This is a genomic window from Sphingobacterium sp. InxBP1, assembly GCF_026191775.1.
Lineage (GTDB): Bacteria > Bacteroidota > Bacteroidia > Sphingobacteriales > Sphingobacteriaceae > Sphingobacterium > Sphingobacterium thalpophilum.
In genome coordinates this window covers 1-95,803 of sequence record NZ_JAINDX010000036.1, presented here as the reverse complement: position 1 = coordinate 95,803, position 95,803 = coordinate 1, and the positions used below count along the sequence as shown (strand labels likewise).

General features: G+C 42.1%; 87 protein-coding genes, 3 tRNA genes, 1 other RNA gene and 1 pseudogene. 31 read left to right on the top strand and 61 right to left on the bottom strand.

Features of this window, described 5'->3' with window-relative positions; all coding sequences use genetic code 11:
- From K7A41_RS01625 to K7A41_RS01505, 25 genes are all read right to left on the bottom strand, one after another.
- Window positions 1-354: hypothetical protein (locus K7A41_RS01625; RefSeq protein WP_265712307.1), on the bottom strand; the 354-nt coding region annotated here is incomplete at its 3' end.
- 157 nt (window positions 355-511) lie between these two features.
- Window positions 512-784, bottom strand: coding sequence for a hypothetical protein (locus tag K7A41_RS01620; RefSeq protein WP_265712306.1), 273 nt, complete (start codon window positions 782-784; stop codon window positions 512-514).
- 32 nt (window positions 785-816) lie between these two features.
- Window positions 817-1,458 (bottom strand): glycoside hydrolase family 19 protein, encoded by a 642-nt coding sequence (locus tag K7A41_RS01615; RefSeq protein ID WP_265712305.1) that lies wholly within the window; start codon window positions 1,456-1,458, stop codon window positions 817-819.
- A 4-nt stretch (window positions 1,459-1,462) separates the two neighbouring features.
- A complete protein-coding gene (locus K7A41_RS01610) occupies window positions 1,463-3,676 on the bottom strand; it encodes an SGNH/GDSL hydrolase family protein (protein WP_265712304.1) in 2,214 nt (737 codons plus the stop codon).
- A gap of 21 nt (window positions 3,677-3,697) precedes the next feature.
- Window positions 3,698-6,418, bottom strand: coding sequence for a hypothetical protein (locus K7A41_RS01605; protein WP_265712303.1), 2,721 nt, complete (start codon window positions 6,416-6,418; stop codon window positions 3,698-3,700).
- Between the two features lie 225 nt (window positions 6,419-6,643).
- A complete protein-coding gene (locus K7A41_RS01600) occupies window positions 6,644-9,865 on the bottom strand; it encodes a tape measure protein (RefSeq protein WP_265712302.1) in 3,222 nt (1,073 codons plus the stop codon).
- Between the two features lie 2 nt (window positions 9,866-9,867).
- Window positions 9,868-10,161 (bottom strand): hypothetical protein, encoded by a 294-nt coding sequence (locus tag K7A41_RS01595; RefSeq protein WP_265712301.1) that lies wholly within the window; start codon window positions 10,159-10,161, stop codon window positions 9,868-9,870.
- Between the two features lie 11 nt (window positions 10,162-10,172).
- Window positions 10,173-10,556: a hypothetical protein gene (locus K7A41_RS01590; protein WP_265712300.1), complete on the bottom strand. Its 384-nt coding sequence runs from the start codon at window positions 10,554-10,556 to the stop codon at window positions 10,173-10,175.
- Window positions 10,557-10,566: 10 nt separating this feature from the next.
- Complete coding sequence (locus K7A41_RS01585) at window positions 10,567-11,001, bottom strand: phage tail tube protein (RefSeq protein ID WP_265712299.1); 435 nt, start codon at window positions 10,999-11,001, stop codon at window positions 10,567-10,569.
- A gap of 457 nt (window positions 11,002-11,458) precedes the next feature.
- Window positions 11,459-11,896 carry a hypothetical protein gene (locus tag K7A41_RS01580; protein WP_265712298.1) on the bottom strand — a complete coding sequence of 146 codons (438 nt, stop codon included), beginning with the start codon at window positions 11,894-11,896 and terminating at the stop codon, window positions 11,459-11,461.
- Complete coding sequence (locus K7A41_RS01575) at window positions 11,886-12,386, bottom strand: phage tail tube protein (RefSeq protein WP_265712297.1); 501 nt, start codon at window positions 12,384-12,386, stop codon at window positions 11,886-11,888. Before K7A41_RS01575 ends, K7A41_RS01580 begins: the two co-directional genes overlap by 11 nt.
- Window positions 12,383-12,721 carry a phage head closure protein gene (locus K7A41_RS01570; protein ID WP_265712296.1) on the bottom strand — a complete coding sequence of 113 codons (339 nt, stop codon included), beginning with the start codon at window positions 12,719-12,721 and terminating at the stop codon, window positions 12,383-12,385. Before K7A41_RS01570 ends, K7A41_RS01575 begins: the two co-directional genes overlap by 4 nt.
- Window positions 12,712-13,236 (bottom strand): head-tail connector protein, encoded by a 525-nt coding sequence (locus K7A41_RS01565; protein ID WP_265712295.1) that lies wholly within the window; start codon window positions 13,234-13,236, stop codon window positions 12,712-12,714. Before K7A41_RS01565 ends, K7A41_RS01570 begins: the two co-directional genes overlap by 10 nt.
- Window positions 13,236-13,442, bottom strand: a complete 207-nt coding sequence (locus K7A41_RS01560) for a hypothetical protein (protein WP_265712294.1) — start codon at window positions 13,440-13,442, stop codon at window positions 13,236-13,238. The genes K7A41_RS01565 and K7A41_RS01560 overlap by 1 nt, the downstream gene beginning before the upstream one ends.
- The gene (locus tag K7A41_RS01555; protein ID WP_265712293.1) at window positions 13,429-13,728 is read right to left on the bottom strand and encodes a hypothetical protein; all 300 of its coding nucleotides are present in this window, start codon (window positions 13,726-13,728) and stop codon (window positions 13,429-13,431) included. Before K7A41_RS01555 ends, K7A41_RS01560 begins: the two co-directional genes overlap by 14 nt.
- 60 nt (window positions 13,729-13,788) lie before the next feature.
- Entirely contained in the window at window positions 13,789-13,941 is a 153-nt protein-coding gene (locus K7A41_RS01550; RefSeq protein WP_265712292.1) for a hypothetical protein, read from the bottom strand.
- A 39-nt stretch (window positions 13,942-13,980) separates the two neighbouring features.
- The gene (locus K7A41_RS01545; RefSeq protein WP_265712291.1) at window positions 13,981-15,222 is read right to left on the bottom strand and encodes a phage major capsid protein; all 1,242 of its coding nucleotides are present in this window, start codon (window positions 15,220-15,222) and stop codon (window positions 13,981-13,983) included.
- Window positions 15,223-15,252: 30 nt separating this feature from the next.
- A complete protein-coding gene (locus K7A41_RS01540) occupies window positions 15,253-15,912 on the bottom strand; it encodes an HK97 family phage prohead protease (protein WP_265712290.1) in 660 nt (219 codons plus the stop codon).
- A 214-nt stretch (window positions 15,913-16,126) separates the two neighbouring features.
- Window positions 16,127-17,539, bottom strand: coding sequence for a phage portal protein (locus K7A41_RS01535; RefSeq protein ID WP_265712289.1), 1,413 nt, complete (start codon window positions 17,537-17,539; stop codon window positions 16,127-16,129).
- 11 nt (window positions 17,540-17,550) lie between these two features.
- A complete protein-coding gene (locus tag K7A41_RS01530) occupies window positions 17,551-18,879 on the bottom strand; it encodes a PBSX family phage terminase large subunit (RefSeq protein ID WP_265712288.1) in 1,329 nt (442 codons plus the stop codon).
- The gene (locus K7A41_RS01525; RefSeq protein WP_265712287.1) at window positions 18,845-19,345 is read right to left on the bottom strand and encodes a hypothetical protein; all 501 of its coding nucleotides are present in this window, start codon (window positions 19,343-19,345) and stop codon (window positions 18,845-18,847) included. Before K7A41_RS01525 ends, K7A41_RS01530 begins: the two co-directional genes overlap by 35 nt.
- 131 nt (window positions 19,346-19,476) lie before the next feature.
- Window positions 19,477-19,698: a hypothetical protein gene (locus tag K7A41_RS01520; protein ID WP_265712286.1), complete on the bottom strand. Its 222-nt coding sequence runs from the start codon at window positions 19,696-19,698 to the stop codon at window positions 19,477-19,479.
- Window positions 19,699-19,877: 179 nt separating this feature from the next.
- Window positions 19,878-20,405 carry a hypothetical protein gene (locus tag K7A41_RS01515; protein ID WP_265712285.1) on the bottom strand — a complete coding sequence of 176 codons (528 nt, stop codon included), beginning with the start codon at window positions 20,403-20,405 and terminating at the stop codon, window positions 19,878-19,880.
- A complete protein-coding gene (locus tag K7A41_RS01510) occupies window positions 20,405-20,695 on the bottom strand; it encodes a hypothetical protein (RefSeq protein WP_265712284.1) in 291 nt (96 codons plus the stop codon). The genes K7A41_RS01515 and K7A41_RS01510 overlap by 1 nt, the downstream gene beginning before the upstream one ends.
- Window positions 20,696-20,882: 187 nt before the next feature.
- Window positions 20,883-22,133, bottom strand: coding sequence for a tyrosine-type recombinase/integrase (locus tag K7A41_RS01505; RefSeq protein WP_265712283.1), 1,251 nt, complete (start codon window positions 22,131-22,133; stop codon window positions 20,883-20,885).
- Between the two features lie 93 nt (window positions 22,134-22,226).
- Between K7A41_RS01505 and K7A41_RS01500 the strand changes: the two genes are divergently transcribed.
- Window positions 22,227-22,913, top strand: coding sequence for an HAD family hydrolase (locus tag K7A41_RS01500; RefSeq protein ID WP_265712282.1), 687 nt, complete (start codon window positions 22,227-22,229; stop codon window positions 22,911-22,913).
- A gap of 95 nt (window positions 22,914-23,008) precedes the next feature.
- Here K7A41_RS01500 and K7A41_RS01495 read toward each other — a convergent pair whose 3' ends face one another.
- Both K7A41_RS01495 and rnpB read right to left on the bottom strand, forming a co-directional pair.
- On the bottom strand, window positions 23,009-24,400 hold the full coding sequence (locus K7A41_RS01495; RefSeq protein ID WP_028069130.1) for a sigma-54-dependent transcriptional regulator: 1,392 nt from the start codon (window positions 24,398-24,400) through the stop codon (window positions 23,009-23,011).
- A 65-nt stretch (window positions 24,401-24,465) separates the two neighbouring features.
- Window positions 24,466-24,843, bottom strand: an RNA gene (rnpB, locus tag K7A41_RS01490) — RNase P RNA component class A.
- A gap of 150 nt (window positions 24,844-24,993) precedes the next feature.
- Between rnpB and K7A41_RS01485 the strand changes: the two genes are divergently transcribed.
- On the top strand, window positions 24,994-26,049 hold the full coding sequence (locus K7A41_RS01485; protein WP_265712281.1) for a helix-turn-helix transcriptional regulator: 1,056 nt from the start codon (window positions 24,994-24,996) through the stop codon (window positions 26,047-26,049).
- Between the two features lie 86 nt (window positions 26,050-26,135).
- Here K7A41_RS01485 and K7A41_RS01480 read toward each other — a convergent pair whose 3' ends face one another.
- Genes K7A41_RS01480 through argS form a run of 3 tightly spaced genes read right to left on the bottom strand, consistent with a single transcriptional unit; the run spans window position 26,136 to window position 30,203 of the window.
- A complete protein-coding gene (locus K7A41_RS01480; RefSeq protein WP_037532640.1) occupies window positions 26,136-27,323 on the bottom strand; it encodes an NAD(P)/FAD-dependent oxidoreductase in 1,188 nt (395 codons plus the stop codon).
- Window positions 27,324-27,338: 15 nt separating this feature from the next.
- Window positions 27,339-28,415 (bottom strand): Gfo/Idh/MocA family oxidoreductase, encoded by a 1,077-nt coding sequence (locus tag K7A41_RS01475; protein ID WP_028069133.1) that lies wholly within the window; start codon window positions 28,413-28,415, stop codon window positions 27,339-27,341.
- A 3-nt stretch (window positions 28,416-28,418) separates the two neighbouring features.
- Complete coding sequence (argS, locus tag K7A41_RS01470) at window positions 28,419-30,203, bottom strand: arginine--tRNA ligase (RefSeq protein WP_265712280.1); 1,785 nt, start codon at window positions 30,201-30,203, stop codon at window positions 28,419-28,421.
- 108 nt (window positions 30,204-30,311) lie between these two features.
- On the opposite strand from argS, the gene K7A41_RS01465 reads away from it, so the two are divergent.
- A complete protein-coding gene (locus tag K7A41_RS01465; protein ID WP_028069135.1) occupies window positions 30,312-31,703 on the top strand; it encodes a decarboxylase in 1,392 nt (463 codons plus the stop codon).
- A gap of 57 nt (window positions 31,704-31,760) precedes the next feature.
- Here the strand turns inward: K7A41_RS01465 and K7A41_RS01460 are convergent, their stop codons facing one another.
- Complete coding sequence (locus tag K7A41_RS01460) at window positions 31,761-32,270, bottom strand: thioredoxin family protein (protein ID WP_265712279.1); 510 nt, start codon at window positions 32,268-32,270, stop codon at window positions 31,761-31,763.
- Window positions 32,271-32,623: 353 nt separating this feature from the next.
- Here K7A41_RS01460 and K7A41_RS01455 point away from each other — a divergent pair, with 353 nt between their 5' ends.
- Genes K7A41_RS01455 through K7A41_RS01445 form a run of 3 tightly spaced genes read left to right on the top strand, consistent with a single transcriptional unit; the run spans window position 32,624 to window position 36,471 of the window.
- Window positions 32,624-34,201 carry a glycerol-3-phosphate dehydrogenase/oxidase gene (locus K7A41_RS01455; RefSeq protein WP_265712278.1) on the top strand — a complete coding sequence of 526 codons (1,578 nt, stop codon included), beginning with the start codon at window positions 32,624-32,626 and terminating at the stop codon, window positions 34,199-34,201.
- 26 nt (window positions 34,202-34,227) lie between these two features.
- Window positions 34,228-35,727, top strand: coding sequence for a glycerol kinase GlpK (gene glpK / locus K7A41_RS01450; RefSeq protein ID WP_265712277.1), 1,500 nt, complete (start codon window positions 34,228-34,230; stop codon window positions 35,725-35,727).
- A 9-nt stretch (window positions 35,728-35,736) separates the two neighbouring features.
- Window positions 35,737-36,471, top strand: coding sequence for an MIP/aquaporin family protein (locus tag K7A41_RS01445; protein ID WP_028069139.1), 735 nt, complete (start codon window positions 35,737-35,739; stop codon window positions 36,469-36,471).
- Between the two features lie 45 nt (window positions 36,472-36,516).
- Here the strand turns inward: K7A41_RS01445 and K7A41_RS01440 are convergent, their stop codons facing one another.
- Together K7A41_RS01440 and K7A41_RS01435 are read right to left on the bottom strand one after the other, a co-directional pair.
- Entirely contained in the window at window positions 36,517-37,476 is a 960-nt protein-coding gene (locus K7A41_RS01440) for a GNAT family N-acetyltransferase (RefSeq protein WP_265712276.1), read from the bottom strand.
- Window positions 37,477-37,481: 5 nt separating this feature from the next.
- Window positions 37,482-38,315, bottom strand: a complete 834-nt coding sequence (locus K7A41_RS01435; RefSeq protein WP_265712275.1) for a 1-acyl-sn-glycerol-3-phosphate acyltransferase — start codon at window positions 38,313-38,315, stop codon at window positions 37,482-37,484.
- A gap of 248 nt (window positions 38,316-38,563) precedes the next feature.
- Between K7A41_RS01435 and K7A41_RS01430 the strand changes: the two genes are divergently transcribed.
- The 9 genes from K7A41_RS01430 to K7A41_RS01390 all read left to right on the top strand — a co-directional run bounded on the left by K7A41_RS01430 (window position 38,564) and on the right by K7A41_RS01390 (window position 48,721).
- A complete protein-coding gene (locus K7A41_RS01430) occupies window positions 38,564-39,226 on the top strand; it encodes a CBS domain-containing protein (RefSeq protein ID WP_265712274.1) in 663 nt (220 codons plus the stop codon).
- A gap of 51 nt (window positions 39,227-39,277) precedes the next feature.
- Window positions 39,278-40,162, top strand: coding sequence for an NAD kinase (locus tag K7A41_RS01425; protein WP_028069143.1), 885 nt, complete (start codon window positions 39,278-39,280; stop codon window positions 40,160-40,162).
- Between the two features lie 221 nt (window positions 40,163-40,383).
- On the top strand, window positions 40,384-41,121 hold the full coding sequence (locus tag K7A41_RS01420; RefSeq protein ID WP_265712273.1) for an isoprenyl transferase: 738 nt from the start codon (window positions 40,384-40,386) through the stop codon (window positions 41,119-41,121).
- A 113-nt stretch (window positions 41,122-41,234) separates the two neighbouring features.
- Window positions 41,235-43,799 carry an outer membrane protein assembly factor BamA gene (bamA, locus tag K7A41_RS01415; RefSeq protein WP_028069145.1) on the top strand — a complete coding sequence of 855 codons (2,565 nt, stop codon included), beginning with the start codon at window positions 41,235-41,237 and terminating at the stop codon, window positions 43,797-43,799.
- A 331-nt stretch (window positions 43,800-44,130) separates the two neighbouring features.
- Complete coding sequence (locus K7A41_RS01410; protein WP_265712272.1) at window positions 44,131-44,664, top strand: OmpH family outer membrane protein; 534 nt, start codon at window positions 44,131-44,133, stop codon at window positions 44,662-44,664.
- Window positions 44,665-44,771: 107 nt separating this feature from the next.
- Window positions 44,772-45,338, top strand: a complete 567-nt coding sequence (locus tag K7A41_RS01405) for an OmpH family outer membrane protein (protein ID WP_028069147.1) — start codon at window positions 44,772-44,774, stop codon at window positions 45,336-45,338.
- 424 nt (window positions 45,339-45,762) lie between these two features.
- On the top strand, window positions 45,763-46,434 hold the full coding sequence (locus K7A41_RS01400; protein WP_265712271.1) for a TetR/AcrR family transcriptional regulator: 672 nt from the start codon (window positions 45,763-45,765) through the stop codon (window positions 46,432-46,434).
- A 187-nt stretch (window positions 46,435-46,621) separates the two neighbouring features.
- Window positions 46,622-47,920, top strand: a complete 1,299-nt coding sequence (locus K7A41_RS01395; protein ID WP_265712270.1) for a (Fe-S)-binding protein — start codon at window positions 46,622-46,624, stop codon at window positions 47,918-47,920.
- Window positions 47,921-47,926: 6 nt separating this feature from the next.
- Window positions 47,927-48,721: a (Fe-S)-binding protein gene (locus K7A41_RS01390; protein ID WP_265712308.1), complete on the top strand. Its 795-nt coding sequence runs from the start codon at window positions 47,927-47,929 to the stop codon at window positions 48,719-48,721.
- Window positions 48,722-49,185: 464 nt separating this feature from the next.
- Here K7A41_RS01390 and K7A41_RS01385 read toward each other — a convergent pair whose 3' ends face one another.
- A complete protein-coding gene (locus tag K7A41_RS01385; protein ID WP_265712269.1) occupies window positions 49,186-49,776 on the bottom strand; it encodes a TIGR00730 family Rossman fold protein in 591 nt (196 codons plus the stop codon).
- A 154-nt stretch (window positions 49,777-49,930) separates the two neighbouring features.
- Between K7A41_RS01385 and K7A41_RS01380 the strand changes: the two genes are divergently transcribed.
- Together K7A41_RS01380 and K7A41_RS01375 are read left to right on the top strand one after the other, a co-directional pair.
- Complete coding sequence (locus tag K7A41_RS01380) at window positions 49,931-50,599, top strand: DinB family protein (protein ID WP_081817811.1); 669 nt, start codon at window positions 49,931-49,933, stop codon at window positions 50,597-50,599.
- Window positions 50,600-51,055, top strand: a complete 456-nt coding sequence (locus K7A41_RS01375) for an SRPBCC family protein (protein ID WP_265712268.1) — start codon at window positions 50,600-50,602, stop codon at window positions 51,053-51,055.
- Window positions 51,056-51,133: 78 nt separating this feature from the next.
- Here K7A41_RS01375 and K7A41_RS23720 read toward each other — a convergent pair.
- The 6 genes and pseudogenes from K7A41_RS23720 to K7A41_RS01350 form a co-directional block, all read right to left on the bottom strand.
- Window positions 51,134-51,478: pseudogene (locus K7A41_RS23720) on the bottom strand (metallophosphoesterase); the annotation flags it as partial.
- Between the two features lie 60 nt (window positions 51,479-51,538).
- Window positions 51,539-52,054, bottom strand: a complete 516-nt coding sequence (locus tag K7A41_RS23715) for a metallophosphoesterase (RefSeq protein ID WP_416221937.1) — start codon at window positions 52,052-52,054, stop codon at window positions 51,539-51,541.
- 250 nt (window positions 52,055-52,304) lie between these two features.
- Window positions 52,305-52,388 (bottom strand) — tRNA-Leu (locus K7A41_RS01365).
- Window positions 52,389-52,462: 74 nt separating this feature from the next.
- On the bottom strand, window positions 52,463-53,341 hold the full coding sequence (locus K7A41_RS01360) for an exopolyphosphatase (RefSeq protein ID WP_028069155.1): 879 nt from the start codon (window positions 53,339-53,341) through the stop codon (window positions 52,463-52,465).
- Window positions 53,342-53,606: 265 nt separating this feature from the next.
- Window positions 53,607-54,155, bottom strand: coding sequence for a hypothetical protein (locus K7A41_RS01355; RefSeq protein ID WP_028069156.1), 549 nt, complete (start codon window positions 54,153-54,155; stop codon window positions 53,607-53,609).
- A 75-nt stretch (window positions 54,156-54,230) separates the two neighbouring features.
- Window positions 54,231-56,807 carry a phosphoenolpyruvate carboxylase gene (locus K7A41_RS01350; protein ID WP_028069157.1) on the bottom strand — a complete coding sequence of 859 codons (2,577 nt, stop codon included), beginning with the start codon at window positions 56,805-56,807 and terminating at the stop codon, window positions 54,231-54,233.
- Window positions 56,808-57,061: 254 nt separating this feature from the next.
- On the opposite strand from K7A41_RS01350, the gene K7A41_RS01345 reads away from it, so the two are divergent.
- A complete protein-coding gene (locus K7A41_RS01345; protein ID WP_232048712.1) occupies window positions 57,062-59,254 on the top strand; it encodes an FUSC family protein in 2,193 nt (730 codons plus the stop codon).
- 31 nt (window positions 59,255-59,285) lie between these two features.
- Entirely contained in the window at window positions 59,286-60,272 is a 987-nt protein-coding gene (locus K7A41_RS01340) for a YpdA family putative bacillithiol disulfide reductase (RefSeq protein WP_265712267.1), read from the top strand.
- Here K7A41_RS01340 and K7A41_RS01335 read toward each other — a convergent pair.
- Window positions 60,269-60,883 (bottom strand): TetR/AcrR family transcriptional regulator, encoded by a 615-nt coding sequence (locus K7A41_RS01335; RefSeq protein WP_028069160.1) that lies wholly within the window; start codon window positions 60,881-60,883, stop codon window positions 60,269-60,271. The genes K7A41_RS01340 and K7A41_RS01335 overlap by 4 nt on opposite strands.
- A 105-nt stretch (window positions 60,884-60,988) precedes the next feature.
- Between K7A41_RS01335 and murB the strand changes: the two genes are divergently transcribed.
- From murB to K7A41_RS01320, 3 genes are all read left to right on the top strand, one after another.
- Window positions 60,989-62,005: a UDP-N-acetylmuramate dehydrogenase gene (murB, locus tag K7A41_RS01330; RefSeq protein WP_265712266.1), complete on the top strand. Its 1,017-nt coding sequence runs from the start codon at window positions 60,989-60,991 to the stop codon at window positions 62,003-62,005.
- Window positions 62,006-62,267: 262 nt separating this feature from the next.
- Window positions 62,268-62,777: an RNA polymerase sigma factor gene (locus K7A41_RS01325; protein ID WP_028069162.1), complete on the top strand. Its 510-nt coding sequence runs from the start codon at window positions 62,268-62,270 to the stop codon at window positions 62,775-62,777.
- A 34-nt stretch (window positions 62,778-62,811) separates the two neighbouring features.
- Window positions 62,812-63,054, top strand: a complete 243-nt coding sequence (locus tag K7A41_RS01320; RefSeq protein WP_416221938.1) for a cytochrome b5 domain-containing protein — start codon at window positions 62,812-62,814, stop codon at window positions 63,052-63,054.
- Between the two features lie 6 nt (window positions 63,055-63,060).
- On the opposite strand, the gene K7A41_RS01315 is transcribed toward K7A41_RS01320, so the two are convergent.
- From K7A41_RS01315 to mgtE, 4 genes are all read right to left on the bottom strand, one after another.
- The gene (locus K7A41_RS01315) at window positions 63,061-63,975 is read right to left on the bottom strand and encodes a PfkB family carbohydrate kinase (protein WP_265712264.1); all 915 of its coding nucleotides are present in this window, start codon (window positions 63,973-63,975) and stop codon (window positions 63,061-63,063) included.
- 57 nt (window positions 63,976-64,032) lie between these two features.
- Window positions 64,033-64,106: transfer RNA gene (locus tag K7A41_RS01310), tRNA-Asn, on the bottom strand.
- A gap of 89 nt (window positions 64,107-64,195) precedes the next feature.
- A tRNA-Asn gene (locus tag K7A41_RS01305) sits at window positions 64,196-64,269 on the bottom strand.
- 254 nt (window positions 64,270-64,523) lie between these two features.
- Complete coding sequence (gene mgtE, locus K7A41_RS01300; RefSeq protein ID WP_265712263.1) at window positions 64,524-65,900, bottom strand: magnesium transporter; 1,377 nt, start codon at window positions 65,898-65,900, stop codon at window positions 64,524-64,526.
- A 239-nt stretch (window positions 65,901-66,139) separates the two neighbouring features.
- Between mgtE and K7A41_RS01295 the strand changes: the two genes are divergently transcribed.
- The gene (locus K7A41_RS01295; protein ID WP_265712262.1) at window positions 66,140-66,262 is read left to right on the top strand and encodes a hypothetical protein; all 123 of its coding nucleotides are present in this window, start codon (window positions 66,140-66,142) and stop codon (window positions 66,260-66,262) included.
- Window positions 66,263-66,719: 457 nt separating this feature from the next.
- Complete coding sequence (locus tag K7A41_RS01290; protein ID WP_265712261.1) at window positions 66,720-69,407, top strand: TolB family protein; 2,688 nt, start codon at window positions 66,720-66,722, stop codon at window positions 69,405-69,407.
- Here the strand turns inward: K7A41_RS01290 and K7A41_RS01285 are convergent.
- The 3 genes from K7A41_RS01285 to sppA all read right to left on the bottom strand — a co-directional run bounded on the left by K7A41_RS01285 (window position 69,404) and on the right by sppA (window position 73,636).
- Window positions 69,404-70,246: an endonuclease/exonuclease/phosphatase family protein gene (locus K7A41_RS01285; protein WP_051606621.1), complete on the bottom strand. Its 843-nt coding sequence runs from the start codon at window positions 70,244-70,246 to the stop codon at window positions 69,404-69,406. The genes K7A41_RS01290 and K7A41_RS01285 overlap by 4 nt on opposite strands.
- Window positions 70,247-70,565: 319 nt before the next feature.
- Entirely contained in the window at window positions 70,566-71,756 is a 1,191-nt protein-coding gene (locus tag K7A41_RS01280) for a phosphoglycerate kinase (protein ID WP_265712260.1), read from the bottom strand.
- Between the two features lie 113 nt (window positions 71,757-71,869).
- On the bottom strand, window positions 71,870-73,636 hold the full coding sequence (gene sppA, locus K7A41_RS01275) for a signal peptide peptidase SppA (RefSeq protein ID WP_265712259.1): 1,767 nt from the start codon (window positions 73,634-73,636) through the stop codon (window positions 71,870-71,872).
- Window positions 73,637-73,757: 121 nt separating this feature from the next.
- Between sppA and folK the strand changes: the two genes are divergently transcribed.
- Entirely contained in the window at window positions 73,758-74,255 is a 498-nt protein-coding gene (gene folK, locus K7A41_RS01270) for a 2-amino-4-hydroxy-6-hydroxymethyldihydropteridine diphosphokinase (protein ID WP_265712258.1), read from the top strand.
- Entirely contained in the window at window positions 74,242-74,586 is a 345-nt protein-coding gene (locus K7A41_RS01265; RefSeq protein ID WP_265712257.1) for an Hpt domain-containing protein, read from the top strand. The genes folK and K7A41_RS01265 overlap by 14 nt, the downstream gene beginning before the upstream one ends.
- On the opposite strand, the gene K7A41_RS01260 is transcribed toward K7A41_RS01265, so the two are convergent.
- Together K7A41_RS01260 and rho are read right to left on the bottom strand one after the other, a co-directional pair.
- Window positions 74,583-75,269, bottom strand: coding sequence for a CDP-alcohol phosphatidyltransferase family protein (locus K7A41_RS01260; RefSeq protein WP_265712256.1), 687 nt, complete (start codon window positions 75,267-75,269; stop codon window positions 74,583-74,585). The genes K7A41_RS01265 and K7A41_RS01260 overlap by 4 nt on opposite strands.
- A 110-nt stretch (window positions 75,270-75,379) precedes the next feature.
- Complete coding sequence (gene rho / locus K7A41_RS01255; RefSeq protein WP_028069172.1) at window positions 75,380-76,879, bottom strand: transcription termination factor Rho; 1,500 nt, start codon at window positions 76,877-76,879, stop codon at window positions 75,380-75,382.
- Window positions 76,880-77,176: 297 nt separating this feature from the next.
- On the opposite strand from rho, the gene K7A41_RS01250 reads away from it, so the two are divergent.
- From K7A41_RS01250 to K7A41_RS01240, 3 genes are all read left to right on the top strand, one after another.
- Window positions 77,177-78,904 carry an MFS transporter gene (locus K7A41_RS01250; protein WP_265712255.1) on the top strand — a complete coding sequence of 576 codons (1,728 nt, stop codon included), beginning with the start codon at window positions 77,177-77,179 and terminating at the stop codon, window positions 78,902-78,904.
- 241 nt (window positions 78,905-79,145) lie between these two features.
- The gene (locus tag K7A41_RS01245; RefSeq protein WP_265712254.1) at window positions 79,146-80,015 is read left to right on the top strand and encodes an N-acetylglucosamine kinase; all 870 of its coding nucleotides are present in this window, start codon (window positions 79,146-79,148) and stop codon (window positions 80,013-80,015) included.
- Between the two features lie 300 nt (window positions 80,016-80,315).
- Window positions 80,316-81,137, top strand: a complete 822-nt coding sequence (locus K7A41_RS01240; protein WP_265712253.1) for a UDP-2,3-diacylglucosamine diphosphatase — start codon at window positions 80,316-80,318, stop codon at window positions 81,135-81,137.
- Window positions 81,138-81,217: 80 nt separating this feature from the next.
- On the opposite strand, the gene K7A41_RS01235 is transcribed toward K7A41_RS01240, so the two are convergent.
- Window positions 81,218-81,904 (bottom strand): metal-dependent hydrolase, encoded by a 687-nt coding sequence (locus K7A41_RS01235; protein ID WP_317132241.1) that lies wholly within the window; start codon window positions 81,902-81,904, stop codon window positions 81,218-81,220.
- Between the two features lie 10 nt (window positions 81,905-81,914).
- Window positions 81,915-82,220, bottom strand: coding sequence for a YbaB/EbfC family nucleoid-associated protein (locus K7A41_RS01230; RefSeq protein WP_028069177.1), 306 nt, complete (start codon window positions 82,218-82,220; stop codon window positions 81,915-81,917).
- Between the two features lie 99 nt (window positions 82,221-82,319).
- Here K7A41_RS01230 and K7A41_RS01225 point away from each other — a divergent pair, with 99 nt between their 5' ends.
- The gene (locus K7A41_RS01225) at window positions 82,320-82,946 is read left to right on the top strand and encodes a hypothetical protein (protein WP_265712252.1); all 627 of its coding nucleotides are present in this window, start codon (window positions 82,320-82,322) and stop codon (window positions 82,944-82,946) included.
- A 79-nt stretch (window positions 82,947-83,025) separates the two neighbouring features.
- Here K7A41_RS01225 and K7A41_RS01220 read toward each other — a convergent pair whose 3' ends face one another.
- Window positions 83,026-83,979, bottom strand: a complete 954-nt coding sequence (locus tag K7A41_RS01220) for a hypothetical protein (protein ID WP_265712251.1) — start codon at window positions 83,977-83,979, stop codon at window positions 83,026-83,028.
- A 235-nt stretch (window positions 83,980-84,214) separates the two neighbouring features.
- Between K7A41_RS01220 and K7A41_RS01215 the strand changes: the two genes are divergently transcribed.
- A complete protein-coding gene (locus K7A41_RS01215; protein WP_265712250.1) occupies window positions 84,215-84,796 on the top strand; it encodes a thymidine kinase in 582 nt (193 codons plus the stop codon).
- 308 nt (window positions 84,797-85,104) lie between these two features.
- On the opposite strand, the gene K7A41_RS01210 is transcribed toward K7A41_RS01215, so the two are convergent.
- The 8 genes from K7A41_RS01210 to ccoN all read right to left on the bottom strand — a co-directional run bounded on the left by K7A41_RS01210 (window position 85,105) and on the right by ccoN (window position 95,240).
- A complete protein-coding gene (locus tag K7A41_RS01210) occupies window positions 85,105-87,828 on the bottom strand; it encodes a carboxypeptidase regulatory-like domain-containing protein (protein WP_265712249.1) in 2,724 nt (907 codons plus the stop codon).
- Between the two features lie 127 nt (window positions 87,829-87,955).
- A complete protein-coding gene (cls, locus tag K7A41_RS01205; protein WP_037532539.1) occupies window positions 87,956-89,419 on the bottom strand; it encodes a cardiolipin synthase in 1,464 nt (487 codons plus the stop codon).
- A 54-nt stretch (window positions 89,420-89,473) separates the two neighbouring features.
- Window positions 89,474-90,166 (bottom strand): sulfite exporter TauE/SafE family protein, encoded by a 693-nt coding sequence (locus tag K7A41_RS01200; RefSeq protein WP_265712248.1) that lies wholly within the window; start codon window positions 90,164-90,166, stop codon window positions 89,474-89,476.
- Window positions 90,167-90,168: 2 nt separating this feature from the next.
- The gene (locus K7A41_RS01195) at window positions 90,169-90,591 is read right to left on the bottom strand and encodes a FixH family protein (protein WP_265712247.1); all 423 of its coding nucleotides are present in this window, start codon (window positions 90,589-90,591) and stop codon (window positions 90,169-90,171) included.
- 11 nt (window positions 90,592-90,602) lie between these two features.
- Entirely contained in the window at window positions 90,603-91,991 is a 1,389-nt protein-coding gene (gene ccoG / locus K7A41_RS01190; protein ID WP_265712246.1) for a cytochrome c oxidase accessory protein CcoG, read from the bottom strand.
- Window positions 91,992-92,002: 11 nt separating this feature from the next.
- On the bottom strand, window positions 92,003-92,896 hold the full coding sequence (locus K7A41_RS01185) for a cbb3-type cytochrome c oxidase N-terminal domain-containing protein (RefSeq protein ID WP_265712245.1): 894 nt from the start codon (window positions 92,894-92,896) through the stop codon (window positions 92,003-92,005).
- 3 nt (window positions 92,897-92,899) lie between these two features.
- Window positions 92,900-93,097: a hypothetical protein gene (locus tag K7A41_RS01180; protein WP_028069186.1), complete on the bottom strand. Its 198-nt coding sequence runs from the start codon at window positions 93,095-93,097 to the stop codon at window positions 92,900-92,902.
- A gap of 4 nt (window positions 93,098-93,101) precedes the next feature.
- A complete protein-coding gene (gene ccoN, locus K7A41_RS01175) occupies window positions 93,102-95,240 on the bottom strand; it encodes a cytochrome-c oxidase, cbb3-type subunit I (protein ID WP_265712244.1) in 2,139 nt (712 codons plus the stop codon).
- Window positions 95,241-95,803 lie beyond the last annotated feature (563 nt).

The window sequence follows — 95,803 nt, the reverse complement described above, 5'->3', positions numbered from 1 at the left end:
ATTAACATTTTGGTGTAGGTTCTCCCGAATATCCTTCAAAATTTCACGAGCCTGATCCGTTTTCCGCTTAGTGAACGAAACTATACTATCGGCTCTAAATGTCATCGAACCATCAGGATCGATTTTTAGATCTGTTCCTGGCGTTGGATAGACCTTCACTTTATCCTCTCCTTCTGAGGTCGTGTTTGTCGTTTCCTTAGTCTTGTCCACCTTACCGGCAGATGTTTCCGTAGACACCTTAACATCACTGGACACAGACACAGCATCAAGCTGCTTGTTGACTTTGGTTGTCTTACGGAATAGCCCGCACCCAGATAACAGGATGCAGACTATCAATATCAGTGTTAATCTCATAGCTATTTCATTTTTTTTGACAGATCAGTGAGTTTATCAGCTAAGTTTTCCAGTTTAGGCACCAAGTCCTCCAAAGGCTGAGCGACATTCACTACCTTATACTTCGGCCTCGCGTCTGAATAGGTTGATCCTACCATGAGTAATAGAATAATCCACTTCATCGCTTACCTCCTTTCTTCTGTTGCTGAGCAACACTATCGACTTTAACAGCAGCGCTATCAACCTTAGTGGCTGCTTGATTGACCTTATCCACTGCAGGCGTAACTTGCTTGCGGACTTCCTCGATCATTTGCTTGTATAGCCGGTCTTGCATTTCCAGCATCTTATCATTTTGACTGTCTCCCCGATCAGTTACCCAGTACAACACTGTCCAAAATACAGATACAACGACTACCAGTGCATAGGTCACCGGATGCCGAACTATCTGCATAAAGGTTGGCTGTTGTTGTTCCTTTTTTTCCATTATTTCCACAAACTAGCATAATAATTAATCTTGTCCCTCCTATCCGCAAGTCCGTTATATCCTCCATTTACGGTCCTACATACTGCGCGGATGCTTTCCTCGCTCAAATCCTTAGCCTTGGCCCATATGTTTTTTGCGTCGAACTCTCGGACTGCAGTCGTAAAGTAGTAGGCCGACTCCCCGATCAGATCAGGATTGTCATACAGCTCCTGACCGCCATAGCGTTTGTAATCACTTCCCCCAGTGATCTGTAAAGCTCCGCCACCGCGATACTTCCATCCGTCCCCCGGGCGAGTGTTACCCAGCTCAGCCGCCTTGCGAGGGTTACCCAGTCCGTAGACACGTTCGGCAAGTTCGTAGGGATTTCCGGCCAGCCGCCCCGCTTCTGCTACTGTAACTCTTGCCGAGTGCCGCCCGACACCGAATATTTGCATAATCCGTGGAGCGGTGTAGTTCATATTCTCTCGGACTATCGTAAACCCTCCGCTTTCGTGATGTATGTTTGCGAAGAAGTGTAAAGTCTGGACACGAGTGCGGCCGAACTTTGCTGCGAACTTGGTCAGTGTCTCGCGACCTATAATACCGTCGGGAGCTGCCCCGACGGATCTTTGGATAAATAGTATTAATTCTTTCTTTGTCATTTTATTACCCAAAAAAATATTTTGATTTCAAGAAAGCCGATAGCACTTTAGCATCAACTTGAGCACCTAATTCATTGTCGTGTGTAGAGTCTTCATAAAACAATGAATGATTATATTTATTCATTCCTGAATCTCTTAACATATCACAGCAAGGCAAATGATTAAGTGCAGCCATTTGCTTAATACCATCAACTACATCGGTTAATTTTAATCCGATTGGGTTAACATAATCGTCAATATTCCAAACAACCCCTCCTGTATCAAAATATCTGAATTTTGGAGTTACAAAGTTTGGCCTGATTTGTGGGTATGCAGACTGTATTTTATCTATACCATAATTCATAGCTCCAACTATCGTCATGACATCCTTATTAGCAAGACTTATCTCTCCAATTGGTGGAGGTGTCGAAGTTCCTGGAACAAGAGGTACTGTAAAATCATTGGTGCCAAACCAAACAGTCAAAATTGTAACTTTAGACCAGTCGGTATTGACCAAATTGTCACGTGTCCTTTCCAACCTTCGTTGTCTTGCAGCTGTTACTGTAGGTATAATAGCATTAATAGCATTTACCACCGAGTTCCAAGCGTTTTGTCTGATAGTTTCGTCTGTACTTGCTGTATCAGCAATAGCTTCGGCAATCTTGTAAAAGGACAATGCTCCATAACGAGCATCCTCATGGTATGACATTCTTGTCCCACCGACCCCGCAATTAAGGAAAGGTATACCTAAATTTTTACCAATGTATTCAGGTATAGTTTTGAATTCAGTTAAAGAGTCGCCTAACTGTCTGCCACTTTCAGAAGACATAACAGAATACCCTAGTTTAAAATTTGCACTTAAATATGCAGTATCTAAATGCAGTGTATCTTCAAGCGTAACACCAGTATCCACACCTACTGTCAATTTATTCGTGTTGATAATTACAGAGAAATATAGATTTGAGTTATTTACTGGTGTTAAATCCACAGATACGTACCCGTTTTCATCTATTATAGGTCCCGCTACATTACAAGACGCCACAACATTTTGATTTAGTACTACTGTTCCAGTTACAGGGTCTCTCTTGACTATCTGAACTATCGTGTTACTTGTTGACCCTCCTAGCCCATAAATACGTATAAATGTAACGTATAGATCCAACCATTTTCCATCTGGATACTTTAATTCAAGTCGTGATCCACCTGTAAGTATTATATCTATAAATGCTGAATAATCAATATTTCTTGTGGCGTTTTTAAAAAACTTAGGTTGTAAAATCTTTTGAATTTTGGCAGGCTCATTAACACCAATAAGGTTGTCGCTTGCAAATGTTTTAGAAACAATATTGGAGTCATCTATACTACCACTGTATGCCTGTTGGGTTTTACAATAATCTAATTCAACTGCTTGAGAGGATAGTTTGGAAAACCTTATAAAGCCGTCTTCATCAGCTACGATGTTCCAATCAGTATTTGCCTGGTTAGTATATGCTTTTACAACATTCCTGTCTTTATCATAAAGTACTACAGCCATACCATTACTACCTAGCTGTAAATTACAGATGTAAGTACCCGCAACAATAGGGTAATATTTTACTGTATGATACTGGCTCCATGGGACTAAAACAGATCCATCAGCAAGCAATACTCCCCTTGCCCAAACAGAAGTATCATTAAAATCAGAATTTGATAATTCAGGCGCTATATTATCACCGATATTATATGATTTAATCCCTACTTTTTCATTGTCAAGGTAGTTAGCCGTAAGGTAGTCACCAGTACCTTTACCTGTAGCAGCTTTGGTAGTATCGTTGGGGTCAAATACTGTTGATAATGGTACAATCGGCAAAGGAACACTGCTTCCTAAGCTCCAGGCGCCAGCTGTACCATCCCACCAGTTCGTATTTTTGAACCCCGTTGGAGCTTCCCAAGGTTCTCCAACAGCGACAAGGGGATTACCTGTACCATTCACAAACCAGCCAGTAACATCTTCCATTTTCCTATTTTGACCAGCTGGTCCGGGGGCTAAAATAGTTGGAGTTGCTGAGGACGCGCCGCCGGCAACCGCTTTCATTTCAATGCCCGATATACTTAAATACGTCTTAGCCTGATCAAAATCAGCTACTTTTGTTTCTCCTGTGTCTGCATCAGCGAGCATTATTTTATCCCCGCCTTTAACACTTGTGGCCTGCCCCATTCCCGATGGGAATCTCACTTTATCCTCTTCACTTGCTGCCATAAATATTATTATAAAATCTTACTACACTATTTCTCTATTCACTATTATTCCCGATTTTACAGTAATCCTAACGATTGAATCATCCGGCTGTTTAATTTCCTGAATGAAATCTATACCATCATCAGACCCAATTGCCAATGATGTAAAAGTCCCTTTGTTGAATGTGGGGCTGTCTGTTGTTTTTAATCCTTGACCAATCTTTTCGGCATATGTTTGGCCTTCCCACTTGTCGGAATCCCCTACTCTAGCCTTGTCATCATTGACAACTAGATAATCATTTTCTATTCTCAAATATTTTTCACCTGATACCCTATCTTCCATCTCAGACGGAACAGTTGGAATAGATAGCAATTGCTGATTCCTTGTTCCTTTGACACTCATGATCAAAGACGCCGTACTCCCTCTTTCAAGAGTCCTTTGTAAGGTAGCATCGCTTGCTATCAGGTAATTTTGAGCTATCACCCAGCTTTGAGTTGCCCCACTTGATCCTACAGAACTAGATGACGATCCACCAGTCAAAGATCCGGCTCCTAAATCTTCCCCTCCATAAGGCAATGAATAGAACCCCATCTGCTGTAATGTGCCGCTAAATTGACTGTTCTTAACAGAGATATCGCCTTGCTTAATTGAATATATGGTCGAGGCATCTTCTTCAAAATATATCGAGTCGTTCAGTTCTAGCAAAGGATAGCCGATTGATCCATCAATAAGTTTGCTTGGTCTATAGTACCTTCTCATAATTGATTTTGCAAGAAGCAACCCAATTGGCCCTATATCTAATGAATTATCGGTTGTCATCCATTTATCGGTAACAAGTCCGTTTACAGTTATTTGGGAAATATGATCTACATTTGCTTCGTCTCCTGTATAAATCGATACATTGTCTATAGAGTCAAAGTAATCACCGTCTTGGATATACCTGTACACTCTACCCTTCCCATTTTGAGTACCTGATACTCTTGTCACCCGGACATCTGCCAGGTAAATAAATAAGTTCTTATCCCCTTTATAAAATTTTACGTTTTCAGGATTCGATGCAACATCTTCAATATAATTTATCTCACCTGATTGAAAGTATTCTTGCCAGTCTACGACGTAACTCCATGCTATAGGGGCATTATTCATACTGCTATTGTATTTATACAGAAACCTCGCAGACCCAACGAAATTTAAGGTAATTACCCCATCAACGGGGACACCTTCACAAGCTACTTTTACTTTTCCCCAATCTGATAGCCCCCCTGGGTTATGGTTATCGGAGTAATTGTTATTGAAGTGGAATATCCTGTTATCTTTACCTTTTTTTATCCATTTAGCTTTTGGATTAGGAGACATGTAAAAAATATCATTCCACCCATCCTGATCACCCGAGTTAACCAAGTAATAGATTTCGCCATTGTTGCCTTTTAGTTCACAAATTACCGTTGTATATGCAAATGACGATGTTCCGGTATTTTCTTTTACTTCATTTATACGGTGATACCATTCTAGAAAAATAACATCTCCTTTTGTTACTTCAATTGATTTAGGCTTTAGCCTATTATACGAGTTAAATTCGTTAGGTGTAGTTATTTCGATATACTTCCCCCCAATTGTGCCGTCCATGCCAGTTTGTATATTAAGGGTTATAGGATTCAATATTACCTCTCTTTCCCAATGCTTAGGGGTAAAAGTAGAAGGATCAGGAACAGGCAAAGGATCGATACTAAAATTACCGTTTTCAATTAGGTTAATTAACGGGTCGCCTTCGACCATATATCTATAGATATAGTTTACACCTACTCGCTTTAATGTTTTATCAACGGAACGAACATTACCAGAGAATTTAAATTTCAGTTCATCCTCACATGGGATATGATTTGGCAATTGTCTCGATTCTCTTTTGATAAATATACCATCTGAGTTGTAACGATAATATTGCTCTGATATCCTGTCCTTATCCATTGATTCAACAATCCACAAGCCTTTTACTTGTTGAATTTTAATGTCAAATTGAATAGCTATATTATTAAGAACTTCCCACGAACTAAACGCAATGCCTGTATAATCAAAATACGGCAGCCCTTGGCTTTTCTCTTTTTCTGAGATATCGGGTTCAGTATTGAGCCACGTACGAACATCATGATTCGAAGCGACAAGAACGTCCCCTGAGACGGCATCGTCAACTGAGAAAAATTGAGCATTTAGGTATATGTCGCTAACGATAGCAAATGGATTGCTTAATTTAAGGCGAACGGTTCCAGATCCAGTTTCATTTGCCTCTAGTATTTTTGCTGTCCATTTATTCCATGATTCATTAAATATGTAGTAATTGATATACCTGCCTGCTTGATATTCACTAGACGGGGTGTCACCTGGGAAAAACTCAACATCTCCATTATCCCAACCGATAGCGGTAGGATATTGATAGTATGGGCCTGTAGCTAAAATTGGCTTCCTATCCACCAGGGTTAGGAAATCTAAGTTTTGCCCAGTCTTTAGCAAACATTCTTTAATGGCAAACAAAAATGTCTTTGTAAAATTACCATCTGAAACTCCATAATTTTGACCGTTCGAATCAACGAAAGGCAGATCTTTTAATTTAGTTAGCCCGTCAAATCCAGTTATATTAAGGTAACGGACATTATTACTATCCTCCTCCTCAAAGCTTTCTGGCAACATATACCCGATCCAGTCAATTTCTCCATCTATAAGATGTACAATTTGAAATTCGACATCCGAAGCTGTGTATATATCTTCCATACCAAACGATTCATCCCCTATGAGTTGAACCATACAGGCCGTTGGATAAATGCCCCCAATCTTATCGTCTTCGTTATTTACGAGTTGCTTGGTAAAAGGAATAGGGCCAGCATCCACGAAGGTTGCCGACCCTGTATAATCTTTCTTCCTGATTGAAACCCTAGCAGATTTCCCAGTACTATCTATGCAATATGAATGGAAAAATATCTCCCCGTACATCCCTTATCACCCCCTACCAATCTTTTTCTCTCTACGAACCGCTCTATTTCCAGACAACTTTATTGTATTGTTCTGAATCTGTCCGTTTACATCCACGGATAAAGATAAATTATTTTTAGCATTTAACGAACTGATTGACGGTAAATTACTAATATTTTTAGGTATTTTTGGCGTAAAATCGTTAATATTTGGTACTTTACCTGAGTTTATACCTTCCAATAGCGGCCTAAACTGTTTTGTTGCCCGTGCATTCACAACAAATTCCTGGCCATGGACAATACCGGCAGGCTGATTTATTCCGTAATTTCCAGTATACCCACCGCTCGCGAAGCCCAACAGCGAAGTAACGCCACCACTAAAAATTCCGCCTAAAAACCTTACAGCTGCCAATCTTGCCAACTCGCTAATGATTGTAGATACCATTTGCTTAAACACGCTTTCCATTCCTTCACTGAAGCTTTCGGCTCCGATCAACATATTGGCAAATGCGTTACCAACACCCTCTGTTAACTGATCATACGCTGTTTTTAAAGAAGTAAGGATTTCCTGTTGGCTCAACAGTTCTGACTGAACAGCTTTAAACTGTTCAAGTGATATCGAACCGGCTTGGTACTTCCTCGCATTTTCATCTAAGAGAACATTTGTCTTTTCTAAGGTGCCATTAAACAAATTACGCCCATCAACCATATCTACACGCATCTTATTATCTAATGCATGTATCTGCTCCATTTTCTCGTACAATTCATCTTGTAGCGCCAATTGTCTAGTATCTCCACCGGTATCAACACCTAGACCAAGTTTTTGAGATTGAAGGCTTTTCTCAAGATCTTCAGCAAGCTTCTTGTACTGTATATTTAATTGCCGTACGGCTCGTTGACTAGCTGTTTCATCTAACCTCCTGGAAAATATTAGGTCAACACTTATATTGTCCGCATCTGACTTCCGTTGATTTTCAACTAATTCTCGTGCAGCATTCAACTGCTCCTTATACCTCTTTTTATAAGCGCCAACTACGACATCATTAACTGCAACAGCTGTTTCTTTAGCACGATTTATTTCTAACTGCTTAATTGTTTCTGCAGCATCACCAGCGAACTGAACAGATTCTAACGCCTGTCTCTTCCAAGCTGCGTATTTTTGATCAATTTCTACCCTTGTCTTTGCTAATCCGGTGCTTTCCTTTTTCTGTACCGAATCGTTGGACTCGATTATCAACTTTGACAGCTTCTCCTGTTCTTGTTGCCGTTGTTTTGATGCTTTTATTGCTTCGTTCGTAGCTTTCTTAGCAGCAGACGAGGCTTTTTTGTCATTGTAACTATCAAGGTTATATTGAGCTTTCTGAAGCTGGGCAGTTAATTCAATCCATTTCTTTGTGCCTTTCTGGTTCGAGTCAAGCGCATCTCTAGACGCAGTAATAGCCTTGACCTGGTCCTCCCAATACTTTTTGTTTTTTACTAGCTCTTCAGATTGATTTTTAATTTCCTTTGCCGGCAAAATCTGAAAATCAGTCGCTCCGAAGCCAAATCTGTTGTCAAGGCCTTTAAACGCACTCCTAGGAACCAGACCAGCCAAAGGATTGCTTTCAATAGCACCCGTACCACGAACTCTGTTTATATTGAAGCTATAATCCCTATATGAATCTAACCCCAATGACTTACCTATCCATTTACCGATGTTGTCTCCCAGCATAGTCGCTGTTGTGCTTCCTGTAGTAGGATTTAACAGGTTCATCTTATCGAAAAATCCCTTCCAACCTCCAGATGAAACAAGAGAATTAAATCCTCGTATAGTACCAGCTAGCCCGTCCATTATCGTAGTGAAAAAAGATGAGGCATTGTCGGATTTAAATAGATTGTCAAATTCAGTGCTCAGACGATTTGTCGATGCCTGCATTGAATTTATCTTCTCAACCTTATCATTTGAGAAGGCAATGTCTAACTGATCAGCAAATTTTGGCAAAAATTCTCCAGCAACAACTTGTCCGGTTTCAAGCATTTTATTGAGCTGCGCTTCTGTAACCCCCATTGCTTTTGCGGCTAACGCAAAGGCGCCTGGCAACCTCTCTCCTAATTGTCCCCTAAGTTCTTCTGCCTGAACCTTGCCTTTTGATAACATTTGCGACAGCGCTAAGAATGTTCCTTGAACCTGATCATTAGACAACTTCATCTTAGCTCCGGCATTTGCTACTGATTCAAATATCCGCCTAGTCTCATCTGCAGTAAGATTGGAAAATTTAGCAGCTCCTTGCCACATTTTGAATGACTGCGCTGTTGAAAGTAAATCCAACCCTAACCTATCTGATGTCTTAGCTAGAAATTGTAAATTCTTGCTAAATTCGTAGGAACTACCACTTGTGTATTTTAGGGCCTGGTTTACAGCCTCGTATTTAAGATTTGTTGTAAACGACTTCTTTAGGCCTTCAATAGCCATGGTTGCCACCCCAGCAATTGAAGTAAATTCCCCTAAGTATGGTATCGCGCCAGCAAATGCACTACCATAGTTACCTACGTTGCGCTGATGATTACCCATCTGGGCATCAAATTTTTTAAGCTGCTCGTTAAGTTCTCGATAGGCTTTTATCTGTCTCTGTACCGCGGGGTTAGATGAATCAAACCCTCCGGCAGCATTACGTATTGCCTGACCTAATGCAGTTAACCGTTGCTGTGCCTCTCGGTAAGATCCAGCAGCCGCCTGACCACCTTGCCTATTCTGGGCTTGCTGCAACCTCAATGCCGCCAAATCCCTATTTAGCCGCGCTATTTCAGTCCTATAATTGGCGGCGTCCAACCGTGCCTGCTGGAGGCTACTCGCCCCGCCGTTTGCGGATGTGGAATTATTTCTAAACTGTGATGCTAACGCATTTAAAGTTCTAAATGATTTTACCAGATCCTTCACTCCAGCATTCATCCCGCTGAAAGCCTGCCTATCGATTTTAGATAGTTCAACAGCAAAAGCCATAGCTTCTCGCTTTACGTCAGTTAACGCTGTCTTATTTGCGCTAATATCCTGTAAAAACCTATTTAATGTGATCCCACCAAATGAATTTTTTATATTGTTGGCTATGTTCCTGGAGCTGTTGCCGAAGGTCGAAAGACGTTGTTCAATTTTACTTAGATTCCTGTCTCCTTTCCGAACAAATGACTCGATAGTCTTTCCCCCACTATTCAACCCTCTAGCAAGGGCATCAAGCTTTGCCCTTACCTCTACACTTAATACTGCATCTGCCATAACTACCCTCCTGTCATTCGTTTGATCAAATCCTTAGCTAAGTCTTTCTTTTCATCGCTCCATAATTCAGGATTAGACGAATTAGATTTAATTACTTCCTTGTCATGTTCATCAATCGGCCACCATTCTTCAACCGTTTTAGGCAACTTCTGCGGATCTGCATAGCCTTTTACTACAGTCCATAATAAAAGGCGTAAGTCTTTCTTCTGATTGACCTCGCCTTTTATGAATCCTGAATATTTTAAAGAAAAATCCCTTGGCGAAAGCCTTGCATAATCAACAGGACTTAACCCCATCTGACCGAACGCTATTTCTTTGATTTCCTCGTAGACGTCTTTTTTTTTATTACTTCCTCAGCTACCTCGAGTACCTGCAATTGCTTATCAACTTCTTCGAAAAGTTTTGCCCCTGCTTTTGACTTTTCGAAGGCATCCATGACCTCATTTACATTATTTTTATATTCTTCATTAAAGAATAACTCTTCAAATTTCATGTAGATCATCTGATGTGTATACACTGGATAAATAGACTCCACGGCACAGTGGTTTATATATCCTGACCATACGACATCTACAGCATACTTGTTTGCCCCTGCATAACCAACACCAAGTAACTTTTGCATTTCCTCGAATGCAACCATCCCGAAATAAAGGGGGATTGTTTCACCCCCTAAAATTAGATCGATCTTCATACATCCCTCCTTATGGTGTTACTGGTTCTGCATCTGCAGGCTCGCCGACTCCTTGGAATGTTGCGCTAAATGTGAATGGTTCATTGTTGCCCTGAGTCTCCGTATAGTTGGAAATATACGCTTCTCCGTAACGGACATATGTGCTGCCTACTTTCGCGATCTTAACAGGCACTGTAGCTCCTGATTTCCACAAATCAAATAGGGCCTTAAAGCTTGCCTCACTAGGTTCCAAACCTGCATCAATAGCGTTGCCATCTGCATTCATTGTCCAGCTTTTATTCCCTGCCGCGCCCCCGGCCCAACCATCTGAACATTTGGAGCTGCCGTCAATTGTGTCTGTAGTACCTTCAAAACCGTTAGTTGTAATACAAGCAACAGTCAACCATGCTGCTTCTGGTTTAATGAATAATAGGTAATCTTTCCCGTTCTCAAATCTGTCTGCCATCTTCTTACCTCTTTAAATTGTTATACAATACTGTTAATGTTATGCTGAAACGTTAATATTTTTGTGATTATTCTCTGATCGGCCGTATCGTCAATCAAAGTTCTATTCATTGTCATTATTGTCTTCCATATATGGAAATTATTTATTGTAATTCCGGTTTCGCCATTTTCGGGATAAACACGTTCTAAGACTAAATTTGCTATCTCTTCACTTGTCTTTTTTGAACCTGTCCCTAAAGAAAATGTAGTTACAATATTCAAACTGATAGCGTTGTTAGTTGCGAATCCACATTTTAAGCTCTCTTCTGAAACTGTTTGCCCAGAAATAATTATGTAGTTCTTTGATGTGTCAGTTGAGGTTCTTATCTCGTCGAACACAGGAACCAAAACGCCTTTATACAATAAATTTTGCAGCGACCCCAAATACCCAACTCTTACCTCGTATGATGGATCTAGCCTCATGATCTTAAAACTCCTTTCACCTTTTCAATAAATCCACTTGTTGCCGTTACCCACGCAGGCTGTAAATATGGATGGGTCTTGGTGGTGCCCTTACCATTTATATAGTATCTGAGGGCCGCCTTTTGCCACTCTTCAGGCAATGTTCTAACATAGTTGGCAGCATACAAACCGGTACCAAATTCTAGGTATACAGGCATATTTCGCATTATCCCTGATCCAGGCATTTCATTAACCTGAACTACATACCCGTATCCATTTTTATTCGATACGATTTTACCTTCAATTAAGGCATCTATCATTGGAGGTGCGCCTAATTTTGCCGCAGACTGTACATGCTCACCGGTAGACCTAACTAAGGCCCTAACACCATTACGGTATTTTTTGAGCTTTCGGTCTAGCATCCTTTGAGCCGTGTTTAGTCCCTTAATTGCCATGTACTTCAACTATTATCTTTTCCCCAGTGCTGGGAACAATATATTTACCAAAATTATCTGCCAGGTATTTAAGGAAATTGCCGTTTATCTTTCCTTTACCTTTGAATGTGACGCTGAAAGAAAACGCTTCATTCATTGTCTGATTCTCCGTATAGCTTACTATTGTTACTCTTCCTTGACGGGCGTATAAGCTGCCGATTTTGGCTATTTTTATATCAAAAGGCTCACCACTCACTGAAAGATCAAACAAAGCGTTATGGCTGACTTGTGATGCCTCCAGTCCGTCATCTATAGCATAACCTTGAGCAGAAATTGTAAATGATATTTTACTATTTCTATGGTTTGAATATTTACCATCGCATTCGCTGGATGTTTCAATAGTTTCGGCTTCTATCTGGAGCTCATTTGCTACCAAGCAGGCGATTGTCTTCCAATTATCATCACCAGCTCTTTTTATAAATACCAAATATTCGCTCCCGTTCTCAATCATACCTTACTTGCAACTGCTATTATTTCAATGTAACCGTCTCTCTCGTCAATATTTTCATTCCCATCAATAGCATATTCTTTGCCTTTTATCACTATACGCATGTCGCTGGACACTACCTTATCTTTTCGATACCGGATTTTTACGGAGAAAACCTTTTTAAGTCTATCCTGATAGCTCTCTGCTACCCGTGTGGCTCGGACTTCTTTAACTTCGGCCCATGTCTTCCAGTAATCCACCAGTGTGCTGTCAGAGCCTCCACCTTCATCAGGTATTATCTCCAACCTCTTGATAAGGATAATCTGCCTTCGTCTCCCTATTTGTGTATTTAAAGCCATAGGTTACGCGAATAAGGTTTGACATAGTTCTTCGTTGAGTTAGCTAGATTGGTACCGCTTTGCTGCTGATTATTGCTATTGATAATAAAGTTTTCCCGATTGTCGAAATCAGTAGCTACCTGTTTTAGTACGGCAATTTTAAGGTCGGTTGGCAATGGCTTAAATCCTGCCCTGTATGTAATAAAATAACCTCCTGCCTGCTCGATGCGAACCTTAAACTTAATTGTCTGATCAAATGGTATTGGATGGCCTTCATTGTCAACCACACCTTCAATCTCAATAACCGGTGAACATGGAAGCCAAAGTGTTTTAGTAGTGTCAGAATACACCTTGATACGCTTTTCAACTAAAGATATATTGGCCCATTGTTCTATGGATGACCGCGCAGAGGAAATAAGCTCAGTAATCAAGCTATCCTCTTCGGTATAATCATCATCTACTTTACAATATCTCTTTGCCTCAGATAACGTGACAGGCTCAGCACCAATAACCTCTAATATCTCAATGTTTAGCATTACCCTTTATACTCTTTGGTTTTTCGAACTTGCTTTTCCTCTTTTTCAGCAACCGGCGATTCCAATACATCAACCCAATCTTTAGCTATATATCTCTTAGCCTTTTGCTCGTTTGTTTCAGTAAACACATCCCCTGGATGATAAAACCCTCCACAGTTACATGTTGGTTTCTTACTGATCAATACTTTTGCTTTAAACTTGTACATTTCTTACAACTTTTACTGGATATTCATCATAATTTTCAGCCATATAACTTTCATCAACAGGCCAAAAGTGCCACCCTAACTGTTCTGTGTATCCCTTGAGGATAAACTTACCGGTATGGACAATTTGAGTTCCTTCGCCTGATTCGGGAGTTTTCAAGAATATCGAACCATCTGGCCCTTCTTTACCATTGCCTGAAAGCCATTCTAAAACCTGTTTTCTATTTAACTGCGTTAGCTCTACACCTTCTAACGGCTTAATATTCTTTTTAATAAACTTTCTGATCATAGTCATTTCTTTGTAGCAATTAGGGGAATCGAACCCCTAACTTGTACCATATTGCTAAGTCTATTTGATAAACTTCTTCTTCTTGAAGCTATCCACCAATAAAGCTGATACTTCGAACTTTTCCCCCTCTTCTCGTCCGGGGAAATCTTTTGTTGCTTCTACTGTCACCTTCTTTGTAAGGTCTACTACCTTTTCTTCTTTTTTATCTGCCATGATTGAATAAAATTAGAGTGAATAAATAGCCAACTCCGATTAAGGAGCTGGCGTTAAAGCTGCGATGATGTTCGCAAAATCATCATAAACAAACGCGCCTTGGTCAACTGATTTTACATAAGCATGTAAACGCTGCTCAACTAGGACGGTACGCATGTTATGGGAGAAGTCATCGCCATCTAAACCGATTTGTACTTGCTTTCCTTTGTACATACGGATATGGAAACGAGTCATATCCCCAACCAGAACTTTACCTACAGGAATCTCGTCGGATTCTACAATAGCTGTTGCACCTATCCGCTGCCCGTCTGCGGTTGTGAATGGAGGTAAAACGTACTGACCGTTTCCTGTCCCTGCTTTTTTAAGATCCATATTAGCTGCATCGATCGGGTTGATGAATGCCGCATTGGCTCTGAACTTCATGGATCTAACTTGTGCAATAGCCGCTCGAATTGCACCATAACGGTCGGGATCTTCTCCTTTTATGGTTGTTAAAGAGTAAGGAACTGCATACAAAGTAAGACCTTTAGGTTCATCCCCAGTGCCTGTACCAGTCAGTAACTTAGCAGCTGTCTGCTCGTCAACCTCCATAATTCCATCTTTACGGATTTCAGATGCCAAGAATGGGACATCATCCAATGCTTCGGTAGAAACGCGGAAACGAACTGCAATCTTTTTAGCGTTAGATGTTTCTTTCGCAATACCAAAAGAACGCAAAGGCTTTAAGTCACCTTCACCAATAAACAAAGCATGACCTTCCTCATTTACTTTGTTGATCCAAACGATAACTGGGCTTGACGTGCTCTGCGTATCAGCATAGTTCATGATATTGTAATCAATACGGGGCGCTTGGTTTAACCCAGGCTCAATAACTGGGGCCGGCACATATGCCGACGCGTCACCTTGAAATCCCGTTACAGTGATATCAGTGGCAGCCTTTTCAAACGAAACAACGTTTTGAAATCCGCCTCGCTCACCAGATTTGACCGCTGCAATAGCATCCTTAGATTTCTCTAACATTTTCTCTAAAGACTCTCCTTTACCTGATCCGCCACCATTTTGCAACTTGAGATCTAATTGATCTAAGTGTTTTTGCATTTCCTCTTGACTACCTTCAAGTTCTTTTACCTTATTTTCTGCTTTTTCTGCGCGATCTTCGGCTGATTTGGCCTTCTTTTCTGCCTCATCTAACTGCGCTTTGAAACCTTTTGTAGCTTCCTCTGCCGCCTCTTTCTGTGCAGCTTTCACTTTTTCTAATGCTTCTTTTTCTTTCTCGTCCATCTCACTTATCTTTTCTGTGAAAAATTGCTTTTATAATCCTGCTATAACTGCGCTGTAGACCGTCGGCTCGACTTCCTTTTCAGTGGATTTTCCCGGCTGCATAAGGTCATAAAGTGACTTGATACGTTCAGTTAATTGAATAAATGTTTCGTCTGTGTATTTACCATTCCTTACAGCTTTCTCTAGCATTGAAATGGTTTGAAATAGGTCATCTGCTGATTTAACACCGGTAACAGGTGTGTTTGAGTTTGCCCCCCAGAACTGAAGGCTTGACCCTTCCAATAGCATATTTTCATAAATGTAATTAGCATCTGATTTTTGCTGCTCGTTAATCGTGATATACCCATGTGAGTGTTCGGTAATGATACCATCCTCAACCATAAGTAAGAAATCACGGCCAGCGGTGTGTCTTCCTGCTTTAGATTCATAGTACAATCCAAATGAATCCTCTTTAAGCTCCAGGATAGTAGCAACAGCATTCTTTTTGTTGTGATCAAGTAAATGTTTGATACGTGGGTTCTTCGACTTTGGCCCATTCTCTCGAATAGATTTGGAAAATGCCCCTTGAACAATGATATCCCCATCGCTGTCCTTTGAACCAAAATGAGCAAAATATCCGGTTACGATACCTTGCTTAACATCTACATCTTTAAAACCTTGGGAAATCCCTTTTGTTAACATACCCAGCATAATCACTCTCACTTTACAGAAAAAGGGCAAGATAGAACCAACAACACGTAATCAAACACACACCTCTATCTTACCCTTAATCAATTTGTCATCCCCTGACCACTAACCAACCTCACTAAACCAAACTATTAATGAACATTCTTCTGCTAAGATAAATAGCTTTTGCTAAATTTCAAAATTATTTTAGCATAAATTTGCTTAATATTTTAGCATACTATGTTTTACTATTGCCAGCAGGTGTTTCCGACTCATTTAATCCACTTGATTGTTGGCTTGTCTGTTGCATATTAATCTCCGTACTTGTTTGTTTAAGATTACTTGGCAGCAACATTATGTCGGCAACCTTGTCCGGATGAGCATCCCAACCTATTATGCCTCTAAACTCATTAGTGGTAAAATGCCCGTTGCCATAAATTTCCCTCATAAGCTTAGCATCTGGTTGAAGTTCCGGATAAAACTCGCTGTCAGCCTCTAAGAAGTACTTTCGATTATCGCCTTTAGTCATCATTGGCACAAGCCAGTAATTTAATGACTCCGTAATATCATTATGTTGAGGCATAACGTTCTGAGTAACCAATGATTTATGAGCCACTTCTGAACTATCATACTTAGCACCATCCTTAATACCCACCAGCAATGGGTCAACATTGAATATCATACAAACTTTTCTAAGATCTTCTTTATCGGCTTCGATGAGTTTTAAGTCAGCCACACTATCTCCAATGTTATGAACTTTTACGGATGCAGATGTCGCCTGGATATTCATATAATTCTCTGGCCCCTGCAGCTTCTCTTTTATCCGGTCATTGATTATGTCCAGTTGATCCTGACTCATTGTTTCCTCATTTCCGGCCGGTTGTTCCGCACTGATCAAAAATGCTCTACCTCCGTTGATATATGCTCTCGTTTGCGCCTTCTGGTTTGCCTTCTCTCTGTTAATAAGGTTTCGAGCTACCTCGATAGGAGCAACAGCATGTAAACCGTCGCCAGCATAATTGTACATAGGATTCCATTTCTTGATGTGACAAATCCTATGTGGGGCAATTTCGATTGGACTGCCATCAAAATAGAAAACATAGTGCTTTATCGGGTTACGGAAGTCGCCTGAATAAATAGGCTCTACTAAGTGAGGCGGCAATGAATACAACGCTTGAGGTTTACCTGCGTTTCTGCCTAAAACAGGAATGTCAGCATATATCATACACTCTCCAAGGGTGTTGTAGAAACCAAACAGGTCTTCCCTGAACTGCATGGCTGTTTGAAAGTTATTCGGCTTGTTTAATAGATCGAGTATAGGGCTTGATTGCACCTCATTCAATGATTTAACCTTAAATTCCTTTGCTTTATGAGCAAATTCGGCCTTTTGCCGGTAGTTTAGGTAATAAGCCTGCTTTTGTTCATCCTTTACCTCATACAATAACCACGGGCATGGTTTTGCCTTATCTACAATTACGCGGACTACACTGAATATATTGGCTGAATTAAACATTGCCTCTTCAAGTAACCCAGACTTGCCACCTTTGAGTAGATCCATTATATCCCGGCCAATACTCATGACTGGAGTAAATACACCGTATCCGCTTGGTGTATAACCTTTCTTTTTAAATAATCTGTCCCACAATCCCATACACCACTATTTTAGTTGTTATAAATTTCCCTTTTCTTCTTGTAATACTGTGGATACACAGCATAACGAATAGCATCAATAGCATGGTTGTAAGCATCAACCGGTATTTTACTCTTCTTATCGTGCCACACGTAATTGTTAAACTCGCGGCCCAGCTCTATACTTTCTCTGTCCACGATTATTTCGTTAAAATCCTGCATTATCGCAATACCGGCAGTCACACTACCCTGCCCCTTTATTGTTTCCTTAATATTACACCCTAATCCCTTAAGTTCAGAAATAAGTCTAGGTTCAGCACTATCAGCATATATCAAGGCGCCTTTGGCATGCTCACTATTCAAGTCATATATCTCACTGGTTTTTAGCTTAGGCTTGTAGACATACAGCTTAACATACAGTCTTTTGCGCTTCTTGTCGATTGATGTTCTTACAAGGGTTGTAGGATCGGTACTAAATCCAAAGTCTTGACCCCACACACTCGGCGCAACCTCTTCGAATTCCCCGTATCGCCAGTTGGTAAATACAACACCCTCTGCATTGTTGAGCCACCCCCCTAATACCGAGTGCTTGTAATAACGCGATAGCTTCACCAAACGAGGCTTGGCAACCTCTAATTTTATTAACTCATCCTCTGTCAGCGATTTGGTTTCCTCATACGCTTCTCTAGCCTCTTCGAACTCTTCCCATAGGTTGTCAGCTATATGCTCCCGCTCCATATCCAAGTAGGTGGAATGGATATAAAGAATGTTGCCTACAATACCATTAAACCCTTCCTCTACCCCTCTTTCTTCAAAGAACTCTTTGTAAATCCAATGCTCCTTGGTCGCCGGATTCAAGATTAGTATATTAAGGTTCCTCTTCTCGGCCCTGATGGACTTCTTTATCTTGTCCCACTGCTTGAAGTCTGGCATTTCTTCCGCCTCTTCAAGTACAAAAACAGAAAACCCCTTTAGCGATTTAAGAGATGCTGTTTGGTTACCTGAGGATGTCTTTATACCCTTAAACACGATCTTGGCTTTCCCGTCTACGGTATTCACCCTGTCCTTTAGGACCTCAAAGGCCGGCCCACAATTAAGAAGGTCAATCTTCTCTTTGAACTCGGGGATAATTGAGTCTTCTGTGGTTGCCATGGTATACCGAGTGTATAGTACAGACCTTGAATAATCCTTGGCCGCAATACATGTTGCTGTCCCTATGGCAAATGATTTTTGGCTGTTACGACCACCGGTTATAACGACAGTATCAACCTTGTAAAGTGGGTCGTCATCCGGCGCATCAAACCATTGAAAAACTGGCTCATAACGATCACTTATCCTTAGATCCTGAACTTCCTCTTCCATCTCCCCTACTACCACTTGTAAATACTATTTTGGTTGGTTGCGTAGCCATAGATCCATCTGATGACTTGTGATCTATTTCGGTCTTTTCCCCATACTTCTTAGGGTTCATTTTACTTAACGCCCATTTTCGGGCATCAATCTTTAATCTACTACGCTGAATAGCTTCGCCAACAACTCTGAGCTTACCATCATCTGTTATATCTAAATCAGGATTTGATTCGTCTGATATCTCAATGATTTCATCAAACATTATTTCCGCACGGATTTCCATCGCGCGCGCGTACTGCTTCTCTAATTCTTTATCCTCACTAATCCATTTAAGAAAAACAGCAACTGATGGTAATAAATCTCGATTAGCGTACTGAAGAATAGCCCTTAAGCTTTCGCCATCACATATTCTGTTTATGACCTGTTCAAAAGCCAGCTCTTTTTTTTCTCCTACCCACGTTTCCGGTCTCCCTGCCATTATGCTAAAATAAAGCTAAATATGTGCTAAAATAATTATTTATTTTTAGCATTCAAAATTCAAATAGCTAAAGTTATGAGCAAAAAAAAGAGCCACATTACTGCAGCTCCATACCCTATCTTAATTTACGACTATGCGAATAGACCTACCACATCCTGAGGTATACTCCCATCCTCTTCCAGCCAAATGGTTAACACCCCAACAGCATCCTCATCCGTACCTGTTAATATGGTATGTATTTGGTCAACTGTCTCCTTTACTCTTAAAGTTGTCCCATCTAATAATTTAATCTGGGTAAACAGGAAATTATCATTCCCGTCTTCCACTTCCAAAAACGATTTAATTGAGGACACCAATATAATATTATTGAATCTCTTTTGTCCTTCATTTTGAATTGTTAATAATTTCAGCATTTTAATTACGTATTGATTTACCCAAATATACTAAAGATTATATCAAAATTTGTCAGTTTTTTTAGCAAAAGAAAAGCCCCAACTTTTCAGAAGGGGCTTTCTATTTATTTTATTTGTTATCAACACAAACCGATTTCCGGTATTGATTTATTTGAATATAATGTATTCTTTATCTTGTTCTTTAATATTTCATTTACGCTAATCTTAGTCTGACTTAGTGAATGTTTAGCTTGGAAAATCAAAAACTTACATATATACTTAATTTTTATTGCTGATAAAAATGTGATTTGAATTTGGTTCTTATAATAATCATCCATTAATTTCTTTAAATCCTCTCCATTGCTTTCAATGTACTTTGGATACCAAGATGAATCAACTTTAACTTTGTTTTTCTTCATCTTTCTTTGTATTGCAATCATTACTTCAATATCAAGGAATTTAGGATTGACTGCAATATTTTTATTGACGTTTAAGAATAGTAGATCTTCTTTCGATAGATACCTTTTGTTTTTCAAAATATACAATTCAATCTTGTCATAATTAGAAACAAGTTTCCGTCGAAGCAGTTCCATTCTTTGGATCTTTATTGTCTTATAAAGGGCAGCGCCCAAAAGACATAAAGAAAGAAATGTAAGTAAAATGTTCATTATGCACTCCTTTTGAAAAATTTAACCAATTTTTTGAAATAGCCCTCACTTTTTGCGTCAACAACTATTCCTTTGGCTCTTTCATGCACTATTTGTTTCAAGCTCTGGATATACTCATCCTTATCTTTAATGCGAGCTTCTACTTGTAACTTATAACCTCTGTCGGTAACGAATTGTTTTAATAAAATGCCGGCAACTATACCTACAACAAAGGTAGCAAAATATATTCCAAACTTGTCAAGCACTTGCTGGATCAAGTCAGTAAATTCTGTTTTGATATTTAGAAACACTGATTCACATGGTTAATTCTATGCTAATATAAATTAAAATTTGAATACAACAAAAATTAATTATCAAAAAGCCCGATCACTTGGGAGGTGTCGGGCCTTAAACTAACCAATTATAAACCTAAATTATGAATGATCAAATATACCAATATAATTAGTATTTTCAAACTGTTTTACTACATTTTTTAGCCTAAAGTTTCTGATCTTCGTTCAATTTGTCAATTACTGCCTTCTGCACTCTATCGACTATCGACCAGTCTGGGGTAATGTATATATCCGTTGTGCTGGTATCTCGGTCAGTATGGTTTAGTGCAATAGCGACGTCCTCTTTATGTATTTTACAGTCGTTACGGGCTATTGTTGCGAAACTGTGACGCGCGTAATATGTACTTATATCTTCATCTATTCCTAGCTTTTTTGCAAGGCTCTTTAGCCCCTTATTGGTGGACAGTACCAAGTTCTTTGTATTAGACCACCGTTGTTTCACCGATAGGTACCAGCATACGTAGGGCTCCGCTTCCTTGGGAATTTTGACGCTGATAAACCCGTTGTCCTTGCGCCTGCCCTCTACCTTGGACCGGTTATAGTTCAGCCGGCCATTAGCTTTATTTAAATTGGCCGTGAGGTCCACTACGTTTACGCCACACATCATGAATATGATCATGAATATATTTTTCCCCACTGTCTCACCCCATGACACAGGCTGGTAATCTCTGATCTTTCGGATATCTTCTACAGTTAACGAGCGTTTCTTGGTAGCCGCCATCTTCGGCGGATCTACTCGCGAAAAAGGATCATGAGATATCCGTATTATTCCAAGATCATAATCATTGTGTTTTTCTTTGAACATCTCGAATAATTTACGGAACCGGAAATAGATCGTGTATAGCGAATTATCGGACTTAATACGACCATCGGTAACGGTTCTGTTAGCCTTGTAGGCCCCCACATACCGGACAATTTCCTTAGGCTTCTGCAAATATTCCATAAATGATTTAATATACTTGGATGTTATGCTGTTTGACATCAGGGGCCTACCCTTCTGGAAGTCCTTCAAGTGATTTATAGTCGAGCGATACGTACTCCAGGTATTTGGTTTTCGGGTTCTCTTTATTTCCTCAAATGCTTCGTCGAGATACCCCATGAAATCCAGTTCTTTTGAATCGGCCGTAAGGATATCTTTAAGCTGGGCCGCGGTATACGTTTCTGCCTTTAGACCCAGTAGGCTGATCTTATTCTGAAGATCACGGATATCCGCGGAAAGGTAGTCAATTACGAACTTCTGCTTAATAGTGTTATCTTTGCCCAGCTGACTTGCGGTGATGTAATGGGACGTTTTAATATACACTGATTTTCGCTTATGCGTCAATCGGAAAACAACCAGCCATTTGCCATCCTGTCGCTGATTGTTTTGTAAAATAGTTGGGGTTATAGTAGCCATAGGTTTTATAAAACATTCACAAAACAATACCACACAAACGTACACAAAATTTGTTTAAGTTTGCTAATTTTATTAGTACAAAAATTTGATTATATGCATTTAAACGAAGAAACTAAAGATTTTAGCCGATATGCCGCTATTTTTGACATGGATGGTGTGATCAGTCACACAAATCCCTTTCATGCAGAAGCTTTTAGAGCTTTCTTTAAAAACCATAATATTGAGCAGGCAACCGAAGAAGAGTTTGAGCAGCATATGTATGGCAAGCACAACAGCTATATTATGCAGCATTTTTTTAAACGCCCAATTTCCCCGGAAGAGCTACGTACGCTCGAATTTGAAAAAGAGCAACTGTTCAGGGTGATTTATAAAGACCATGTAGCCCCTATAAAAGGTCTCATTGAGTTTCTGGGCCAGTTAAAAGATAGCGGATTCAAACTTGCTGTGGCGACCTCCGCTCCGAAAGAGAACATGGATCTAATTCTGGACGAGCTTAATATCCGTTCGTTATTTTCTTCGACATTGAGTAGTGAGGATGTAAAATTACACAAACCTCATCCCGAAGTTTATTTGAAATCGGCAGAAAATCTGGGAATCCCCATTAAGCAGTGTATTGTATTCGAAGATTCCTTTTCAGGCATCACAGCGGCTCAGAATGCCGGAATGAAAGTAGTCGCGGTACTTTCTACACACAAGAGAGACGAGCTTCCTCCTAGTGATATATACATCCAGAACTATACTGAAATTACAGTTGCTAATGTAAAATCAATACTACGATAAAACGCTAGTCAACGGCTATATAGTATACTATTAGCCAAAGCGCTGTTGCGATATAACATTAAAAAGTGAGGGCCTGCTTGGGGGCCCTTACTTTTTTAATCTCTCTTTAAACCGAATTTTTCAATTTTGCTATACAAATGGCTGCGCTGTATGTCCAGGTCATCTGCTGTCTTAGAAACATTCCAGTTATTTTTTTCCAGCTTATATTTTATGAACTCTTTTTCAGCGTGGTCCTTGTAATCTTGAAACGAATCAAATGAATCCATATCCAAACCATAGTTAATGATCCCTTTTTCATGGGCAATTCCATTCACGGGTTCGCGGGAAGGATTGGCAAATGCGACGACATCTTTATCCGTAATGGATCTATCACTTAGGATGATCAATCTTTCAATCATATTCCGCAGTTCACGGATATTTCCGGTCCATGGTAACTGGCTCAATTCTTTCATTGCAGCGGCAGTAATTTCTTTGACCGGAATGCCATACTCCATACATATCTCCTCACAAAAACTCGTTGAAAGCAAGGGAATATCCTCCGTCCGCTCCACCAAAGAAGGTACATGAATCAAGATTACGGAAAGACGGTGGTATAAGTCCATTCTGAAGTTGCCTTCTTCAATTTCTTTCAGTAGATCTTTATTCGTTGCCGCAACGACGCGTACATTGACATCGATTTCCTTGTCGCCACCAACGCGCGTGATTTTATGTTCCTGTAAAGCACGTAGCACTTTGGCTTGAGCAGAAAGGCTCATATCGCCGATTTCATCTAAAAAGAGTGTACCGCCATTCGCCTGTTCAAATTTACCTATACGCTGTTTGATAGCCGATGTGAAGGATCCTTTTTCATGCCCAAAAAGCTCTGATTCGATCAGTTCAGAAGGAATCGCAGCACAGTTGACTTCGACCAGAGGGCCTTGCGCACGGTTTGATTTTTCATGAAGCCAGCGAGCCACAAGTTCTTTTCCTGAACCATTGGCCCCTGTAATCAATACTCTTGCTTCTGTTGGAGCGACCCGGTCTATAGTTTCCTTGATACGCTTGATCGCACCCGATTCTCCCAAAATGTCCTTCGTTTTCGAACTGCTGACCTTACGTTTAAGTACTTTGGTCTCCGTCACCAGCGAACTCTTATCCAGCGCATTTCGGACCGTGATGAGCAATCTGTTCAGATCCAATGGCTTCTCCAAAAAATCAAAAGCCCCCTTCTTTGCCGCTTCCACTGCGGTTTCTATGGTCCCATGTCCCGAAATCATGATAAAAGGAATATCCGGACTGCTCTGATGTGCTTCTGCAAGGACTTCCATGCCGTCCATCGCATTCATCTTTATGTCACAAAGAACTAAGTCAACTTTTTCCTTTTTTAAAATATCTAATCCGTCGCGACCATTGTCAACGTCTAAAATCGTGTAATCTTCGTATTCCAAGATATCACGTAGAGAACTTCTGATGGCGCGTTCATCATCAATGATTAAAATTGTACTCATAAATTCAGCATTATGCTATTTTCAATTATGGGAATCAATATAAGGTTTTTTTAGCAATTAGCGAAAAAGAAGCAAACCTTGTAAGCCGGGTTCTGTAGACCACCGAAGTGGAATTTCTATCATTTATCTAGGTTTGCCATCACTGACAAACTCAATCAACCTACCCATTACGAATTCCAATAAATTGAAAGAAGACGAGCAGCCTTCGCATTTCGTAACCTATTTGGTCTTTCAACACACGAGGTTTACCGTAATATATGTCACCATATAAGACCGTAAGCTCTTACCTTACGTTTTCACCCTTACTCCGAAAAGCGGTATATTTTCTGTGGCACTTTCTGTCTGTTATATCCATAACATCCTTCCCGTTAGGAAGCGTGTCGCTCTATGTTGCCCGGACTTTCCTCTCCTCCCGAAAGAGCAGCGATAGAACCAGTTTGCTTCTGCGCAAAAGTAATTATTTTACTTCGGAAAACATCAATTTCTTTGCAATTTCAGCACATCTACAGCAGTGCGCATGGCATTTCGTTAAAATTCCCTCACAGCATGCACAAAAGTTTTGTATTTTCATCCCAACTTAAGTCAATAAAGAGATGGCACTCAATAAACTTGCGCTGATCCGTTATAAAATAATCGACAATTGTCTGCGAATGAGGCATAGAAAATGGACATTAGAAGATCTAATGGAAAAGGTCTCCGATGCTCTTTATGAGTTCGAGGGAATCAAGAACGGTATAAGTAAACGAACGATCCAGGGGGATATCCAATTGATGCGGAGCAACAAATTGGGCTACAATGCACCCATTATCGTTACACACCGCAAGTTTTACACCTATGAAGACCCTGATTACAGTATTAGCAACTCACCTATTTCTACGGGGGATATGCAAAAAATGAAAGAAGCCGTCGAAGTACTGAAGCACGTCAGTGGCTTTTCGAGCTTCGATGAAATGAGCGATATCATCGCCCGTCTGGAAAATAGCATACATACCCGAAGAGATAATCAACCATCCATTATACAGATGGAAAGCAACAAGCTCTTGAAAGGCTTGTCTTTCATCAGTCCACTTCACCATGCCATACGTGAAAAGACACCCCTGCTCATCACTTATCAGTCCTTTAAAGCCATACGGAAACAGGATTTGATATTCTCCCCTTACCTACTGAAAGAATATCGCAACCGCTGGTTCCTCATTGGACACCACAGGAAAAGTCAAGGCCTGATGACCCTTGCGCTGGACCGGATCTGCGGAATAGAAGAAATGGGAAAAAGTGCATACATTGAATATATCGGGGTGGACTTTGAACGCTATTTCTCCGACACCATTGGGGTCACCAAGTCGCAAAAAGATCGGGGGCAACGCGTCATACTACACATCAACGCGAAGAATGCACCTTATGTTGAAACGAAGCCACTGCATCCATCACAGCAGATTCTGAACCGAAAGGAAGACGGTTCGCTTTTAATCCGAATCGATGTCGTGATTAACTTTGAATTGGAAAGAGAGATCCTGGGATTCGGGGAAACAATCACCGTACTTGCTCCCAGAAATCTACAAACCCGCATAAGACAGCGCTTGTCTGCTGCGGCAAAATTATACATCAATGAACCAGAAAAACAGGATGCAGTACACCATCGTAACGGATAGTTCCAAAAAAAAGGTTCGTGAATGGATAACAGAAAAAACCGCTGGATTATGTTACCCTTAAATAACAAAAAGCCTGCTATACTGAGCTACAGATCCTGGGCAATAACATAGCCACTAGCCCAGGCCCACTGGAAATTATAACCGCCCAGCCATCCCGTAATGTCGACCGTTTCACCGCCAAAATAAAGTCCGGGAATTTTCCTTGCCTCCAAAGTCTTGCCGTACAATTCTGCCGTTGAAACGCCTCCACGCATAACCTCTGCCTTATCGTACCCCCTATCTCCAGCAGGCTTAACCTTGAAACAATGGACCGTATCGGTGATATGTTTGGCATCCGCCTTGCTCAGGGAAGCTATCTTGATGTCTAAATCGATGAATTTGCCAAACGCATCAACAAGCTTTCGGCTGAAATAATCATGCAACAATTGCGATACCAGCCGCCGTCCACCCTTTTGTCGTTCTGCTTTAATAACTTCCTCGAGATTGAATTGTGGAAGCAGGTTGATCCTGATCTCATTTCCGGGCCGCCAATAACTGGATATCTGAAGAATGGCAGGCCCACTTAATCCCCAATGTGTAAACAATATATTCTCTTCGAAAGCAATCGTACCGATCGACACTCTCGAAAAGACGGTATTTCCAGCCAAGGCTGCATACCAATCGGCATCTTTACCGGTAATGCTGAGGGGCACCAGAGCCGGTGCAGTCTGTACTACATCCAGACCAAATTGTTTTGCTATACGCAGACCAAAGTCCGAAGCTCCTAATTTTTGAACGGGTAGTCCTCCTGAAGCGACAACCACTTTTTTCGCCCGGTACTGTGCCATACCCCGACGATCTTCTGCAGTGATGACAAATCCCACCCCATCTTTTATAACCGAACGAACAAGGGTGTTCAATGCGATATCCTGGCCTGTACTGTAAAGTATGTGGGTAAACACACCAACAATATCTTTGGCTTTATCTGTTTCCGGGAAGAGCTGCCCTAGTGTTTTCTCCTTCCCTTTAATACCATAACGCTCAAAAAAGTTAATGGTGTCTTCGACCGTCCATTGTTGGAATACACTATGTAAAAATTCAGGATTTTCAGAAATAAAATTGCGAATGGTAGTCTCTATATTGGTATAATTACATCGTCCACCACCAGATATCAATATCTTTGCTCCCACCTTATCATTACGCTCCAGCAACAGTGTTTTCTTACCCAACAACCCAGCCTGTGCAGCACACATCAGGCCGCAGGCACCACCGCCGATAATAATTGCGTCATACATGTTTGCCATCACGTTTTAATAAGCAATCAACTGTCCCTCGGCCGAAATTACTTTTCGCTCCAATTGGCTTTGATACCCCAATTCGATAATCCGGATCACATCCCTGGCTTGCTCGGGACTCGCCATCAAAGCAGCGTTTCCTAAAATAGTATCTGCTACATTCTGATAAAATTCCGGATAAGATCCGCGTTCCGACCGGACCACCTCCAACACGTCCTTTCCTTCTTCGACGATATGGAGTGTTCCATAAATACTGGGATCTTCTTCCCCCCAATTTGGATCCTCATCCGGAAATTGACCCGCTCGTAATAAAGCTTCCTGCGGATCTACACCGTGTTTTACGAAGTTGCCGTTGAGGCCAAATAGACGGTAACGCGGTGTAGGCTCCTTCGCTAGCATGGACCCTTTTAACGATACCCGAAGGTTATCATAATATAAAATACAGTCAAAATTATCTATTGTCTTCGCGTAATCGCGCTGTATTGCCAAATCGCAGAAAACAGCCTGCGGCTTACCAAACAACTGCAGAGTCTGATCAATAAGATGCGGCGCCAAATCATAAAAAATTCCTGAGCCGGGCAAGTTTTCCTCACGCCAGGCATTCGGCCGTAAATAATTTCGAAAACGGTCAAACCGGGCCTCGAGATTGACAATCCGCCCCAGGCGGCCTCCTCGAACAATTTTCTCGACGGTACGGTAATCCGAGTTAAACCGTAGATTGTGATACGGCGCAAGGACCAGATTCCTTTCCTTCGCCAGAGCAATCAATTCGTCTGCCTGCGCCACAGTATTGGTAAAGGGCTTCTCAACAACAACATGCTTGCCCGATTCCAAGGCCCGCTTGGCAAGAGGATAATGCATATCGTTGGAAGTCGCCACCACCACCAAATCAATGGCTTCGTCTCCCAAAATCTCGTCTGCAGAGAGTGCAATCTCTACCTGGGGAAAACGCTCTTTGAGCAGAGCCTGCTGCTCGGCTTTCCGGGCAGTCACTTTAACGAGTTCAAGTGTTGCAACAGCACGCATGACAGGCGCATGAAATACCTGTCCGGAGATACCGAAACCGATCAAACCTACACGGATCTTTCTCATCGCTTACATTCTTTCGGGTACATCAATCCCCAATAAAGCCATACCTCTGGCAATAACCTTCGCTGCTGCAGATGACAAATGCAATCTAAAATTCTTGACTTCGTTGTCTTCGGCTTTTAAAATGCTCTCCTCATGATAGAATTTATTATATAACTTGGCAACTTCATAGATATAGTTTGCCAGCTGTGCCGGGCTAAACTCTTGCGCTGACGCCTCAATGACCTCGGGAAATACGCCCAGTTGTTGAATGAGATCCCTTTCGTAGGAAGAAATGGATGACACTGCCGCCAGGGAATGACCGGATTCAAATTCGGCTTTGCTCAGGACAGACTTGATACGCGCATGCGTGTACTGAATAAAGGGTCCGGTATGCCCCTGAAAATCCACCGACTCATTGGGATCAAACAATAGCCGCTTTTTGGGATCCACTTTCAATAGAAAATACTTTAAGGCCCCCATACCGATTGTGTTGTATAATTCTGCCTTCGCATCTTCAGGCAATCCCTCGGTCTTGCCCAACTCTTCGGTGCGTTCCTGCGCAGTTCTGACCATCTCAGCCATTAGATCATCGGCATCCACAACGGTCCCTTCCCGCGATTTCATTTTGCCTGAAGGCAGATCCACCATACCATAAGAGAGATGAAATAAACCATCTGCCCAGGTCTTGCCTAGTTTTTTTAGAATCAGAAATAACACCTTGAAATGGTAGTCTTGCTCATTGCCTACAACATAAATGGATTCATCCATCTTAAATTCATCGTATTTAAGCTGTGCTGTACCCAAATCCTGGGTGATATAGACCGAGGTGCCGTCTCCGCGGAGCACCAATTTCTGATCCAGTCCTTCATCTGTCAGATCGATCCAGACAGAATGATCGTCTTTTTTGAAGAACACACCTTTATCCAATCCCTCCTGAATGATGTCTTTCCCCAGAAGATAAGTATCCGATTCGTAATAGTACTTATCGAAATCGACCCCCAGTTGTTTATAAGTCCTCTCAAATCCAGCATATACCCAGCCGTTCATCGTCCGCCAGAGCGTAATAACTTCCTCATCACCAGCTTCCCATTTTTGAAGCATAGCCTGGGCTTCTTTCATGAGAGGTGCATTTTTCTTAGCTTCTTCCTCAGATTGGCCTGTAGCCCTCAAGCTGTCAATTTCCTTTTTATATTCCTTATCAAATATTACATAATATTTGCCGACCAGATGGTCTCCTTTCAATCCGGTAGATTCAGGAGTCTCGCCAGTACCAAATTTCTGCCAAGCGAGCATGGATTTACAGATATGTATCCCCCTGTCGTTCACTAAATTCGCTTTAACAACCTCATAACCATAAGCTTTGAGAATTTCAGCAACAGAATAGCCTAATAAGTTATTACGGATATGTCCCAAATGTAAAGGTTTGTTTGTATTGGGTGAAGAATATTCCACCATCAACTTTTTGCCATTCGACGGAAATGTACCAAAATCCCGAGCGGCAATCTTTTCATTCAGGAGAGAAATCCAATAAGCATCCGAAAGTACAATATTCAAAAAGCCCTTGATTACATTGAAGTCCGATATTTCGGCAATATGTTGCTGCAGAAAAGCACCGATCTCCTTGCCAGTCTGCTCGGGCGACAATTTCGAAAAGCGTGTTACTGGAAAAGTTACGATTGTAATCTGCCCTTCAAACTCCTTGCGGGTAGCTTGCAAAGCCAATTGATTTTCTAAAATATCTGCATGATAAAGCTCTTTAACTGCCTGTACAGTGACTTCAACAAGTCGCTTTTGAATAGAATTTGCCATTTAACGATTTTGTAAATTTTACAACTTCCTGATAGTGAATTGGAAATAAATAACATTCCTTATTTAGGTATTCACCATTAAAGTATATCTTTGCAAAAATAATAAAAAATGCAGAGCTATCAGGAATTTCTTGACTTAAGTGTTGGTTTTCCGCAGGACGGATTCGAAATCATCGACGACGAATTGTATTTCCATGATTTGAATTTAATGGAAATGATAGAAACGTACGGCACGCCATTACGTTTTACTTATTTGCCTATCGTCAGCAAAAAAATTCAGCAAGCTAAAATCCTTTTTCAGACCGCAATCCTGAAACACGATTATCGCGGAACCTATAAGTATTGTTATTGTACCAAATCGTCTCATTTCAAGCATATCGTAGAAGAAGCGCTGAAAAATGATATCCATCTCGAAACTTCATCTGCATTTGACATGCCTATGATTGATTCATTGGAAAGACAGGGCACTGTAACAAAAGATATTACGGTAATCTGTAATGGATTCAAAACTTATCAATATAAGCAGTACATTATTGATATGATCCATGATGGGTATAAAAACATTATACCGGTACTGGACAACAAAGAAGAGTTTAACCTTTATGATGATGAGATCGAACTCGATGAACCTTGCGCGTTAGGAATCCGTGTTGCTTCTGAAGAACAGCCAGATTCACAATTCTATACCTCAAGACTGGGAATACGGCAGGAGGACGTCATTGATTTTTATAATAATAAAATCGTTGATAATCCTAATTTCAAAGTGAAACTGCTCCATTTCTTTATCAATTCGGGTATTTCTGATACTCCGTATTATTGGAATGAACTGGAAAAATATGTGACTCTATACTGCAAGTTCAAAAAAGTAAACCCAGACCTCGATACACTTGATATTGGTGGCGGTATGCCTTTCAAGGATTCGTTGGTACATGATTTCGACTACGAATATATGGTCAACGAGATCGTTAACCGCATCAAGCAGATCTGCGCACACCATGATGTCATGGAACCCGACATTATTACCGAATTCGGCAAGTATACCGTAGCCGAAGCATCGGGTATTCTTTACAAAGTTTTGGGACGCAAACAACAGAATGACCGCGAGCGCTGGTTTATGATTGATGGATCTTTCATCACCAACCTCCCTGATGTATGGGCCCTAAACCAAAAGTATATCTTATTGCCTATCAATAATTGGGACTCCGAATACGAACGTGTCAATCTGGGCGGAATTACCTGCGATGGACAGGATTACTACAATCAGGAAGCCCATATGAACTCGGTATTTATGCCAAAAACCCGTAAAGTACAATATCTGGGCTTCTTCCATACCGGTGCTTACCAGGATGTACTGAGTGGATATGGCGGTATACATCATTGTCTACTCCCCTCTCCAAAACATGTATTGGTCCGTCGCAACCGGGATGAAACATTCAATTATGAAGTTTTTGGCGAAGAGCAGAACTCCAAACAGGTCATGAAATTACTCGGATACCAATAACTTAAGCTTTAGCGAAATAATAAAAAAAACACTTGTTGATGACAAGTGTTTTTTTTATTATTTCGCTACCCAGGCATTAAAAAATTTTAGCACTTTATCCTCGTCATAACTCTTTCCTTTTTCCAAGCTACCGCTTTCCTGCACATGTAATGTATTTCCATTTTTATCCAGTACAATAAAGAAAGGATAACCTAGTTTATTACCTTCAGGCGCATATTTTTGAAAAACAGCTTCATTTTTATTCTCTTTTGAATAGTTGAGATGATAATACAGAAAACGGCGCCGAAGTAACTCATCGACCTTAGCCGTTTTATGAATGTAGTCGTTAAATCGCAAGCACCAGACACACCAATTCCCCCCCGCTTGGATAATGATATTTTTATGCTCTTTTTTTGCACGTTGCAGCAACTCATCGATATCTTTTTGTGCGTCCGCCTGGGGGTTATATGGTTTCACAAACTCCTCCTGAACTTTTGCATGCTCCTGAGCCAATGCCTTATCTGTATGCAGCAATCGTCCACCTGTAAGGAATGACAGACCAAGGAATAGTAATTTAATTCTTTTCATCGTGCGATTCGTTATATAATTATTTATTAAAAATACAAAATCGTTGTCCGAATACCAAACATATGGCCCTCATGTTGGTTAACATTATGGATAATTCAGCATGAAAAATGTGAGCGTACAGGTAAAATCGATCAAATTAGTACTTCCTTAAAATAAAGAAACGCACGATAATGAAGAAAAATCACACAAATACAAGCATAATATCAAAACAAAAAATAACAAAAACAAACATTCGCTATGCAGACAATTTTAATCAAAATCCTTTATTTTCTCATAAATAAACTATAACTTAGTCATTAGCGAATACAGCTATAGGAAAAAAGAGGTTTTCAAAAAACCAAAAACGAAATAAAATGAAACATGAAGAATTCAACAGATCGAGATTACTAGAAAAGATAAAAGGCTCCAGTGAATGGGATGTTGTTGTCATCGGCGGCGGAGCAAGTGGCTTAGGCGTCGCCCTAGACGCGCTGAGCCGGGGCTTCAGAACGTTATTACTGGAACAAGTTGATTTCGCAAAAGGCACCTCAAGTAAAGCGACCAAACTTGTTCACGGAGGTGTACGCTATCTGGCACAAGGTGACATCGCCCTCGTTAGAGAAGCGCTCCATGAAAGAGGGTTGCTGCAACAGAACGCACCACATCTGGTCAAAAATCAATCCTTTATCATTCCCAACTACAGCTGGTTTGACGGCCCTTTTTACACCATCGGAATGAAAATTTATGATTTTCTGGCCGGTAAATTGAGCCTCGGAAAATCTACACATATCAGCAAAGAGGAAACCAGACGGAGAATCAGCACCGTAAGAACAAAAGGTCTATATGGAGGAGTTGTCTATCAGGACGGCCAATTCGACGATGCCCGTCTGGCAGTAAATATAGCTCAAACCTGCATTCAGATGGGTGGCGTTATACTTAATTATATCAAAGTGACGGATCTGACAAAATCAGACTTGGGGCTGGTGAACGGTGTTGTCGCACAAAATACGGAAACTGGCGAGAACTTCACCATCAAAGGGAAAGCAGTGATTAACGCTACCGGAATCTTCGTCGACGACATTCTAAAAATGGATAGACCGGAAGCCAAGCAACTCGTCAGGCCCAGCCAGGGGGTTCATCTTGTTTTTGACAAATCCTTTCTTCCCGGCGACGATGCGATCATGATCCCAAAGACCGATGATGGCAGAGTGCTCTTTCTAGTTCCATGGCACAACCGCGTCATCGTCGGCACAACAGATACACCGATTGATGAGCATAGCCTTGAGCCCGTAGCCTTGGAGCAAGAAATAGACTTCATCCTCAAAACTGCTGGGCGATACCTCACCAAACAGCCAACACGACAGGATGCACTCGCTGTGTTCGCTGGTCTTAGGCCACTGGCAGCGCCGACAGACAATTCGAACAAAACCAAAGAAATCTCCCGGAGTCATAAAGTTATCGTCAGCGACTCTAAACTGCTGACATTAACGGGTGGAAAATGGACCACATTCCGCCGCATGGGGCAGGATACCGTGGACAAGGCGATCAAAATCGGCTGCTTGCCAAAAAAAGAAAGTACATCAGCTACAAAAAAAATCTATAGTGCTATGCCGACTTCCGACCGAAGCAATCATATGTACATATACGGGTCCGACCAAGACGCTATAAACGCCCTCGCGAAAGAAAATCCAATCTGGAACGAAAAACTAGTGGAACCGCTCGAATTTAAAAAAGCGGAAGTCGTGTGGGCTGTGCGGAATGAATTGGCCAGAACAGTGGAAGATGTATTATCTCGAAGAGTCCGCCTCTTATTCCTCGACGCCAGGGCAGCCATTGATGCTGCTCCGGAGGTTGCCAGAATACTTGCCGAGGAACTTGGAAAGGATGAAAACTGGCAAAAAAAACAAATAGAAAGTTTCCAAAACGTTGCAAAAAATTATATCTTAAACTAGTTCGAAATAACCAGCAGTAATCAATTATGGAACAACAGTACATTTTGGCCATGGATCAAGGCACAACAAGCTCCAGAGCCATTATATTTGACAGAGATAGAAATATCGTTTCCGTCGCCCAAAAAGAATTTACACAAATCTTCCCAAAACCAGGATGGGTAGAACATGATCCGCACGAGATCTGGTCAACCCAGGCAGGGGTAACCGCCGAAGCCACAACCAAAGCAGGACTCAATGGCAAAAATATTGCGGCAATAGGTATTACCAACCAACGTGAGACTGTCGTTGTGTGGGAAAAAGAAAGTGGTATACCAGTTTATAACGCCATTGTATGGCAGGACAAACGCACGGCCGACTATTGTGACGAATTACGTCTGTCCGGCAAGCACAAAATGATCCAGGAAAAAACAGGGCTAATCCTTGATCCGTATTTTTCAGCAACTAAAATCAAATGGATCCTCGACAATGTGGAAGGGGCAAGAGAAAAGGCGACTAACGGCGAATTGATTTGTGGCACCATCGACACCTGGCTTGTGTGGAATCTTACGCGCGGGGATGTGCATATCACTGATGTTACCAATGCCTCCCGCTCCCTCTTGTTCAATATACATACCATGGATTGGGATGCTGAACTGCTTGACTTATTTGAGATCCCTGCAACAATGCTCCCTCAGGTAAAAGAAAGCAGTGAAATCTATGGGGAATCGCGAACAACAATCTTCGCCCATAAGGTCAAAATTGCGGGAATTGCGGGCGACCAGCAGGCAGCGCTATTTGGTCAGCAGTGCATAGAAAAGGGAATGGTTAAAAACACCTACGGCACCGGTTGCTTCATGTTAATGAATATCGGAGATAAACCCATCATGTCCAAAAACAATTTATTGACAACAGTAGCCTGGAAGATCAACGGAAAAACGGAGTATGCACTGGAAGGCAGTATATTTATTGGAGGCGCATTGGTACAGTGGCTGCGTGACAACCTCAATGTGATTAACAGGTCTGCCGATGTGGAACAATTGGCACTTTCGGAAAAAGACAATGGCGGAGTTACCTTTATCCCAACATTTGCGGGTCTTGGCGCCCCATACTGGAATGCCCGGGCACAGGGTACCTTGTTTGGTCTAACACGTGCGACATCAAACGGACATATCGCCAGAGCATCCTTGGAAGCAATCTCTCTACAGACCAGAGATGTCTTAAAAGCCATGGAAGCCGACAGCGGCATACCGATTAAGGAACTACGCGTAGATGGGGGAGCCACGGCCAATAACTTGCTGATGCAGATCCAGGCCAACGTGCTAAATAGCCAGGTCGTAAGACCCAAAATCACCGAAACCACCGCACTGGGCGCAGCTTATCTTGCCGGCCTGGCCGTCGGTTTCTGGAAAAATGAAGACGAGATCTCGAAATTCTGGGCCCAGGACCGTGTTTTCGAACCTGAAAAAGAACAGGAAGAGCAGACCAGACAGATTATCAAACAGTGGACTAAAGGCATAAAGGCATTACAATTCTGGACAGAAAACTAACCAATACTTATGAACCATTATTTAGCAGAATTTATTGGCACCGCCCTCCTTTTGCTTTTGGGCAATGGTGTGGTCGCAAACGTAATTTTAAAGGGCACAAAAGGTGAAAACGGCGGGTGGATCGTGATCACGACCGGCTGGGCACTGGCGGTATATATAGGTGTCGTATTCGCAGGTCCTTACACAGGAGCCCACCTGAACCCGGCAGTCACTGTTGCAGTAGCGCTCAACCACGGAGTTTCCTGGACTGAAGTACCCGGATATATCCTCGCACAGATCAGCGGCGGATTCTGTGGGGCCTTATTGACCTATATCATGCACAAAGATCATTTTGATGCGACTTCCGATCCAACAACAAAACTAGGTGTTTTTGCCACAATCCCAAATATCCGAAATGTATCTACTAATCTGGCCAGCGAAATCATCGGGACATTTGTCCTGATTTTTGTCATCTTTTTTATCACGGGACAGGATGTCAGCATCAATGGGAAAAATGAACCCATTGGCATGGGATCTCTCGGAGCAATTCCAGTGGCCTTCCTCGTATGGGCAATAGGCCTGTCCCTCGGCGGAACAACTGGATATGCAATTAACCCTGCCCGCGATCTTGGCCCCCGTTTATTCCATACGGTGTGGCCCATAAAGGGAAAAGGGAGCTCGGATTGGTCTTACGCCTGGATCCCCGTACTGGGACCACTAATTGGTGCAATCCTGGCATTCGCGCTATATGCCTTAATAAAATAAAAAAGGGATTCAGCTAAGGCTGAATCCCTTTTTTATTTTATCTTCTTAACCGCGTTTCGGCTTCCGGTGCCCATATTCACGGTCCCGTTCAAAAGTATTCATATGCCTTTCCTTCTTCACGGGGTAAACATCATCAATAACGATCAGAATTCCTTTTTCCTCAACCGTACCAAACTCATTATTTCGGGCAGTGCCAAATGATTTCATCGTTGGGGACAAATTCATATACGTATTTATCAATGGTGGAATATTCTCTCCCAGCGCCCTCACGTGGCTATTGAGTACTTTATACCCCTCCTTATAGTCTAACCCATCAAAAGTGCCGATAAAGCGATCGTAATCATTCCTAATTTCCAACTCCGGCAACGGGACGACCAGCTTATCGTGATCGGGAAAATAGTAATCCATGAAATAAAGCAACATATCCTTTGCATCTTTATTATAATGCGGATACATGGTTACTTTTCCAAAAAGATATTTGATCTCCGGGTTGAGCATCACAAGCGCTCCTAACCCATCCCATAAATTATCCAGAGAGAAAATGCCCTTCCTATTATCAATTGCAGGCTGGTATCTTGGTTGTACAAAAGAGCGGCCGAGCTCAATCGTATACGGTAGATAATCTTTTGTAAACTGGTCGGAAAACTGGAAATAGTGGGCTGTGGATAAATTGGGCACACCATTTACTGCGCCAGCTTCAGCACATTTAATGACCCGATAGCCTGCGACCACCTCCTCGTCTTCCGGATTCCAGGCAATCAGCTGATCATAGCAATCTTCACAGGTATCATTTTCATCAATATCGATGGATAACCCCGTACCTCCCCCTGCTCCGCGGAAAGTCAATTCCCGTAATCGTCCAATTTCACGCATGACATTGGGCGAATTATGATAGTTGATCAAATATATCTCGTTATTTCCATTGTTGGTATATCGTAAGAAAACTTCCTTATTCAGTTCCGTTTTCAATAGTTCTCTATCAACTGGAGGTATAATTTCTTGCATAAATTCTATTTTTCTTGAGCTAGTCCATAAACCCTTCTTTTCACTTCTTCAGCCCAAGTCTTTTCGTTTTTTGATTGATCAAACGCTGTATAAGGGATTCTTTTTCCTATTATAATATTGACGGTATGCCCACGTTGGGCAAACATTTCATCAGGTAAATATAACATTTCAATGTTTACCTTAAGACCTAATTTTTGTCTGAGCCTTGCAAAATTATAAAAAAACTTAGAGTTTTTGCCGTCTATAAGCACCGGAACGATATCTTTTTTATACTTTTTTGCTTTACTGATGAAGCTTTTTTTCCATTCCAGGTCCTCAATATGCCCCCCTTTCTGCTTCCTTGAAACCAGACCCGCAGGAAATACCAGGAGGGCGTCATCCGCACCGTATGCTTCTTCAATGGCCGAAATGGCCTGTTTCCCCTGTGTTCCCAATTTGTTCACCCCTACAAACAGCGGTCTTAAATTACCAATATTTAACAAGATGTCGTTGACCAAAAATTTCACATCGCGTCTATACTTGCCGATTGCATGCATGAAAGCAATACCATCCAAGCCTCCCAGAGGATGATTGGAGGCGAAAATGACAGGGTCGGTAACAGGTATGTTTTCAGCTCCGTAAAGATTTACTTTCACATCCAGATCCTCAATAAGTGCGTCTACAAAATCAAGTCCCTGCAGATCAGCAAAACGTGTCATAATATCGTTTATCTCATCCTCATGAATTGTTTTCTTCAGATAGTTGAGCAAGAAAGACGGAATCCATTTCGCCAGTTTCGGATTTTTTTTATGGATTACTTCGCGTATATCAATAAATTTTTTGTTCTCAGTTGTAATCATGAATCTAATCTCTGACTAAAATACATTTTGTCTTTCATAAGCCTACTTGCAAGCTTACATCAAATAGCTGACAAAAATACTAACAGAATAGCAATAAAAGTACAATTTTAAATATTAAAATCGCAGTTAATTGCAATAATGTGATTACAAGCTGCCGTTCTCCCTGCAGACGGCTGCCTCTGTCTATGCATCGCTAAACTGATCGACAAAAATTTCGCTTCACATTGTTTTTTTTATTAAGTTTGGATATGTTAATAGGTCAATTTCTTTCAAACGCAGATTTCAGTATCCAACAGGCTGATTCCATACATCAGGCATTAGAAAAGCTACAGGACATGCTTTGCAAAGAGTTGGTCGTTTTAAACGGAAACGAATATATTGGGTTAATCAATGAATCTGCTCTCCTGGATGCAGACGACGAACAAGCGCCTCTTGCGTCTATTAAAATTAACACAGCCCCTATTCAGCTCAAATTTAATCAGCACCCTTACGATGCACTGGTGATGAGTACCGTGTACAATAGTTCCTTAGTACCTATTTTAGACCAAGACAACAAATATATTGGCGTTTGTACCCAATTGGACATTTTAAAGGCAATCTCGCTGATCCAGTCGCAAAATGAGTCTGGCGCAATTATCGTACTGGCTATCGGCTTACATGATTTCTCCCTATCTCAGATCGCACATTTGGTCGAGAGCGATAACTGCAGAATTTTAAATTGTGCTACAAAAATAAATCTGGAAAATGACTCCATCGAAGTGACCCTGAAAGTAGACAAATCCAATATCAACGCCTTACTAAATTCTTTCTTGCGGCACAACTATATAATTTTGGAGACACATAATACCATCGCTGCATTTGATGACACAGCAGAACGTTACCAGCAGCTTATGAATTACATCAACATTTAATTAGTTAAGATTAGTTTTTTTCTCATCTTTGCCCAAATAAATTCAGAAAATATGAGAATTGCGATATATGGACGCGAGTTTCAGCCCTCCGTTATAGCACATGTGAAGCACTTATTTGGATATCTCGTTACCCAAAACGTTGACATATGGGTGTACGAGCCTTTTTATAAGTTCTTGACTACGCAGTTTGAATGTGGCTTTGAGTTTCCCACCTATTGTAGGTACGAGGAAATTAAAGACAATATCGATATTATGCTTAGCCTCGGCGGTGATGGCACCATGCTTTCTGCCGTTTCCCTAATCAAAGATTCGGGGATCCCAATTGCTGGAATAAATTTTGGCCGATTGGGTTTCCTGGCATCGATCAATAAAAATGATTTTGAACACGCCATAGCTGATATCATCAATCATCGTTATGATATCCAAAAAAGGGTGCTTCTATCTGTGGAATCTAAACAGGTCAATCTATTCCAGGGCAACCACTATGCACTTAATGACATCACTGTGTTTCGGTACGACAGTTCGGCAATGATCACTGTCAACGCGAGAATTAACGGAGAACTACTCAACTCCTACTGGGCAGACGGGCTGATTATCGCCACACCTACGGGATCTACAGCCTACTCGCTAAGTTGTGGCGGCCCCATTATCATGCCCGAAAGTGGAAACTTTGTCATCACACCGATCTCTCCACATAACCTGAACGTCAGGCCGATCGTTATATCCAACCAGTTTACGCTCGAACTGGAAATAGAAAGCCGAAGCAACCAGTATATACTTAGCTGCGATTCCAAAAACGAATCCATTGACACATCTGTAACATTGACCATCCAACAGGCACCGTTTACCATCAACCTGATCCGCCTCCCCAACGAGAGCTTTTTCAGTACACTGAGGGAGAAACTGCTCTGGGGGATCGACGTCAGGAATTACTAATCTTTATACATATTCCACTTCTGATTTTCCGATTAAAAATCGATATTTGAAGAAATAACTGAAATTGGATAAAACATCTATCGGCAAGCTCCGGGAGTAATGATCAAGCGATACCGTACCAAGTACACAATGTCGTTTGGCTTTAAATACAAAGACCGATATCTGGTCAACATACACTGAGCTCTAATTGGGTGAGGTGGTAATTATTGAAAATAGCAACAATGAGCTTTTTAGATCAAATTGATAACATCAAATTACCTCAACATATCGCCATCATTATGGATGGTAATGGTCGTTGGGCAAAACAAAAGGGCAAACTCCGTGTATTCGGTCATCAGAACGGAGTGAAAGCCGTCAGAGAAGCACTGGAGGGATGTGTTCAGGCCAATATCAAATATCTAACACTCTACGCTTTCTCAGCTGAAAACTGGAACCGGCCAAAACTTGAAGTCGTAGCCCTCATGGAGCTCCTGGTTTCTTCCCTGAAAAAGGAAATAAAAACGTTTCAGGAAAATGGCGTCAGACTAAATGCAATCGGCGATATCAGCAAGCTGCCCACAAATGCGCAAAAAAAATTACAGGAAACAATAGAAGCGACAAAAGACAATACAACATGTACGCTAACCCTTGCCTTGAGCTATAGTTCACGCCAAGAGATGGTCGATGCTGCACGGACCTTGGCAGCGAAAGTTAAAGCTGGAGAAATAAACCCTGAAGATATAAACGATGATATGTTTTCAGCCAATTTGTATACACGGAACATTCCCGATCCCGATTTATTGATCCGCACTAGTGGCGAACTGCGGATAAGTAATTTTCTGCTTTGGCAAATTGCTTATTCCGAGTTATGCTTCCTGGACAAAATGTGGCCGGAGTTTACAAAGGAAGATCTGTTCCAATCTATTGTCGAATACCAACAGCGCGAAAGAAGGTTTGGAAAAACTAGCGAACAGTTATAAATGATTTTATTAAATTTGTCAACTGATTTGATAAAAACAAGCTGGTTAAATTTTCTTAATTAACAAAAATTAACAACTCATTGGTGTACTTTAGCGCCAATAATTATTGATAAATGAAGCGTATACTACCCGTAATACTATTTTTTGGTCTCTCATCAATGCAACTTGTCTACGGACAGGAAAATGGTGCGTTCAACCTAAATGACCCCGAAAAAATCAGTTATCTCAACCCTAAAAACTACGTAATTAGTGCCGTTGATGTGACTGGAACACAATTTTTGGATAAAAATGTATTGATTACCATATCCAAATTGTCTGTAGGTCAATATTTGGAAGTGCCAAGCGAAGCAACTGCAAAAGTTGTCAAAGATATGATGGCCCAGGGACTGTTTGATAATGTGGAATTATGGGCTGACAAAATAGAAGGTGAAAACATCTTTTTGACAATACGCGTAGTTGAACGTCCCCGTTTGACCCGCATCGACATCAACGGACTTAGCAAAAGCCAGACCGAAGAGGTCCGCAAACGTTTAAATAGCAATACAGGTAAGATTGTCAACGAAAATTTGATGAATACAACCCGAGCTACGATACAACGTTTTCTAAAAGAAAAGGCTTATTTGTATCCTGAGATTAAACTACGGACAGTTAAAGATTCGGCTCAGGCCAACAACGAAATCCTGATTGCTGATGTAGACAAAAAACACAAAGTAAGGGTCAAAAAAATAACGTTTACCGGCAACGAGCATTTCTCACAAAAGGAATTGCGTAAAATGGCCAAGCCAATTAAACAAAAAATGTGGTACCGCATTTTTGGTCCAGGTAAGTTCAAAGAAGAAAAATATAAAGAAGGTAAAGAAAACCTGATCAAAAAAATGGCGGCCAAAGGTTATCGTGATGCCGAAATCATAAAAGATACGGTCATCCGCGATGGAGAAAAAAATGTATTGGTTAATTTCGACATCTACGAAGGCCCTAAATACTATGTAGGTAACATTGTCTGGACAGGAAATGCCAAATATTCCGACACCTTACTGAACAAGATATTAGGCATCAAACGTGGTGATGTTTTCTCTGAGGAGAAACTGACTGCCAAATTAATGGGTCCCACAAAAAACAGTGATGACATATCATCCATATACATGAACGATGGTTATCTGACGTTTTCGGTAGATCCAGAGCAGACACGCGTATATAACGATACCATCGACCTCAATTTACGAGTATACGAGGGTGCACAATATACAATCAATAATGTGATTGTCAAGGGTAACGACGTCACCAATGACCGCGTTGTATTACGTTCCATTTACACGAAACCCGGACAAAAATTTTCAAAAGAGCAAATTATGCGAAGTGTTCGTGAAATTGCCCAATTGGGAAATTTTGATGAACAAAAAACAAATCCAGTACCAACGAATCTAAATTACGCCGAAGGAACAGTAGACATTGTATATAATGTAACGGAAAAACCTTCTGACCAGGTCGAACTTTCAGGAGGATATGGCGCCGGACAAATCATCGGGACTCTAGGTTTGACGTTTAACAACTTTTCGACGAGCAATTTCTTTGACAAGAGCTCTTGGAAACCGTTGCCTCGGGGCGATGGCCAGAAATTAAGTGTCCGTGGCCAGACCTCAGGTAAACGATATCAATCTTACAGCTTTTCCTTTTCAGAGCCGTGGTTAGGCGGGAAAAAGCCAATTTATTTTGGTTTAAGCGCTTATACTTCGAGTTCGTCCTATGGTGGATTCAACTATTATACAGGAGAACAGATCGTAAAAGACTCCGAGCTAAACCGTATCTGGATGACTGGTATTACGGCCACCCTGGGAAAACGATTGCAGTGGCCTGATAACTGGTTTCAAGCCAATACATCGCTGTCGTTCCAGCGCTATAAGCTGCAGAATTATGGAAACTATTTCTTGTTCGATAACGGTACAGCGTACAACATCAACCTGACACAGGAATTCAGCCGTAACTCGATCGACGCGCCGATTTATCCTACTTCAGGATCTAACATCAAATTCTCCGTACAGCTAACGCCACCATATTCCTTATTCAACAACGTTGATTACAAAAACGGTTCACCGCAAGAACGTTACCGTTGGACGGAATATCACAAATGGAAATTTGACTCACAATGGTATGCCAAAATTGCAGGTAAACTCGTATTTAAAGCCCAGGCTCAATTTGGATTCTTAGGCAAGTATTCCAGCAAAACAGAGATATCCACATTTGAACGTTTCAAAGTAGGGGGCGACGGCATGCAAGGGTTTGATTACCTGCAAGGTTCGGAAATCATTGCGTTGCGGGGATATGCCAATGGTATAATTATTCCAGAAGGTACCCAAAATGTCAATATCGCAAGAAACTCCGGTAGCCCAATTTATACGAAATATCAGATGGAGCTGCGCCATCCAGTCATGTTAAATGATCAGGCAACCGTATATGTACTGGCATTTGCTGAAGCTGGTAACACATGGAACAAATTTGCCGAATTCAATCCATTTAAAGTACGTCGTTCAGCTGGTGTTGGCGCCCGTATTTTCTTGCCTATCTTCGGTATGCTAGGTATTGATTATGGACACGCTTTTGATCCTATTCCGGGAGTTCCGAGCAGTACCTGGAAACAGAACTTTACATTTAGCATCATGCAGAATATGGGCGGTTTCTAAGATAATTACCCGCTCATCAGCAGACATAATAGGTTAAGGATAGCTCTTCGCGATTCGTGAAGAGCTATTTTCGTTTAGTATATTTTTAAGGTACCAAAAAGGAAACTGCGGTGTGCACACAAGATCTTGGCAAAAAAACAGCAAACAGGCACCGACAAGTTAAATAGTGTTAAACCCGAGAAATATCTATCAGATTGTTTCTTTTTTCTTATTTTTGAGCGATAAATTTACATATAACAATTTTCTCGGATTAAACTTTTAAGGTTCGTTATTGTCATAAGGTAAATTAATGTTAAATAAAAAATTGTAGTCTATAAAACTTACAGGAAATATGAAAAAAATATTGTTAGTTATAGTTTTTGTGGTCGTCAGTGCTACAGCAACATTTGCTCAGCAGCTTGCTTATGTTGATTCAGAATATATCTTGAAACATATCCCTGAGTATACAACCGCACAAAAACAGCTGGATGACCTTTCCAAACAGTGGCAGGAAGAAGTCGACCAAAAATATGCTGAAATCGAAAAGTTATATCAGGCGTATCAGAAGGATCAAGCTTTATTAAACGAAGATATGCGTCGCCGCCGTGAAGATGAAATTGTCACACGGGAAAAAGAGGTAAAAGACTACCAAAAACAGAAGTTTGGATTTGAAGGCGAGCTCTTTAAGAGACGTGTACAGCTCGTTAAACCGATTCAAGATCGTGTATCTAAAGCAATCCAGGAAGTGGCCGCTGCACAAGGCTATGATTTCATCATGGATAAGGGAAATGAAACTACTTTTCTTTATGCAAATCCCAAATTGAACAAAAGTAATGAAGTCATTACAAAATTAGGCTATAAACCAAATCCTAGTCTTGCAAACTAAGCAGGAGTTTATTATCATTGTGGACACAAGTATTAATAAAAAATAGTAATTAATTAGAACACTAAAAGATTGCCATGGAGATGGCTTATTACATTAAAATGAAAAGCATGAAAAACTTATTAAAAGGTGCGGTTGCTATAGTGGCGGTATTTTTCTCAACTCAATTTGCAAATGCTCAACAAAAAATTGGTCATATCAATTTTGCTGAAATCATCCAATCTACTCCTGAATTCAAAGCAGCAGAAGCTCAATTGAAAACCTTGAGCGATGGTAAAACCAAAGAAATTCAGGATATGGTTACTATTTACCAAACGAAACAGAAAGACGCTAACGAAAAGTTACGCAATAGAAGCGAAGCCAATAAAGAAACTGTGGATCCTGAAATCAATAAAATAGGTCAAGAGTTACAGGATATTCAGACACGAATCCAAACGGCGCAGCAGACCGCTCAGGAAGAACTGAACAAAAAAGAAGAAGAATTGATCGCTCCTGTGCATAGAAAAGTTGCTGACGCAGTAACTGCCGTATCCAAAGAGAAAGGCATGGCTTACGTATTTGATATCTCTAGCACAAACATTCCTTATTTCCAAGGTGGTGAGGATCTAACAGCCGCAGTGAAATCAAAACTGGGTATATCAGCAACCGCTGCTCCAACAGCTCCGGCAAAAAAATAACGGCTGATTAAAGACATAAAAAAAGGATTATTCATCTGAATAATCCTTTTTTTATGTCTTTAGATGTAACGCGCTTATCTCCGATACCATGAATAAACTGCTCCCCCCTTTCCTGCCGTCTATCCTGACATCAAGATAAAGCCGTCTGTGATAATAAAAAAATCTGTTGTACGATTTCTTGCTTTTACCAGCTAAAATTTGGATATTGCCATAGAAATATACATTCTACCTTAATGAAAACATCATGGGCCCAATTTTGTTTACTAATAAACGAACTTGATGACTCATAGAAACTTCATTGCTAAAAATGATATACGTGGAACTGCCATGGCCCCGCATTAGCATAAACTAAGACGGATAGGCTGCTTAGGGCAGTAAAGCTGTCATTGCTAACAAACTGGTAATGGATAAACAAATTATTCCGATGAAAAAGAAAGTAACTGAGGATGCCCCCAAAAAAGAAAGAAAGGTAACATCTGGACCAATCCGGGACAAGGAACGCACTAAAGCACGTATGATCGCCGCAGTGGGAAAAGTCATTCAAAAAAAAGGATACCATGCCCTGAATGGACCTAATATTGCACTGGAATGCGGCTTGAATAAGGCTCTCATATGGAATTACTTTGGCGGGCTTGACCAATTGGTCGAAGCTTACTTAACGCAAAAAGATTTTTGGTTGATTGGCGATAAAGGAATCTTAGATCAAATGATAGCAAACCCCGAGACTATCAATGTCGATCTCATCAATGAATTGCTTCAAAGCCAATTGAATACCTTTTTGAAAGATAAGACTAAACAAAAGATCATACACTGGGGCTTAGGCGAAAAAACAAAAGCATTGAAGAATATCGCCGATAAACGCGAAATCCTGGGCGAAGAATTGTTTAAACATGTTGATCCCAAATTTGAGAATTCTAAAGTGGATATTCGGGCCACATTAGCTTTGTTAGTCAGTGGTATCTATTACTTGGCTCTGCAAGCTAAATCGACTGGGAGCACCTTTTGTGGTATTGATATCAATACAGCTGAAGGGAAAGCACGTATTGAAAGCTCAATCGAAAGGATTCTGCAGCACACATTTGCTGACATAAAATAGATTAACATCTGTCCGCTTCCAGGAATCGGCCGATTCCTGGAAGTCTTTACCACTCTCTCCTTATCGCTAACCTAAAATTTTCAATGACTCGTTTTGGATACGACTTTGTTGAATATTTTTATTATGTTAGCATAATAAAACTTAGATTGTTTTGTAGTATATTTGTTTATAACCAATACCCGTGCGTATGATAGGTCAAATTATATTTGTCGTTTGTTTTGTAGCTGCGTTATTTCTTTTTATAAAAAATGTGCGGCAGATCTATAGCAATATTAGACTCGGTCGGGATAGCGATCGTTCGGATAGACCGGCTGAACGATGGAAGACCATGATCCTCGTTGCTTTCGGTCAAAAAAAAATGTTTAAAAGAGTCATTCCAGCACTTTTGCATCTCTTTGTTTATCTAGGATTCGTGATCATCAACATAGAGATGCTGGAAATCATCATTGATGGAATTTTCGGTACACACCGTGTTTTCTCTTTTTTAGGAAGTTTCTATAATTTCCTGATCGCTTCATTCGAATGGCTTGCTCTCGGCGTATTGCTGTCATGTCTGATTTTCCTGATCCGGAGAAATATAATTAAAGTAACTCGTCTGAGTAGTAAGGAGCTTAACCACTGGCCAAAAACGGACGCGAACATCATTCTTATCACCGAAATCCTTCTGATGACTGCATTTTTATTAATGAATGCAGCAGACCAGAAATTACAGCTTTATGGCTTTGAACATTTTAAATCGGCAGGCTCCTTTCCCATAACCCAGTACCTGCTCCCCTACTTGCCTACATCCACCGAAAGCCTCTACCTGATCGAAAGATGCTGTTGGTGGTTTCATATCTTAGGGGTGCTTGCGTTCTTGAATTATCTGCCTTATTCAAAGCACCTGCACATTGTCCTGGCTTTTCCCAATACCTACTTTTCAAATTTAGGTCCGAAAGGAAAACTATCCAATATGGATGCTGTTACCAATGAAGTTAAAGCCATGCTCGATCCTAGCTTTTCTCCACCTTCGACAGATGCCGTAGCGCGTTTTGGTGCCAAAGATGTACAGGACCTCTCCTGGAAAAGTTTACTGGATGCCTATACGTGTACTGAATGTGGACGCTGTACTTCGTCATGCCCAGCTAACATCACCGGAAAACTGCTGTCGCCCCGAAAAATAATGATGGATACCAGGGATAGATTAACCGAAGTCGGTAATAATATCAAGAAAAACGGCAGCTTCCAGGATGACGGTAAATCGCTTCTGGACTCCTATATCAGCAGGGAGGAGATATGGGCTTGCACAAGCTGTAATGCCTGTGTCGAACAATGTCCAGTCAATATTAATCCTTTGGATATCATCGTAGAACTTCGCCGCTTTGCCGTAATGGAAGAATCTCAAGCTCCTGCGAGTATTAATAATATGTTTGGAAATATTGAGAATAATGGCGCTCCATGGAAATATGCTCAAATGGACCGCGCGAATTGGACTCAACAAAACTAGGTCATGATGGAAAACGAATTAAAAATTCCGACAGTTGCGGAACTGTTAGCGAAGGGAGAAACTCCCGATATACTATTTTGGGTTGGATGCGCAGGCAGTTTTGACGAACGCGCTCAAAGGATAACGCGCGATATCTGCCGTATCCTTCAGCATGTGGGAATCAACTATGCCATCCTCGGGACCGAAGAAAGCTGCACAGGTGACCCCGCGAAAAGAAGCGGAAACGAGTTTCTATTCCAGATGCAGGCCATGATGAATATCGAAGTGCTGAATGGCTACCAAATCAAGAAGATCGTCACCGCCTGCCCACACTGCTTCAATACCTTAAAGAACGAATATCCTGCACTCGGTGGAAACTACGAGGTTATACATCACACACAACTGATACAAAGCCTGATTAACGAAGGTAAATTAAAGCCCGCTGACAATAACATGTTCAAAGGGAAGAAAATAACTTACCATGATCCGTGTTATCTGGGGAGAGCAAATGAAGTGTATGAGGCCCCGAGAAAAGTACTGGAGAGCCTAGATGCTCAGCTGGTCGAGTTAAAACGCTGTAGAAGCAATGGTCTGTGCTGTGGTGCCGGCGGAGGGCAAATGTTTAAGGAACCCGAACCAGGTAAAAAAGATGTTAATATCGAGCGTATTGAGGAGGTCTTAGATGTACAGCCTCAAGTACTTGCTGCAGCATGTCCTTTCTGTATGACGATGCTTAAAGACGGTGTGAAAATAAAAGAAAAGGATTCCGAAATCCAAGTGCTGGACATCGCCGAAATAACTGCTCGGGCAAACAATTTATAATTTTTGCTTATTAAAACTCAAATTAAGAAGGCCTGATCCGTAGATCAGGCCTCTTTTGTTGCTGGCACCGTAGTTACTCTGCCGATTAAAATTATGAGGCTACGGTGCTACAGCAACAGGTGGGCAGAGTTCCCATCTGCCGTATAACAGGTTAAGCCAACCCGAATACCATTTCAAAGATAAAGCACATTAAGCAAATATTTATTGACCATTTCGTTGAAAAACTTGACCAAAACGCAACTCATAGAAAAAATGCAGGACGATCTCATACAGCTATAAGGCAGCCATGAGCCTGCCGCTCCGATTGCAGCTATGGCCTTCAGCTTATTGGGCTAAAAGTTTCGTAAATAAGAAAAGGGATAAAAATAGTAATAACGATGGCGAGCCCGTCGGGCAGACAGTCTCACAATACCATAAGAAGCTATTTATAGAAAGACACTCTCCCTAAGTAAGCTAAATGATATCTAGATCTGTTCCTTATTTACCCATTTCGTCACCTGAGGCGCACTATAATGTTCCATCTGATCTAATAGTTCCGCTATTGTATTCCCAACCAATAGCATGTCTCTATTTTCTTTTTTGAGCAGGCCTTCATCGACCATATGGGCTATGAAATCAATCAAATGATCATAGAAACCGTTTGTATTTAATATACCTACCGGTTTACGGTGCAATCCTAACTGTCCCCAGGTAATCATTTCAAAAAGTTCTTCAAGGGTACCAAAGCCTCCGGGCAGGGCGATTGCTGCATCTGCATGTTCATTCATAATTCGCTTACGGTCATGCATGCTGTCGACGGTGATCAATTTGGTCACCCCTGTATGTTCGCGTTCTTTTGAATTTAGAAAATGTGGGATTACTCCGATCACCTCTCCTCCCTGATCCAAGACGGCGTTAGCGATTGTTCCCATCAGTCCAACCCGACCGCCACCATAAACCAGACGAATGCCCCTTTGTACCAGCGTTTGCCCCAAATATTTCGCTTCTTCTGCGTACACATTGGAATGACCTAAACTGGAAGCGCAAAAAACAACAATACTTTTAACTTTATTCATACGCAAGTATAAAAAAAATGTGGGTTAATCCGTTCATGTCGATCACTTTATACTCCAGATTTCTTGCCTTATGAAAAGAATAAAAAAACAAAAAGGACGTATAATTGTAAAAGTAAAGTGACAAATAAATTATAAACTGATAAAATAGAATGTTATGTATTCAATGATCAAAATGATAGCAATGGCTGGTTTGGGCGCGGTGCTACTATCGTCCACAACAGCAGGTCTGCCTGCAGATCCGCATCAGCCTGCTCCGCAATCCACACGGCTTTCGCATGCGGAGATCCTGGAAGGCACCGATTCCCTGCTGCAATATTTTAATCAAACCACAGCGGACCTGGAAAAACAGGTGGCTGGACTTAGCGAGGCCCAGTTACAATTTAAACCTGCACCGGATAAGTGGTCGATCAGTCAATGCTTAGAACATATCGTATTGTCCGAACGTATGATATTTAACATGGCCAAGTCAGCACTTGAAAAAGCGCCGCAGCCTGAAAGAAAGTCCGAGGTAAAAATGACCGACGACCATTTGAAAACTAGCATAACCGACAGAACTCACAAGTTTCAAGCACCAAAAGAATTACAGCCGACGGGTATCTACAAGGACACCAAAACAGCCCTTACCGATTTTCTTGCTGCGCGACAACCCGTAATTGACTATATTAAAAAAGCGGATGTTACAGATCTGCGCAACCATATCAACGATTATCCCAATGGTGTGGTGGATGGGTATCAGGGGCTTATGTTTATAGCAGCCCACTGTGCGCGGCATACCAGACAAATTGAGGAAATAAAAGCAAACCCTAATTTTCCAAGACAATAAATGATGAAAAAATTGACTTATCAGCTCACAATCGATGCGCCGGCTGAGCATGTCTTTAAAACAATGCTTGCCAAAGAAACTTATAAACAATGGACAGCGGCTTTCAACCCAACTTCAGACTTTGAAGGCAGCTGGGAAAAAGGAGAAAAAATCTACTTTGTCGGCATGAATGAAAAAGGCGAAAAAGAAGGCATGGTAGCAAGAATAGCAGAAAATATACCGAATCAGTATTTGTCTATCCAACACTATGGCATATTGGATAATGGCCAAGAAGTGACCGAAGGCCCCGCTGTCGAAAGCTGGGCGGGAGCATTCGAAAATTATAGCTTTATAGACCTCGGTAACCAGACGACAGTGAAAGTTGACGTTGACACGAACGAGGAATATATAGATTATTTCGAACAGGCTTGGCCTGATGCTTTAAAGCGCCTAAAAGAAATCTGCGAAACTCCATGATAGCCGATTTCTCAAAAGAGGATGACAATATCAAAACGCATGCTTTAATGCCCATGGTTTTGATATTGTCGTTCGCTGCTATTTCTTCCTGTCGGCTTTCCTTGGAAACCAAAGTACACGACTCGTCAATCTCCCTTTACCGTGAATTTCAATCCGGTCTGGAAAACAATTCAGAACCCCAAATGCGTTATCTCTTCCCTCTACCATTCCTTCCAATGTAACCATCGGTATTCCTTTATAGACCCCAAAATTTCCTGCATGGTGATGACCTGAGAGGACAGCCCTGACATTTGGAAACTGTGCGATCAGCTCCAGAAGTTCTCTATTATTTAAGGCTTCAAGCCCATTTTCCGGAAAAAGCGGATGGTGGGTCAGGACGAGTATATGTTTATTCGCGTTTTGCGCTTCATCGAGCTGCCCTTTTAACCATGCAAATTGTTGTGGCCCTACGCCACCGTTCCATAGAGCGGCATTCGTCCTACCTTATCGTTTCAGGCTATCCTGCTGCCGCTGCCAGTAGATCCGTTCGTAAGTATCCACCTTTGTAGCGTATTGCGAAACTTCATTCGTGTTTAACAGAATAAATACCCAATCTCCCTTATTCACGGAATAATACGATGCGGGCATGTCAAATACTTTATAGAGATTTTTTCCGTCCTCAGTGTGTACGTAATCGTGGTTTCCCAATAACTTGAACGTCGGTGAGTCTAACTTTGCAAGCCTCTCCGCAATCCGAGGAAGATCGTTGATGCCCTGGTCCACCAGATCTCCAAGCACAAAAGTAAAATCAACCGCTTGATTGTTTAATTCATGCACAGATTCCTCGATTTTTTGAAGTGACTGCCGATAACGGCGTTCACCACGATCTTCGAGGTCCGCATATTGCGGATCAGCAATCAGACCTATGCGAAATTGGCAAGGTAGCTCTTGGGCTGTTACCTGCAACACGTTAGCGAAAACCAGGAGAAGAATAAATCTTAGAAGGTGGCTATGTCTCATGTCAAATCTTTTGTTGGTTATTCGGCATAAGATACCTCATTTTTCGCAATAATCTCCATATCTCGAATAAAACTTCTAGTTTTCATCAAAATACTGGCCATCAGTAAATTGTGATAGCATGTCCATACGCACAGTAAAAGCTAAAATAAATAGGAGACAAAAGATAGAATTCACGAAAGGGGAAGGTTTAAGGTACTTTTCAACAAACGAAAAAGGTCAGATCTCATTTCGATCTAACCTTTTTCATCAGTGCCCAGGAGCAGATTCGAACTGCCACGCCCATACGAGCGCCACCCCCTCAAGATGGTGCGTCTACCAATTTCGCCACCTGGGCTCATATTCGCCTTTGGTATCACAAAAGTAAAGATTTTTCCGGCTTTTGCAAGGCAAAAAACGCATTTTTATTTGCTATTTTACTAAATTCCTATTGATCAGCGTTCTAATAACACCGTCAACCAAACCAACCCGCGGAACAAGAATTTGTTTCAGGCGTCCATGCTTCATAATCGTCAGGAAGATCTCACTGGCTGGAATAATCACGTCTGCACGGTCCTCATTCAGCCCAAGTAAAATAATACGTTCTTTTAGGGAAAAAGATGACAGATGCTCATACACAGCCTTTAATTTTGCATAAGATAAAGGCTTGTCCAATTTCTCATTAGACAGGCGGGCCAGTTTATTGATATTACCTCCAGTCCCTATCCCGATGACCTGTTTATACATGTGTGTATTACTCCGCACCCATTCTTTCAGTTCATCCCAGGTCTCCGCCTTATCCTGATTATCCAGTATCCGGATCGTACCCAGATTAAAAGATCTCGAATTGACCAATACGCCATTTGCAAACAGAGAAAGTTCAGTGCTGCCTCCACCCACATCTATATAAAGATAGACCTTATCTTTCTCCATTTTATTATCCCAGTGACTGTTATAGATGATCTCAGCCTCTTTAGCGCCTTCAATGATATCAATATCGATTCCGTTTTTCGCAACTTCAGCAACAATTGCGGCACCATTTTTTGCGTCACGCATCGCCGAAGTAGCGCAGGCCATATAATCCTCCACATGATACACATCCATCAGCTCACGAAAAGCTTTCATGGTCTTAATCAGGCTCTCCGCTTTTCTTGGCGAGATTTCCTGATGTATAAATGCATCATCACCCAAACGTAAAGGAACCCGCAAAAGGGTATTTTTTTTAAAATTAAATTGGTCCTTCTGGCCAATAATATCAGCGATCAAAAGACGGACCGCGTTGGAACCTATATCTATAGCAGCGTATCTCACGTTATCTTGTTCTATATTTTGATTAAATCATGCTAAAATAAACACAGTTATTAAAAACTATATTACAACGATGTTAAGTTATTATTAATTTAACAGTTCAACAAGTGATTTCTCTGATTCTCGCCGACTCATACTATGCTACAATGCGATCTAAATAGTGCTACGGCTGATGTACGTTGACCGAACAGAAAAATTTGACAATAAAATAAAAAAGGAATATTTACTGCAGTAAATATTCCTTTTTTATATAAAATCTCCAGCGCAATTAGTGGTGTCCGTGGCCTTCGGATTTACCACCGGCCAATGTATAGATTTCCTCCACTTTCTTCAGTGATTCTTCAGAAATATGGATCACCTTTGTGTTTGTATTATGTTCCTCGCGCGAAAATCTACCGTTGATTTCACCTTGCTTTTCGACTACAGTAGCTAAAAAGGCTTTGTCATTGAAACTGGCTGTACTATCAGTTCCAGAGATAGAGGTTGGCACCTCAAACGTCGGTACACCGCGCTCAAATTCTCCGACGTGCAGTTCTTTAGCTAAAGCATCTAGTTCCGGCAATATCGATGCGTAGGCTTCTTTAATTTTGGCAGCTACGTTCTTTACCTCTGCAGAGCTAGACTGTTTCGCAGCAACATCCGCAAGGTTTACCAGATAATTTCCGTTTTCGCCCACTAACTTAATCATCGCAAACGCATCTCCGTCTGCTAATGTCGCATTGGCATATTGACGCTGTCTATCTGCAGCTGTTTGGCTACAAGATGCAAATAATGTGCTCGCACAAGCCGCTACAACAAATAACTTATTAATCTTCATATCAATTTTGTTAACTATACAAAAGTAGATAAAATATATATTCTTCGAAACCCTATCCTCGAAAAGTCACGAAAATTAAGCAACATTTCTTCCCGCATTGATTACACCGAATATAGTCCGTGCAATCAGTTTCGAATAATCTTCCCGTTGCGCATCATCCAGGCGATCGGAATTTAGAGCCCTTATGGCGTAATGTTGTATCACCAGCAATGGCAGTACGATGCTCTCCCTGGCCAAAATCGACGCGCGATCTACCGGATAGTTTTCCATTAATTGAGACGTTCCACTGAGCTTCAACAAGTATTCTTTGGTAACCTGATACTCTGTATGTAGATTTTTCCAAAAGTCACCATACACCTTATCCTCCTTCATATACGCGGTAATATCAAAGTTTGATTTGGTCATGGACATCATACAGTTGTCGATTAAAGTCTGAAAAAAGCCCGAGGATACGTATAGCTGTTGCACATCTTTCCATAGGTTGTTTTTCTCAGCCCATTGCAAGGCTGTTCCCACACCATAAAATCCGGGGATATTCTGCTTCAGCTGGCTCCACGAGGTCACGAAGCTAATGGCACGCAAATCTTCCAGCCTCAGCTCCCGTCCAGAATTACGTTTCACTGGCCTGCTCGATATATTGATCGAAGAAAGCGCTTTCAGGGGGGACATCGTTTCCAGATAGGGCAAAAACAATTTATTTGTACGCAGGTCCATGAATTTCTGGTGGCTCAGCTCCGCCAGTTTATCGATAATTTCGCACTGATGCTTCGTCAACGTATCACCCACCCGTTGTTTTAGGTCCGAAATAATACCTGCATGCAGCAATTGTTCGATATTAAAGCGCGCAGTATCCAGCGATCCGTACTGACTGCTGATGGTCTGCCCCTGAATAGTCAACTGAATGTGATCGTTGGCTATTTCTTTACCCATAGACGCATAGAAGCGCTGTGTTTTACCACCACCACGAGCCGGAGGTCCACCCCTACCGTCAAAAAAGACAAGATCAACATCGTATTCACGCGAAATTGCTGTCAACTCAATTTTCGCACGGTAGATCGACCAGTTAGCCATCAGATATCCACCATCTTTGGTACTGTCCGAATATCCCAGCATGATCGTCTGTTTATTTCCCCGCAGCTTTAAGTGTGCTTTATATTCCTTATTATTGTATAAGGTCTTCATCACATCTGCAGCTCTGGTCAAATCATCAACCGTCTCAAACAAAGGGACGAAGTCAATAGTCAACGCATCTTTTTTCCAGCCTGACCAAAGGAACAGCTGACGTAAACCCAGAATATCGCTCGCCTGCTGACAATTACTGATGATAAAACGCTGTGCCGCCCGCTCCGAACCAGAACGCTGAATATCTTTGAGCAATTTTATTACACCCGACGTGTCCTTTGTCAATGGATCAGCATCTTCGCCGACCTGAAGGTCCAGCTCTTTAAACTTGAGCGCTTTCTGCTTGTCGGTCTCACTCAATTCCAGATAATTTGCAGGCATACCCGTCTCGACCTGATTGTGCTGGATCAGATAATTAGTCGCTTCCCGCAAAATACGGCTATCCTGACGTATGTCCAATGTGGTGAAAAAGCAGCCAAAGGTCATCACCTTACGTAATAGATCATCGACGATCTCGACAAAGAGGCCATTGTGATGTTCTTCCAGAACATTTTTGATCGCTTTCAAGTTCGAAATGATGTTGTCAGTCTCGTCTATCGGCTGCTCCACAGGATTAAAGCTGTTTTCATAAAACAGCGTCTGTAAATTTTCCATGTACTCTTCGACCCCACGGAACGTGATCCGGCGCCTTACAATACGGAAATCCCGGTAATAACATCTAAATAAGATTGTCCGTAAGAGCGCAGCTACTTTCTTCGTACTTTCAACGCTTACGTTGGGGTTACCGTCACGGTCGCCTCCCGGCCAAAAGCCCAGTTCGATCAGCTGTCTGACTTCCTCGGTATCCACATCTAGCTCATCATCAATAAATGACTGTATTTCGGATGCAACTTTATAGAACACGTTCTCCAGAAACCAGGCTAAACTTGCGGCTTCGTCTACGGGAGTCGGCTTATTTTTATTAATAAATGGCGTCTTTCCCAGTTGCTGCAAAAGCTGGTGTATACTATGAAGATCGTTGGATTTAATTGCATCGATCAAATCATTGATAATCCCCAGTACAGGCCCAGGATAAAACTGTGTAGGGTGAGCCGTTAAGACGAGGCGAACCGAAAAATCCTTTAACTTTGAAATGATCTTACGCCGCATGTCGCCGTTACCTTCTGCGTTCTTGATAAATGCTCCTAAGACATTCTCATCGTCACCACGGCCGACCATCTGAAACGACGAATCCTCTATGGCATCAAACAAAACAACCTGACGTTCTATGTACTGAACAAAGCGAAACAATAAATCAATACGTTGTTCCTCGGATGAAAATTCCTCATGCTGATCAAAAAAACTCTTTATGATCTCATCAGGTGTCATATGTTGATCCACACCTTTTTCACATTGCTTCGCAAAAAATGGCAATAAAGTACCCGTATCCTTAACACGCTGAAAGGGCAGTGTTAAAAATAAACTTTTGAAAAGCTCAAAGCGTGTCAATACTTCGTCCTGAAAGACGGCTTCATTTTTACTTTGCTTCATATTTAAATCTTTGAAAATGGTCAAGAGAGTTTAGGTGACTCTTGATCGTAATATATCTGAAATTACCCTACCGGCCAAATATAGCAATTTTATATTTAAACAAACAAAAATATATAAATTAATCAAAAAATATAGTCAAAAATTACAAACATATTAATGAATTTTAGTAATTTTTCATTTTCCGCATATTCTTGCAGCAAATACAGAAATCACAGGCTAATATAGTGTTATCTTGTATATTTGTGCTATACATTATGAAACAGACACAGGAAATAAAAAGTTTTTTTTACAGTCAGTATTTTGCGGATGGCTTGCGAATCACGATTGGATGCATTGTGCCTGTCCTTATCTTTGCAACGATCGGCCAGTTTACCAATGGAACGATTGTTTCGTTGGGAGCACTCCTGGTCGGCCTTTCGGATACTCCGGGAGCACCTAGCCATAGACGTAAAGGTATGTTTGCGGGAGCGCTGCTGACTACGCTGACTTTTATTTTGACCAATATAGTCAATCAGAATGTTTATCTCCTTGCTATTTTTATTGGCCTGGCCTGTTTTATCTTTGCCATGTTCGCAGTATTCAATGGACGGGCAGCTAATGTGGGGCTCATGTGCATACTAATGATGCTCATCCATGTACAGATCCATTATCCCTTGGCAGATGCACTCAGCTACCTCGGCTTTTACGTCCTTGGCGGACTGTGGTATATCACGATCAGCCTATCCATCACCCAAGCACGTCCGTACAGGCTGGCCGAACAAGAACTCGCCGAAACCATCCGTTATGTCGCAGACTATATCCGGCTGAAAGCCAATTTCTACGATGCCAAAATAGACAATGATAAAAATTACCTCAAACTGATTGATAAACAGGTAGAGGTCAATCAGCACCAGGAGAATGTACGCGATCTGCTGTTTCAGAGCAAAAGATCCATCAAAGACACCACTAAGGTCGGCCGCTATCTGACGCTGATCTTCAACGATATTGTCGACCTCTTCGAGCAGAGTATGGCGGCACATTACGACTACAATACCATCAGTGAACGCTTCGGGCCCACAGGCATTTTAGAGGATTTCAAAAACGTTATATTAAAATATACCAATGAACTGGACAATCTGGCCTACCAGCTCAACACCAATGTACAGCCTAGACCACTATACGATTTCGACGCAGATCTAAGCCGTCTGCATGCAAAAATCGACCAGCTCGACAAAGACTATCAGTACAGCACCTTTGCTTTACGAAAAGTGCTGATCAATCTTCGGGATCTGGTCCGCCGGATAAAAAATATATATGGCTATTCACATCTACAGCCAGACGAGGTCAAAAGAAAAGAAATTGACGACGCCAAACGCTTTGTGCAAAGCTCTGCCATTGACTTCAAAAAGTTTCGCGAAAACCTCACGCTGAAGTCGACTATCTTTAGGCATGCTTGCCGTATGGCCATCGTCATGTCACTTTCGTATTATGTATTTGAGGTCACCAACATCACCAGCAACGTCTATTGGATCTTGCTGACGATCATGGTGATCCTGAAACCCGGATTTGGCCTCACCAAAGAAAGAAACATACAACGTCTGATTGGTACGACTATCGGCGGGCTCATCGGAGCAGTCATCCTGCTGACTATACAGGATCCCACCATCTTATTTGTCCTGCTGGTCTTCTTTTTTCTGACAGCTTACAGCTTATTTAGGGTCAATTATGTCGTCGCGGTTCTGTTCATGACGCCTTATGTACTGATCATGCTCAGCTTCGTGAGCTCCAATACACTCGAAGTAACCAAGGAACGTATTCTGGACACTTTTATTGGTGGGATGATCGCGTTCCTCTCGAGCTATATCATTTTCCCCAATTGGGAGAGCATGCAGGTCAAGGAATCTATGCGTAAATTGTTGATCGCAAATTACAATTACATCTTTCAGGCGCTGAAAGAAATCGCCGGACAGGCTCCGTCAATTACTGATTATAAGCTAGCTCGCAAAGCTGTTTATGTGGAGACCGCCAATATGGGGTCCACATTCCAACGCATGCTAACTGAACCCAAAAAACGACAAAAGTACAGCAAGGAAGTCAATAAATTCGTTATCTTCAACCACATCCTCGCCTCGTTTTCGGTTACACTGATGAACCACCTGGACCAGATGGACAACAATTACCTCAACAAAGAACATGTAAGGATGATACGAAAAATATTGGCCAGCCTCGATCAGTCCATTCAATTGCTCTATTCCGAAGATTCCTCGGGTTCATTTGAGCCGATGGATATCGACATTCCCAACGATCGCTTTGAAGATACTGATATCCATTCTGTAGATGCAAAGCTCCTGGGTGAACAATTGGATTTTTTATACAAAATTGCACAGGACCTGCATAAGATCGTTCAGGATCTACACGATAAGAATGCCGCAGAACAAGCTGCCATATTAGCGAAAGTAAACAGTTGATTTATTCTCAAAATTCCCGAAATTTGTATTTATGAGCGAAAGTAAAGCATCAAGCTACGACATTATTATTGTTGGCGGCGGCCCCATCGGTCTGGCCTGTGCACTGGAAGCCAAACAGGCCAATCTAACATATCTTATACTGGAAAAAGGCTGCCTGGTCAACTCTCTGTACAACTACCCCCAAAATATGACCTTTTTCTCCTCCTCCGAACGTCTGGAAATAGGTGGCATTCCGTTTGTAACAACCAATCCCAAACCACGAAGGGTCGAAGCTCTGGAATATTATAGACGCATACAACAAAAATTCGAACTGCAGACACAACTATTCGAGGAAGTACTCGATATCAAAAAAAATGAGGCAGGCGATTTCCAGGTTCAGAGCAATAAAGCTGTTTACGTTGCCAAAAAGGTTATTATCGCGACCGGTTTTTATGATATCCCCATGTTGCTTAATATCCCCGGCGAAGAGTTACCCAAAGTGAGACATTATTACAATGACCCGCACTATTATAGCGGACAAAAGGTTATCGTGGTAGGCGCCAGCAATTCGTCCATTGACGCAGCACTGGAAACTTACCGTAAGGGAGCTCAGGTTACCCTGGTAATCCGGGGTAACGAAATCAGCCCACGGGTGAAATACTGGGTCAGACCGGATATCGAAAATAGAATTGCCGCCGGAGAGATCACCGTCTTCTACAATAGCCAGCTGACTGCAGTTACCGAAACTCAAGCTTTTATCCGGACTGAAACCGAAACAGTCGTGCTGGACAACGATTTTGTGCTGGCCTTAACTGGATATCGCCCAAATTTTGATTTTCTAAGAAAGATTGGTGTTGCTATCCCCCAGCAGGCCCCTTGCATCCCCAGCCATAACGAACAAACGATGGAGACAAATATAACAGGTTTATATCTGGCAGGAGTAGTATGTGGCGGCTTAAATACACACCTCTGGTTTATCGAAAACTCCCGAATCCATGCTAAGCAGATCTTGAACCATATACAGTCTAAGGATAATTAACCTCGCTGATAACGTAGGCCATTCAGGAAGATTTTCATCATTTTCTTCTGCAAACTGAGAATATGATCGAATTCTTCTTTGGTCGGGAACAGCATATTCTTCATGTCCTTGAGGATGCCCATACGCATACCAAACAATGAGTATAATAAGATACGGGCGGTCTCATTGAGATCATCTACATGGATTTCCTGTGCATCGACACCAAGCTGAAGAATCTTTTCGATAATTTCAACTTCCCGCAGGTAGGATTCTTTGAATACTCGTTCCAGTTCATCCGGAAGCTCCTTGACCATTTTCATGGTGTATTCAAACAAATTGTAATATTGATTGATAATTTTGACACGCATATCAATAGAGTACATCATGATCTCTTCAAAGTTGCCCCCTCGATCTATGACCTCTTCGATCTCTTCGATCATCTTATCAATAACGTATTCAAAAACAGCAGAGTATAAACTGTTCTTATCTGGAAAATAATAATAAAGCAGTGCTTTTGAAAAATTAAGATCTTTGGCTATTTCCGACATCGTTGTCTTAGCCATTCCGAAGTGCGCAAAGCGTCTTGTTGCTGCTTCAAGAATTTTGATTCTTTTTACATCCGCATTACCCATTAAACATATATTTTTTTAGCATAAAATAAACGGTTTGTACTATCTTTACCGATTATCATGCTAAAGATAGCTGATTTTTTTGAATTTCTGAAAATTAAAGTCAATATGGAATTAAACATTCAGTCGGATATATCTCTAAAAGCCTTCAATACATTTGGAATAGAAGAAAAGACAAATTTCCTGATCGAAGTAAATGACAATGAAACATTGACCGAAATTTTTAAAAAAGGAATTTTTGAACAGCAGTTTTTCGTCTTGGGAGCCGGTAGCAACGTACTGTTTACCAAACATTTCCAAGGCTATATCATTCGCATGACGAGCAAAGGCATAACCGCCAGATCAGAAGATGACCATGTGTATGTGACGGCCAAAGCCGGTGAGATCTGGGACGAGTTTGTATGGTACTGCATAAACAACAACTATGCGGGCATCGAAAATATGGCTCTTATACCCGGCACGGTGGGTGCCTCGCCCGTGCAGAATATAGGCGCTTACGGAGCTGAACTTATGTACGTGTTTCATAGTTGTGAGGCTTTTGATACGCAAACTGGAACATTTACGACATTTCAGAAGGAAGACTGCAACTTCTCCTACCGCGACAGCATTTTTAAAACCGAACACAAAGGACGCTTTATTATTACAGAAGTTACCTATAAACTGAGCCTGACGCCTAAAATCAATACCAGTTACGGTGCCATCGAAAGCGAGCTAGCCAAGCAACGTATCAATGAGCCTTCAATAGCTGACATCGCAAGGGTCGTTTCCAAAATTCGCGTGGAGAAACTACCGGATCCCAGTACAGTCGGCAATGCCGGAAGCTTCTTTAAAAATCCGGTGATTTCGCTTACGGATTTCCAGACTTTACAAAAGCTGTACCCGACCATCCCGCATTATCCCATGCCCGATAACCAAACAAAACTGGCAGCTGGTTGGTTAATCGAGCAGTGTGGATGGAAAGGCAAGGCCTATGGCCGAGCCGGTGTCTGGAAAAATCAGGCGCTTGTACTAATAAACAGACAACATGCAAGCGGTCAGGAGATTTACGAACTTTCTGAACGGATCATCCATGATGTGCAAGATAAATTTGGGATCGGTCTCGAGCGAGAGGTTAATTTATTGTAAAGAATCTCAGCTTTAGTTTATAGCTGTAAAAATGCTTAACAGAAACTGCAAAACAGCCCCAAGCTGGTCCAAGGCCCGATTCGGGCTAATTTAATTTACTTAAGATTAATTTTTCTGTCAATTTTCCCCGCTTAAAATAATCTTAAAATTACATTAAGAAATTCATTCTTAGGTATTTTGGCGCATTATTTGTCCGATAATTAATGAACCGGATTTATAAACTTACTGTTTGCTAAAAAGAACAGTTATAATTCATTAAGCTATGACAAAGAATGAATTTGACAACATGGTTATTGAGCAATCGGACTCATTAAAACTCTACGCCAGAAATTTTACCAGCGATTATGAGGATGCAAACGATCTTGTACAGGATACCATCCTCAAGGCCGTTACCTATTTCAAAAATTTCAAGGAAGGTACCAACCTAAAAGGATGGCTTTACACGATCATGAAAAACACGTTTATAAATAACTATAGGCGGATCGTAAAGACAAACTCATTCATCACCAAAGACGAAGACATCTCCAATTCTAATTTGCTAATGTCTGCCTCTAGCAATCAGGGCGAAAGCAAATTCGTCATGGAGGATATTCATGAAGCTTTATCCAGCCTGTCAGATGAATACTACATCCCCTTCTCTCTTTATTTTGAGGGATTTAAATATCATGAAATCTCCGAGCACCTGAATATTCCTATTGGCACTGTAAAGACGCGGATACACGTCGCCCGGAAGTTGATGAAACGATCTTTGTCTGCTTATAAAGTGGCCTAATTTTTCTAACTTCGCCTTCTTATCGATCGTCATGATGAAAGAAGGATTACCAGAATATAGCAAAGCACAGCTCGCCCTGCGGAACGGACAGGATAAACCACAGATCTGGATAGCCTACAAAGGCTTTATCTACGATGTAAGCGAAAGCAGGTTGTGGCAAAAAGGCATGCATTATGAGCATTGGGCAGGACAGGATTTAACGGCAGAGCTACAGGAAGCTCCACATACGGAAAGCGTGTTTTCAAGATTCCAGTGTATCGGAATCTTGAAAACCTAAACTTCATTACAAGTTAAATTGGGAAAGAGCTACAAAAGCATTTAGCCGCTTCTGTATATCCTCATCTGTCAGTTCCACCAGCCGGTCTGTACCAAATTTTTCGACACAAAAAGAGGCAAGTGCAGAACCGAAGATCAGTGCATTTTTCATATTGGTAAAATTAATGCTTTTGACCTTGGCCAAATAGCCAATAAAACCTCCCGCAAACGTATCCCCTGCTCCAGTGGGATCAAACACATCCGCAAGCGGTAAGGCAGGCGCGGAAAATACCTGATTTTCACCAAACAGCAAGGCTCCATGCTCTCCTTTTTTTATAATCAGATAGTTGGGTCCCATATTCAAAATAACCTGAGCAGCTTTGACCAGTGAGTACTCACCCGAAAGCTGTCTTGCCTCCGCATCGTTGATCGTGAGGACATCAACTTTTTGCAGCACGTTCTTCAGATCATCTAAGGCCACATTCATCCAGTAATTCATAGTATCTAGTACGACCAGTTTGGGCGTCTGTTTTAATCGCGATAAGGTCGTCAGTTGCACCTGTGGAGTGAGATTACCCAACAGGAGATACTCACAGTCCTGATAACTATCAGGAATCAGTGGATCAAAATCCGCAAGGACATTTAAATCTGTGGCCAGTGTATCGCGGCTATTCATATCGTTATGATAACGGCCAGACCACGAAAAGGTGCGCCCCCCTGGGATGATCTGCACGCCCGAAACATCGATACCCCGGCGTTTGATCAAATCCATATGATGGTCACCGAAATCCTCCCCCACCACGCTGACCAGCTTAATCTGATCACATAAATATGACGCCGCCAGACTTGCAAAAGTACCGGCACCACCTAGAATTTTGTCAGTTTTACCGAACGGTGTTTCTATTGTATCAAAAGCCACCGTACCAATAATTACTAAACTCATAGTTTTTTAATAAAGCATGTAAACAAAAAAACCGGCCTAAAGCCGGTTTCTATTTTGCTCCTGAAGCTGGGCTCGAACCAGCGACCCTCTGATTAACAGTCAGATGCTCTAACCTGCTGAGCTATTCAGGAATTTTTATTTTCAGAGAAACTCCTTTCTCTTCGAGTGTACAAAAATAGTACATTTTGATATTACTTGCAAATAATTTATTTGCTTATCGCTCCTGAAGCTGGGCTCGAACCAGCGACCCTCTGATTAACAGTCAGATGCTCTAACCTGCTGAGCTATTCAGGAGTATTTTTTCAATTCTTTCGGAAACCCATTCGCGTTTCCGTGATGCAAGTATCGGAAGATTATTAGAATACTACAAATTTTTTGCGTACATTTTTTACAACTTCCTAAAATCCAATTAGAATAATTTATTTTCTTTATACCCAATTTCTCAAAAAATCAGATAAGGGGACCATAGGGGCATAAAAACGTTTCTATCATAGATAAAAACCTGCTTCTTGCAAAGAAATACGGACCGATTATTTAACAACGTACATTTAAAGCAATACGTCTTTCAAGATTAATGTAGCCACCGTAAAATAAATTAAGAGCCCAGTCACATCCACTAAGGTGGACACAAATGGCGCGGATGAACTCGCAGGATCTGCCCCCAGTCGCTTCATTACAAATGGCAACATCGATCCCATCAACGAGCCCCACAATACTACGCCAACCAAAGATAAAGAAATCACCAGAGCCACCAGCACCCAGTACTCCCCATAACTGTGGGCAAAAGACTGCCAGGCCATGATCCGCAAAAACCCAAGCGCACCCAAAATGACCCCCAGCAGTAAACCCGACAGAATCTCCCGGCGCATTACCCGCCACCAGTCAGACAGCGTCACCTCGCCAAGCGCCATAGCCTGTATAATCAGTGTCGAAGCCTGTGAACCACTATTCCCGCCACTGGAAATAATCACCGGCATCAACGCAAATAACATGATGGCGCTTGCCATCTGCTCCTCAAAATGCTCGATTACTGTCGCGGTCAGCAGCTGCCCCAAAAATAACACAATCAGCCATCCAGCTCTCTTCTTGACCAGATTTTTTATGGATACATCCAGATAAGGCTCATCCAAAGCTTCCGTACCGCCGATGCGTTGCATGTCTTCGGTATACTCCTCATTGGCGACCCAGAGAATATCATCTACCGTAACAATACCCAACATGATACCTTGCGCATCCACCACAGGTAAAGCAACACGATTGTTCATCCGGAAAATATTGATAGCTTCCTCCTGCGGATCATAAGCATTCAGCGATATCAGACGATAGTCGATCAGATCACTGACCACTGTTTCAGGCTCGGCCATGAGCACATCCTTGATGCGGATATCATCAATCAACTTACCGTTCGAATCAATGACATACAGCACGTCTATCGTTTCTGAATCTTTTCCATATCGACGGATATGACCCAGAATTCTTTCTATATTCCAATGCTCCTTCACCGTAATATAATCCGGCGTCATCAGACGTCCAACGCTGTCTTCAGGGTAGCCCAAAAGTGCTAGTGCTTCAACCCGGTCTTTTGGTGGTAACAGCAGTATCAGATGTTTGATATCATCCTTCATTTCGGAGAAAAATGAGGTGCGGTCATCAGGCGGAAGTTCATTAATCAGCGCACTGATTTTGGCCTTGGAAAGCTTCTTGAAAATTCGGTTTTGAGTAGGAAAATCCAGGATCCTAAATACGTTTACCGCGCGGTTTAAATTTAAAGATTCGATAAAAAGAGGACCATGCTCCGGCAGCTCGTCAATTAATTCTTCCACCTCAGAAATATTCATCTCATTTAGAAAATTCTCAAGGCCAACAAAATCACCACTCGCTATTAATTGCTCTACACGACTTACCTGCATTTCCAGTTCTTCCATATCTTCCTGCTGATTTAAAATCCTACATCTGTACAAAAAATTATATGGTACAAAAATCGCTTTTTTAAAGTAAAATTTGAATAAAAAAATAAATAACAAAAAAGCAGCTTTTAGTTCCCGTATTTCTGTAGCGGCCATGTAAGATCACTTCGCGGAGCGTTCTGAAACCAGACATTTTGTCACTACACAAACTACTTCAGTCAGCCCTCACAAAAAGCAGACGAAGCAAACTGCTGCGCATGACAAACGCTTTTTCGCATGCCCGGATATTGATGCTGACCCAACAGCTGGCGCCGGATCCGACCAGTGCGAAAGCACAACTTAAAAACATCAGCTTCCTAAAAATTCCGGCCCCGTCCTAGCATCTCCCTCTCTGTTTCCAACACGCAAATATTTTTCATATCCCGTACGCTATGCTTGAATATTTAAGTATATTCGTCACATACTTTCCGGTTCTCTCAGACGGCATGCAAAGAACCTGGCAAGCCAGCTTCTAAGGCCTCAACCGGCTAAAATATACGACAAATAGACACAAATTACGAATTATATAAAATAATAAGGATCAAAACATTATAAACAAAAAATAAAACTTAAAATTCATATAAAAAACGAAATTAAAACTAAATAAATTAGCAAACCATCATATTAACCAATATAATGAACGATAAAAATATAATTTTCAAGTATTTAACGATATTTACATTAATCATATATTCACAAAAATGTTCCGCACAGTTTTTTGAAGACAGCCAAGCACCTGCCAGCCAAAAATGGTATAAAATTGATACACTTAATTTCCGGCTAATATTCCCTGAGGAAATGAAAAGCAAGGCCCCTACCCTAGCAGATTACGTCCGCAATTCGCTTCATATAACCAGTCGAAATTATAAAATCACACCACGAAAAATCCCTTTTATTATACACAACACGAATCTACAGACCAATGGCTTTGTTCAGCTTTCTCCCCGTAAATCTGAATTGTATAGCACCGCCGGTGCCGATCCGGATAACCAGACCTGGCTACCAAATCTGATCCTTCACGAATCCAGACACGTCAGTCAATTTGACAAATTGACAGGAAAATTAGGAGCTCCTTTTTTTGAACAGTTAGCGCTTGCCTATTATGGCCTGACCGTCCCTTCTTGGTATTTCGAAGGCGACGCCACACTGTCCGAGACCGTTTTCTCCGCTGGTGGAAGAGGGCGGCTACCCTCCTTCGAAATGCCTATAAAAGCAAACTTTCAATCGGACCGACAGTATAGTTTTGACAAATATCTACTGGGATCTTTTAAAGACATCGTGCCAAGCTATTACACAATCGGCTATTTGATGACTACCACATTGAAGTCCGAATTACCACAGGACTACGAAGCGGATCTGTTTTCTGAGCTGAACAGAAAACCACTTTTTCCTTATAACATCAATCGGGTTTTAAAGAAAAAAATAGGTGGAAACAGTGCATATTTATATAGAAAAACAATTGCAAAATTAGACTCGATCTGGACGAGAAAAACGGGCGCGTACAGCTTCCAGAATTACACGGAAATAGCTCCGGGAAAACATCGCTTTTACAACCATCATCTATTACCAAAATCGCTGTCCGGCATACTTTATTTTATAAAACAAAATCCAGAAAAAACCAATGCCATATACACCTACGACGATCGCACAAAGGAAGAATCTGAGTTGGTAAAAACAGGGATTCAATTAACACCGCATTTTGATATTAGCAGAGACTATGTTGTATGGGATGAACTGCGAAGAGATCCCCGCTATAGTAAAAGGAGCTACAACGTCATCAACCTCATGAACCTAAAAACCGGCAAGATTAGAACCCTCACCAAACATTCACGATATTATTCGCCGGTTTTTAGCCCCGTAGAAGCTTTGATTGCCTGTGTTGAAGTAGATTTATTCAACGACAGCTATCTGACGCTTATAAGCCTCGAAAATGGCTCGATCGCGAAACGGATCAGACTTGCAGACGGTGAGCAGCTGCAGCATCCCGCTTTTAACCCCTCAGGCGATAAGATCGTCGCTATCCGTCTATCAGAAAATGGAACCGCTTTATGTGAAATAGATCTCAAACTTGAGAGGATCACCAACCTCACCCCTTGGGGAAACCAGCAGTACGAGCGACCACAATACCTTTCGGGTATGGATATCATCGCAAAAGCCAACTTCAACGGTATTGATAATATTTACCTGATCGATCGGCACTCGGGGAAGAGGCATTTGCTGACCAAGGCACAGTTCGGAGCTTTCAACCCTTTTTATAGCCGTGAAACTAAAGAGCTGCTGTTCAACAATTACCAATATAATGGATACAAAATCAGCCGAACGAGCATCGACAGTATATATAACATACAGCCCGAAACCGATTATTTTTCACATTACTACAGCAACGTGTTGCGCAAAGACAGTCTTCCGTCCCTGACCCTGGCACGGCCGGATTCCTCCTCCGGTTATACCATTGTTCCATACCATGGACTGGCAAGGACATTCAACTTTCATAGCCTCTCCCTCAGCAGCAGCAATTTTGAAAGCTTTGACAACTTCAAACCTGGAGTTTTCTGGCTTTCCAACAACATCTTAAACACGACACAGATAGCACTTGGCTATGAATACGACACCGATATCCGAAAGGGCATTTATTCGGCCGAGCTCAATTACAACAGATATTTCCCCAAACTATCGCTACGGTATGAAAACCGGGGCCAGATCGCAGCGGCAAGTGTCCCCGGAAAGCCCGACAGCAGCGTCCGCTTTGACTGGCGCGAACACTATATTTCCAGTCAGCTGTCCATTCCGCTTTCTTTTTATCGTTTCGACTACAATTATTCGACAGGCTTCAACTTCGCAACGGCTTACTTAAGACGTTATAACCTGAGCCGCAACGATCTTAAAAACTTCAACGACGAGACCGCATTTCCATTGACCTATCAGCTTTATTTCAACCGCAACGCCCGAATGGCAACGATGGACCTATATCCGCGATGGGGACAGAATTTGAGCATTACTTACAGACACACACCCTTTGAAAACAAAGCTAAAGGCGAAATTCTGTCTGCGCGAACAGTATTTTACCTACCTGGGTTAATGCGAAATCATGGTTTTCAGATCCGGCTCAGTGCACAAGCAGGAACTGGAATCTATGAATACATCAACGACATCCCGCTGGTGAGCGGATTTAGTTATTATAAATACGAAAAAGTGAAAAATACCTTATTGGTAAACTACAGGTTTCCGATGGTTTATCCCGACTTGGCGCTAGGTTCAATAGCTTACATAAAACGTGTAAAAGGAGGCTTGTTTGCAGACTACCAAAACATTCACAAACACCAAGAAATTGCACCAAAAAGCTTTGGAGCTTACTTGTCGTTTGATTTCAACGCCTTCCGATACCCCTTACCTGATTTTGAATTTGTGGTAAAGGGAACCTATATCAACGACAATACTGCAACTCAGCGCGTGATACCTACGGTAAGTCTCAATTATACATATTAGAGGTGAATTGCCCAATTAAAATTGGCAGCCAGGGCGTAATGATCAGACAGAGGCAGTCCTTTGGAATTTGTAAATAGATTATTTTCGATATTATAGTCCCGGGCTGCCAGACTCAGATCGCCACTGCTGCGATAAAGGATTTTATCTATTGACTCACACTGATTGCCGATAGAGAGCATATGCGGTGGTCTGAACGCATGGTTAGCTTCCGGAACCAGCCCGCCATTCTGCAATTCGACCCAGCTGTCCACTAGTGCCGTCGATTCCATAAAATCATGTAGATTGTCATCGCTAAAACTATAGTGCGCGTTAAAATCCCCCATCACAATCAACGCATGTTCACGAGAATGAGCGGCAATATAATCACGCAGCTGGTTGAGATTGTCCCTCCTGGCACTAGCCGCTCTCCGGTTGTTCTGGGCGTTTGCGTGCACATTATAGACATCGATCCACACATCGTCCACAATTTCCACTTTCACCAAAGTAAAGCCTTTAGGCGTCAGAAAGTCGGCACCTGTACGTTTCCGCCACGGAACCCGGATCACTGCCGACATCGGAAAACGTGACAATGTATTTAGCCCGTCTCCGAAAGGAACACGCCCCTTTGTTTTGGTGCGATAGGGATGTTGATTCCCTCCCCAGTATAAACTATTATTGTAATTAAAATCTTCCTGTACATTGACAATATCGAAGGGATTTATCTTTTTACCGATTTCTGCAATGCTCCTGCTTCTACCCGTGATTGCAGAAGATATAAATCCCGGTAAACCCGCTACGTTATAGGTCAAAACCGAAAAAAAACCCGAACTCACCTTTTCTTTTTTCTTATTAGCATCCATCAATAAACACCTATATTATATCATGTCGGATAAATTTAACAAATGCGGCAAAAAATACCAGTACGGCTGCGATATTTAACAGATAATTGATTTACATCTGACATTGTGATAAAGTAACTGTTACAGTGTCTTCCTCTCCCATTTATCCCGACACGATCAAAAAAAACGATAAGGGAACGACACGCCGATCCGGGCCCCTGGGGCAATCATTTAATGTAAAGTAAGTCCGGCCAAACCGAACGGCATCTCAGCCACACCATTCATAATCAAAAAAGGGGATAATATTGTATTATCCCCTTTTTCTGAATTTATATTCACACTAGTCTTCAAGTGCCTTCACTCCGGGCAGCACTTTACCTTCCATATACTCTAAAAGTGCTCCTCCGCCGGTACTGACATAACTCACATCATCGCTCATCCCGAACTTGCTTACAGCTGCAGCAGAATCTCCTCCTCCGATCAACGAAAATGCGCCGTCTTTTGTTGCTTCAACCACCGCGTCAGCAACTGCTTTCGTCCCTTTGGCAAAAGTGTCAAATTCGAACACGCCCATAGGTCCGTTCCAGAGAATAGTTTTCGAATCCTTGATAATCGCAGCGAAGTTAGCCGCAGAGTCCTTGCCGATATCCAGTCCTTGAAGATCCGCCGGAATTTGATCATTAGGCCCGTCATATACATTGGCATCGTTCGAAAAAGCATCTGCGATTTGCGCATCTGTAGGAATCACAAGATTAACGCCCTTTTCTTTTGCCTTTTGCACCAGTTCATTTGCCAGGTCAAGCTTATCTATTTCGACCAGCGACTGACCGATTTCACCGCCTCTTGCTTTGACGAATGTATAGGCCATACCCCCACCGATCAACAAATTATCGACTTTATCCAACAAAGCTTCAATCAGCTGAATTTTATCGGAAACCTTGGCGCCGCCCATAATAGCGGTAAACGGCCTGACCGGATTATTGAGCACCTTCTCGGCATTGCCTACCTCGGCTGCCATCAGGTATCCGCTATACTTAGCACCCGGAAAAAATTGTGCAATTATAGCCGTTGATGCATGGGCGCGGTGCGCTGTACCGAAAGCATCATTGACATAAACATCGCCCAATGCGGACAGCTTTTCAGCAAAACCCACATCTCCCTTTTCCTCCTCTTTATAGAAACGCAGATTCTCTAACAATAGCACTTGCCCAGCTTGCAACGCGGCAGCTTTTTCCTGCGCTTCGGTTCCGATGCAATCGTTGGCAAACTGTACGACGGTACCCAGTACATCTGAAAGATGCGAAACAATATGTTTCAATGAATATTTATCAGTAGGACCATCTTTTGGTCTTCCTAAATGCGACATCAGGATCACACTTCCACCATCCTTCAATATCTTCTTTATGGTCGGAGCAGCCCCCTGTATACGGTTGTCATCTGTAATATTGAAATTCTCATCCAAAGGAACGTTGAAATCAACACGCACCAAGGCTTTTTTACCTGCAAAATTTAAATCGTCTACTGTTTTCATTATGTAACTTTAATGGTTTTGGATTGTCGTTTGCCAAAACAAACGCCTAAATATAAAAAAAAGCATTTGTTTTCGTTAGAATAATTTGTTTTTTAATGGTTCCGTAACTTACATCAATAGATCTCCACTGTATACGGTAGCCTAGCCTGAACCCCACTCTGCGCTGTCGCCTTTTTGATCACATCAAAATACCGGTAGTATTCACCCATCTGTTCTCTTGCTACCCAAGCCTGGACCTTCTCCTTCGAATTGTTTAGAATCGATGTAAACGGATCCTCCTTTTCGGGGTATTGTGCGACCTTGTATTTGCTCAAGTTTGCTTTCTTAGCTGCTGCGCGTATGGCCGTTTCCACATTACCGAGACGGTCCACCAGCTTATTGTTGACCCCTTGCATACCTGTCCACACACGTCCCTGACCAATACTATCCACCGCGGCTACAGACAGCTTACGTCCACCCGCAACGACGCCGGTAAAAGTTGTATAGACCTTGTCAACTTCCTTTTGGATGATATCCCTTTCTTCAGCAGTCAGCGGACGGTCAAAGGTCGTCATCAGGTCCGCAAATTTAGCGGTCTTTACACCATCGTAATGCACGCCAATCTTATTGTTCATCAGATTCTGGAAGTTGGGTATTACACCAAATACTCCGATCGAACCGGTTATGGTCGTGGGCTCCGCAAATATAGAATCTGCTGCCGCAGCAATATAATAGCCGCCCGAAGCAGCCACATCGCCCATCGAGACGATCACTGGTTTTACTTTCTTGGTCAGCACCACTTCCCGCCAAATGATATCAGATGCCAGTGCGGATCCTCCCGGTGAGTTAATCCGGAGCACAACGGCCTTCACCGCATCGTCTTCCCGTAAGGCGCGTAGTTCACGCGACAGTTTATCACCGCCGATCTCACCCGGCCCTTTCCCCTCCCCGTCCACAATCTCTCCTGTAGCATAAAGGACAGCAATCTCAGAGCTGCTGACATCACTCTTTATTTTCTTGTTATAATCGAGCAAGGATACAAAAGGTATTTCCTCTTTCTCTCCCATATGTAGACGTTTTCTCAGATCCGAAAGCAGCTCATCTTTATATAGCTTCGCATCTGCTAGTTTATAACGTACTGCGTCATCCGCATTTCGGACAAGATAGCCATCAGCTATGGCCCTCAATGAGTCTGCTGCTATTTTTCTGCTTGCCGAAATTTCATTGATAAAGGTGTCGTATATACTACCCAGATAAGAGCTGACCTGAAGACGGTTTGGATCGCTCATCTGATTCAGAAAAAAAGGTTCTACAGCACTTTTAAATGTCCCGACTTTTACGATCTGCATCTCGACACCTACCTTATCCAGTAGATCCTTATAGAACATTGTCGAACTCGCCAGCCCTCTGAAATCGACAGTCCCCTGCGGATTTACGTATACCTTGTCAGCTATACTGGCCACATAATAGGCCTTTTGATTATAGCCGGCATTATAAGCAACGACAAACTTCCCTGTTTTCTTAAAAGTCTGCAATTCGTCCCGAATCTCCTTTAGGCTCGCAAAGCCAGTCCCAATACTGCCGGCATCGATATAAATACCTTTGATATTTCCATCGGTGGCCGCATATCTGATCCTTTCCAGAATATCATCCAACCCAATACTCTTGGTCGTGTATCCCGGGAGATTCAGGCTGCCCAGCGGATTGGCTTCACTACGCTCGGTAATTTCGTAGTCAAAGGATAGAAAGAGCACCGAATTACTTTTAACAACCACTTCCTGATCCGACGATGCTGAACTTATAATCGCACCGATGATCCCCATAAAGACAATAAACAGTATCACAAAGGACACCAAAATCCCTGTAATCGTAGCTAACACATACTTAAAAAATGATCTCATATTCTCTAATTAAATTCTATTTCCATACACTATCAAAGAAGTGATTTATTGTACACTAAAGGTAATGCAATATTTTTTATTCCCCCAGTATTTTAGTTTTTAAAAAACTTAATTTAGCGACATGAATGAGATTTTTATATTACTGGGGACCAACTTAGGCGATCGCTTTGCACAGCTGTCCTTGGCAAAGCAATATCTCGGATCGCAGGTCGGGAAAATTATAAAGACCTCTTCGGTCTATGAAACAGCCGCCTGGGGTGTAGAGGACCAGCCGGCTTTTCTCAACCAGGTCATCGTGCTGCACTCCCGTCTATCACCTTCCGAGTGCCTGAAACAAACGCAACAGATCGAACAGCAGCTGGGACGAGTGCGGATCAAAAAATGGGGAGAAAGAGCAATCGATATCGATTTACTCTATTTCAATGATGAGATCATCGATCTTCCTGATCTCAAGATCCCCCACCCCCACATTGGCGAACGAAAGTTCACCTTAATCCCCCTCGCCGAGGTCGCTCCGGAGCACCTACACCCCGTTTACAAAAAAAATAGTGTATATTTATTGAATATTTGTAAAGACAGCTTACCCGTAACGAAAATTAGCAGCGATGAACCATATTGACACGGACTTGATCAGTCAAAACATGTTTGACGATCAAGCTTTAATCAAACAGTTTGTATCCATGTACCTTATTCAGACGCCCGTGGATCTGGACCATTTGCGCAATGCCATAGCGGCCGGCGACCTCCAGAACATAGCGGACGCCGCTCATCATATCAAACCGACTATGGATTACATCGGTGCTTTCCATCTTAAAGCTAAATTTGAAACGCTCGAGACCGCCGCAAAAAATGGTGAATCCCTTGAGGGACTCCGGGCTGCTTTCGAGGTGCTGGATATTGAAATGAAAGAATTGATCTTCGAACTTGAGCAATATGAAAAAACGATCTAAACCAGATCGTTTTTTTTATGGAAGTGCAGCGCCGATAAGATAAAATAGAGCACGAGAATGAGTGGCAGTGCCATAAACCGGCCGATCAAAAACAGAATCAACGTTAAGAACAGAAATATAAACCTAAATTTATTTGTCTTCCAGTCCATCGAACTAAACTTCATCGAGAATAACCGGATCTCGCTGACCAACAAATAGCTGGTTAATAGAACACTTCCAATCAAAAAAACAGGATTCAGCACCAGCTCCGGATACTTGCCTGAAATATACGGCAGCGAGAGCACATAAAATGTATTCATGGGCGTATTCAACCCAATAAAATCCGAAGTTTGCCGTTCATCCAAATTGAACTTGGCCAGTCTCAGCGCGGAGAACACCGTAACTATATAGCCCACATAAGGAACAAAGGAACCATCGGCGAACGCTTTTTGCAACAGCATAAACATCAGTGTTCCGGGTAGAAAACCAAAACTCACCATGTCCGCTAAAGAATCCAGCTCTTTACCAATGGAAGATTTCACATGAAGCAGCCGGGCGACCATGCCATCAAAAAAATCAAATATTCCCGAAGCGAGCACACAGATCGTAACTGCTGTGATATCGCCCCGCAATGCCATCAATACAGCAACACAGCCACTGAAAAGATTAAGGCAGGTTAATAGATTCGGAATATGTTTTTTCATCGACATGTAATTATATAATCATTTTTTTGAAATACGGATCTCAATAACCTTTCAAAAAAAAGCCATCATTTCCATTGAAATGATGGCTAAAATATCAAAATTTAATGGGATTAACCATTCATACTAATCAAAAATTCTTCATTTGATTTAGTACCACGCAGTTGTGCCTGTAAAAATTCCATGGCCTCTGTCGAGTTCATATCCGACAAATGGTTGCGAAGTACCCAGATGCGCTGTAGCGTATCTTTGTCTGTCAACAGGTCGTCCCGGCGTGTGCTGGATGCAGTAATGTCAATCGCAGGGAAGATACGTTTGTTCGCCAGCTTACGGTCAAGCTGCAGCTCCATATTACCTGTACCTTTAAACTCTTCAAAGATTACCTCATCCATTTTAGAACCTGTATCGGTCAATGCGGTAGCCAAAATAGTCAACGAACCACCGTTTTCAATGTTCCGCGCAGCACCGAAGAAACGTTTGGGCTTGTGAAGAGCATTGGCATCCACACCTCCCGACAATATCTTACCAGAAGCAGGTGCCACTGTATTATAAGCCCGTGCCAGACGGGTAATGGAATCCAGAAGAATAACCACATCGTGACCGCATTCGACCATACGTTTCGCCTTTTCCAGAACGATATTAGCAATCTTCACATGACGGTCTGCAGGTTCATCAAAGGTAGATGATACCACCTCTGCCCGTACACTTCTTGCCATATCGGTCACCTCTTCCGGACGTTCGTCGATCAATAAGATAATCAGATACACCTCAGGATGGTTCTTGGCAATCGCGTTTGCTACTTCCTTCAACAAGTTGGTTTTACCCGTTTTAGGCTGAGCAACGATAAGGCCACGTTGTCCCTTTCCAATTGGCGTAAACAGATCCATGATACGCGTAGAATAATTTCCCATCCCCATATCCAGATTTAGACGCTCGTCAGGGAACAATGGTGTTAAATAATCAAACGGCACACGATCACGTACCTCAGCTGGATTCTGACCATTGATAGCCTCCACCCTTACCAATGGAAAATATTTTTCGCCTTCCTTTGGTGGACGGATACAACCACGGACAGTATCTCCGGTTTTTAAGCCAAACAGTTTAATCTGCGACTGAGATACATAGATATCATCAGGCGATGTCAGATAGTTGTAGTCTGAAGAACGTAAGAAACCATATCCATCGGGCATGATTTCAAGAACACCTTCATTAACAATAACATTATCGAAATCTGTACTAGGAGGAGTAGTTTCAGCTTTGGGAGTTTGCGGTGTTTTATCAGGTTGGGGACCTTTATCTGCCGCAGAAACCGTCTCGGCAGCGCTATTTTCAGGATTTTCAGCAACTTCGCGCTTCCGTACAGTGACGGGCTCCGCTGTTTTTACGGTCCTTACTCGCTTTCGCGTCGTCCGTTCAGCTTGTTCTGGATTTTCTTCATTTGCTTTAGCAACCTTTTCGACAGAAGCTGGAGCTGCTTCTTCTTCCCCACCCGTATTGCTAATTCTTTCTATTAATTCCTGCTTACGCAATTTATCAGCATCTGCGATACCGATCAACTTAGCAATCTCGCGCAATTCTGATACGAGTTTAGCGTTTAATTCGTTAATATCCATTAATGTGTTGTGTATGTTTTTTTGGATTTTCTTTTTTGAGCTTTATTCTGATTATACACTTAAGCTAGTTACCCGGTTTAAGTGAATGAAGAACTAAATGATTTCTTTTAATCCCGAAGTGGGTTAAATATTGAGAACCTTGACAAAGAAAAAAACAAATTTTGTTATTTCAAAATATTTCAAGAAAAATATTTACTATTGTAAGTAGTAAAACGATTTAACAACATTTTTAGATTGAATTTATATTTTTTTTCATAAGTTCGTAGCTTTCAAAATTAAAGTTTTTAGATCCCTTATATGGAACAGCAACAGACTAAAACCAATTACCCCGCGCTCTACACACTGATTATTGTGTTTTTCTTTTGGGGCTTCATTGCGGCAGGAAACAGCGTATTTATCCCTTTCTGCAAGAATTACTTTCACCTTGATCAATTTCAGTCGCAACTTATAGATTTTGCCTTCTATACGGCATACTATATCGGAGCATTGCTCCTTTTTATCTTCAGTTCGATAGGTGGTAAGGACCTTGTCGGAAAATGGGGCTACAAAAAAAGTATTGTTTACGGACTCCTTTTTTCAGCATTGGGCGCCGCAGCAATGATAGTAGCTGTAGAGGTGAATTTGTACATAGGTATGTTGTTAGGTCTATTTGTTGTGGCACTCGGTTTTTCGCTTCAGCAGACAGCAGCCAATCCCTTCGCCGTGTTGTTGGGAGATCCCAAAACAGGCGCTTCCCGTGTCAACCTTGGAGGAGGTGTAAACTCCTTCGGAACGACCATTGGCCCGTTGGTGATCGGATTTTCATTGTTCGGTACCTTTGAACCTATTTCTGATTCCGAAATTGCTAACCTGCCATTAAACAAGGTCGTTTACCTATATATTGGCGTTGGCCTGCTATTTCTTCTGGCAGCTGCCCTATTCAACTTTAGTAAGAAGGTTCCTGCCGGAATTAGCGACGAACCCATGGAGAAAGCGAATAAGGCCTTACGTACCTTGATCGTGATGACCCTTTTGTTATTCGGTATGTTCACACCGGTCTTTTTAAGCTACAAAAGCGACCTGGCCCTACACATCGAGCAGTTGCATCAGCAGGTTTCCAGCCTGACAGATCAGGTGCAGATCGACCAGTTAAAAGCACAAATAAAGGACGTGGCCAAGCCGCTTGAAACACAACGTATGTTATGGTTAGCAGGGGCATTGGTAGTCATGATAGGCGGCCTGCTTTTTGCAAACAGAAGTGCGCAAAAAAATCCTGACGGCTGGGGGGCGATGAAATATCCACAATTGGCCTTGGGCATGTTGGCCTTATTTATTTATGTAGGTATCGAGGTGGCTATTGGAAGCAACCTCGGAGAATTGCTAACGTTAAAAGAATTTGGCAGCCTACAGTCTTCACAGATCACACCTTACGTATCGATGTACTGGGGCAGCATGATGATCGGACGCTGGGCTGGTGCCATCACAGCATTCAATCTAAGCAAGTCAACCAAAAACGGTTTACTCATCGTCGTCCCCTTGATTGCATTTTCTATTATCATAGGTGTAAATACCCTTGCAGGCTTTGAAATGTCGCACCTTTATTACTATGTGGTCTGCATCATTCTTCAGATCGTGGCTTTTTACCTGAGTAAAGAAAAACCTGCACGTACCTTGATCATTTTTGGTTTATTCGGCATTATAGCCATGCTAATCGGCCTATTCTCGTCGGGCACAGTAGCCATTTACGCGTTTCTGTCTGGCGGTCTGGCCTGCTCCATCATGTGGTCGTCTATTTTTAGCTTGTCCATCGTTGGCCTAGGAAAATATACAGCCCAAGGATCGGCTTTCCTTGTTATGATGATTCTCGGCGGTGGTGTTCTTCCCCCTATACAGGGAAAATTAGCAGATATTATTGGCATCCATAACTCATATATCCTACCCTTAGTCGGATTCTGCTATATCGTATTCTTTGCCATATTTGTCAGAGGAATTTTGACTAAACAAGGCATTAATATTGATGAGATTGAAGCCGAAGGCGCACACTAAAGCAGTCAACTAATTGTAAATAGTACACTATTTAAACAATTTTATTACAAGGTTTAAAAACTGGCTTAACGACACTGTTAAGCCAGTTTTTTTATAATATGAGAGGAATGCCAAAATTTATTTTTTCAAAAATACATGGATAAATTATGATATTTAAAATTAAAAAATGTATTTTCGGGGAATTGATTAATGAATTGATTACTCATTTTATAACGATAAACACAATTAAAACTACTCAATAATGATAATCATTGCTGACGGGGGATCAACAAAGACAAACTGGTGTTTGTTAGATGATTCAAATAAAAAAATCTACTTCAACACAGAGGGATACAACCCTTATTTTGTTGACAGTGAATACATTGTAAACTCCCTAAAAAAAGGATTGCCGCAAGATTTACCTTTTGAAAAAATTGCGGAAGTAAATTATTATGGCGCCGGGGTGCATAATAAAGAAAAGGCTCAGATCGTGGTTGATGCACTGCAACAAGTATTTACTACTGCGAAAGTAGAGGTGGGACATGATCTTCTCGCCGCAGCCAGAGCCTTATTAGGCTCTCAAGCTGGATTTGCAGCAATTTTAGGTACAGGAACCAACTCCTGTCTGTACGACGGCAAAGAAATTACATTAAATATCGATTCGGGTGCGTATATCCTGGGCGATGAGGGGTCAGGCAGTTATATCGGCAAAAAACTACTTGCGGACTACGTCCGGAATCTAATGCCTAAAGATGTCAAAGAAGTGTTTTGGAACACCTATAAAATGACCAAAGACGAAATCATGGACGCGGTATACACCAAACCGATGCCCAACCGTTTCTGCGCTAGCTTTAGCAAATTTGTCTATGACAACAACGTCAATATAGAATATACACGTAATATTGTCGACGATGCATTTGAAGCTTTTTTCAAAAATCTAGTCAGCAAATATCCTAATTATCAGAGTTATACTTTCAATTGTATCGGTTCGGTCGGCTACAATTTCAGGAATGTTCTGGCGGAAAAAGCCGAACAGTATGGCATGAAAGTCGGAAAGATTTTACGCTCCCCAATTGATGACTTGGTGCAGTTCCATATCGACCGCGCAGCAGCAACGGCAACAGCCAAATAAGAAGATAATATTCTTTAACATGATAAAAAAAAGGTGTCCAGACTATCGGACACCTTTTTTTTGCATCCAGACTGTTGCCGCTGCCATAATCGGCAATATTAATTTAGAATAAACTGATTTATACTATTTTATAAAACTTTTTAATGATTTCATAACAGCAATTTCATCGGAACAAAATAAAAGTATCTTTCTTTTGTAATAGAAATATCGATGAAACCATCATGAGATCGACGAACCTTAAGCCCATAAAACGAGATACTGATCATGATAGCTTCATTGTTCTTAAGACAATTTACGCACATGAAAAGAAGCCTTGATATACTTGTACTTTCCGACATCCATCTGGGTACCTACGGAAGCCGTGCAAAAGAACTTTTACTTTATTTGGAGTCAGTATCCCCCAAAATACTTATACTCAACGGAGATATTGTCGATATCTGGCAGTTTAAAAAAAGTTATTTTCCACAAGAGCATTTGAAAGTGATCAAAAAGATCATCGATATGAGTTCTACAGGCACTGAGGTGCATTATATCACTGGAAATCATGATGAAATGCTGCGCAAGTTTACCGACCTCAAACTTGGAAACATCAAATTGAGCAACAAGTTACTGCTCTCGCTCAACAACCAAAAAGTATGGGTCTTTCATGGCGACGTATTTGATGCATCAATCCATCACTCAAAATGGCTGGCCAAATTAGGCGGATGGGGATACGATAAGCTGATCCAGCTGAACAACATCATCAACTTTTGCCTCGACAAACTGGGCCAGGAGAAATATTCCCTTTCAAAAAAGATCAAAAATTCTGTCAAAAAGGCTGTTAAATATATCTCAGATTTTGAACATACCGCCACCGAACTGGCAATAGAAAACAACTACGACTTTGTTATCTGCGGACATATCCACCAGCCACAGATCAAAGAAGTAATCACCAGAAAGGGTACCTGTACATATATGAATTCGGGCGACTGGATTGAAAACCTGAGCAGCCTTGAATACAAAAATGGCGAATGGCAATTATTCTATTTCGAAGAGCACAAAGAGCAAATTCTGAAAAACAAAATTATTGATACGCCGCTTTTCAGTTTGGAGGATTTAAAGAAAATCGTCATATCGTCTTAGGCAGCCATCTGAAGGAAAAAAACATTGCTTTCAACCAAAACCAGTAAAAACAAAAAACCGGACATCTCCGGTTCTTTGTTTTATAAGTCTATCGTCTCACCAATCTGGGGAAGTAACAGCGAAATATCTTCATTTTGAAACTTGTCCAACGCCTGTTGCTTATTGATTGTAATGGGCGGGAACGAATCATAGTGCACGCCAACTACGCTCGCACAGTTGATAAAGGTTGCTGCTTTGACAGCATCATCAACATCCATCGTATAGTGTCCACCAATAGGCAGAAATGCCCAGTCCAGGTTCAGGTCCGCCAGTAGTTTCATTTCCATGGTCAGCGCCGTATCCCCTGCAAAATAGATTTTCTTTCCTTGTACATCGAATACAAAGCCTACAGGAAAGCCTCCATACTGACCATCTGGCGTGCTGTTGGTGTGTGCCGCGTACACCATCTTGACAGAACCAAAAGGCAACTGAACCGTACCACCAAGATTGAACTCCACCACTTTGTCATCAGCAACGCCCTGTCTCCTGACCCACGCAGCTGTCTCAACAATAGCCAGTACTGTCGCACCGCTGTTCTTTTGTATTGTGGCCATATCAGCCACATGATCCTGATGTCCGTGGCTCAGGAAGATGAAATCCGGCTTAATCGAATGGACATCAATCGCTTTTGCCAAAGGATTGTAGGTGATAAACGGGTCCAACAAGACCTTTGTTCCATCGAAGTCAAATTCCACACAAGATTGTCCGTAGTAAGTCGCTTTTATCATAATCGTATTTCTATTGATTAAACAATCCACTTAGTCCGCCCAGCATATCTTTGCTGGCCGCCTGCATTTCCGCCTGACTGATCTGATCTGCTTGCGTGATCGCTTTGTTCAGGGCGACAACCAATAGTTCTTCCAATTCCTCTTTATCGGCATTGGACAAAAAAACAGGATCTATCGTAATTTCTTTGATCTCCTTATTAGCGGTTGCGATCACGCGGATCAACCCGCCTTCCACTTCACCCGACACCGAAATCGTATCTAACCGTTTCTTGATCTCCTCCGCTTTTTGTTGCGCTTGAAATAGTTTGTCAAACATATGTATACCGTTTATTTTATGCTAATTTACGAAAATCCCCCAACACCGGCTATTGCTAATTTACTTTCGCTAATGCGGTGCATTTTGTATTTTTGCAGCATGCAAAGCAATCAACAACTATTAGTTGACCATCTTTTGGAACAGCTAAATCTAGATAACTTGGCTGTCCCGCCACAAACGTATCTCAAATTGATCTCCCAGCAAAACAATCTGGTAAAGATTGATGATATCATTGCGTATATCAATGCCTTGGGAATGGAATTACAGCAGACAGACGCCATCAATGAACTGGTTGAAAAAATTGAAGACGATACCAATATACTGATCCATAAGCTAAAATTCATTACAGCGGCTGACAGGCCTAAAGTATGGACATTAAATCAAATACAGCCTGTAGAAGTCAACCACACTGCCTTTTTGAACGAATCCATCCAAATAGCCGGCGGAATCCCAGTGACAACAGCTCATGAAGCAGACAAAATCATATTGATCAACAGCGATGAAACGGCTTTCGCTGCTATCCCCGACTTATTAAACATTCCTGGGGTTGCTGCTTCCAAAGCGGTCGAGCTGGACCAGGTGTTTGTCATCACAAAACCGCACTTTGCCCAAGTACCGGGATATGACTATCTGACCGAACTCGAAGCACTGGCGGAGATCCTCCAGCCCAAGTACTTCGTGTATGGACACGAGGGTAAGCATTGGCTACAGTTTCAATTAAAATAACAATTCATTTTACTAAACGCATACAAAAGAGGCTTTGACTATGAGTCAAAGCCTCTTTTGTTGGCTGATCAGCTTGTTGTTAATGATATCTTCTGCGAAGTACCTCATATAGCTTTTCGACCGTATGCGGTTTGTCCGCCCATTTATTTTTGACGGCGTAATTTGTCTGCAAAAAAGCATCTGCTTCGGCATAGCTATTAAATCTGTTCAGTAACTCCACGGCTTCACTATACGCGAGGCTATAACCATTAAACAGGTCTTTGATAAACAGCAATTTGTCATTCAGGCTTATACCCGCTTTTATATCGGTCAATTTATCTGCACTCGCAGCCTGATTTACCTGATATACGCGATTCTGTACCCCAGCTTGTTTTTGCTGTGAGATAATTTCATTTAAGGTCAGGGGTCTGGAAGGTGCTTCTTCAACAACCGTATTCACCTCCTCCTGGATCGCTCTGGGCAGGGGTTCTTCAATGATTACCTGTTTTTCTTCCTCAACCACTTCGTTTATTACAACTGGTTCCGCCTTAACCTCAGTTTCATCTACGAGGTTGATAACAGGTTCCACCACCTCATATGTTTTTTCCGAAGCATCATCAGCAATAGAATCCACCGCTGATTCATTGGACTCCGTAGCAGAAGGCTGTGAAGCAACAGTTACCTCCACTGGGGCAGCGACGTTTGACGCACTCACAGGACTTTCCGCAGCCTCCTGATCGTTAATCAGCGGTTCAGGCGAAACTACTCCCTGATTAGCAGTTCGGATAGACGACGGAGGTGTAAAATAGTCGTTGAACGCTATCTTTTTGCTTTCTGTGGCTGCTGCATTTAAGGAATTGGGCACCTGCTCCTCCTGCAGTACGGTATTCGTTTTAAGCAAAGTGATATAAGCAGCCACGGCCTGCGCTTTCGCTTCCAGTATCACTAATTCCCCAAACTCCCAGCTGTCTCTGTCCGACAGGGTCTCGTAGCGCGTATGCAGATCTTGTAATAAATCTCCTATTTTATTCAGTATTTCGTCCTTAGTACCCATAAATTCTTGTTGAAATCGCTTGTAATTCGTTTATAACACTCACTCTAATTGCCGCTTAAAAAGTGGAAAACTCAATCCTTTGATTTATAAATAATTGAATTTCCGTCGCCTTTTTTGCTACTCAAATTTAAATATTAATTCTGATATTAGCACGGTCAAAAACAGAATATAATCGACGGTCGCTCCACAAATAGTACCTTATTTGCAGGCCATCAAACATCATTAAATTAATCAAATGCTTTTTTCTGAACATAACTTGACATGGAGACCAGCTCGAGTGGGAAGTATTGAAGTGATCTGTGGCTCCATGTTTTCCGGCAAGACGGAAGAGTTGATCCGCCGCTTGAAACGAGCACAATACGCACGTCTTCACGTCGAGATCTTCAAGCCTGCCGTCGACAAACGATATGATGAACAACGGGTTGTTTCGCACGATAGCAATAGCATACCATCTACACCGGTCGATCACTCCTCCGCTATTCTATTGTTGAGTGCGGACACGCAGGTTGTAGGCATAGACGAAGCCCAGTTTTTTGATGACGGTTTGACAGAAGTATGTGTCAAATTGGCAAACAGTGGCATTCGGGTCATCATCGCTGGTCTGGACATGGATTATAAGGGACAACCTTTTGGCCCCATTCCCAGTTTAATGGCTGTCGCCGAACATGTGACCAAAGTACATGCGGTATGTATGCAGTGCGGCGCCCCAGCAAACTATTCCTATAGACTGTCCAAAGACACCGAAACGGTCCTTTTGGGCGAAAAAGAAGCCTATGAGCCCGTTTGCCGCCAATGTTATTATAATCTTGGGCAATAATTTCTTCATCACGTGGAGCTCCGAATCTGGAATTGCATATGATGCATCAGGCTGCTGTTGAAAGCAGTTCTAAATAGATATAGATCGATAGATTGCTGCCGTATTCTTTTTCCGATCAGTTTGGCATAAGATTTGAAATAACTGTAGTAAATAAGAGGATAAACGCCATAAAAGGCGACAAAATACTTTTCATAATTTAGGTTTATAATTGGTTAGTTTGCACCTCCTTGCCCATCAAGGAGGTGTTTTTTTTTTACAAAAAGAACGCTGCTTCAAATGAAGCAGCGTTCTTTCTTCCAGCAATTCCGTTAGGGCTGGACACGGTAGTTAATTACTTTGCGGCCAATATTGCCGGTCTGGTCCATTCCCTCCACAATTACTTTATAATTTCCATTTCCATCGGCATTATAAAACTGCAGCGTGGCTTCTCCCGTCTCATTTATCGTCACCTTTGGATTCCAATAAATTGTCGTTCTGAGGTCGTTTACAGCCTTCCGCTCCGGCGTATCATACTTCGGCACGTAGAATTTGCGTTCTTTAATATAGCCTAATGGATACATATCGATTACGTTGGATTTGGGCAGCAAACTTTCAATCTCACTCAACGACATTCTTGGTTTCTTCGCCTCAACCTTCTTGGTATAGATGGACACCACACCATTATTTTGATACATCCTTGAGACAGTACCCAATTCGTCCCGCAGGAAGATTTCTATACCTTCGATATCCGCTACATTGATGCTGTTGAGCCCCGGCTCGTCTATAGGCATACCATTCAGGAAAAACTGTACCGGTGTACGTCCCCCCGCATTATAGTCTCGCGACACATAATACTTCAGAGTCTGCGGGTCATAGGTGATACCCGTTAGCACGGTCTGAAGACACATAGTCAGCACATTACAGCCTGTCAGGCGGTCCGGTTCGATACGGTGTTCAGGCATAGACAATCCCGAAAGTGCAGGAAAATCCTTATTGGTGATTACTTTCTTCTGTACACCGGTCACCTCTACCTCGTCAAGTAAGATCGACTTCCGGTACTCTTTGCGGCTGTTGTCCAGGTAAGGTGCGATAGCCTGGTCTATATTGGGCACGAAGTAGCTTTTGTAACCATTATTTTTATCTATCTCCGGATAATAGCTCTGATCCATATTGATCACCAGGCTACGATAATTATCATTCGAACGCGCATTCACCGTTACTTTGGAAGAATCCGGAAACACGAGATCCTTAAAGGCAAAGCGGCCGTTTTGATCCGTATACACATCCTTTTTTATATTGCGCGAAGGTATCGTCAGCAGTAGACCACCATTGGGATACGGCCTTCCCGTATTCAGTCGCAGAATACCCGACAGCTCAATTCCCTGCTCGGGAAGAAAGTTGATTGCCGGAAGCTTTTCGGCAATCAGGCTCGGATAATCAAAACGGCGGTAGCCCTGTGTCATCAGCAGGGCATCCAATGCCTTGTCCCGGTTGGGATTCTTTTCATCAAAGTAAAAGTTCGGACTTTCGACGTTGCCTTTCAAGTCTGAGGTCAGCAGGAAGTTACTGACAATCGACACATCTGATTGATCATTATAGGGTACCTTGGACTCGTCGATGACCGCTATCGAATAGCTCCCCGGGGTCTTCTGTCCATTGTTATCTACCGACAACTTGATACTGACCGGATCCTTTGCCTTGTAGCTTTCTTTGTCACTGCTAACTTGTATATTCAACAATTTTTCACTCTGTACAAATGCCAGACGCTCACTCACGGGCTTTCCATCCGGCGTCAATAAGGTTACTTGAACAATACCATTCGGCAGACGTTCTTTCGGTATATTAACCAGTGCTGACGAAGATTTCATGTTGACCTGAGCCCCAAAACATAGATGCCCATTAGACTGTACCAGGATATAATAAGATAATGCGTTGTTTTTCGTAAAGTTCTCCTCACTGGTTACTACTGCAAATTCAGCATTTGTTTCATCCTGCTTGATGAAAACCACATTGGCTTTATCACTGACCACGGCTGGGAGTTTATATTTCCGTTCCTGTCCATTGTTGAACTTGACAACGGCCTGATAGTTTTCGCCAGCAAGCGGCAACAACGAAAAGTAACCCATCCCTAGCCCAAAATCCTCAAATTCGGCGACAGGCTTGCCTTTTGAATCAAGAATACTTCCCTTAACTTTTAAACTCTTACCATCAGAGCCAACGGCTTTAAAGGCAACTTTTTTGGCCAGGCCGGCAATTAAATCTCCACCCTCTGGAAAAAATTGCACGTCCGCGTCCCACAACGCATTTTTGAGCAGGAAAGAGCTGGATAGCGCTTTCTCCTCTTTATTCTCCTGAATACTGACCTTAAGCTGGCCCTTTTCCAGATTTGCCTTTTCCTTGGCCGATAACCCGATCGTTACCTTACCCAGCGCATCTGTTTCACCCTTCCCTTTATCGAGCGTTTCCCATCCAGAAACAAATTCCCAGTTAATTTTAGAATTGACCATTGGCTTACCGGTTCGGTCACGGAACTGGATCACCGCCTGGGTTTTGTTCCCCTGCAGGTTATTCTGAAACTCAATATTTGTGATCAACTTTTTGTTGATCACATCCCCGATCGGTACGATCTTATTGAAAAAATAGGCATTGTCGAAATTAGCCATCCATTTCGTATACGCTCTAAAACGGTAGTTATCCTGCGACATAAACTGGGGATCGAGTATCATCTGGCCACTACCCACACCTTTCTCCAGGGGCACCCTAAGCGTCTGGATCAATGAATCACGGCTATTCAGCACTTCGACATAGACAATCTTACTGGGTGCATACTCTGCGAGATTACGGGACAAATAGGAAGAAAACCATAATGTATCACCAACGGCATAGTAAGGTTTATCAAAATGTAAGTGTACTTTCTCAACCGGATAAACCTGAAAATATTTCTGAACGCGTTCTACGATCGTATTAATAGGCAATGTAGGCGCGGTCTGTGCATAACTAGACCCCATTCCTAATAGTCCTATCGATAAAGTCAATAGTTTGATGTGCTTCATTGAAAGTCTTAGAATAAAAAATGAATAGCTAAATATATTCAATTTTAGGCAAAGACCAACCCTATCAGGGCATTTTTAACATTTATCAGATCAAATCAAGACCCCAAAAACGCATATACCACATCGCTTAGAGCAAGGGAGCCAGTAAGCGGCAGATCGAGTCCACTCCCCTCTTCCATCTGCTCCGCTGCATCCATTTTCGAATAGTAATTAATTCAGAATCGTCGATATCTTCCAGAAACTGGGCACAGAGCCGATCACAGACCGCTTTGTCTGAAACGATGCCTGATATCTCAAAATTGATATAGAAACTTCTGATATCCAGATTAGTGGTACCTATATACGCCAGTTTTCCGTCGATACAGATTGTTTTGGCATGTAGAAAACCTTTAGTGTACAGGTATACGTTGACTCCCCTTTCGAGCAGGGGTTTGATAAAAGAAAAGGAAGCGTGCTGTACGAAAAAAGAATCCGATTGTGCTGGCAACATGAGATCGACACGGACGCCCGAAGAAACCGCCAGCATCAAAGCTGTAGTCAACTGATCACTCGGGATAAAATAAGGCGTACATAGCTGCACATACTCCTTCGCTTCGTTGATCCCCGCAATAATGGCTTCCATATTGAATGGTGCGGGCGACCCCGGATCGCTAGCCGTAAAACCTACGCCGCTAGCATCCTCCTCGCTTACCGGAAACCGATTTAAATACCCTTTGCTAAGCTCAAAAGGCTCTCCATCGGTTTGGTTCCAGCTGTTCCAAAACTGGATTTGCAAGGTATTTACAGCAGCCCCAACAACCATCATTGACGTATCCCGCCAATAAATTTCATTTTTTTCATTATTGATATAACGGTCCGATATATTGATTCCGCCTACAAAACCGACTTTGCCGTCGATAACTGCAATCTTACGGTGATTTCTATAATTGCTATTGGCCAGAGAAGTGAACGTTACCGGAAGAAAAGCTTCATAGCTAAAGTCCGGCTTGTGCCTGCGCAGATATTTAATCACATCAGGCGCACCAAAACTGTCTAAAATCAGCCGTACCGTGACACCTGATTGTGATTTCTCTTCCAGAATCTGCAATATCTCGCGGCCAATTTCATCCAATTCCCAGATATAATACTCCATGTGGATCGAATGTCGCGCAGCTTTTAGTTGCGCTATCAGTTCCGGAAACTTCTCTTCGCCGTTAATAAGGAGGCGTACTTCATTATTCAGTGAAAACGTAGAGATTTTTTGGTTTTTGAGATACCGGTATACCATGGCAAGACTACCGATACGGTCGTTCAAGGTATCAATATGTTCTTCCATAATCTCCGATTCTCTGCGCCATGCGTCCAGGAGTTTTTTAGACTGTTCCCGGTACATCCGCTTCATCTTCTTTACCTTCTTAAATTTTTGACCGAAGAAATAATAAATCAACAGACCGATGACCGGTAAAAAGACGATAACCATTATCCAGGCGATGGTCTTTGCCGGATTACGGTTTTCGATCAGGATCGTTCCAATTACACCGATATAGAGTATAAGTAAAGGAATCCAATAATACTGTAATGCAATCTGTAAAATATGATGAAGTACCTCCATGTTGCAGACTAAGTTTAATCCCAAATATAATACTTCGAAATGATATATTGTTTATCATGATATACAGTTTACCGCACCCTCGATATGGATCAGCGGACTTAAATAAGGAATGTTCAGATTGGCCCCCCTTAACATAAACCAAATCCCCAGCAAGAGGTACAGAAAGGGTATCCATTTCGAAAAACCAAGTTTAAACGAGCGGGAGAAGTTCCCCAGGAAGGAAAATAGAAATAGTAGAGGCAGGGTTCCCAGACCAAAGTACAGCATGAATAAAAAACTCTGCTTCGGTCCATCGGCATTAATAGCAGATACAAGTGCCATATAAACCATTCCACAGGGCAACAAACCATTCAAAATACCCGCGATAAAACTTCCGCCGGGTTTAAGCAGCCAACGCGAAAGAAGACGGACAAAAGGCTGTACAGCCATGGTTTGCCAGCGGCTGACAGTCTGATTGGCTCTGCCCATGAAATGGAGCAGAGCGATGAGCACCAACAAAATACCGGTAGACCAGCTTAGGGCACGCTGCCAGCCCTGAATCTGGGCCAACGTTCCGATTGTGCCGAGAGAAAGCCCAATGCTGCCGTAGGTAAGTATCCTTCCCAATTGATACAGTACTTTATTGGTCAGCGCACGCCAGCCGATCCCTTGCCTACCTTCTATGGCAAAAATCAGCGGCCCACACATGGCTGCACAATGAACGCTGCCCAACAAGCCCATAAAAAATGCAAAATAGGTGTAACTCATTTTTAAAACAGAATATGCTCTTCGAACAAAAAATCTCGTCCCAAACTTTTCCAGTCAATATAGAGGTTCCACATCCCCCGGTCAAAGGTCGAAAGGGGCAACACAAAGATATTGTTGCTGGTTCGGAATGGTAACTCTCTATCCAGATGACTATCCGAAGGTTTCCGCAACAAGAGCTTTCCTGTGTTCACTTTCGACACAAAATGGATATATAAAGTATCTCCACTGATCGTTATGGTGGGTGACTCCTGCATAATAAGCACATTTTGCTTCTTTTCGTAAGCCCGGTCATAGTTAAGCCCCTGTTCGTAATAGTCATCTTCCTCTAGACTATCCGAATCCCGGCTGACCATATAAATTCCCACAGCCACGGTACTCGCCATAAATACCCCCAAGCTTAAAAAAATCTTTATACCCCAATTCATTGTCGTTGTGTTTAATTCATGCCGGGAGGCGCAATGAAAGTAGTTTTCAAACTCTCTACTTTTCTGTCTCCCGAGTAGATAGATAATTTTATATTACTTTTATAGGACTGAACATCCTTGTTAGCTATGATCAGAAAAAAGCTGAGCGTCGCATGACCATCCTTAGCAAGTTGCTGTATTGGGTTGACCAACTGAACTTTTAAACGCGGATCCTCACATACCAGGCGAAAGGGCATGGTTTTACCGGACTTATTGATCAGCTCGAGGGAATAGAGATTACTGATCGTCTTATCATCACGAAGTTGGTATGTACTTCCTTTCGCCCGCAGCAAGCGCCCATCCACTGGCGAACGACTGAACAACAAGAAGCCAAAAACAGCTATCAAGAGAACCAGAACAATCGAGTAGGCCACTGCCCTCGCGTTACTTTTCTTCTTGAGGGTCCCTTCAATTTCCCCCATCGGATAAAAGCCGATCAGGTTTTTGGGTTTCCCAATTTTCTCCATTACGGCATCACAGGCATCGATACATGCTGTGCAGCTCACACACTCCAGTTGCAGCCCGTTACGGATATCGATTCCTGTCGGGCACACGTGCACACAGAGTTTACAGTCCACACAATCCCCTTGTGGGACTGTCGTATGTTTACGCTGCTTTCCCCGGGGCTCGCCGCGTCGGCGATCATAAGCGACAGTGATGCTCTGATCATCCAGCAGCACTCCCTGTAAGCGGCCGTACGGACAGATCGCAATGCACACGATTTCTCTGACATAAGCAAAAACCGCATAGAAGACCATGGTAAATACGATAATGGACAGTAAGCCGCCGGTATGTTGGTCCAATGGATCGGTAATAATTTTGATCAGCGCATCCACACCGATGATATAAGACAAGAAGATATTTGAAATAAAAAATGAGATAATTAGGAATATACTGTGCTTCAGTAGCTTTTTTAGTTGCTTTTGATCTGTATCAGGTCCCTCGTTCAGTTTTTTCTGTTGTTGCCAGTCGCCCTCTATCCAATATTCGATCCTTCGGAATATCAATTCCAGAAAAATGGTCTGGGGACAGGCCCATCCGCACCAGATGCGGCCAAATACCACGGTAAACAACACCACACAGACCATGATGATCAACATCCCGAATACGAATATGTATAGATCCTGCGGGTAAAAAAGCTGACCGAAAATAGAAAACTTACGTTCAATAATATTGAACATCAAAAAGGGCTCGCCATTTATCTTGACAAAGGGTGTGGCAAATAAGAACAGTAGCAGCGCGTATCCCACCCATTGTCTCCTCTTGTACCATTCCCCATGTGGTTTCTTGGCGTAAATCCATTTTCTTTTTTTTGATTTATTCGACTCCTTACTGCTTTTATCGACTGCTGCTGTGCTCATTGCTCTCCAGTTTACTGTTCTGCTTTTTTATCTGTCCGTTCCTCTGCCGTATGCTCCTGATCCTTATGATCTCCATAGGTAACCTCGTCACCCTGAGGTTCCTTCGGATTGGCCGGGTGCGTGTCCCGCAATGTAACGATGTAGCTAGCGACCTGTGCAATTTGCGCAGGACTCAATGTTTGCTCCCACGGCACCATTCCTTTGTCCGGAACGCCGTATTTAACAGTTTTGAAAATATCTTTGATTTCACCACCATGTAGCCAGAATTTGTCGGTCAGGTTAGGCCCTATGCCCCCTTCGCCATTAGTGCCATGACACGCTACGCAGTTTGCTGCAAAGATGGCCTTTCCATCACCTGCCATTTCGGGTTCGAACTCCACCGTATTTTCATCGACATTGCTTGCCGAGGCCAGCAGGTAAGCCTGACGTTCTTTTTCAGCAATCTTCATTTCGTGCAGATACTCCTGGTCCTGGCTCATGCCGATCCCCGAAAGCTGATAGATAAATAAATATACCACAGCAAAGAACACAGTACCATAAAATAGAAAGTTGAACCAGATCGGAATCGGGTTATCCAGTTCACTTATGCCGTCATATTCATGATCGATGACGATGTCTTTTTCCTCCGATATCGGCCGGATGCCCATAACCTTGTTCCAGAAGCGTCTTGGCCAGCCTTTTTTCGCTAATTTTTTTTGTTGTTCTTCTTTAAACAGTTCGGGCATGGTTATCTTTATAATGGACTTCATGGCGCGATTGACCATCAGCGCAGAAGCTAGAAGAGCTAGCATCACCACAATCAGAACGACAATTAAAATATCCGTGTATACATTATCCGAACCAAATCCGACAGTGGACTGGACAGTTTCCAAGGTGGCTGGGGCAGTATCCAATAATAAACTCATATACTATAGACTTTCAGGTGAATGATTCAGTTCCTTTTCAGTTTCATCTTCTTCCAAAGGCAATTCCTTCATATAAGTGATATACTCCCTTTTCATCCGAAACAACATTACGGCGACCGAAAGGAAGAAGATAAGGAAGATCCAAAGTGACACGATAAGATAAAGTTCACTTCCGTTTAGATTTGTTATTTGCTTAAACATTTCTCTATTGATTTGCGTTTATTTGTTCAGTTGTTTTCGGAGCGGCTTTTATATCTGTCCCCAATCGTTGTAGATAAGCGATTACGGCTATAATTTCGCGGTCAGCCAATACATTGACCTGATTATTCTTCAGATCATCTGCGATCGCCTGTGCTTGCTTCTGCAGGTCCTGGTCGGCATTTTCAATCGCTGCATCAGTATAGGGAATCCCCAGTTTACGCAAGGCTTTCATTTTGTCTTTCAAAATGGAATTATCCAATTTCTGCTCTATCAGCCATGGATAGCTCGGCATAATACTGCCCGGCGAAGTAATTGTTGGGTCCAGGAGATGATCAAAATGCCATTTGTTTGGATATTTGGAGCCTATACGGTGCAGATCGGGGCCTGTTCGCTTCGATCCCCACAAAAACGGTGTATCATATACGTATTCACCCGCTTTACTGTACTCTCCATAACGGGCAGTCTCCGAACGGAAAGGGCGGATACTCTGGGTATGACAGTTAACACAGCCCTCGCGTACATAAAGATCACGTCCCTGTAGTTCCAGCGCTGTATACGGTTGTACACTGGCAATTGTCGGCACATTTTTCGAAATCGTAAATGTGGGAATCATTTCGACCATACCGCCAATCAGAATAGCGATAAGAGCCAGCACCATAAACAATATCGGCTTACGTTCAAGCCGGCGGTGCTTGGATTGTTCGTTGACCTGAACAGGTAGCAAGGCAGGTGCCTCCGCAGGTTCATCCGCAACGAGCTTGCCTTTTTGCATGGTTTTAACCAAATTAAAAGTCATCAGCAACACGCCAGACAGGTACAACGCACCTCCTAATGCGCGCATCATATGCATTGGTAAGATCTCCAATGTTGTAGCTAAGAAATTGGGATACTTTAGTACGCCTTCCGGTGTGAATTCTTTCCACATCAGTCCTTGTACCACTGCGGCCCAATACATGGGAATTGCGTAAAACAAAATACCCAGTGTGCCTATCCAGAAGTGCGTTGATGCCAGCTTCTTTGAATAGAGTTCGGTCTTGTAGATACGTGGAATCAGCCAGTACAGAATACCGAATGTCATAAAACCGTTCCAGCCCAGTGCGCCGACATGCACGTGTGCGACAATCCAATCCGTAAAATGGGCAATGGCATTTACCTGTTTCAAGGACAGCATTGGGCCTTCGAATGTCGCCATACCATAACAGGTCAATGCCACAACCATAAATTTAAGCATGGGTTCTGTCCGCACCTTATCCCAAGCTCCACGCAAAGTCAACAGACCATTGATCATACCACCCCAGCTTGGAGCGATCAGCATCACTGAGAAAACAACGCCCAAGGATTGCACCCAGCCAGGTAGCGCGGTATACAACAAGTGGTGTGGACCAGCCCATATATAGATAAAGATCAACGACCAAAAGTGAAGAATGCTCAGTTTATAGGAATAAACGGGCCGGTTAGCCATCTTTGGCAGGAAATAATACATCATTCCCAAATAAGGGGTAGTCAGGAAGAACGCGACAGCATTGTGGCCGTACCACCATTGTACAAGAGCGTCCTGTACTCCCTTATATATATAGTAGCTTTTCCATCCGGCCACGGGCAATTGAATGGAATTAACAATATGTAATACGGCTACAGTAACAAATGTGGCAATATAAAACCAGACCGCCACGTACATATGCCGTTCACGGCGCTTGATAATGGTGCCAAACATATTGACTCCAAATACCACCCAGATCAATGTAATCGCGATATCGATCGGCCATTCCATTTCCGCATACTCATGACTAGAGGTAAGGCCTAATGGTAATGTAATCGCTGAGGCAACTATAATGAGCTGCCAGCCCCAAAAATGGAGTTTACTCAACATATCGCTAAACATCCTCGCCTTTAGCACCCGTTGTAAGGAGTAATATACTCCCATAAAAATACCGTTACCAACGAACGCAAATATTACCGCATTGGTATGTACGGGACGTACACGACCAAATGTCGTAAACTGCAATCCGAAATTCATCTGGGGCCAAACAAGTTGCGTTGCCACAAGCAATCCTATAGTCATACCAACTATCCCCCAAATAATGGTAGCGATTCCGAAATTTCTGACAATCTTATTGTCGTAATTAAACTGCTCTAACTGCATTACTTAAATTGTTGATTCTGAACCAAAAGTAAGCAGCATTTTGTGACAATCTAATGATGTAAAATGCGTACAAAAATGATGTACGTCACTTTACTGGACTATATAAAGACATTCCATAAAACTCTGAATTAAAAACATTTAGCTTCATAGAGAGTAGTACTATCCTATTAGGGCATACAGCTTCTACAAGGAAACGTGACGGCCGTCACAATTGGAAGGTTAGGATATTCTTCACCCTCACCAGATCATCTCGGCAATATAGCTGTCTCGTCAATTTACTTGCCGAGCTATAAGATGAACACGGCTAACAGATATTCTGCTGTTGGGATGCTGGCTTTTTATTTTTATGACCGTACGGCAGTATATCAGGACCGTACATGCCCATAAACCGTTTCCGGTATCCGCAGAGAGCGGTTCACTCAGGTCATCCATCTGAGGAATATAAGGGGCTCAAAACGAAAGAAGCCCTTGACTGTTTCCAGCAAGGGCTTCCGTGTAAAAAAAGGCACCGACCTACTCTCCCACCTGTTACGGCAATACCATCGGCTCTGGCGGGCTTGACT

Excerpts from the sequence above, each read along its gene's own strand:
- K7A41_RS01620 (WP_265712306.1), bottom strand. The coding sequence starts at position 784 with ATGCAGATAGTTCGGCATCCGGTGACCTATGCACTGGTAGTCGTTGTA.
- K7A41_RS01615 (WP_265712305.1), bottom strand. The coding sequence starts at position 1,458 with ATGACAAAGAAAGAATTAATACTATTTATCCAAAGATCCGTCGGGGCA.
- K7A41_RS01610 (WP_265712304.1), bottom strand. The coding sequence starts at position 3,676 with ATGGCAGCAAGTGAAGAGGATAAAGTGAGATTCCCATCGGGAATGGGG.
- K7A41_RS01605 (WP_265712303.1), bottom strand. The coding sequence starts at position 6,418 with ATGGAAGATATATACACAGCTTCGGATGTCGAATTTCAAATTGTACAT.
- K7A41_RS01600 (WP_265712302.1), bottom strand. The coding sequence starts at position 9,865 with ATGGCAGATGCAGTATTAAGTGTAGAGGTAAGGGCAAAGCTTGATGCC.
- K7A41_RS01595 (WP_265712301.1), bottom strand. The coding sequence starts at position 10,161 with ATGGGGTTAAGTCCTGTTGATTATGCAAGGCTTTCGCCAAGGGATTTT.
- K7A41_RS01590 (WP_265712300.1), bottom strand. The coding sequence starts at position 10,556 with ATGAAGATCGATCTAATTTTAGGGGGTGAAACAATCCCCCTTTATTTC.
- K7A41_RS01585 (WP_265712299.1), bottom strand. The coding sequence starts at position 11,001 with ATGGCAGACAGATTTGAGAACGGGAAAGATTACCTATTATTCATTAAA.
- K7A41_RS01580 (WP_265712298.1), bottom strand. The coding sequence starts at position 11,896 with ATGGCAATTAAGGGACTAAACACGGCTCAAAGGATGCTAGACCGAAAG.
- K7A41_RS01575 (WP_265712297.1), bottom strand. The coding sequence starts at position 12,386 with ATGATTGAGAACGGGAGCGAATATTTGGTATTTATAAAAAGAGCTGGT.
- K7A41_RS01570 (WP_265712296.1), bottom strand. The coding sequence starts at position 12,721 with ATGGCTTTAAATACACAAATAGGGAGACGAAGGCAGATTATCCTTATC.
- K7A41_RS01565 (WP_265712295.1), bottom strand. The coding sequence starts at position 13,236 with ATGCTAAACATTGAGATATTAGAGGTTATTGGTGCTGAGCCTGTCACG.
- K7A41_RS01560 (WP_265712294.1), bottom strand. The coding sequence starts at position 13,442 with ATGTACAAGTTTAAAGCAAAAGTATTGATCAGTAAGAAACCAACATGT.
- K7A41_RS01555 (WP_265712293.1), bottom strand. The coding sequence starts at position 13,728 with ATGATCAGAAAGTTTATTAAAAAGAATATTAAGCCGTTAGAAGGTGTA.
- K7A41_RS01550 (WP_265712292.1), bottom strand. The coding sequence starts at position 13,941 with ATGGCAGATAAAAAAGAAGAAAAGGTAGTAGACCTTACAAAGAAGGTG.
- K7A41_RS01545 (WP_265712291.1), bottom strand. The coding sequence starts at position 15,222 with ATGGACGAGAAAGAAAAAGAAGCATTAGAAAAAGTGAAAGCTGCACAG.
- K7A41_RS01540 (WP_265712290.1), bottom strand. The coding sequence starts at position 15,912 with ATGCTGGGTATGTTAACAAAAGGGATTTCCCAAGGTTTTAAAGATGTA.
- K7A41_RS01535 (WP_265712289.1), bottom strand. The coding sequence starts at position 17,539 with ATGGGATTGTGGGACAGATTATTTAAAAAGAAAGGTTATACACCAAGC.
- K7A41_RS01530 (WP_265712288.1), bottom strand. The coding sequence starts at position 18,879 with ATGGAAGAGGAAGTTCAGGATCTAAGGATAAGTGATCGTTATGAGCCA.
- K7A41_RS01525 (WP_265712287.1), bottom strand. The coding sequence starts at position 19,345 with ATGGCAGGGAGACCGGAAACGTGGGTAGGAGAAAAAAAAGAGCTGGCT.
- K7A41_RS01515 (WP_265712285.1), bottom strand. The coding sequence starts at position 20,405 with ATGAACATTTTACTTACATTTCTTTCTTTATGTCTTTTGGGCGCTGCC.
- K7A41_RS01505 (WP_265712283.1), bottom strand. The coding sequence starts at position 22,133 with ATGGCTACTATAACCCCAACTATTTTACAAAACAATCAGCGACAGGAT.
- K7A41_RS01500 (WP_265712282.1), top strand. The coding sequence starts at position 22,227 with ATGCATTTAAACGAAGAAACTAAAGATTTTAGCCGATATGCCGCTATT.
- K7A41_RS01495 (WP_028069130.1), bottom strand. The coding sequence starts at position 24,400 with ATGAGTACAATTTTAATCATTGATGATGAACGCGCCATCAGAAGTTCT.
- K7A41_RS01485 (WP_265712281.1), top strand. The coding sequence starts at position 24,994 with ATGGCACTCAATAAACTTGCGCTGATCCGTTATAAAATAATCGACAAT.
- K7A41_RS01480 (WP_037532640.1), bottom strand. The coding sequence starts at position 27,323 with ATGTATGACGCAATTATTATCGGCGGTGGTGCCTGCGGCCTGATGTGT.
- K7A41_RS01475 (WP_028069133.1), bottom strand. The coding sequence starts at position 28,415 with ATGAGAAAGATCCGTGTAGGTTTGATCGGTTTCGGTATCTCCGGACAG.
- argS (WP_265712280.1), bottom strand. The coding sequence starts at position 30,203 with ATGGCAAATTCTATTCAAAAGCGACTTGTTGAAGTCACTGTACAGGCA.
- K7A41_RS01465 (WP_028069135.1), top strand. The coding sequence starts at position 30,312 with ATGCAGAGCTATCAGGAATTTCTTGACTTAAGTGTTGGTTTTCCGCAG.
- K7A41_RS01460 (WP_265712279.1), bottom strand. The coding sequence starts at position 32,270 with ATGAAAAGAATTAAATTACTATTCCTTGGTCTGTCATTCCTTACAGGT.
- K7A41_RS01455 (WP_265712278.1), top strand. The coding sequence starts at position 32,624 with ATGAAACATGAAGAATTCAACAGATCGAGATTACTAGAAAAGATAAAA.
- glpK (WP_265712277.1), top strand. The coding sequence starts at position 34,228 with ATGGAACAACAGTACATTTTGGCCATGGATCAAGGCACAACAAGCTCC.
- K7A41_RS01445 (WP_028069139.1), top strand. The coding sequence starts at position 35,737 with ATGAACCATTATTTAGCAGAATTTATTGGCACCGCCCTCCTTTTGCTT.
- K7A41_RS01440 (WP_265712276.1), bottom strand. The coding sequence starts at position 37,476 with ATGCAAGAAATTATACCTCCAGTTGATAGAGAACTATTGAAAACGGAA.
- K7A41_RS01435 (WP_265712275.1), bottom strand. The coding sequence starts at position 38,315 with ATGATTACAACTGAGAACAAAAAATTTATTGATATACGCGAAGTAATC.
- K7A41_RS01430 (WP_265712274.1), top strand. The coding sequence starts at position 38,564 with ATGTTAATAGGTCAATTTCTTTCAAACGCAGATTTCAGTATCCAACAG.
- K7A41_RS01425 (WP_028069143.1), top strand. The coding sequence starts at position 39,278 with ATGAGAATTGCGATATATGGACGCGAGTTTCAGCCCTCCGTTATAGCA.
- K7A41_RS01420 (WP_265712273.1), top strand. The coding sequence starts at position 40,384 with ATGAGCTTTTTAGATCAAATTGATAACATCAAATTACCTCAACATATC.
- bamA (WP_028069145.1), top strand. The coding sequence starts at position 41,235 with ATGAAGCGTATACTACCCGTAATACTATTTTTTGGTCTCTCATCAATG.
- K7A41_RS01410 (WP_265712272.1), top strand. The coding sequence starts at position 44,131 with ATGAAAAAAATATTGTTAGTTATAGTTTTTGTGGTCGTCAGTGCTACA.
- K7A41_RS01405 (WP_028069147.1), top strand. The coding sequence starts at position 44,772 with ATGAAAAACTTATTAAAAGGTGCGGTTGCTATAGTGGCGGTATTTTTC.
- K7A41_RS01400 (WP_265712271.1), top strand. The coding sequence starts at position 45,763 with ATGAAAAAGAAAGTAACTGAGGATGCCCCCAAAAAAGAAAGAAAGGTA.
- K7A41_RS01395 (WP_265712270.1), top strand. The coding sequence starts at position 46,622 with ATGATAGGTCAAATTATATTTGTCGTTTGTTTTGTAGCTGCGTTATTT.
- K7A41_RS01390 (WP_265712308.1), top strand. The coding sequence starts at position 47,927 with ATGGAAAACGAATTAAAAATTCCGACAGTTGCGGAACTGTTAGCGAAG.
- K7A41_RS01385 (WP_265712269.1), bottom strand. The coding sequence starts at position 49,776 with ATGAATAAAGTTAAAAGTATTGTTGTTTTTTGCGCTTCCAGTTTAGGT.
- K7A41_RS01380 (WP_081817811.1), top strand. The coding sequence starts at position 49,931 with ATGTATTCAATGATCAAAATGATAGCAATGGCTGGTTTGGGCGCGGTG.
- K7A41_RS01375 (WP_265712268.1), top strand. The coding sequence starts at position 50,600 with ATGATGAAAAAATTGACTTATCAGCTCACAATCGATGCGCCGGCTGAG.
- K7A41_RS23715 (WP_416221937.1), bottom strand. The coding sequence starts at position 52,054 with ATGAGACATAGCCACCTTCTAAGATTTATTCTTCTCCTGGTTTTCGCT.
- K7A41_RS01355 (WP_028069156.1), bottom strand. The coding sequence starts at position 54,155 with ATGAAGATTAATAAGTTATTTGTTGTAGCGGCTTGTGCGAGCACATTA.
- K7A41_RS01350 (WP_028069157.1), bottom strand. The coding sequence starts at position 56,807 with ATGAAGCAAAGTAAAAATGAAGCCGTCTTTCAGGACGAAGTATTGACA.
- K7A41_RS01345 (WP_232048712.1), top strand. The coding sequence starts at position 57,062 with ATGAAACAGACACAGGAAATAAAAAGTTTTTTTTACAGTCAGTATTTT.
- K7A41_RS01340 (WP_265712267.1), top strand. The coding sequence starts at position 59,286 with ATGAGCGAAAGTAAAGCATCAAGCTACGACATTATTATTGTTGGCGGC.
- K7A41_RS01335 (WP_028069160.1), bottom strand. The coding sequence starts at position 60,883 with ATGGGTAATGCGGATGTAAAAAGAATCAAAATTCTTGAAGCAGCAACA.
- murB (WP_265712266.1), top strand. The coding sequence starts at position 60,989 with ATGGAATTAAACATTCAGTCGGATATATCTCTAAAAGCCTTCAATACA.
- K7A41_RS01325 (WP_028069162.1), top strand. The coding sequence starts at position 62,268 with ATGACAAAGAATGAATTTGACAACATGGTTATTGAGCAATCGGACTCA.
- K7A41_RS01320 (WP_416221938.1), top strand. The coding sequence starts at position 62,812 with ATGAAAGAAGGATTACCAGAATATAGCAAAGCACAGCTCGCCCTGCGG.
- K7A41_RS01315 (WP_265712264.1), bottom strand. The coding sequence starts at position 63,975 with ATGAGTTTAGTAATTATTGGTACGGTGGCTTTTGATACAATAGAAACA.
- mgtE (WP_265712263.1), bottom strand. The coding sequence starts at position 65,900 with ATGGAAGAACTGGAAATGCAGGTAAGTCGTGTAGAGCAATTAATAGCG.
- K7A41_RS01295 (WP_265712262.1), top strand. The coding sequence starts at position 66,140 with ATGACAAACGCTTTTTCGCATGCCCGGATATTGATGCTGACCCAACAG.
- K7A41_RS01290 (WP_265712261.1), top strand. The coding sequence starts at position 66,720 with ATGAAAAGCAAGGCCCCTACCCTAGCAGATTACGTCCGCAATTCGCTT.
- K7A41_RS01285 (WP_051606621.1), bottom strand. The coding sequence starts at position 70,246 with ATGGATGCTAATAAGAAAAAAGAAAAGGTGAGTTCGGGTTTTTTTTCG.
- K7A41_RS01280 (WP_265712260.1), bottom strand. The coding sequence starts at position 71,756 with ATGAAAACAGTAGACGATTTAAATTTTGCAGGTAAAAAAGCCTTGGTG.
- sppA (WP_265712259.1), bottom strand. The coding sequence starts at position 73,636 with ATGAGATCATTTTTTAAGTATGTGTTAGCTACGATTACAGGGATTTTG.
- folK (WP_265712258.1), top strand. The coding sequence starts at position 73,758 with ATGAATGAGATTTTTATATTACTGGGGACCAACTTAGGCGATCGCTTT.
- K7A41_RS01265 (WP_265712257.1), top strand. The coding sequence starts at position 74,242 with ATGAACCATATTGACACGGACTTGATCAGTCAAAACATGTTTGACGAT.
- K7A41_RS01260 (WP_265712256.1), bottom strand. The coding sequence starts at position 75,269 with ATGAAAAAACATATTCCGAATCTATTAACCTGCCTTAATCTTTTCAGT.
- rho (WP_028069172.1), bottom strand. The coding sequence starts at position 76,879 with ATGGATATTAACGAATTAAACGCTAAACTCGTATCAGAATTGCGCGAG.
- K7A41_RS01250 (WP_265712255.1), top strand. The coding sequence starts at position 77,177 with ATGGAACAGCAACAGACTAAAACCAATTACCCCGCGCTCTACACACTG.
- K7A41_RS01245 (WP_265712254.1), top strand. The coding sequence starts at position 79,146 with ATGATAATCATTGCTGACGGGGGATCAACAAAGACAAACTGGTGTTTG.
- K7A41_RS01240 (WP_265712253.1), top strand. The coding sequence starts at position 80,316 with ATGAAAAGAAGCCTTGATATACTTGTACTTTCCGACATCCATCTGGGT.
- K7A41_RS01235 (WP_317132241.1), bottom strand. The coding sequence starts at position 81,904 with ATGATAAAAGCGACTTACTACGGACAATCTTGTGTGGAATTTGACTTC.
- K7A41_RS01230 (WP_028069177.1), bottom strand. The coding sequence starts at position 82,220 with ATGTTTGACAAACTATTTCAAGCGCAACAAAAAGCGGAGGAGATCAAG.
- K7A41_RS01225 (WP_265712252.1), top strand. The coding sequence starts at position 82,320 with ATGCAAAGCAATCAACAACTATTAGTTGACCATCTTTTGGAACAGCTA.
- K7A41_RS01220 (WP_265712251.1), bottom strand. The coding sequence starts at position 83,979 with ATGGGTACTAAGGACGAAATACTGAATAAAATAGGAGATTTATTACAA.
- K7A41_RS01215 (WP_265712250.1), top strand. The coding sequence starts at position 84,215 with ATGCTTTTTTCTGAACATAACTTGACATGGAGACCAGCTCGAGTGGGA.
- K7A41_RS01210 (WP_265712249.1), bottom strand. The coding sequence starts at position 87,828 with ATGAAGCACATCAAACTATTGACTTTATCGATAGGACTATTAGGAATG.
- cls (WP_037532539.1), bottom strand. The coding sequence starts at position 89,419 with ATGGAGGTACTTCATCATATTTTACAGATTGCATTACAGTATTATTGG.
- K7A41_RS01200 (WP_265712248.1), bottom strand. The coding sequence starts at position 90,166 with ATGAGTTACACCTATTTTGCATTTTTTATGGGCTTGTTGGGCAGCGTT.
- K7A41_RS01195 (WP_265712247.1), bottom strand. The coding sequence starts at position 90,591 with ATGAATTGGGGTATAAAGATTTTTTTAAGCTTGGGGGTATTTATGGCG.
- ccoG (WP_265712246.1), bottom strand. The coding sequence starts at position 91,991 with ATGAGCACAGCAGCAGTCGATAAAAGCAGTAAGGAGTCGAATAAATCA.
- K7A41_RS01185 (WP_265712245.1), bottom strand. The coding sequence starts at position 92,896 with ATGAGTTTATTATTGGATACTGCCCCAGCCACCTTGGAAACTGTCCAG.
- K7A41_RS01180 (WP_028069186.1), bottom strand. The coding sequence starts at position 93,097 with ATGTTTAAGCAAATAACAAATCTAAACGGAAGTGAACTTTATCTTATC.
- ccoN (WP_265712244.1), bottom strand. The coding sequence starts at position 95,240 with ATGCAGTTAGAGCAGTTTAATTACGACAATAAGATTGTCAGAAATTTC.